Raw genomic sequence first — 115,343 nt, forward strand, 5'->3', positions numbered from 1 at the left:
GATGACCTATGGTACAAGTAGAGTAAATGCCTATAAGTTGATTGAAGATGCCCTAAATCTTAAAGAAACAAAGGTGTTTGACCAGATTGTAAATCCTGATGGCTCAAAAACTTCTGTGCTAAATAAAAAAGAAACTTTACTTGCAGGACAAAAGCAGGAGCTTTTAAAGGAAGAATTCAAGAACTGGATATTTAGTGATCAGGAAAGAAGAAACCGTCTTGTAAAACTGTATAACGAGCGTTTTAACTCAATTCGTAACAGAGAATATGATGGTAGTAAACTTTCATTTGAGGGAATGAATACGGAAATAGATTTAAGACCTCATCAGAGAAACGCCATTGCAAGAAGTCTGTATGGAGGAAATACGCTTCTTGCCCATGTGGTTGGTAGTGGAAAGACCTTTGAAATGGTAGCTTCCGCAATGGAATCTAAAAGGCTTGGTATGTGTTCTAAGTCTTTATTCGTAGTACCGAATCATCTAACAGGACAAATCGGCAGAGAGTTTATGCAGCTTTATCCTTCAGCAAATATTATGGTGGCAGATAAGAAAGATTTTGAGCCGAAGAATAGAAAAAGATTTATTGGCAAAATTGCCACAGGAGAGTATGATGCGGTAGTAATCGGGCATACGCAATTTGAAAAAATTCCGATGAGTAAGGAATATCAGGAGAAGCATATTCGAGATCAGATTGATGAAATCATTAACTATGTGGAGGAATATAAGCATGACAGAAATCAGAACTTTACGGTAAAGCAGCTTGAAAAGACAAAGAAGAAACTGGAAACAAGGCTTGAAAAGTTAAACGATGATTTTAAGAAAGATGATGTCATTACCTTTGAAGAACTTGGAGTAGATAAGCTCTTTATTGACGAGGCACATAGTTTTAAGAATTTGTACCTTCATACAAAAATGAGAAATGTAGCAGGTATTGGGCAGTCTGAAGCCTTTAAGTCATCCGATATGTTTATGAAGTGCCGTTATATGGACGAAATGACAAACGGGAAAGGTATTGTCTTTGCTACAGGAACGCCTATATCAAACTCCATGACCGAGCTTTATACCATGCAGCGTTATCTTCAGTACGATAGCCTAAAGAAGAATAACTTGGAGCATTTTGATAGCTGGGCATCTACCTTTGGAGAAACGCAGTCCGCTTTTGAATTATCTCCGGAGGGAACAGGATACAGAGTAAAAACTCGTTTTTCAAAGTTTTATAACTTGCCTGAACTAATGAGTATGTTTAAGGAAGTTGCGGACATTCAGACAGCGGATATGCTAAATCTCCCTACTCCTGAAGCACACTATGAGGTTATCAAGACCTTGCCAAGTGAAGAGCAAAAGGAAATCCTAAAGAGTTTATCTGAAAGAGCAGATGATGTGAGAAATAGGGTGGTTGAGCCTGATGAAGATAATATGCTGAAGATTACTAATGACGGGAAGAAACTTGCCTTAGACCAGCGTTTGATAAATCCATTACTTCCTGATAATCCTGACAGTAAGGTCAATGTCTGCGTTAAAAATGTATTTTCAATATGGGATAAGACAAAAGAAAACAAATCTACACAGCTACTATTTTCCGATATGTCAACACCGAAAGGAGATGGAGAATTTAATATTTACGATGATATAAGGGATAAACTTGTGGCAATGGGAATACCGAAAGAAGAAATCGTCTTTATCCACGAGGCTAATTCCGATAAGCAAAAGGATGAACTCTTTGCAAAGGTAAGAAAAGGAGAAATCCGTATTTTAATGGGATCGACTCAGAAAATGGGAGCAGGTACGAATGTGCAAAATAAGCTGATTGCACTTCATGATTTGGATGTCCCTTGGCGTCCTGCTGACTTAGAGCAAAGAGCGGGTAGAATTGTAAGACAGGGAAATGAAAATAAAGAGGTTAATATCTTTCGTTATGTAACGGAGAACACCTTTGATGCGTATCTGTGGCAGACCATAGAAAATAAGCAGAAGTTCATTTCTCAGATTATGACAAGTAAAACACCTGTCAGAGTGGCAGAAGATGTGGACGAAAGCAGCCTTAACTATGCAGAGATTAAGGCACTTGCAACAGGTGGTCCAAAAATCAAGGAAAAGATGGACTTGGATAATGAGGTAACGAAACTTAAAATGCTGGAAGCAAACTATAAGTCTAATCGTTACAGATTAGAAGATAAGGTTGCTAAAAACTATCCAAAAGAAATCGCAAGAACAGAAAAACTCATAGAAGCTGTTAAGAAAGATATATCAGAAGTTGAACCTAAAGCAGAAGGCGAGGAAAAGTTTACTTCCATTACTATCGGTGGCGAGAAGATATTCGATAAGAAATTAGCCGGAGAAAAGCTGCTTGAAGCTATTTCTAAAGTAAAAATCAATGAAAGCAAAGTTATAGGTAAGTACAGAAACATGGATTTAGAGGCAAGTTACAACTTCTTCACCAATGAGCATAACTTCAGCTTAAACGGTGCTGCAAAGCATTCAGGAGAGCTTGGAACAAGTGCGGAAGGTAATATTACAAGACTGGATAATGCTCTTGAGAAAATGCCTGAGAAATTAAAGAGGCTTGAAGAAAAACTCATCGGCACCAAAGAGCAACTTGAAAATGCCAAAGAGGAACTTAATAAGCCTTTTGAAAAAGCCGATGAACTAAAGAATAAGGTACTTCGCTTGGCTGAACTGAATAAGCTCCTTGATATGGGTGATGTGGAAGAAAAGAGGAATGATAATCCCCTTGTAGAAGATGTAAAACGAGCCATCATTGACTTCTGCAACAGAGAGTATGAGGAAAATCATAGCTATGATGAGTTTGATGCTATATATCCTGATTTAAAGCACATCGGCATCGCCTATACCAATACACCGGATGAAAGGCATGGTATTCAGTATGAACTTGATTTAGAGGATAAAACTTGGACGCAGTACATTAATGATACTCCTATCAAAACAGAGAGCTTTGATTATGAAAACAAAGGAGAAAATGAAGCTTTAAGAAATATGAAAAATGAGATTGAGTTATCTTCCTTTAGTGATTTGGTCTATGTCGATTCGGAAGATTTAAGGGTAGCACTTGGACTTGATATTGACGATGAAGGAAACTTCTATGATCCACTTTCTAAAGATATGGATAATGACGGTATTTCTGACAGATATGACAATGACTTTAAGGACAGCGATTATTTTGAGTCAACCTATGATGTTGAAGATAATCTGCATACCAAAGAGGAAGCTACACAGAAAACAGAGGATAAGCCGTCTATTTTAGGACAAATTAGAGCCTATCAGGAAGAAAGTAAAACAGAAGAAAAACAAACTGCAAAAGAACAGGAATATGTACGATAAGGGAGGGAAACCTCCCTTTTGCCATGAAAGGAGATAAAAACATGGATTACAAAACAATGAGAAATCAGATAGAAGATATGGTAAGTGATAATCACAAGGACTTTGTTAAGGCGGTTATCAGCATGGAAAAAGGTATCAACGATGAAAGTGCTTTGGATAAGCTCTATGAGGCTTATATGGACAATGACACCGTTAATTTGCTGCATGAGGAATTTGACTATATGATTGAGGACTTAAGAGGACAGGGACAGATAAAAGACTTACCTTATGTTCAGGAAGAAAAGGATAATCTTATAAATATCATTGGAAATATTGTAGGAGAGGTTAATGTAGTTGAAAGGGAAAATAAGAACGGAGAAGCCTTTAAGGTGGCGAACTTCTCCGTAGTATCCAAAGATGATGAAGGAAATAAGGTGTATCATAATTGCTCCGCATACGGAGAAAAGGGTGAAATTCCAAAAGACTTTAAGCAGGGAGATTTTGTTAAGCTCTTTGGACAAATCAGAACTTTCAGCGATGATAACGGCAAGGAACATACTAACATCAGGATACTTTCTTCAAAGCTATTAAAGGCAAAGGAACAAATGAAAGGACAAGATGAAAAGAAAGAATCTGTACTTGGAGCAATAAAAAAGTATAAGGCTAAAGATAAAGAAAAGCCTAAAGAAAAGAATGAAGCATCAAAAGAAGCTGAGATATAAATTTATGGTCGGTGTGTCTTTTGGACCACACCGGCTCTTTTTTTGTTTTTAAATGATTGGTAATAGTATTATAATAAAAGAGAAATAGTTTACATTTTATTACTTTTAGGAGGAAATCAAATTAAATATTTATTTTTTCAGAATAAAGATTTGTGTTTAAATAAAATCACTTAATATTGTAAACAAAGTTAAAATTTATGTTTAACATAATTTTTTAGTAATAGAGGGAGAAAAGATGGATTCAAAACTTTTAGAAGAATGTAGAAAAATATTAGAATTTTGGAAACTTGAAGAATATTTCACGCCTGTAGACTCTCCAAAATTATTGCTAGCAATCAACGAAGATGGAAAAGAAATACCTTTTGATAGATATTATAATGGACAAGGTGAAAATAATCTTCCGTTAGATGCATACAAAGAATATAATGAAAAGCATACTAAAAAGAATTCTATGGAGAGTAAACTTTTTAACCGTGCTAATCTGTATTGTGGTTGTTACAAGATAAATTCCTTTTTATATAAGATGGCGCAAGTTTGCGAATTGGATTTGGAAAAATACGAAGAGCTAAATGAAATTTCTGGGGAATTCTATATATTTTCAGTTCAGATTGATTTAGATGGGGTTATTACTGAAGAAGGGTTTAGAATTAGTCCGTTTTTTTACGCTATTCTTAATATAATAAAACGCAAAGGAATTGATGCTGATATTAGACAAGTGCATATCAAAGAATTAGATGAAAATATAAATGATATTTTGAAACAAAAAGATTATAAAATACTTAAGTTTACGGATGTAGATCAAATAAAAAAAATATTATTTGATAATATTGAGATAAACTCAGATGAGGAAATTGGATTAGAAAGCTATTCAAATATTAAATATGCTTGCAAGGGATTAAGAGTAGAAGATGAATCAGACTATTTCAAAAGTTTTTATTTAAAGGATATCGAAACAATACAAAAGCACTTTATAGAAAATGAGAATATTATTAAATATATAAATGCTTTATTGGGTGAAGAAAATAAAATTATGATAGATACTAATGTTGAAAAGATGAAGGAATGGTTAAGTGCGGAGTGCTTTCCGCTAGCGAAGTACCCATCAACATTTTCTCCAACATTGATGCAACAAATTGCCATTAATATAGCTACCTCTGAAAAAAATAGAAATAGAGATATTTTTTCTGTAAATGGTCCTCCAGGTACGGGAAAGACTACTCTTCTTAAAGAAATCATCGCATCAAATGTTGAAAAACTTGCAGAGAGGCTAATTGCTAATGGAATTAGCGGGGAAAATTTCATATCTCATCAAATAGCATCCACTTCAACATCTAATTATAATGAGAAGTATTATGAAATACCAAAAGATATTTCAAAATATGGGATTTTAGTTGTATCAAACAATAATGGAGCTGTAGAAAATATCACACTCGATTTACCTAAGGCTAAAGAATTAAAAAGCGAAAAAACACTTAGTGGATATTTTGATAGAGAAAAGTTTGATGAAATTTATTTTTCACGGGTAGCAGACGAACTCATAGGTGAATCTAAAGAGGCATGGGGATTAATATCTGCTAGAATGGGAAGAAAATCATATATTAATGATGTATTAAAAAACTGTATATTTGCTAAGAAAAATGATACTGAAGATAAGATTTCCCTTGATTTAGATAAGGAAAAATCTATTTCGTTTGAGCAAGCAACAGAAAACTATACTAAAGCAAAAGAAAAGGTTTTAACAATACGAGAAGAAATTAAAAAAGATCAGAAATATCTAGAAGATTTTTACGAAGAAAAAAATAAGCTTTCTGATAAAAAAGCAGCACTTAAATTTTTAAAAGGAAATAAGGATGTTACTGAATCAGATATATTAAAATTTAAAGAACAAATCAACGAATTAGAAAAAAACATTGAAGAGAAAAAAGAAAATCTATCCTTTTTTAAAAAAATCTTAATACTATTAGGCATTGGAAAAAAAGGAAAAGACGTTTTAGATTTAAAGAGAGATATTTCAGAAAAACTTTTAAAAATTAAAGAAAAGGAAGAAGAATTAAAATCCTTAGAAGGTGAAATAGAAAAAGAAACTGAATCTCTTTTAGAAATAGAATCTTCATTTAATGAGAAAAAAGATGCGATTTACCATAATGAAGATGCAATAAAAAATAAATATGGAAGTTGTTTTGCAGATAATGAATTTTTCGAAAGCATTGAAGGAGCGGAAGAATCACAAAATGCGTGTCCATGGACATTTAGAGAGTATGATAAAGCGAGAGAAGAACTGTTTTACCATGCGTTGCAGGTTCGTAAAGCTTTCATTTTGGAATCTCCATATATTAAACGAAATTTATTTTTATATGATGCATATAATAATGGGAAATTTACTATTGAAGAGAAAAAGGAAATGTTCCCTCATTTAATTAATGCTTTATCGATTGTAATACCTGTATTATCATCAACATTTGCATCTGTAGGTAGATTTCTAAAGTATGCAGGGAACAAAAGTCTTGGTATGTTAATCATAGATGAAGCAGGTCAAGCTGTTCCGCAATCAGCACTTGGTGCATTGTATAGGACAAATAATGCAGTTGTGGTTGGAGATCCACTTCAGATAGATCCTGTTGTTAAAATTCCTAAAGTAGTAATTGATTTACTTGCAGATAGTATGGGGGTAGCAGAAGAATATAAGAATATTGATAACTCGGTGCAACTATTTGCAGATCGAGTTAATGAATTTAATGGAAAACTTGGAGAGAGAATAGTTGGCTGCCCTTTGGTTGTACATAGAAGGTGTATTGATCCAATGTTTTCTATATCTAATATGATTTCATATGATAACAGAATGTTTAATAAGACTAGTAATAGGAGTTTTTATCATAATGAAGAATATCCTTTTTTGATAAAAAAATCATGCTGGTTTGATGTAAAAGGAGAGGAGATAGGAGGGAAAAATCACTTTGTAAAAAATCAAGCTGAAAAAGTATGTGAGTTGATTGAAAAAGCAGCAATTAGTAATAAAGAGTTTTTTAATGAGTATGATAAAGTATTTATTATTACACCGTTTAGGAGTGTTTCTAATTCAATGCGAGAGTATTTAATAAATTATTTTATAGAAAAAAATGTTAGTGCAGAAAAATTGAAAGAATGGAGCGAAAATTGCATTGGTACAGTTCATACTTTTCAAGGAAAAGATGCAGATGAAGTATTGTTCATGCTAGGATGTTCTAATAAGAGCATTGGAGCAATGAAATGGGTGGCATCAAAAGCAAATATTTTAAATGTAGCCTGTACACGAGCTAGATATAGGTTTGCTTTTATTGGTAATAAAAAGGATTGGGAATATAGAAAGTATTTTATAGATATAATATCTAAATTTTTCAACGAAGATTAAGAGTAAAGAAACATTTTAAAAGTAACAATAAATAATATATAAAGATTTTAATAGATTATAAATGTACTTAGAAAATATTTTTATAATAGTTTGACATAGTTTAGACTCTGTGAAAAAATTTCTGTAAATAGAGATTTCCTATGATAATTTAAGTAGGACTAGATTACAGTTTCTCTAAATCCTATAATTAACGTATAACAAACATTTTTGTGCATGTAAAATTCCCGGAGGTTAAAATTCAATCTCCGGGATATTTATTTTTTCTTTTACTCTATTCTTCCTGGGTACATTATACAGAACTCATTATGTACTTTTCCCCAGTCTCTGAGGCTGTTTGTCCACTTTTTAGTAGCTTCAAATGTAGCAAGATAAAGTGCTTTAAGAAGCGATGTTTCATTAGGAAAAACACTTCTTTGTCTATTCAACTTTCGGTATGTAGAATTTAATGATTCTATAGCGTTTGTAGTATATATTACCTTTCTGACAGCAGCAGAAAACTTGAATATCGGTGATACACAGTCCCAATTATCGTACCATCGTTTCATTGCGTTAGGATATTTATCTTCCCATTTATTATTTACCTTATCCAGAGCCTCTCTTCCAAGCTTTTCATTAGGTGCATGGTATATTGTCTTAAGATCATTGGCAAAAGGCTTCATGTCCTTACTTGGAACATATCTAAGTGTGTTTCTTACCATATGCACTATACACCTTTGGTATTCAGTCTTAGGGAATGCAGCTGCTATAGCTTCTTTTATTCCACTTAATCCATCAGCACAAATTATAAGTACATCATTAATCCCTCTGTTCTTAAGATCATTAAGCACTGACAGCCAGTATTTAGCACTTTCATTTTCTCCTATGTTTATACTAAGTACTTCTTTTTTTCCTTCAGAGTTTATTCCTAGAATCACATATGCTGCAAGTTTCTTAATTATGCCTTCGACTCTTACAGAGTAATGAATGGCATCTATATAGAGAATAGGATATACAGAATCAAGAGGTCTGTTTTGCCAATCTTCAATCTGAGGGAGAAGTTTATCTGTAACATCAGAGATAAATCCCTCTGATGTTTCAAATCCATATATGTCTTCTATAGTGTCAGAAATCTGTCTTGTAGTGAGTCCCTTAGCATACATAGAAATTATCTTCTGCTCGATTGTAGAAATGTCCTTTTGTCTTTTTTTAACTACTTGTGGTTCAAAGGTAGAATTTCTATCCTGAGGAACATCAACGTTCATAGAACCATAACTTGAATTGAGACGTTTAGATTTGTATCCATTTCTATAGTCATCAGAATCAGAACGTTCTGATTTACCATAACCAAGATGATTATCAAGCTCTGCTTCCATCATCTCTTTAATTGTGCTACCAAGAAGATCTTTAAGAGCATCTTGAATATCTGCAGCGGTTTCAATTGGATACTCTTGCAGTAACTGTCGCACAATATTTCTTTTTCCTTCAGTCATAACTACTTTGTGTACTGGTTTCTTTTCTCTTGCCATAATAATAGGCCTCCTATGATATTTAAATTTTATCATAGGAGACCTATTTTAATTTACAGAAAAAATTTCACACACTCATAGTTTATTTTAAATATTTCGTAAAATGCAATAACAAGTTGAACACTTGCTAATAAAATTTATCCAATTGAATACAGTTTATCAAGTTGGGCTTCAAACAATTCTTCTGATGTAAAGTATTGGAGCACTTTTCTTGGCTTAGAGTTTATGATATCTGATACTGATAGAATCTCTTCCTCTGTATATCCTTCAATAGATTCTCCTTTTGGGATATACTTTCTTAGAATTCTGTTACATCTTTCATTTTGGGCTCTCTCCCAAGAACTATATGGATGAGTAAAGTATATACTTGTTTCTTCATCATCATACTCATTAAGCTTTGCAAACTCACTTCCGTTATCAGAAGTTATTGTTTTGAACACTTTGCTAAAGTTATAGCCATATTCTTCCTTAAGGCTATTTATGGCATTATTAACTGCATCGGATTCTTTTCCTGGTATTTTGATAGTTATGTAGTATCTTGTTACTTTCTCTATCAGTGTAAGCATTACGGCCTCATGCTTATTCTTTAAAGGTACTACCGTATCAATTTCCCAATGTCCGAACTCAACTTTTTCATTAACAATATCTGGTCTTTTTTCAATGCTAGTACCAAGTATTCGCTTATTCTTTATACTCCTATTCGCTTTTGTATTTCGCTTAAGAGCTTCAGGAAGCATAGATGGTGTAATACCTACATCGCCTCTCCAGATAGCGTTATATATGGACTTAGTGCACATCATTTTATCCTTAGAGTATAGCTTTTTTCTTTTGGCATAGCCAACGCTACTATCTACTGACCACCCCTTATTGATGAAGTAGTCAGTAATAGATTCCATGAATTTGCTAACATAAGAAGCCCGATACTTTCTGTGCGAATTTTTTCTGTTCTCTTCGTATCGTTTCTGACCTCTAGTTGGGATATATGCTGATGGTCTTCCTTTAGCAGAGGTTTTCTCAATGGTTCCTCTTCTAAGTTCGTACATAACGGTAGAGGGTGAGCAGTTAAGCTCTTTAGCTATGTAACGAAGAGATTTACCTTCGTTCGTTAGGTGTTTAATTGTACAGCGATCTTCAAAATTAAGATGTTTACCCCTTTGATGTTTGTGTATTTCAATGTTAGAATATAAGTTGTCCATGATATTTCTCCTTTAAAGATTTTTGTGTTGTGACTTAATTCTAACAAAGAAAATGTCATGGATATTTTATTTTATTAATTTGTTCAATTTGATTTTACAATCTACCAAATTTAAAATTAAGGTTGAAAATGGAAATATTAAATACAGAGATAGTATTATAGAAAAAAATAAAATATCTCAAGAGTTTATATTTAACATATTTAGCATTATATGCGCAAAGCTTGAATATAAAATATATAAATTATTACGTACTAAAGAACAAGAAAACATTAAATATAACTGTGATTTAATATCGATAAATTTAAAAAATACATTAGTAATATCTTTCATTAACGCTTTAATGATTGCTACAATACTCTGCTTTGGCGGAATAAAAGTTGTGTTAGGACAATTATCTATTGGAGCGCTAGTTACATTTAATATTTTTTCTCAAAAATTTATTACTCCAATAACTAGTATATATAGGTTTCCGACAGAAATATTGGATTATAAGCTATCATGGAGTAAAATAAAGCAAAAAATTATTGAAACTGAGATACTTGAAGATACAGGAGAAGATATTGTCTCTATTGATAAAATAACTTTTAATGAAGTTAGTTTTAAATATAACGATATACTTGTATTGGAAAAATGTGAATTTCAATTGAAGACTGGAAATATGTATGCATTAGTCGGAGCTAGTGGCTCTGGAAAGTCAACCATTATTAAATTGATTCTTAGATTGTGGGATAATTATCAAGGAAATGTTTGTATCAATAATAAAGATATTCGAAATATAAAAATTAGTTCGTTGAGAAATAAAATTTCTTATATATCTCAAGATATATTTTTATTAAATGGTACATTAAGAGAAAACTTGCAATCGAAAAAAAATGAGCCAGATGATTGCTTAATAGACATTTTATATAAAGTTAATCTAGGCATGTGGTTTGAAAAATTGACAAACGGATTAGATACTAATTTAGGAGAAAATGGTGCTAAGATTTCTGGTGGAGAAAAACAACGTATTGTCATTGCTAGAACAATTTTACAAAAACCACAAGTAATAATTTTTGATGAGGCAACATCTATGTTAGATGAAAAGACTGAAGAAAATATAATTAGCTTAATAAAAAAAGAATTTCAAAATTGTTTGATAATCTTCATAACACATAGATTGAGATCTATAAATTCTGTAGATTCAATATTAGTTCTTGATAATGGCAAAATAGTAGAAATTGGAACTTTTAAAGAATTAATAAACAATAGTGAATCTTTGTTTGGAAAAATGTTTATGAGGGGAGCGAATTTAAGTGGAGATTGTAATTAAAAACTTAGAAAAAGAATACGGCAAAATTAAGGTTGTTGATGGTGTTAGTTGTGCTATGCATAAAGGAATATATGGGGTATTAGGTAGGAATGGAGCTGGTAAAACAACACTGTTTAGAATGATTACAGGGTTGATAAAAAAAACATCTGGTGAAATATTGTTTATAGAAAATGGGAGTTATATAAAAGAGAAAAAAATTGCTGAATTAATAGGGTACCTTCCTCAGGATTTTGGGATGTATCCAGATTTTACAGTTTCCGATATTATGGAAGAAATTTCAATATTAAGAAATATAACAAAATCAAATAGAAAAGATGAAATAAATTTACTTTTAGAAAAAGTAAATTTATTAGAATACAAAAATAAAAAATACAAAGAATTATCAGGGGGAATGAAACGCAGGCTTGGATTAGCACAAGCAATGTTGGGTAATCCAAAGGTATTAATAGTGGATGAACCTACAGCTGGTGTTGATCCAAAGGAAAGGATATATATAAGGAAACTTTTGAGTGAATATGCAAAAGAAAATATTGTAATATTGTCTACACACCTAGTCGAGGATATTGAACACATTTGTGAAGAGTTATTAATTATTGAACAAGGGAAATTAATATATCAAGGGAAAATAGATGATTTGCTTTTGAAAGCATCAAACAATTTAGGAATTAAAGAGTTCTGTACTTTAGATGAATTTCAAGAATACTCATGCAACAATAATGTTTTTACATTTAGAAGGGAATGCAAAAAAATTATTGCTACGGTTTCTAAGAGTAACTCTGATATTAAAGAATTTAATGTGAGCCTTGAAGATGCATATATGTGGAAGATAAGTGAAGGGGAAAACCAATGATTAAATTTCTTGCCTTTAATATAAAGAAAAAATGGAAAAGAATACCATTAATTATTTTGTTAGTTTTGCTTATGGTGTTTATTTTCACGCAAATAGGAGAAATTTTCCATTATCCTGTTAAAAGTGACGTGGATTTACATAAATTAGAAGGATATGGTGAAAATAATTATTTATATATAAATAAGACAGATTCTGAGATAAAAAAAGAATTAAAAAACAATATAGTAAAAACCATTATGGATAATACGGATGGTTCTGACAATTTAAGTAGTCTTAAAGAACTTTTAAAAGATTTAGATTATTACGATCTGGATGAAATTATCGAAAAAAGTAAAAAAGATAATGTTTCATATGCATATTTAAAAAATACTATACAAGAAATTAAGATGGAGTATAAATCATATAATGCGATTAACAAAGATTTATTAGAAAGTACTAAAAACAAAGGTTATCAGATTGAATTTCAAAAAAATTATATTACTTATATTCAAGCTATAATTGCATTTTTGTTGATTCCTTTTATTATAATTATTTTTGAAGAAGATGATAGGTATAATATAAGAGAATCCATGAAGATTACTTCAAATAAGTACCTGAAATTTTTTATTGCAGAATTATGTACGGTGTTGATTCCTATAATTATATTCACATACACATTGGGAGTATGTTTGAATTTATATAGTTATTTTAAGTTTTATTTTGCAGGTTACGATATAGAATATTTACCAATGACTACAAAATACTGTTTGTATTTTATTCCGTCAGTAATTTGCTTTACATCAGTTTTAATACTGATTATTTCTAAAGCGAAAAATTATATGTCCATAATGTCGCTATATTTGGTATGGATTATATTTAACATAACACCTAGAGCTACCAAATTACCTATGATTTTTGAAAGCTTAATAGTATTGCATCGCTTAGATACAAACATTTTAAATGAAAATACTATCATAATTAGGCAAGTATTAATTGTTATAATAAGTATAATTATACTTATGCTATCATACAATAAACGAAAGGAGAAAATATTATGATAAAAAAAAGATTGAATTTACAATACTTTGTTTACCCAATGGTATATTCCTTATTGATATTGTTTGCATTTAATATAAAAAGTGTTTTAGATTTTGTTAATGTTTCTATTATGTACCTACCATTGTATTTTATAATAACAGCTTCTAATTATAATACTAAGATAAATGACATTGGTATGATAGAAATTGAATATATGCAAAATAGAAATAAGCTCTTAAATTATTTTAAGAGTGTTATTATCGAGCTTCTCAGCATTATTGTAATTATTACTGTTCACTTAGGTTTGTATATTATCTTTTATAGAATGGATTTTAATTCATCAGTGTCGATTTATGATTATATACTGAATACGTACACTTCAATTTTATTGTTTGTAGGCTTCGCATACTTTGTGAGTTCTTTAACATTCAGTAAATCCATAGCGATTTTTGTTTGCAGTATTTTTTGGATTTATTTTATGATTAATATAGATAGTACTTCAATTTTAAATCCATTTTTTTATGTTGGCAATCCTAATAGTTCTGTGGTTTACGTGTATGTACAAAGTATTATAGGTATTGGATTTATTTTTTTAACAGGTTATCTTAAAACTAAAAGTCCATATTTTTTACAATCAATTAGAAGAATTTGACACTTAAAGATAGGGGATATTTTTATATGCATTTATTATTTCTAAAATTTATTTTTGAAAATAATAAGAGTGTGTATATATTATTGTTATTGTTGTTGTTTAGAGAGGAGTTGTTTATGATTATTAATGCAAGAAAGCTAAAATTTGTTTTATTATGTTGTTTTACTCTACTTTTAATTAATTGTTCTAGTGTGTTTGCTATGGGGGCTGAACATGATAATGTAACATTTGATAAGGTGGAAAAAATAGGAAATAAAGTAGAACAGTATCTAGTAGTAAAAGGAACATACGTTTATTTTAATTATGAATTAGCTGAAAAAAACAAAGAATCATTTGAAGTGATTGAACAAGGCTTATTGATAGAATCGATAAGTAACGAATTTAATGGAACTAATGGTCTCCAATTAAGAAGTGTTTCTATAAGTTTACCTATATGGGGGAATTATTGTGGTCCAGGATATAGTGGAGAAGATTTTACAAAACCTGCACAAGATATTTTGGATGAGGGGTGTAGGAGACATGATAAATGCTATAAATGGGGGTTATCATTAACTCAAAACTGCGAATGCAATCGAGCTTTGGTTCAATATATCGACGAAAACAAAAGTAAAATGACTGGGAAAATGGCAAAAGTTGCTTGGGCAATAAGAACATATTTTAATACAATAGGAATGATAGGGTGTTAATTAATCAGTGAAGAGTATAGGTTATTATACTATGGAATAAATGATATTTGACCATTACATGAGCCTTAAATTAATTCATAGTCTATTTATATATAAATCGAGAGATACATAGTTGTATTATATGTATTTTCTATCCACATCCCAATATTATTTTGAATTTAAATAATGTATATTGGGAGACATGAGTATGTACAGAAAATTTTTATTAGCAATAGGATTAAATACAAAGAGTGAACTAATACATAAGATTACCTTGATTTTTACTTGTTATCCTTTTTTATGAAATAAAAACTGAATATAAATTTTTTATTTGTTTGTTTTTACGAGGACTTCGCATGTCAAAATGCAGAGGTCCTCCTTTTTTATGCTCAAAAATCAAAAAAATGAGTAAAAAAGGAGGACAAAAGTATGTCAAACAAAGAAAAATACATTTATGTTAAAGGTAATAAGATCTATGTCTCTGATGAAGTGTATAGAGCATATAAAAAAGAACTTAATCATGAAGCTCACTTGAAAAGATTGGATAGAAAACATAAGGTATTTAATTTTGGAGACTTTAACACAAGTATTGTAGATGTTGCCGATGACACAGTAGATGTTGAAAAAATCATTGAAACTAAAATGCTGATAGAAGATCTGTATCGTGCATTGGACAGTCTAAATGATGAAGAGAGAAAGTTAATCGAAGCACTATATTTTGATGATAAAACTCTCACAGAAGTTGCAAAGCAAGGTGATACGAATCCGATGAAAATCAGTAGACTAAGAAATAGGATTTTAGAGAAACTGAGAAAACTTTTGGATAAGTAAATTAAGTTTAAGTAGAGGGCAGGGAAAATCTTTGTCCTCTATTTTTAAAAAATTTTCAAAAAAAGTGTTAAAAGTTGTTCTGAAAGTAAGGTTTATATATAGAGGGACTTTTATACCTCGTTATATGTAGATTTTGTTTTTTGACAACTGAATAGACCAAGACAAGACGTTAACCGATAGTGGAGCAATTTACGAACTTACGCCAAGATAAACCTGCTAAGATAATTGGTTTAAATGAATACCTACATTGTGTAGAGGATATAAGGTTTGTAGCGATAAATAGATTTGTATGAAAAGAGGATGGCAACTCTTGTGCGATGATACTAATGGGGATAATGATACTTCTACAGTTGAAGCCGGCTCATCTTGAAAAGGGGCGGAGGTGAAATTCCTATGTAGCAGCCAATGCACTTGTCAATGTCAAAAAACTTAATTAGAGAAAACAACGAAGAAAGGAGTTTTCTAATGAATATAGAAGAATTAACAAGATATAAAAATATGTCAGTGGAAGATATAGATAAAAAGATAGTCCCTGACATTAAAGATATAAGAGATAAAAGCAGCGTAGATCCGATTTCTATGTATTTTATGAAAGTCGGTAATGTGCTTGTAAAATGCAGTTACGCAAAAATTGGGCGAAGTTTAGAGGATTGTTTTCTATCATATTTGCAGAAGAAAGCAATGCTGATTGATTAAAAAATATGATAAATGGGAGCTGACTTTTTTGTTTAAATGTGCTATACTATATAAATATATAGGGATGCAATTTAATATGTGCTGAGAACTCCAAGTTATCATATTTTTCTCTGGAAAAATAATGAATGATTTGGAGGTTTTGTTATGTCTAAAAATACTTTAAATGTAAATAGTTTTAAGGTGGCGATGTATCTTAGATTATCTCAGGACGATGAAAAATATGACAAAAATTTCAAGGTAGAGAGCAATAGTATTTCTAATAAAAGGTTACAAATAAAAGATTATATTGCTAATCAGCAAGATATGGAACTTGCAAAAGAATATATAGATGATGGATATTCAGGAATAAACTTTGAAAGACCGGCTTTTAAGGCAATGATGGAAGATGTCATTACTGGAAATATTAACTGTATTATTGTAAAAGACTTATCGAGATTTGGAAGAGATTATATTGATAGCGGAAGATACTTACAAAGAGTATTTCCTTCTCTTGATGTGAGGTTTATTGCTTTAAATGACAACTATGACAGCTTTACAGCAAGTGAAACGGAAAAGAACTTAGTTATTCCTTTTAAGAACTTTATCAATGATAACTATTGTAGAGATACATCTGCAAAGGTAAGAAGTGTTTGCAAGGTCAAGAGAAAACAAGGACAGTTTATATCAAACTACACCCCTTATGGCTATGAAAAAGATAAAGAAGATAAGCACAAAATTGTAATAGATAAAGAAGTAGAGTATGTAGTGCAAAAAATCTTTACTATGAAGCTTGAGGGTTATAGTTCATTTTCTATTGCAAAACACTTAAATGATAATGGAATATTATCTCCTATGGAATACAAGAAATCAAAGGGGATTAGGTATAAGACAGGCTTTAGTACAAAAGCTGTTGCTAAGTGGGATACACCTGCTATTAATCGCATTCTAACCAATGAAATCTATATTGGAACGCTTCAACAAGGGAAAAGAGAGAAGGTAAACTATAAGCTTGATAAAGTTGTTTCTAAAGATAGAAGTGATTGGATTGAAATTGAAGATAACCACGAGGCAATTATTGATACCAATGATTTCGAGATTGTGCAGAAACTTTTAAAATGCGACATAAAGGCAAGAAATATAGGTGAAAAGGCAGATATATTTTCCGGACTTTTATTTTGTAAGGATTGTAATTCACAAATGACAAAGAAAGTAGATAGAAGAGGAAAGAATCCTACAATCTACTATATTTGCTCTATGTATAATAAGGGGAAGTCATGCAGCAGGCACTCTATTAAGCAGGAAGAACTGAAAAAGACGGTTCTTGAAACCATTCGTCACTATATAAACTCGCTTGGGAAATACGAAGTTATTTCTGAAAAAGTAAGAGAAATGGAAATCTCTTATGAATTATTCAAAAAAATAGATAAAAGACAAGAACATACGAAAAAAAGTAAAGCGAAGTTTGAGCTTTTAAAATCATCCTTGTTTCAGGATTTAAAAGAAGGTCTTATTTCTGAAGAAGAATTTTACGATATGAGAGAGTTTTATACCAATCGTATTGTAGAAAGCGAGCTGATTTTAGAAAGACAGGATAAAGAAATTGCAAGGCTGTATAAAAAGAGTATAGGTAATCAGAACTTCTTTTCTGAAATTAAGAAGTATAAAAATATCAATACTTTAGAAAGAGGACTTCTTGTAAGGTTAATAGATAAAATATATGTCTTGGAAAATCAAAGGATAGAAATTCATTTTAACTACGATGAAACTTTAGATATATTTGATAAATTAAATAGCTACCCACTTCAAACACAAGAAAGAATCAGGGAGGTGGTGTAGATGGCAAGAACCGCAAACAGGAGAATGTCAGCAGAAGAAAATAAAGTAAGGATTGAACCTTTAAACAGTTTTCAAACAGCTATTTATGCCAGAATTTCAAGAGATAAGAAAGAGAAGCCAAGTGATTCCATTGAAAATCAGATTGCTCTTTGCGAGGGGTATATCCAAAAGAATGATGATCTTAGCTTGGCTGCTGTCTATAAGGATATTTCAAAGACCGGAACGAATTTTGAAAGACCGGACTTTGATAAATTGATGGATGAAATCAGACAGGGAAAAATTGAGTGTATTGTCGTAAAGGACTTATCTCGTTTTGGAAGAAACTATATTGAGCTTGGGAATTTTATTGAGAAGATATTTCCATTTCTCAATGTAAGATTTATTGCTGTTAATGATAATTTTGATACTTTTCATATGGAAGACCCAAATAAATCGCTTGAAGTGATTTTGAAGAATCTTGTTAATGAGGGCTATGCGAAAGATATTTCAAAGAAAGTATCTACATCTCATCAGATACGAATCAAGCAAGGTGGATTTATCTGTGGGTCAGCGCCTTATGGGTATACGGCACGAAAAGACGAGAATGGAATAAGAAGATTGTATATAGATGAAAGTACGGCACCCATTGTTAAGGACATCTTTGAATCGTACTTAAAAGGACTTAGTACACTTGAAATTTCAAAGCTGCTACATGAAAGAAAAGTCTATGTTGCTACGGATTATCGAAAATACAAAAAAGCCATAGCCGATAATGATGAGCCTGTTAGAATTTGGAATCCAACTACGGTTTTACAAGTGCTTAAAAATCGTGTTTATACAGGGACTTTAATTCAAGGAAGAAATCAAAAGCATTTATATGAGGGAAAAAAGAGAGAAAGACTTTGTGAAGAACACTGGACAGTAACAGAAAATGCCCATGAAGTCATTATCTCAATAGATACTTTTGAAAAGGTGCAGGCGGTAATTTCCACAAAATCGAGTCAGATTAGAAATAGCAGACAGAAAAATGCTCATTCTAAAGATGATACGGTCTTTAGAGGAAAAGTTTATTGTGGGATTTGCAAAAAGAGAATGAGCGTTCACAGGCAACAAAGTGGTAAAAAATCCGTGTTTTATTTTAGTTGCAATAGGTTTCAAGAATTTACAACAGAAAAATGTGGAGTGGCTATTACGGAAACCACTCTTGAAAAAACTGTTAAGGCAGCTTTTGATGCAATCCTTTTAAATAACGGTAAAAGCTACAAAGAATACTTAAAGGGTTATGAGAAAGTAATAGGAGAACTTGATAGAAAGAGTGATAGGGAACTCACTGAGATCAACCGGAAATATACAAAACTTAGCAGGCTTCAAAGTGAATATTATGAAAAGTATGTTTTGGGAGAATGGACAAAAGAAACTTTTGAAAAAGAGAAAGATAACCTCAATCAAAGTAAGAAAGAATTGGAGATTTTCAAGGAAAAGCAAATATCAACTTATGATGAAGAAAAATTCAAACTTCAGGAACAGCATAAGTATCTTGAAGCTCTTATCAAGGGAAAAAACAAGAAATGGGATAAGGATTTTGTAACTGCCATTATAGATAAGATATTTATCGGAAAAGATAATAGCATAGAAATCAAGTTTAATTTTGAAGAGAAGTCTGTGGTTAGAGAAAAACTTGGTGGAAAGGTAAAAAGGTGCTGATATGAATACAGTAGATTTTTACTTAAGATTATCTTTGGAGGATGGAGATTACAAGGATGAGAGTAACAGCATTATCTCACAAAGGGCGATTCTAAAAGATTACATCAACTCAAGAGATGAATTTACAGGCGTTAAGGTAAGAGAACATATAGATGATGGTTATACCGGAACAAATTTTAATCGTCCAGCTTTTCAAAAAATGATTGAGCTTGTTAAGGAAAATGAAGTAAATACAATTCTTGTAAAAGATTTATCTCGTTTTGCAAGAGATTATATTGAAGCGGGGGCATATATTGAGCAGATATTTCCCTTTATGCAAGTTCGATTTATTTCCGTTAATGATAATTATGATAGTAACAACAATGAAGATGGAGTTGTCGGTTTAGATGTTCCGTTTAGAAATCTTACCCATGATTACTATTCAAAAGACATTTCACAGAAAATGCGTTCATCTGTAAAAGTGAGACAAGATAAAGGTTATTACTTCGGTTCAAAAGCTCCTTACGGATATGTAAAAGATGAAAGAGATCATCACCATTTGATTGTCGATAAAGAAGTAAGACATATTGTTGAAGAAATATTTGAAAGATATTTAGCTGGAGATAGTATGCTTTCTATCGCCAAAGATTTCAATGAAAGAGAAATTTTAACTCCCGCAAAGCATATTGGATTAAAAAGAGGAAGTGGAATCTGGACGGGGCAAATCGTTAGATATATTTTAAAGCAAAGAGTTTATACGGGTGCAATTGTTGGTGGAAAGACAAGGGTACAGGAAGTTGGCTCTGATAGTAAGAAATGGATAGATGAAAGGGAATGGATTATACGAGAAGATATGCACGAAGCTATCGTTCCTAAAGAGAATTTTAGTAAAGTTCAAGAGCTGTTAAATCGCAATGAAAAAAATATTAGCAGAGAGCGGAAAAACTTCCATATCCTTCAAGATATAGTCTATTGTGGTAAATGTCATCATAAAATGGCTTATACCGTTCATTATGGCAAAACAGATGGATATTGCTGTCCATATAGGTATAAAGCAAAAGATTGTGGTTGCATGAAAGGAAAGATACAGGCATCAATACTTGAAAAGATTGTAGCTGAAGAAATAAGGCTTTATACAGAGCATTTCCTTGAACAAGAGCAAATGAGAGCTATTGAGTATAGGATTCAGGAAAGTATTTGTGAGAACTTGCTGGATAGAAAAAGAAAATTAGAAGATGAGAAACAAAAATTGCAGGTATCTAAAATGCAGCTTTATGAAAAGCATAAGCAGGGAGTTACGGATAAGGAAACATATCTCTTTCAAAAAGCAGTTTTTACCAAGAAAATCCAAAGTATAGAACAGGAAATATCTATCGTAGAAGATAAGATAAAGAAAAATACTGCTTCAGGGCATAACTTAAATGTTGATAAAATAAGAGAAGCGGCATCAAAAGGAGAGCTTGTTTTAGACTGGATCAATGAAGTCATAGAAAAGATATATATTTATGACAAAGATAAGATTGAGATAGTTTGGAAATTTAAAGAAAGTGAGTATGCAGATGGACAATAAAGGTGAAATGATGATTGTAAATCAAGAACTTCTTGCAAGTAGAATTTATATAATCAGAGGGCAAAAAGTTATGCTTGATTATGAACTTGCAGAAATTTATGGGTATGAAACAAAGACCTTTAATCAGCAAGTTAAGAATAATATTGAGAAATTTGATGATGATTTTAGATTTCAACTTACAAAAGATGAATGGGAAATTTTGAGGTCAAAAAAATTGACCTCAAAATCTGAAGCCGGTTCAGGAGGTAGAAGATATTTACCTTTTGCCTTTACAGAACAAGGGATTTATATGTTAATGACAGTTCTAAAAGGAGAACTTGCAGTAAAACAGAGTAAAGCTCTCATTCGTACTTTCAAGCAAATGAAAGACTATATTTTAGAAAATCAGGGCTTGATAGGTAAAAGAGAATTTTTACAACTTTCCATGCAGATTACAAGCAATGTTGTAGAAATGTAGGATTTAAGACGAGATTTGAGAGATGTGGAAGAACAGGTGGCGGATGTAGTGAATACTTTAAGTAATGTCGTTCATAAATCAGAGCTATCTGAGTTGATTCTTGACCTCAGTAATCCTTCTTTAAAATATGGATTTTTACTGTTAAATGGACAGCCTATTGAGGCAAATCTCGCTTACAAGGACATTTATAGCGTAGCGAAAAAGAGTATTTATATTGTAGATAACTATATCGGAGTGAAAACGCTGGTGTTATTAAAAGATATAGATTCTTCAGTAGAAATAATTATTTTCAGCGATAATATAGGTAAAGGGCTTCATACTCTTGAATATCAAGATTTTTGCAGGGAGTATCCTCATGTCAATATCAAGTTTCAGAAGTCCGGCAGAGCATTTCACGATAGATACATTATCATTGACTGGAATACAGATAATCAAAGTATATATCATTGTGGAGCATCCTCTAAAGATGTGGGTCAAAAAATCACAAGCATATTGGAAGTTGCAGATCAAATGATTTATACAGATTTAATAAATAAGCTTTTGAAAAACCCTATATTAAAGTTAAAATAGGGTATAGATTTATTTGATTAGAAATAGAAAAAAGATGTATCCAATACTTGACACAAGGGTGGAATTGAATGGAGTATACCAACAAAGCTATTAGGCGAAAAAACAGTATTTATATTTACTGATATATATGGAAATGATGTAACGGTGACATTATCGAAGGAGAAGTAGTTATGGAAAATAAGGTTGTATTTAATCAAAAAGATTTAATCCTTAAGGTAAATAAGAATTACGATAAGTCTAAGTTAGATTTAGATAAGTGGGAAAATTATTTAGATGTTTTATGTGGGAATAGAGATTACCAAAAGGATGCTATCAGAAGCTCTTTAATCTATTTAGCTTCTGGGATGTATTCCACTATAGCAGATGTTGTTAAAGAAAATTATAATAGCAATTCCGAATTATGTAAGAAGTATTTGACTATAGAAGATTATATTTCAAATTTACAAATACCAAATAAACTATTTGCCAATATTGATTTGGCAACAGGAACAGGAAAATCGTATGTAATATTTGCTATTGCTCAAATCCTATTAGCGGAAAAAATAGTAAAGAGAGTTTTGGTTTTATGCCCTTCATTAACTATTGAAAAAGGGCTAAAAAAGAAATTTGAAGAATTATCATCAAATGCTGACCTAAGAAATGCAATACCAGAAGAATTAACTGGAACAACAGCGAGAATTATAAGTGCCGATTCTACTATCTGTGAAGGAGATATTTGTGTTGAAAACATTCATGCTGTTTATGAAACAACTGGCTCATCGATTAAAGATAGTTTCAAAAATGGTGGAGAAGATACGCTGGTATTGAATGATGAATCTCATCATATATTCAATAGTACAAGTGAAAATGATATAAAAAAATGGAAGGAGTTTCTATTAAGGGAAGATTATAAATTTAAGTATATTTTAGGATTTACGGGAACTGCATATTTAGAAGATGAGTATTTTAATGATGTTATTTATAGGTATTCTTTAAGAAGTGCAATAGATGATAGAATTGTAAAGACTATTGACTATGTACAAAAAGATGATGTTTCTGGAGATAGAGAATATAAATTTCAAAAAATAAGAGAGAACCACCAATCAAATAAAAGAAAATACCCAAATATTAAGCCTATATCTATACTTATTACAAAAGATATATCAAGTGCAAAAAATTTATATGAAGATTTTTTGGATTTTCTATGCGATTTTGAAAAAATAACAAGAGAAGTTGCCGAAAGGAAAGTTTTAATCGTAACTTCAGATCAAAAACACAGGGCTAACGTAGGCATGTTAGATTTCATTGATAATAAAGAAAATTCTTTTGAGTGGATTGTATCTGTGAGTATGCTTACAGAAGGCTGGGATGTTAAAAATGTTTTTCAAATTGTGCCTTGGGAAGATAGAGCATTTAATTCCAAGCTTTTAATAGCACAGGTTTTGGGCAGGGGACTTAGAATTCCAATGGAATATTCTAATCCTCAACCATCAGTAACAGTGTTTAATCATGATAGTTGGAGCAAAAATATAAAGTCATTAGTTAATGAAGTTTTAGAAATTGAAACAAGAATTATAAGTACAGTAAAATACAATGGAGATAGAAATAAATATCATTTTGTTGTAAAAAATTTATCATATGACAAAGAGGAGAAGGAAATTAATACAGATTCGACTCGTTTAAATTATGCTAAATCATGGGAGGAAGGTATAAAACTAAAAAGTCAAATTTTGCAATCTAAAAAAGAAACTGAATATGAAAATCTTTTGACTGGCAAAAGTAGAAATATTGAATATAATATCAAACTTAGAACTAAAACGATTAATCAAGTTATAGATAAAATATACCACGAATTTAGATTGAGGGATTGGGAGACAAAAATTCTGGGATTGGGTGATGATGTAGTTTACTCTAAAGAAAATTTACCTCCACGTGATAAAATTGAATCTATTATTAGAAAATCTATGAAAAGTGCTGGTATTACGAGAGATATTCTCATAGAGGAGAATGCAAATAAGATTTTTACAGCTTTTTCGACTTTGTTTAGAACAAGAAGCAAGACTGTAATAAATTCAGTGAAATCAACAGAATTTATTGATATTAATACTGAAGACATGAGAAATGAAACACGAGGGATTTCATCATTTAGATCAGCAGATTCTATGTTTTTCTATACTGATAAATACAAAGATGAAATGCCAAGTGAAGAACAGAAAGTGATAGTTGAGAAATTTGTAGAAGATGAAAATTTCCCTAAAAAAGCTTATACTGAAATAAATTATTATGATTTTAAGACTCCATTGAATACTGTGATTGCTAGTGCCGATCCAGAATACAAATTTTTGAAAAAATATTTATTTAAAAATGAAAACGCTCAAAAAATTAAATCTTGGGTAAAATCAAGGGATATGGGATTCTACAGTATAGAATATTCTTATAAATTGAATTCTCACACTAAAGTTGGGACATTTAATCCAGATTTTATCATCAAATTAGATAAAAGTGAAAATATCTATTTGTTTATAGAAATTAAAGATGATGGGGACAATTCGCCAGAGAATAAGGGTAAATATAAGGCTGCTAAAGAGCATTTTTCTTTATTGAATCAAAAGCTAATAGATAGTGGCATTAATGAAAAATATATATTTCATTTTTTAAGTCCTAATGATTATGAAATCTTTTTTCAATATCTAAGAGATGATAAATTGGATACATTTGTTAGTGGTTTAGATAATTTGCTTGAGGAGGCGGATAAGTAGAGTTACCTCTCTATCTCCTTACCCATATATTTCTCATAATTTTTTCTGATCTGATACAGTTCTTTCATATCGGATTTTGCAGAAGAATACTCTTGCATTAGAGTATTCTTTTTTTATGAAATGAATCAAGCTCTTTTAGAATATCCTTAGATTTTGGAAGTTTTGAGTAAGATTTTTTTATATTTGAAATGGCATTTTCATATAGTGTTATTTCTGATTTATGTTCTTCAAAAAAGCCTTATCAGATGGATCTTTCTTATATTCCAGATAGATTTGGCGATACTCCTTTACGGCATGAATTTGTTCCATAGTATTTGATAGAACTGAAATCTTGTTATCAATAACTTTGATTTGATCCTGTAAATCTTGTCTTTTTAATGCACTCTCTTTAATGTATTCATCAAGATGGGATATAGACTTAAATCCTTTTTCACGCATCAAAAGAACAGTATCGGCTGCAGTTTTTAAATTATGTTTTGTAGCCCAATACTCATAACCTTTGTTTGATTTTATCTTTTCATTATTTGCAATATCAATAATATTTCCTACACGCTTTTTAACAGTATAGGTTCTTTGATTCGCATTATCTAGGATACGCTCTTTTAATTTATCCTCAGTATAATCTTCTCCAATAGTCTTAGCTCTTGTAAATCTTTCTTTGTCATTGTGCTTAAACGCAATGTGCTTTCCATACTTGATTTCATAATCAAGGGTAGTCATTTTCTTTAGAAAATCATCCCAATCATTGGATTGTTTAATAGCTCTATCAATATCAAATTGAAGCCTGCTTTTCCAAGAGGTACCTTTCTTGAATTGGTCATTTTCATACCATGACTTACCATTAGTCTTATATTTCTTTCTATAAGTTTCATAGAACTCATCAATAACAGATAGATTATTTTCTTTACACAATTTATCGCTTTGATACCTAATTTGATGATAACTTTTTTTATTTGACTGGTAGCACTTGCCTGTAACCATATTTACATTATTGAAGATGATATGGTTATGGATATGCCCTTTATCTATATGGGTAGTAAGTACGAACTCGTACTGATCTTTAAGTATTCTTTTACAAAGTTCCATTCCGATTTGATGTGCCATTTCTGGCGTAGTTTCACCTGGCGTAAATGACTGAATGAGGTGTCTTGCAAGTACAGCTCCATTAACTTTATTATCTTCTCTAGTCTTCATAAAAGCAGTATGGGCAGTAGAAGCAAAGCACTTATTTGTGCTTACCAATATTTTTTCGTCAGTCTTTTCTTCGTTTGTTATATAGGCGATAGCGAGGTTAAGAGTGGATTTTATAGGATGTATTTTTGTGATTGCCATTTATATGTCATCTCCTTTGTCGGTAGTTTTACTGAGTAGTAGAGAATGTATCTGCCATATTTCTTTTGATATATGGTCAATTTGCGATTGCATGTCTTTGATGTCATCGCTATAGATAACACCAGTAGAATTAACTCGTTTTGCAATTTGGTTGATACTACTTGCATACCTAAAAAGCAGTCCTTGTATTCCCCTAAAGGGCTGTAAATCGACAACATAAATATCTGATTCGGATACCACTTTTCTTAGAAAATAATTCATTGTTTTACACTTTGCCATCTTCATTTTCTTTTCAAAAAGTGCTTTTTCTTCTTCTGTTAAGTTTATCTTCAGCTGAACATTTCTAATTCTATTTGCCATGTTTGTTACTTCCTTTCATAAAATCTGGGGTCTTAGGGTACGCTCTAACAAGTTAAAAATTGAAAAAAAGAAGCAACTCCACGAGGGGCTGCTTCATCGATTTTTCGTAAGTGGGTATACACTTACTGTGCTTGCTACAAAAGCAAAATAGAGAAATAAAGTCAGCGTGATTTATAAACTATTTATAAAAACTTTTAATTCTTATTAAGATGAGAAATAAGATATTAAAAGTTTAGAGAATAATTAAAATTAAGCTAAAGATAAGCGTTGGAGGCAAAGTAGAATTTTTCTGCCTTATTTTATGATAATAATTATCAAAAGACTTGTTAGACGAGGCTAACTGGTATATAATATAAATTACCGACGAATACGTCGGTAAGGAGGTAGGAAAAATGTGTGCCGCTAAAAGATTGAGCGAAATGGAAAGAAAAAAAGAAATTATGAATTCAGCGACTAAGGTTATCCTAGAAAAAGGCTTTGAAAAGACAACTATGGAAGACATTATTGCTGGTACAAGTTTATCTAAAGGGGGAGTTTACCACTATTATGGAAGTGTCATTGAAATTTTTAAAGATATTATGATCTTTGGTAATGAGTATAGAAGTGAAATTATCAAAGAACATATTGGAATAAAAAAACAAATTGCTAGTGTAGAGTTTATAGCAAAAGAATTGGTGGATAAAGTGATTGATGAAAATCCTTATATGCCGCTTTACATTGAGTTTTTAATTGCAAAAAAAAGAAAGCCTGAACTTAATGAAATTTTTGTTGAGTTGCAAGAGCAAGCAAAAGAAAGTTTAAAGAAAATTTTTGGAGATACTCCAAATTGGTTAACTAATTGCGATACATTTCAATTTATAACAGATTTTGTTAATGCAATGATTCTTGGCTCTGATGTTCTTGAAGCTAGAGAAAATTTTAAAAAAAATAGAAAAATTTTAGAAAAAATGTTTATTTGCATATTAGAAAATGGAGAGGGATATAATAAGGTTTTATAAAATAATTGATATTTCTATGTAAGTCCAGTTAAGATGCTCATTATTAGCTATGATATGACCAATAGAATTTTTTATAGTCAATGGTTAGTGATTGCTAACTGAAAGGAGATAGGTTAATGAAGAAAAAACATAATAATGAATTGCTTGATTCTACTCCGGGAATCAAGCAGTCTAAGGGAAATGAAAATTTAGTAAAAGAAATAGAAAGTCTAAATCTTGATGTTCCTAGTGAGATTATGCAACGAATTGAAAGTGATGTTGAACAAAGTGAAAAACAACCCAAAATAAGTATAGGTGAATTAAATAAAGCGCTTATGAGTGTAGCTCCGGAGTATAAGAATAAGATGCGACTTTCTGTTATTTTTGCTTGTATTGGAGAGCTTTTTAGTTTTTCTACTTATTTCTTCAGTGCGTATGCGGCAGGGTGGTTAATAAAAAATTCAGGAGATAATCCTGTAGATTTTGATGTACTTCTTAAATATGCTCTTTTGGCAATAGGTTCATTGCTGCTTTATTTTATATTTACAGGATTTAGTACAACCATTTCACATAAAATATCATTTTCTATACTTGCAAAACTTAGACAGACTTTATTTGAAAAATTGAAGGTAATTCCAATGGGTTACTTGGTCGACAATCCTGTTGGCAAAATTAAGGTGATTATCATGGATAGAGTAGCGGATATGGAAGATTGGGTAGCGCATATTATGCCAGAGTTACCTAGCAAACTTTTACATCCGATACTTTGTATAATAATTTTATTTTTATTAGATTGGCGTATAGGATTATCAATATTTGTGCCATTGCCAATTGCTTTTATCGGAATGGCTACTATGATGTACAAGTATCGTAGCAGGATGGTTGTGTGGTTATCAAGTTATGCTAATGTTGCGGACAGAAGTGCTGAATATGTTCGTGGGATTCCTGTAATCAAAGCTTTTGCACAAGATAAAGTTTCTTATGGAAAATTTGCAGACGCAGTAAAATTCTATCATTTCTCTACTATGAAGTGGTGGAAACAAAGTTGGTTTGGCAAAGCACTGATGACTGCGGCAATGATGACACCGCAGATAGTTAGTATGCCTTTAGCTTTTTATTTATATGGGAACGGACAAATAGGTATAGAAACTCTGATTTTATCACTTATATTGCCTATTAGTATTCTTCCACAGACTTTTGCAATCATGATGAGCTTTGAACTCTTCCAAATGGCTTCCAATACTTGGATATCCATACAAGAACTCATTGATATGCCTGTTCAAAAACGCCCTGATTCAAAAAATAAAGTTGATATAGACAAGAATAAGGGAATTACGTTTGATAATGTAAGTTTTTCTTATCATGATGGAACTGAGGTATTGCATAACATTTCTTTTGAAACAAAACCTGGAGAAGTAACTGCACTTGTAGGACCTTCAGGAGGAGGAAAATCCACCATTGCAAAGCTTTTAGCAGGTTTTTGGGATCAGTCATCGGGGACAATTTCTATTGGCGGTGTGGATACAAATAAAATCTCATTTAAACAGCTTGCAGAAGAAATTTCTTTTGTATCACAAGATAATTTTTTATTCGACGTGAGTATTAGGGATAATATAAGGCTTGGCAAACCTCAAGCGAGTGAGGATGAAATTATTGCGGCGGCAAGAGCTGCGCATTGTCATAATTTTATTATGGAACTTCCCGAAGGGTATGACACTAAAGGAGGGGAAGCAGGTGGAGCGATGTCAGGTGGTGAGAGGCAACGAATAACTCTTGCCAGAGCAATTTTGAAGCCTGCATCAACAATCGTCTTAGATGAGGCAACAGCATATGCCGATCCAGAAAATGAAGCGCTAATTCAAGAAGCGTTATCTCATCTTGTAAAGGGAAAAAATCTTGTTATGGTTGCTCATAGATTAAATACAATTAAGCAGGCGCATCAAATAATCTTAATTGACAAAGGTAAAATTATAGCTAAGGGTAAACACGATGAACTTATGAAAGAACCACACTATGCAAGCCTTTGGAAACAATATTTAGGAAAGGAGTAGAATATGAAGTTTATAAAATTATCATTTAAATTAGCGGGACAGTATAAAAATCGACTTAAAGCGGGAATGTTACTTATTTTTCTTCAAAACGCTTCTGTGTTGTTTGGATTTTTTGCTTTATTCCTTGCATTTGGCTGGATGAATGAAATTACTGTAGGATATATTTGGACGATTTTTGGAGTATTATTTGCATCTTTTCTTTTCAATTTTCTCACAGGTTGGGCAAAGAGTGGCCTTAGTGACGGTGTTTTCTTCGGAATTTTCAAAGATTACAGACTTGCTGTCGGAGAAAAACTTAAAAAAGCACCTATGGGATATTTTGCAGAACAAAGTTTATCAAGAATTATGGCAGCCTTTACAAATGTTATGAAGAGTCTTGAAAACTACTCTGCAATGAGCATAGACTTTGCTGTTTCCGGAATTTCAATATCATTTTTCCTATTGATTGGAATGTTCGGTGTAAATATTAAAATCGGAATTTTAACTTTGATTTGCTTAATTTTTATTTGGCTTTGCGTATTACTTATGACTAATCAAGCAAAAAAAGAAATTGCACGTGAACATACTGCCATTACCAAGTTGGGAGATGCTTTAGTCGACAGTATCAGCGGTATTCCTGTGCTTCGCAGTTTTCCTCTTGTGAATGAGAGTGTGGAGGAGAAAATACACACTAAATTGAAGAATGCTTCTGAGGAGCTTAGACTTACTCAAGTACATTTTGAGATGGTCTTTGTTATTTATGCCAGAATTTTTTCTACTATTATCAATCTTTCGAGCCTCCTTGTTACACTATTTTCTTGTTATCTCTATACTAAAGGAGAGGTTTTATTACCACAAGCACTCACTGTTTCGGCTGCCGGTTTTATGATTTTTGGTGGCTTAAAACAACTTGAGAACGCAGCTATTCTGATGGTTAAAAATCCTGCCAATATGCAGTATTTGGAGGAAGTTTTAGATATTCCTGAAATAAGTGACGGGACTTTAGAAGTTATGAAAAACAATGATATTGTATTTGACAAGGTGAATTTTGCTTATGATAAGAGAAATCCTGTCTTAAAAGACCTTTCATTTACGATTTCGCAAGGTTCGAGGACAGCTATTGTAGGCCCTTCCGGTTCAGGAAAAACTACAATTATCAATTTAATATCTCGTTTTTATGATGTTGACAGCGGGGAAATAAGATTGGGAAATAAGGATATACGAGATTATAAAGTAGAAAGTTTACTGAAAAATCTTTCCCTTGTTTTTCAAGATGTGTATCTTTTCCGAGATACCATAGAAAACAATATTCGATTTGCAAATCCTGATGCAAGTCATGAAGAAGTAGTGGAAGCTGCTAAAAAGGCTCGTTGTCATAATTTTATTATGGAACTTCCTGATGGTTATAACACTATGGTAGGCGAAGGGGGAAGCTCTCTTTCCGGGGGAGAAAAACAGAGAATTTCTATTGCGAGAGCTCTTTTGAAAAATGCACCGATTATTCTTTTAGATGAGGCGACCAGTTCTGTTGATCCTGAAAATGAATATGAGATTTTAGCAGCTATTGAAGAGTTATCCAAGGGTCATACTGTTATTTCTATAGCACACAGGCTTTCTACAGTGAAAAAAGCGGATCAAATATTAGTAATTGATGGAGGTACATTGGTGCAAGCAGGAAATCACAGTGACTTGATTTGCAAGGAAGGAATTTACTCATCGTTTATACAGGCACGAGAACGTGCAGCCAATTGGACATTATAGAAATTAGAAAAATTTATTAGGAGGAAGAAAATGAGAGAAAATAAACTAAAGATCAAAGATTTAGTAACCATTGGTGTATTTGCAGTTATCTATTTTGTAGTAATGTTCGGTGTGGGAATGATAGGAATGGTACCTATTTTATTCTTAATCTATCCTAGCATCCTTGGAATTGTTACAGGTACGATTCTTATGTTATTTATGTCGAAGGTACAAAAACCTTGGGCGTTATTTATACTTGGTATGCTTTCACCATTATTAATGTTTGCGATGGGGCACACCTATATAATAGCTGTACATGCTCTTGTTGTCATGATTATTGCTGAAATGATTAGAAGGGCAGGTGGATACAATTCTTTTAAATATAATATGTTTGCTTTTGCAATTTTTAATACATGGATTTGTGGCTCACTTATGCAAATGCTATGGGCAAAAGAAAAATATATTGAATTATCAATGATGATGGGAAAAGAATATGTGGATGCTTTAGAAAAGCTAATCACCTATCCACATATGGCAATAGTTTATATTGGTGCTCTTGTTAGTGGAATAATTGGAGCATATATTGGAAAGGCACTTCTTAAGAAACACTTTAACAAAGCGGGTATCGTTTAATGTGGTCTGTGAAGAAAAATAGCCTAAACCCAAATTCCATAACGAAGTTTTTCGTTGTGGGATTGTTGGGATTGACTGTTGTACATTCAATTCATCCTGTTTTGGAGTGGATGGTTATATTTGTAATTTCTATCATGTATTTGATGAATGGATTAAAAAAAGAAGCGTTAAAAAATGTCATTATATTCGGAGTTTTATTTCTTGCTCCTAATTTTAAAATATTAGCTCAATTACCATTTTTTATAAAAATGTTTTTTTCTTTAATTTTTGTGCTTCGTATGTTTTATATTCCATATGCAGCAGGTAAATTTTTGATTAAAACATCAGATGTGGGAAGTATTATTTCATCTATGGATGTTTTAAAAATACCGAGTGCTATATCCATACCTGTTGCAGTTATGTTTCGCTTTTTTCCATCTTTTGTTGAAGAAAAGAATAATATAAAAATGGCAATGAAAATAAGAGGGATAGAGACAAAAAACCCTTTGAAATACTTAGAGTATGTAGCTGTACCTCTTTTAATTATTTCGTCAAATATTGCAGATGATATATCAAAGGCGGCAGAAACAAAATGTATTGCCAACCCTATAAAAAAGACAAGATATATTAGAGTAGGAGTTGGTGTAATTGATTTTATTTATGCTATGACGATGACAATAATAGTTATAGGAGGGTGGTTATGCTTGAAATAAAAAATCTTTCGTTATCCTATGAGGAAAACAAAAAGGTGTTAGATGACATTTCTCTAATCGCCAATGAAGGAGAATGTATTTTAATTACTGGTGAAAGTGGTAGTGGTAAATCTTCTATTATAAATTCAATCAATGGATTAGCTTTTGCCTTTGAAAATGCTAGTATTGAAGGAAACATTAAGATAAATAATAAAGAAATAAAAGATTTAGAACTATATGAAATATCTTTAATTATAGCGAGTGTTTTTCAGAATCCAAAAACTCATTTTTTCAATGTAAATACAACACTTGAGCTACTATTTTATTTAGAAAATATTGGAGTATCACCAGAAGAGATGGATGTTCGTATGAAAGAAATGTTAAAAATTTTTCCTATAGAATATTTACTTGGAAGAAATATTTTTGAATTATCTGGAGGTGAAAAGCAAATTTTATGTGTTGCTTCTTGCTATATTTCAGGGTGTAAAATTATAGTTCTTGATGAACCATCCTCAAATTTAGATGATAAGCATATTGATGTTCTTACAAAAATGTTGGAGATATTAAAAGAAAAAAAGGCAACACTTATTCTATCAGAGCATAGAATTTATTACTTAATGAATTTGATAGATCGTGTTTATTTGATTAAGCAAGGGAAAATAAAAGAGACCTTTAACAAAGAAGATTTTTTATCTTTGCCAAAAGAATATTTGACTCGCTCTGGACTTCGTTCTAGAGACAAAACTCCTTTAGCTAAAAGTCAAAGACCAAGCGGCAAGGATTTTATAATTCAAACAATGAATATTGATTTTGAAGATAAATGCGAACTAAGACTAGACAATGTATCGTTTGATTTAGGTAAAATTTACGGTATTGTTGGAAGAAACGGGTGTGGCAAATCAACTTTTTTGCGTTCAATAACAGGGTTAAATAAAAAAGATAAAAGTGAAATTACTTTTGAATGTCAAAAATTAATTGAAAAAGAAAGAATAAAAAACTCCAGTTTAGTTATGCAAGATGTTAATCATCAGCTTTTTACAGAATCTGTAGAGGAAGAATTACAACTAGGGGTTAAGGATTTAAGTAAAGAAAAAATAAACAGAATTCTTTTAGGTTTAGGACTCAATGAGTTAAAGTCTAGACATCCTATGAGTTTATCAGGTGGACAAAAACAAAGAGTGGCAATTGCTTCTGTTATTTGTAAAAATTCTACCTTCGTGTACTTTGATGAGCCAACGAGTGGAATGGATTATAACAATATGATAAAAATTGCAAATCTGATTAAAGAAATGAGCAATGAAAAAAACATTATATTCATTGTATCTCATGACACTGAATTTTTAAATGAGGTGGCGGATGCAATCCTTAATTTAGAAGAATTTGAAGTAATAGATAATGCTAATAAGCATGATAATTAATAAAGAAGTAATAATCATTAGAGAGGGAGGTTACTTATGAAACAAGATATGAAAGAACAATTATTAACCAAAAAACCAATAGATTTACTCTTTCAGCTATCAATTCCTGCTGTTATAGGAATGATAGTAATAGGTCTATATCCTTTGATGGACGGAATATTTGCAGGGAAAATTATAGGGCAGACAGCAATGACTGCTTGCGGTGTTGCTATGCCACTTACATTCTTTAACAGTGGAGTTTCAACTTTGCTTGGGGTAGGCTCTGCATCTGTTCTATCACGAGCAATTGGAAAAGGTGACCAAAAAACAATAGATAAAATTATGAGTAATTTAGTGTTTTGGGTGATTTTATTTTCAATAATTATTACAGTCGGAGGGATATTACTTGCACCACATTTTTTATCTATGGTAGGTGCGACAGGAGAAATTAAAGCTTATGGTATTAGATACCTTAGAGTGATTTTCATTGGCTCATTATTTGTAAACTTCACACAATCAGCCAATATGGTTATGCGTGGTGAAGGATTGATGAAAAAAGCTATGATGATTATGGGACTTGGGTCTTTACTAAATATTATTCTTGATCCAATTTTAATGATAATTATGGGTGAATATGCCATTGAAGGCGCTGCCCTTGCAACTGTTATAGCACAGTTTGTTCAAGCTGTTATAACACTTCATTACTTTTTGAAAAAGAGTAAAGTAGTTAAAATCCATAAGATAAAATCTGATTCGGAAATAAAAAAAGAAATGTTCGGAGTAGGTTCATCAGCTATGATGATGCAGATTTTATTTATGATTCAACAAACGATGCTATATAAGATGGCGTTCAAATATGGTGGGGATTCAAATGGAATTTTGATGGCAGCCTCACTAAGAATGTATGCTTTCTCGTTTATCCCTCTTTGGGGAATGAGTCAGGGGTTACAGCCTGTTGTCGGAACAAACTTTGGAGCGAAACAATATCATAGAGTAAGAGAAGCAATGAAAGTTTTTTCTATTGGAGGACTTATTCTTGCGGCCATATTTTGGATTCCGTCTTTATTATTTTCAAGTCAAATACTATCCTTGTTTGGTGTAGAATCAAATATTATTTCTCAAGGTGTTGGGAATTTTAGATTATTTTATTCCGTATTTATTTTGTATGGTGTAATGGTTATGAGTATAACATTCTTCCAATCCATCGGAAATGGAAAGAAAGCTGGGATTATTGTCATGCTTAGGCAACTGATATTATTTGTTCCTGCAATGATTATTTTACCAATGATATTTGGAGTAAAAGCAGTCTGGTTCACTCAGCCTTTAGTAGATTTTATAATGATTGTTGTTGGTTTATGTATGATGCTTGGGGAACTTAAGAAGATGAGCAACATAGTAATAAAGGCTTAGAAAAATGGAATTTATTTTATTTAACCATTAAATATGAGGGAAATGTGTATGGAAAGATATTTATTATTAAGTATGTATTTTAATAATATAAATTTACATTTACCTCATACTATGGGTTTGTTCGGATGCGCATGTATGCCCTAAGGAACAATTAAATAAGAATAAAGAAAAAATCGGGTTTCTTCAATTCAGAGGACGGACTACGTTTAGATGTAGGAGTCCTCCTTTTTTGTCTGGAAAACAAACAGACAAAAAAGAAATGGAGGAAACTTTATGTCAAAAGAATATTACCTTTATGTCAATGGGCAAAAGGTTAAAGTCAGCGAGCAGATATATAAAGTCTACTGGCGAGAAAAAGAACACGAAAAGTATTTAGAGCAAGTGGACAAGAAAAACCACTTGCTCTTTTTTTCTTCAATGGATCATGATGGACACTTCACAGACAACATTGTTGATGAAAGCATTGATGTAGCAAAGATTGTTGAAACACAGATGATGATTGAAGCGTTAAAAAAAGCTATATCAAGGCTCAATGCAGAAGAAAGAGATATTATTGAACGCTTGTATTTCAATGATGAGACGGTTCGTTCAGTGGCAAAGCTCAAAAGTATTACACATCCGGCTTTAATCAAAAGAAGAAACAAAATTCTTGAAAAGCTGAAAAATTTCATCGGAGAACTTTAAAACTTCGGTAACCAAAGGGGTCAAATTTTCCTTATGTAAAGTGAAGGGGAGTTTGACCTCCTTTACTTTTTGAGTAAGAGATACATCTGTTTATGGCAGATAGGAAAATGTAAAGAAAACAATCCCTTTCAAATATTGCTCTTTGACAACTGAATAGACCAAGGTAGGACTTTATCCACTTGCTGAGAATTATGACCTACGCCAAGACTTTTCTGCTGATGAAAATCGGTTCAAATGAATACCGGAGCTAAGTCGAGGATAGAAGAAAACGAGCGACAGATAGGAATACATAAAAGATAAGTATGGCAACTTATTTCGATGATGCAAGTGGTGATAATGATACTTCAATAGTTTAAGCCGGCTCGTCTGAAACAAGGGGTGGAGGTGAGATTCCTATGTAGCAGCCAATGCACCTACCAATGTCATAAAACTTAGTAAGAAAAATAATACTTGATTATAAAGAATTTAAAGCGGGAGGAGGTGTATTAGTGGATAATGACTGGAATGGACTGGCTGATTTGATAGCAAATCTGATTACAAAGTATGCTGGAGTTTTAGATTTAGATAATCTTCCAAATCCAACTCCAGTAAAAAATATTGAAGATAAAAATAAATTTGACATGGCAAAAACTCAGATTGAGAACAAGTGATAAAAGTGCTATAATATACTTGATATATTAGTCCAAACCATAAGTGGTAAAAATTTTAAGATATAGAAAAAGAATATTGAGGTTAATGCTATGTCAAAAGAAAAAATAAAAGTATACCTCTATACAAGAGTATCTACATCAATACAGATAGATGGCTATTCTTTAGAGGCACAAAAATCAAGAATGAAGGCGTTCGCCCTTTATAATGATTATGAAATTGTAGGAGAATATGAAGATGCGGGCAAGTCTGGAAAATCTATTGAGGGAAGAATACAGTTTACTCGCATGATGGAAGATATAAAATCCGGAAAGGATGGAGTATCTTTTGTTCTTGTGTTTAAGCTGTCAAGATTTGCAAGAAATGCTGCTGATGTTTTATCAACTCTACAAACAATGCAAGATTTTGGAGTCAATTTGATTTGTGTTGAGGATGGGATTGATTCATCCAAAGATGCAGGTAAATTGATGATTTCTGTTTTATCAGCAGTGGCTGAAATAGAAAGAGAAAACATTCGTGTCCAAACAATGGAAGGTCGTATTCAAAAGGCAAGAGAGGGTAAATGGAATGGTGGATTTGCTCCGTATGGCTATCAACTGATTGATGGAAAGTTGTTAATAAATGAAGAAGAAGCAATTGCAATAAGAACTATATTTGATCAGTATGTAAACACAAGTATTGGAGCTAATGGTCTTTCTAAGTATTTAGAAAATCATGGTATAAGAAAAATACCAAGACAAAATGGAAAAAATCCATTGTTTGACGCAGGTCTTATAAGAAAGATATTAAAGAATCCTGTATATAATGGGAAAATAGCGTTTGGAAGAAGAACATTAGAAAAAGTTCATGGTACAAGGAATGAATATAGACAAGTAGATCAGGACGATTATATAGTAGCAGAAGGAATTCATGAAGCAATAATTCCAGATAAATTATGGCAGGCTGCACAAGTAAAACTGAAAGCACAAGCTAAAAAGTATGAACATGTAAATAAGGGCAAAAACATGCGGACGCATTTATTATCGGGAATAGTAAAGTGTCCAATATGTGGGGCTGGAATGTTTGGAAACAAATCCATCAAATATAAAAAAGATGGGACGAAATATAAAGACTTCTATTACTATGGTTGTAAACATAGACTTATGAATAGAGGGCATAAATGCACCTACAACAAACAAATTAGAGAAGAATTGTTAGACGATGCTGTCGCTGAGGTAATAATCAAGTTAGTAAGCAACCCTAAATTTGCATCTATGATACAAGAAAAAATCAACATGAAGGTTGATACATCAGCTATTGAAAATGAGATAGATAATTACCAAAAAGAGCTGAGAAAAAGTCATTCCACAAAATTTAAGCTCATTGAAGAAATAGATAACTTAGATGTTGATGATAAACATTATAAGAGAAGAAAAACTGATTTGGATGATAGACTTTATCGTATGTACGATAAAATTGAGAAATTAGAAGGTCAGTTAATAGAAGCTAAAGCAAAGAAAGAAACAATAGAAGCTGAGAAACTTACTGGCGATAATATATATAAAGTTTTGATTTATTTTGACAAGCTTTATAAAGTCATGAACGATGTTGAACGCAGACAGTTAATAGAAGCACTCATTTCAGAAATTCAAATTTATGAAGAGAAGCAGCCAAATGGGCAATGGCTAAAATCCATTATTTTTAAGCTACCTATCATTGATGAGGATCTAAACATAAGTTTGGACAATGATGTGCATGTTGAATGCGTGAGCCTGCTAGAAAAACGCAACTAATCTTATTAGGACAGAAGAAACTGACAATGAAACATTTTGTCAATAAAGATGATGTTTTTTAGAGAACTATAACCAGAATAGAAATGATTTTTTTCGTATTATTACAAAAAATCATTTGATGATTGGAGAAAACGGTGTCTAAACAAAACGTTTATGATAATGAAATATTTTTTAATGAATATAAACAGTTACGAAAAAAAGAATCTACTGCTAATAATTTAATAGAAATTCCAGCTTTATTATCTCTGCTACCAGATTTGAAAGATAGAGTGATTTTAGACCTGGGTTGTGGGTTTGGAGAACATTGCAAGTTATTTGTCGAAATGGGAGCAAGAAAAGTCGTTGGAATTGACATTTCTCAAAAGATGATTGAAACAGCAAAATTGAAAAATAATAGTTCTCAAATAGACTATCTCCAACTTGCAATGGAAGACATAACTACCCTAACGCAAAAGTTTGATCTAGTTGTCAGTTCATTAGCACTGCACTATGTTGAGGATTTTAAGGGATTGGTCGAAAGTATAAATAAACTTTTAGGAGAAAATGGAATATTAGTTTTTTCTCAGGAGCATCCTTTTGTGACTTGCCATTCCAAAGGAGATAGATGGACAAGAGATCTTTCAGGACAGAAACTATTTGCCAATATTTCAAATTATGGAGTTGAAGGACAAAGAAAAACGGATTGGTTCATCGAGAACGTTGAAAAATACCATCGCACTTTTTCAACTATAATTAATACTCTGACCACTTCAGGATTTAAGATAGAAAAGATATTAGAACCAATACCAGAAAACACCATTTTAACTTCTTTCCCTGAATATAAGGATACTGTTCATAGACCAGATTTCTTAATTTTACGAGTAAAGAAGGTTGAATGAAAAGCCATTCTTTAAATTAAAAAAAACCAGCAACATTGAAAAAATACTAAAAAAGTTCCCTCAAGTCTGTGAAAGATTTAAGGGAACTTTTTAACTGATTAAACTAACAATAATGCCAAGCCAATAATAATAAAGGCCACCAGTTTATAGCTTTCATTAATGAGAATTAACTTAACTGGCCGTTGTTCAAAGAAATAGTTTTTGAGACCAGAAAGAATTGTAATGAGACCAATAATCAGGGCATTGATTGGTGTGGCAGCATTTATGGCTGATAAAAATAGTATGGTTATGATACTAATGATAACTTCGACAATAAGGGTCATTATCATTTCTTTTTTGCCATCTCCGTTTTTGCCAATGTCTTCTGGATTAATACCTTGTGCTTGTATCCAAGGTTTTTGGAAGAGGAGACCATACCAGAGGCCGCCAATCATAAAGTTGATAATTCCGGCAACGATTGCGATAATAAGTGTCATTGTTTTTTCTCCTAAATGTGTGAATTCTTATAGTGTGAGTTAGTGTTTTACCTTGTATTCTAAACCCAGGGCGCCTGATGTAAAAGTTTTTGAGCTGATTAGCTCTAAGTCGGAACTGATGTTTTCAAAGAGGCGCAAGCCATTCCCAACAATAGTGGGAGAGACAGTCAATGTAATTTTATCAATGAGATTTTCAGATAATAAAGAACGGCTTAGTCGAGGGCTTCCTAAAACCAAAATATCTTGACCAGCTGTATGTTTCAATTCTTTGAGATATTGGTTTAAGTTTTCTGACACAATGGTAGAATTGTTCCAGTCAGCAGTCTTAAGACTTCTAGAAGCAATCACTTTTCTAACGTCACTAATCCACTTGGCATGTCTGCGTTCATAATTGGTAGCTTCTGGGTGATTAAGCATGTCTGGCCAGTAGGCATACATCATTTCATAAGTTGCTCGTCCCCATAAAATAGTGTCGACACTTGATAAGGTTTTTTCTGCAAAAGCTTCTAATTCTTGGTTGTAAGCTATAAAGTCAATATCCATAGCTCCTTTTGGTCCTTCAACAACGCCGTCTAGTGACATGTGTAAAAAAATGGTAAGTTCTCTCATTTGCTGACTTTCTAATCTATTGGTAACTGAGGTTAGTATACTGTTTTGAAGCTAGAAAGTAAATTTAAATGTCTTGAAAGAAATCAATTAATTTCTGGATTGTTGCTAAATGGGCTGATAGGCTTGACAAATCAAGGGAAAAGTCAGATACTTAACTAGTAAGTATTGAGTCAGTATCATAAATTTTTAGAACTAAGGAGTAACTGGAATGTCCCGAGAAATTGCTACTATTCTGACAAATATGTGTATGATTTATGATGATCAGGGACGGGTTTTGGTACAGGATAAGGTCAGCAACTCTTGGTGGGGTATAACTTTTCCTGGTGGTCACGTTCATCCAGGGGAATCAATTGTGGATTCTACTATTAGAGAAATTAAAGAAGAAACAGGTTTAGATATAAGTGACTTAGAAATCTGTGGCATTAAGGACTGGACTAATTCTGATGGCTCTCGTTACGTTGTGTTTCTATACAAGAGCAACAAATTTTCTGGTCAGATACAGTCCTCTGATGAAGGTGAAGTATATTGGGTAGATTTGGAAGAACTTAAGCACCTAAAACTTGCCCGTTCGATGGATATTATGTTAGAAGTCTTTTTACGAGATGATGTTAGTGAACATTTCTTCTATCAAGAAAATGGGATATGGAAAGACAGTTTGAAATAAAGAGTGCAGAAGTCATCAGGTGAGTGATGACTTTTTAGATTTTTCTTTTCTAGATAAGAGCCTTGTTTAGTTTTTTTAAACCAAAATTTTTAGTGTGGCATGTTATAATGAGGGTATTATCATAATAGAGGAGTACTTCATGAAAATTTATTTTGCCAGTCCCTTATTTACTGAGATGGAATTGACCTTTAATCAAGCTCTTGTTGAAAAAATTAGACAGACTTATCCAGAGGTTGAAGTCTTTTTACCCCAAGAGCAGGGAGAAATTAATGATAAGCATGCCTATGCTGATTCTAAGATGATTGCGAAGCTAGATACGCAAGCGGTATTAGAAAGTGATCTACTAATTGCAATTTTAGATGGTCAAGTTATTGATCCAGGCGTTGCTTCAGAAATTGGAGTGGCTTATCAAGCAGGAATTCCCATCTTGGGGCTCTATAGCGATTCGCGTCAATTAGGAGCAGATAATCAACAAAAAATAGAGGCCCTAAAAGAGGTTGGGGAATCACAATTTGCTTATGTAAACCTTTATACTATTGGTCTCATCAAGTTAAATGGAAAAGTAGTTAGCTCTAGTCAAGAAGTGCTTGAGGCAATTGGTAATATGTAAAAAGGAAGTATGCCCACTACTATAGGGGAGGACGACTGGATGATTCGACATACCAAACTAGAAGATGCAAAAGCTTTACAAATTATTTGTAGAGAAGATTTGGGATATGAGAGTTCCTTAAACTCTATTGAGCGACAGATTGATAAATTAGATCAGAACGAGCATCATCATGCTTTTGTTTTTGAAGATAATCGTACTAAAGAAGTTTTAGGATTTGTTGAAGTACAGATTTATGAGTCTATCTATAGTGAACGTGGTCTTAATGTCTTGGGACTAGCAGTTGCTCATTCACACCAAGGACAAGGTATTGGTAAGCAGTTGATGACTTATATTGAGGCATGGGCTTGTCAGAATAACTGTACTTTTATTCGCTTAAATTCAGGCTCTCACCGTAGAGAAGCGCATGCTTTTTATAGAAGCCTTGGTTATGATGGTACTAAGCAGCAAGTTCGCTTTATTAAGTTTCTACAATAAGGTGCTATGAGAATGCAAGTAATTATCGAAATGCTGCAACCTCTAACACTGAAATAAAAATGACGCGATTAGGAAAATACGATATGAAAGAATTTAAAACAAAAGAACTAAAAATATTTGAAAATTATGAAACACTACTGGTTGATTATGGTCATGTCATTGTGTCCACGAAAGTTGTTGAATCATCACTAAATTATCACCAGACAGCTCATGGTGGATACCTGTTTGCTTTAAGTGACCAGATTTCTGGGGCTGTAAGTGTTTCTACTGGCTATGATACTGTTACTCAACAGTCGAGTATAAATTATTTTAAACCTGGAAAGTTAGGAGATATTTTAACAATTGAAGGAACTTGTATCCATGATGGAAAAAAGACTAAAGTTAATGAAGTGGTTATTAAAAATCAAAAAAATAACATATTAACACGTGCTAGTTTTACAATGTATGTGACAGGAAAACGTGAAGAGTGATAAATTTGGCCATTTAATTTGAATAATAGATATATTGAATATTTTCAACATATGAAAATAAAGGTTTTTGCAAGTTCATTTTTAACTTTCAAAGGCTTTTTTTATGCACAATTTTAGATAGTAGATAGATGTTATTATCACTTTAAAGATCATTTTTCTGACTTTTTTAGTTAAAAGTGCTATAGTATTAATAAGAATGATTATAATTAAGAAGAAAGAGAGGAGAAAAAATTGCCAATACTTGAATTTAAAGACGTCTCATTTTCGTCTGATGGGAAGGCTATTTTAAAAAACCTTAGTTTTACTATTGATGAGGGGGATTATGTATCAATTATAGGTCCCTCTGGTAGTGGAAAAAGCACTCTTTTGAAGCTAGCTAGTTATTTACAAAGTCCAACTAGCGGAGATATTATGTTTGAGGGTAAATCATTGGAGGACTACAATCCAATAAAATTACGTCAGACCCTTTCTTATTGTTTTCAAACTCCACACCTATTTGGTGAAAAAGTGAAAGATAATATCCAATTTCCCTATGAAATTAGACATTTATCTTTGGATCAGGCCCGTGTCAATAAACTTTTTGCACTATTTCAAATGGATCTTTCGTATTTAGAACAAGATGTTAAAAAGTTATCCGGAGGAGAAAAACAGCGAATAGCGCTGATCCGACAATTGTTATTTGAACCAAAGGTTCTTTTGTTGGATGAAGTGACTTCAGCTTTGGATTCTGTTAACAAAGAAATAGTCGAAGAAGTTATTGAAAGGCTAAATAACAAGGGTGTTACTATTCTCTGGATTACCCATGATACTAGTCAAAGTAAAAAATATGCTAATAAAATGATGACTATTGTAGATGGGAAACTAGAATCTATGGAGGTGATTAAATGAGTGGAGCAGATAATATTTCCGTAACGTCTTTATTACTAGCATTGTCTTTGGTTTTGATAACGTTATTTTTTTCTTATTGGCAAAAATTGAAGTTAGAAAAAGAGATTATTGTAGGAGCAGTTCGAGCAGTTATCCAGTTACTTATAGTTGGCTTTGTTCTTGATTATATCTTTGGCTACAAGAATCCTATTTTTACAGCTCTTTTATTATTATTTATGATTGTGAATGCTTCTTATAATGCAGCTAAGCGTGGAAAAGGAGTTGGTAATGCTTTTAAAATATCTTTTGTTGCTATTGCTTTAGGTTCTAGTATTACGCTATCAGTTTTAATTTTTTCAGGAATTTTAGAGTTTTTGCCTAATCAAATGATCCCTGTTGGAGGAATGATTATCAGTAACTCAATGGTTGCTATTGGGCTATGTTATAAACAACTTTTGGATTCTTTTCGAGATAAACAAGAAGAAGTAGAAACCAAATTAGCACTTGGTGCTGATATCCTACCTGCTTCCATTGATATTATCCGTGATGTTATTCGGACCGGCATGGTTCCAACAATTGATTCGGCTAAGACGCTAGGGATCGTTTCTTTACCGGGAATGATGACGGGGTTAATTCTAGCAGGAACTTCTCCTATACAAGCTGTGAAATATCAAATGATGGTTACTTTTATGCTACTAGCTACAACATCTATTGCTTCTTTTATTGCTTCTTATCTGGCTTATAAAGGCTTCTTTAACGATAAAAAACAATTAGTGGTTAAACGGCCATAGATATAAAAAACTAACAATAATGAGATTTTAAGGTGTTTTTGATGCTAAATTCCATATAAAATGTGCTTGACAATTCTTCTTATCTTAGCTATACTGTTAACAATTAAATACTGCTTTAACTATGTACCGTGAGACATAAAAGCGCAAAGAAGAGATGGCGAATGCTACCCTCTTATTTTCTAGAGATTTTTTGACTCACGACTACTGGCGGGGGTCTTTTTTGGCTTTTATCAGTATTCAATTAATTAAAGTAGTCAGTGAGCTACTATTAAAGGGAGAAAGAAATGTCACAGATGTCACTAGACAGAAATAACAAAAGAGCCCTTGCGGCAGCTATTATAGCTTCAGGAACAGATGATTTAAACGTTATGTTTCTTGCGTTTTCAATGTCTTCAATTATTACCGAACTTGGCATAACAGGAGCACAAGGTGGGTGGATTGCGACCGTAACAAATTTAGGAATGCTACTTGGGGGCCTTATTTTTGGCCTATTAGCTGATAAGTACCATAAGTTTAAAGTCTTTAAGTGGACGGTGTTGGTCTTCTCGATTGCGACAGGTCTTGTTTACTTTACCAAGAGTATTAACTATCTCTATCTGATGCGTTTTCTTGCTGGGATTGGTGTAGGTGGAGAATATGGTGTCGCTATAGCTATTATGGCAGGTATTGTCCCAGCAGAAAAAATGGGACGAATATCTTCTCTTAATGGAATTGCTGGGCAACTAGGCTCAATTTCCTCCGCACTATTAGCGGGCTGGTTAGCACCAAGCTTAGGATGGAGAGGACTCTTCTTATTTGGCTTAGCACCAATCTTGCTAGTTCTATGGATGGTGTTTAGTATCGATGATGACAAGATTTGGGATAAAGGTAGTAGTGGAACAGAAGAAACTAGTCAACCTGTTAAAATTAGTCAACTTTTTAAAAATCCACATTTAGCAGGGCAAACCTTAGCATTAATGGTCATGACAACAGTTCAAATTGCTGGTTACTTTGGTATGATGAACTGGTTACCAACTATTATTCAAACTAATCTCGGTCTCTCTGTCAAAGATTCATCTTTATGGATGGTAGCGACAATCTTAGGAATGTGTTTGGGGATGGTGACTTTTGGTCAGATTTTAGATAAGTTTGGCCCAAGGCCAGTTTACTCGGCTTTTCTAATAGCTTCATCGGTCTGCGTTTATCTCTTTCAATTTGCAAATTCGATGCCAGCTATGATAATTGGTGGGGCAGTAGTTGGTTTTTTCGTTAATGGTATGTTTGCGGGGTATGGTGCTATGATTACGAGACTTTACCCACACCATATTCGCTCAACAGCCAATAATGTCATTCTTAATGTAGGGCGTGCTATTGGTGGTTTTTCATCAGTCGTCATTGGTAAACTCCTTGATGTTTCGGGTGTGGCAATGGTCATGATTTTCTTAGCTGCCCTCTATATGATTAGCCTTGGAGCGATGTTATCTATTAAAAATCTTCAGCCAAGTATTTATAAGCAGTTATCAAAATAAGGATAAATTAAAAGGTATTAGCAAGCACTAATACCTTTATAACTTTTGAAGAAATGCTTCTTTATTAAGCCGAACTCTGGTGTGATAAGCCTTTGCAATTAATTGTTTATCAACAAAAGCTTCTAGCTGAAAATCGTATCTGCGTCCTTGGTTAGTAACTTCGGTTATTAGAACAGTGACAGAGTTGCCAATTTTGCTTGCTTTTAAATGGTCAATAGTCATTTTTGTTCCAACAGTCGTTAATAGGTTATCCTGAATCCTTTCTTTAGCGAAAAGACAGGCAGCATTTTCTAAAAAACTAACGAGACTGGGTGTCGAAAGGACTTCAAGCTCTCCAGAGCCAACAGATTTAGCTGAATGTTCCTTTCTTGTTTCATACACTTTTGAATAGATAGCCATAGTAACCTCCTTGTTATTTATTATAGTACTTAAAACCATTTAAGTCTGCTGAAAACTGGTTATATGCTATACTAATAAAAAAGGTTAGGAACTTAGAATGGGTTATATGATTGAAAATAAAGAAGTAAAAGCAGATTATCTCGAAAACCATTCCAAGAGTTAGGAAAGATAACGTAGAAATGTAAGGCACTTGATTAGCCAACGTATCGGATAAAGGTCTTACTTAGGCAAATTAGGAGATGATAATGAGATTAGATAAATTTTTAGCCGAAGCTGGCTTTGGAAGTCGTACTCAGGTAAAAAGCTTGCTCAAAACAAAAAAAGTATGTGTTAATGGTAAAAAAGAATCTCAAGCCAAAAAGCAGATTAATCCAAATCTTGACCGAGTGGAGATTGAGGGGCAAGAAGTTTTATACGAAGAGTTTGTCTATTACATGCTTAATAAACCAAAAGGTGTCATTTCAGCTACCCAAGATAAGGTTCACCAGACCGTTGTAGACTTACTAGATGAGACAGCAAAGCAAAAAGCGGTTTTTCCTGTGGGGCGTTTAGATAAAGATACACACGGATTGTTATTATTGACAAATAATGGAGACTTGGCACACCGTCTTCTTTCTCCTAAGAAGCATGTCAATAAAGTTTATATGGCCGAAGTTGATGGTTTAATGACTAATCAAGATATTGAGTCCTTCAAAAAAGGTATTCACTTATCAGACCATCAGTGTCAGCCAGCGGTTTTGGAGATTTTAGCAATTGACCGTGAAAAATCCCGGTCACGTGTTAAAATAGTTATTAAAGAAGGAAAATTTCATCAAGTTAAACGTATGGTATTAGCTTGTGGAAAGGAAGTGAGAGATCTTCAGCGCCTTGAAATGGGACCTTTACAACTTGATTCTAAGCTTGCTCTCGGTGCATTTAGAAAGCTAGAAAATACTGAAATTGAGGCCTTACTAAGCTTACCTTGAATCTTATTACTAAAAAACCTATGTGTTGATGTACTGCACATAGGTTTTTACAGCCATTTTTTGAATTTTGAGTAGAGAATTGCTGCGATAAAAATGGTTACAGCAAAAATAATGACTAATGGGTAACCTAAGGGGCTCGCTAATTCAGGCATGTATTTGAAATTCATCCCATACCAGCCAACTAGGATCGTTAAGGGCATGCAACAGGTTGTAACAGTAGTTAGAATAGCCATATTTTTATTTTGGCGCATTTCTAATTGAGATTTGGCCATTTCTCTTATCTGGATGATGGTTTCTCTTAGCGTTAAAACCGTTGATTGCAATCTTGCAACGCGGGCAGAAAAAAGATGGAAAAAGCGTAAGTTTTCTTCTTGGAAAAAATTGTTTTCATTTTCTGCCAATTCTTGACTAAAATCAAGAAGTTGACTATAGTGCAGATTCAATTTGGTCAGTTTACGTCTTAAACTATTGAGATCCGATTCATGGTATTGGTTTTTTCCATCAAGAATGATTTCCTCTAAATTATCCAGATATTTATCATAAGATTCCAGTAGTTCACTATCTCCTTTAATAATTGTCTCTAAAAAATCATAGAGAAAGCGTTCTAAACTGGGATTTTTCCACTTTTTACTTTTTTGAATTTTTTTTACCAGATGCTCTACATGATGATGTTGATCAATGAAGACAACCCCCCGCTCATCAAGGGCAAAGGAAAAATCAATGGATTTGTTCAACAAGTCATCACGGTTGGGGATTTTGAAAGTCCCTGTAAGCGAGTCAAGGTTAACTTCGGCCTTAGTTGATTTAGCGCTAGCAAAGTCAAAATCCATGTCAATCCCCATTTGCAAGGCATCTTGTAAACTTTGCCACTCAGTAGGTTTGATAACTGCAACAAAGGGATTTCTACTTTGTTGACAGTTTTCAAAGGTTGTTACTTTTAATTTTTCTGAAATATCATAATACATAAGCATATTATAAGCCCATTACGTAAAAAAAGCTAGTTCCAACTAGCTTTAGAACGTAGATAAACTCCTAACAATAAAAAAATGTGAATAGACTTGCGTAAAATGACAAGATATTAAACTCTTAAAAATGTTGATGTTCCAATGTTTCTGAGAGTTTTTGCTTTTCATAATAAAGAAAAAGATTGAAGAAAATTGTCCAAAATGGACTTTTTCTTCAATCTGAAGCTAGTTCCAACTAGCTTTTTAATTTGTTTAGATAGCCCATTCTCCACCACGGAAAATTGGAACAACTTTGCCATCTTTTGTGATACCATCAATATCCATTTTGTCTGACCCAATCATGAAGTCAACATGTGCTGTTGAACGATTTAGCCCTGCGGCTTTTAATTCTTCCTGAGACATCTCTGTTCCCTCTTTTAAACTAAAAGCATAAGCAGCGCCGATAGCTAAATGATTTGAAGCATTTTCATCAAAGAGAGTGTTAAAGAAGGTTAAGCCAGATAGCGAAATTGGTGTTTTGTGTGGTACAAGTGCGACTTCACCTAATGAGCGAGCGCCATCGTTTTCTTCAACCAATCGCTTAATAGTTTCTTCCCCTTTTTTGGCTGTTACTTCTGTAATCTGACCACCTTTAAAGGTAAATCTCATTCCTTCAATAACAACACCGGCATAGCTAAGTGGCTTCGTAGAAGAAACATACCCATCAGCTCGGCGATAATCAGGTGCCGTGAAGACTTCTTCAGTTGGCATATTGGCGATGAATTCTTCTCCTTGAGCATTCTTACTGCCAGCAGCTTCCCATAAGTGGTTTTCAGGCATTCCTAGGGTTAAATCAGTTCCAGGAGCCACGTAGTGGAGAGCATCAAATTGGTAATCGTTCAATATTTTTGCTTTTGCTTCCAGTTTAGCTTGATGATCATCCCAAGCTTTTATTGGATTTTCTTCATAGATACGATTCATCTTGAAAATAGCATCCCACAAGGCATCAACTTGCTCTTCTTCTGTAGCAAGGTTTGGGAATACCATAGCAGCCCATTCTGGGCTTGGAGCTGCAACAAGATTCCAAGAAAATTTATTTGCTTGCGAAGCGGCTCGCTGTTTTTCAAGGGCAATGGCAGTAGCTTTCGTAGCTTCAGATAGTCTTTCGGAATCAACACCTGCAAAGGCATTAGGGTCAGATGAACGAACGAAGAGACGGCTAGCATTTTTTTCTAAAAAGTAATTTGATTTTTCGACTAAGTAGCTTGGTACGTTAATCAAACGCTCATAATCAGCATGCAAGAGACGTTGACGAGCAATCTTATCGTCAATATAGTCGACAACAACTTCAGCAGCACCAGCTTGATAGGCTTTTTCGGTCAATAGTGAAGCCAGTTGATAATGCTCAACAGAAATAGCGATGATTAGTGTATGACCCTTTTGAACATTAACCCCTTTTGTGATTAAAAGATTAGCGTACTTTTCTAGATTTTCTTTGAAATTTGGTAAAACCATGTATGACCCCTTTTTTAGTTATCGTAAGTCTAATGTAGCATAAAAGAGATAAAAGCTCAAGATGAAGGAGCTTCTTAAAAGGAAATAAGCTAATAACTTGCTATTTGCTAATTGGTCATTTTCGTGTTAAGATAATAGAAAGAAAAATCTATAGTTGAGGTAGTAAAGTGGCATTTGGAGAAAATGGACCAAGAAAAAAAACAACATTTGAAAAAATTACAATGTTTGTTGTTATATTGATGGTTCTTGTAACTGTTGGCGGCCTTGTTGCAGGTGCGTTATCAGTATTGATGTAAAAAAATGCCTGATGGCGTTTTTTTAAAATAAGAGAAGGTAAGAGAAAGATATGAGTATGTTTTTAGATACTGCCAAGATTAGTGTTCATGCTGGTCGTGGCGGTGATGGAATGGTTGCATTTAGACGGGAAAAATACGTTCCCAATGGCGGACCTTGGGGCGGTGACGGTGGCAAAGGTGGCTCTGTCATCTTTAAAGTTGATGAGGGCTTAAGAACTTTGATGGATTTCCGTTATAATCGGAAATTTAAAGCTAAAGCCGGTGAAAAAGGCATGACTAAAGGCATGCATGGGCGAGGGTCAGAGGACCTTATCGTACCAGTACCTCAAGGTACAACCGTTAAAGATGCTGAAACGGGAAAAGTTATCACAGATTTAGTGGAAAATGGCCAAGAATATATAGTGGCTCATGGTGGACGTGGCGGACGTGGTAATATTCGTTTTGCTACTCCTCGAAACCCTGCCCCAGAAATTGCTGAAAATGGGGAACCAGGTGAAGAGCGCGACTTAGAGCTAGAATTGAAGATTTTAGCTGATGTTGGCTTAGTTGGATTCCCATCTGTAGGTAAATCCACATTATTAAGTGTGGTATCAGCCGCTAAACCTAAAATTGGTGCTTATCATTTTACTACGATAGTTCCGAATCTAGGAATGGTGCGAACCAAGTCCGGAGATAGCTTTGCTATGGCAGACCTTCCAGGTCTTATTGAAGGAGCTAGTCAGGGAGTAGGGCTAGGCACTCAGTTTCTTCGTCATATTGAACGGACACGAGTTATTTTACATGTTATTGACATGTCAGCTTCAGAAGGTCGAGATCCTTATGACGACTATGTTTCTATCAATAATGAGCTTGAAACCTATAATTTGAGATTGTTGGAGCGTCCACAAATTATTGTTGCAAATAAAATGGATATGCCAGAAGCTGAAGAAAATTTAAAGGCATTTAAAGAAAAACTAGCTGCAGAGTATGACGAATTTGATGAGCTTCCCAAAGTCTTTCCGGTCTCAACTCTTGCAAAGCAAGGGTTAGACAATTTAATGGATGCTACAGCAGAACTCTTAGCCAAAACAGATGAATTCTTACTTTATGATGACAGTGATTTTCAAGATGAAGAAGTTTACTATGGTTTTGATGGCGAAGAAAAAGACTTTGAAATTAATCGCGATGATGATGCTTCATGGGTGCTTTCAGGCGAAAAATTAGAACGTCTCTTTGTGATGACTAACATGGAGCGCGATGAATCAATTATGAAATTTGCACGCCAGCTACGCGGAATGGGTGTTGACGAAGCTTTACGTGAGCGGGGTGCAAAAGATGGAGATATCGTGCGCATTGGTAATTTTGAGTTTGAATTTGTGGACTAAGGTTGCACAGAAATAGTGAATCTTGGGATTGATGCTCTGACAACTTTTATTAGAGATAATGGGTTTATTTCTATCGACAATAATTTAAAAGTAACAGTACTACAAGTAATGATGTGACGGGGGTGTCTAATGGGTGACAAACCGATATCTTTTAAAGATAAAGATGGTAATTTTGTTTCAGCTGCGGATGTTTGGAATGCAGAAAAGTTAGAGGAGCTTTTTAATACCTTGAATCCAAATAGACATCTCAGACTAGAACGCGAAAAACGAAAAAAAGAAAAAGGATAAGGTTCAAACCTTATCCTTTTTCAGCGCCAGTTCTTGGCCTTTTTGAAGCTTAATCCAGTTAAAAAATGTATAAATATCATTAATTAAAAAAATGATAAAACAGATAGCGATAGAATAATGACTAGGATCAGAGTTTACTTCTAGAAGCCAAAGGAAAATCAAGACCACATCATTTAAAGCAAAAAATAAAGCATAGAATGGATTTCTTTTATAAGATAGAAAAGTTGCTACAAAAGAAGTTGTGATGGAAAGAGTAGATACCAACAAAAAAGCAGTATGGAAAATATCTAAAATAAAGTAGAAGATAATCGTTACAAGAAAAGTGAAGAAAGCTAAAACATAGATATCCTTAATGTTTAGACGACTAATCAATACTTGTGATTTTTTACCTTCAAAAGGGTGGCTTAGCCATGAGAACAAGGCAAAAATTGCCATAGGCAGGGTTAACATAAAATAGGTTAGAACCTCGCCGTAGTAGTGATTTCTTAACGAAAGATAGGCATAAATAACGGAAAAGATAATAATCAAACCTTGACCTAAAGGATTTGCCTTAGCTGAAAATATTAGTGAGGTTGCCCCTATTAAAGAAGCAGCTAAAGCCAGAGGATTAGCTTGATTAAAGAAAATATAGGAAGAAATAATGGTTGTCATGGAAAATAACCAAATCAACCATTCCAATTTGCTAAAGTATTTTAATAATGCCATAGTATTATTCAATCACAGCTTATAGATCCTGTCAATGGTCTTTAAAGGAGGGTGTTCTGATCTAATTGATATTTTTTCAAATATGGTTCAGCTATGAAATGACGATCATGCGAAACACTGATGATTGCTCCTTCGAAACCAGCTAATAATTCCCTGACTAAGGGTTGACTTGTAGGAGAAAAATGTCTGGTCGGCTCATCTAGAACTAAAATGTTACACTTGTCTAAAACCATTTTGGTTAAGAATAGTTTAGCTTTTTGCCCCCCTGAAAGATGATAGATGTCATGTTCTATCTCCTGTCGTGTTAGTTGTAAGCTAGCTAGCAGATTTCTAGCTTGTTCTGGATTTTCCGGTGCAAGGAAGTCAAGAACTTTTTCCTTTTCTATTAAAAGATCCTCATAATGTTGAGGCATATAGCCAACTCGTAAAGAGGCGTTCTCTTCTAATTCAGTAACGATTGTTTTCAACAGACGACTTTTACCAACACCATTTTGGCCAGTAATGACGAGTTTGTCCTGACCTCGGATGAGGAGGTTAACTTTTTGACCAGTCTCTAAAACGTAATCTTGCCAATGGAGGATGATCTTGTTTTTTGGTAGTGGAATACTATCAGAAAAGAAAATGGCAATGCTCTCTAACTCATCAGGAAGCTCTTTCAACTGGTTTTTAGTAAGATTTAATTTTCGTTCCTGAGATTTAATAACTTTCATCTTTTTAGCTAGTAGCCGACCAGCTGTTGAATCCTTTGTGTGGTTTAGCTGATGATGGAGGCTAGCTTGGAGTTTTTCTTGCTTGACTTTTTTCTTTTGGAAATCGGCGCGCTCTTTAGAGGCAATTTGTAACTGTTTTTGGTATTGGTTTTGTCTATGGGACTTATAGTCCGGGTAAGAACCTTTAAAGAAAGTCCATTTTGATTTCCGGCGTTTTTGGGTTAATTCAAGATGTAAAATGGCAGTAGCACAAGTAGTCAAAAAACCTTCATCATGGGAAATAAAGAGAATTGTTTGTTGACTATCCTGAATTATTTTTTCTAGCCAGATTATGGACTCTAAATCCAAGTCGCTAGAAGGCTCATCTAATAAGAGTAAATCAGGATTGAGAGCTAAAGCTTTGATGACTTGTAGCTTAAGGCGTTCGCCACCTGATAAATCTTTTAGTCGAATGTCTTCTCTATCTAATAAATCCAAGTCAAATCGACAAGATTGGGCCAATTGGAAGAAAAGATTAAAGTCTAGAAAAGGGATATCGTTTTCATTATACAAAAAAGCATGTAAAGATTTAGTCAAGGTCAATTGATCTAATTCTTGTGGTAGGTGGATAACTTTTGTGAAATCATGTTTGATGAGCCCGCTCATATTAATATAATCAGGCAATTTTTCAGGATGAAAGATGGCTTTTAGGAGAGTAGATTTTCCTGTTCCCTCTTCGCCAATAATGGCTACTTTTTCACCATTATTGACAGTGAGTGTTAAGTCTTTAAGGAGCTGGGAAAGGTCTTTAGTATGGGTGAGGTTCAGTTTGTTTAATTGTAGCATAGATGCCTCCTGTCTATTAGTTATATCTTAATTAGTACTAAATAAGAAGTGACAAATAATTGAGAGACAGAAAAAAACTTCCTACCTTAACAAGAAAAGTAGAAAGTTTGCATCACAAAATTAGCAGTATCTCGGAGATACATACTTAGACAAGAGCATACTAAAAAACCTAGCTTGATAAGATATGAATCTCTCAAAAAAGTTTTTTAGTTGTTCATTGCTCCTATACCTCCGCCTATTATTGATTCCATTGTAACATCATTAGAAGATTAATGCAATTATAAATGGTAGCAAAAAAGGAACTCTATTGAAAGTTCCTTTTGTGACTAAACATTTAAGACTTTATCTAAAAATTCGATAAGTCGCGGATGTTTAGGATTATCAAAAATTTCTTCAGGAGTTCCATCTTCAAGGAACTGGCCGCCATCTGTAAAGATAACACGGTTAGCAACCTGTCTTGCAAAGCCCATTTCATGAGTGACGATTAACATGGTCATTCCTTGTTTAGCAAGGTCGCGCATAACATTTAAAACATCGCCAACCATTTCTGGATCAAGTGCAGAAGTTGGTTCATCAAAGAGCATGATATCAGGGTTCATGGCTAAACTTCTCGCAATAGCTACCCTTTGTTTTTGACCACCAGAAAGGCTGGCCGGGTAAGCATCAGCCTTCTCAGCTAATCCCACTTTTTCAAGTAGTTCTAATGCATGTTGTTTGGCAGAGGCTTTAGACTCTTTTCCAAGCTCTACTGGAGCAAACATGATATTTTCAATGACGGTCATGTGTGGAAAAAGGTTAAAGTGCTGGAATACCATACCAATATTTTCACGTGCTTTATCAATATTAGTTTTTGAATCTGATAATTCAAAACCATCAACAACAACCTTCCCCATCGTAATTGTTTCTAAGAGATTTAGGGTTCTTAGAAAAGTTGATTTACCAGAGCCAGAAGGACCAATAATACAAACGACATCGCCTTCATAAAATTGGGCATTTATCCCCTTTAAGACCTCATTTTGACCAAAATATTTATGTAGGTCTTGGACATCAATTTTCAATTCTGCCATTAATTAAGCCTCTTTTCTAAGCGTTTAGCTAAACGTGTTAATAGCGTAATCATTATCAAATAGATAATAGCTAGGATTGCATACATTCGGAACGATTGGTAGTTTCTAGCAATAATGATTTTCCCTGTTTGGAAGAGCTCTACTAAACCAATTGCCGAGACGATAGTGGTATCTTTTAAGGAAATAACAAATTGGTTGATAAAGTTTGGAAGCATAACTTTAACAGCTTGCGGTAAAATAACTTTACGCATGGTAATCTTATAAGGAATTCCTAAACTACGGCTGGCTTCCATTTGTCCAGCTGGAATTGCTTCAATCCCGCCACGGACGATTTCAGCGATATAAGCACCACCATTTAAGGAAAGTGCAATTGTAGCAGCTAAGAAGTCGTTAATTGGTGATTGGTGTCCAGTCATGCTTTCAATGAGATTAGGAATACCCCAGAAAATAAAGGCAGCAACAATCATTAAGGGAATTCCACGTACAACATCTACAAAAACAGAAGATATAACGCGGAGGTTTTTACTTGGTGCAACGGCCATCATCCCAAAGATAATCCCAATAACCATAGCGATAGCAAAGGAAATAAGAGTTAGGCTTAAGGTTGTTCCTAAACCAGCAAGCAATTGTTTATAGTTGTTTGACAATAGACCAAAAATATTAGTTTCATCAATAGAAGATTCATTTCCCTTAGAGTCTTGATCTGAAGCTAAATAATTATTAATAATGGATTTATATTTACCAGATTCTTTTAAAGAAGCAAGTCCATTATTAAACATTTCGATCAATTCAGGGTTAGTGCCTTTTTTAACGGCAAAGCCATACTCACCAGAAGGTTCCCCTTCAATTGGTGTATCAAATTTACGACCTTGTTGGATAGAGTATTTAAGGATAGCTTCATCGTCCATTAAACCAACAATTGATCCAGCATTTAAACTATCATACATCGATGAGGCTTCATCAAATGCTTTTATTCTGTAGCCATATTTTTCCTTATTTTTATCTAGGAAGTCATATGATGCGGTCCCTTTTTTAGCACCGACGGTCTTCCCTTTAAGATCTTCGTATGATTTGATAGAAGAACCTGATTTGACACCTAATAAAATATTAGAAGTGTAATAAGAGTCGGAAAAATCAAAGATTTGCTTGCGCTCGTTGGTAATAGACATACCAGCGATAACGGCATCAGCTTGTCCGGCTTGAACGGCATTTAAAGCTGCATCAAAACCAGGATTAGCAATTTCTATGGTAAAACCTTGTTCTTTAGCAATAGCTTTAATGAGTTCCATATCGATACCGACATATTGACCTTTGTCATTTTGAAATTCAAAAGGTGGAAAAGAGGAGTCAGCTACGATTTTATAAGATTTTTTCTCAGGTTTTGCTTTCTTGTTGGCGATGCCTAAAGCTTGACTTGATGTATTTGTTGCGTCACCTAACCATTTTGTCATGATTTTTTGGTAACTTCCATCAGCTTTCATAGTTTTAAGAGCTTTATTAAAATCTTTTACTAAATGATTGTGACCAGTTCCCTTTTTGACTGCAAAACCAAAAGAACCGATAGCTTCACCAGGCATATTAATAGCAAGATCTTGACTTTGTTTAATAGCAAATTGGATAACAGGCTCATCATCCATTACAGCATCAATGGAGCCAGAAGCCAGACTATTATACATTAAATCACCAGTATCAAAGGTTTTAACAGAAAAACCATAGGTATCTTTATTCTTATCTAGGAAACTTTGAGCAGCTGTGCCATTTTTAACACCTACTGTTTTCCCATTTAATTCACTGTATTTTCTAACGGGTTTTGCTTTTTGAGTGGCAATGACAATTTTTGTGTCATAGTAGGGATCTGAAAAATTAAAAACTTTTTGGCGTTCTTTAGTAATGGTAGTTCCAGCCATCAAAGCTTTTGCTTGACCTGATTGAACAGCATTCACAGCTGCGTCAAAGCCAGGATAAGTCATTTTGTAATCCCATTTTTGCCGTTTAGCGACCTCTTTGATGATATCAACATCGATTCCTTTGTAAACTTGATCAGAATCTTTATATTCAAAAGGCGCATAAGCTGTATCTGACACGATTGTCACGGTTTCAGCACTTGCGATACCACTAAATATAAAACTGAGAGCTAAAATAGCAAGGATAACTCCTTTTATTTTGTTCTTCATGTATATCTCCTTCGAAAAAATATGATTTATTATATCAGAAACGGGTAACAATAGCAAACTTATTCGATTTCCATGTGAGATAATCTAACATGATATGTCTGTGTTGATTTCCTATGATTTTGCTTTGACTATGGTAAAATAATAATATAAAGTCGTGATGAGGATATAAAATGATAGATAAACGAGAAAACAATACTTTTCACTTAGTTTCTAAATACCAGCCTTCTGGTGACCAGCCTCAGGCTATAGCAGAGCTGGTTGATAATATAGAAGGAGGGGAAAAAGCACAAATTTTACTTGGAGCAACAGGGACAGGAAAAACCTTTACTATGAGTCAGGTTATTAACCAGGTTAACAAGCCTACCTTGGTTATCGCTCATAATAAGACCTTAGCTGGGCAACTTTACAGTGAATTTAAGGAATTTTTTCCTGATAATGCTGTGGAGTATTTCGTTTCCTACTATGATTATTATCAACCGGAAGCTTATGTTCCCTCAAGCGACACATATATTGAAAAGGATTCTTCTGTCAATGATGAAATTGATAAATTACGGCATTCAGCAACCTCTTCCTTATTAGAACGTAATGATGTTATTGTTGTCGCTTCAGTTTCTTGTATTTATGGATTGGGATCTCCCAAAGAATATGCCGATTCAGCAGTTAGTTTACGTCCTGGTCAGGAAATTTCTCGGGATCAATTGTTAAATCAACTTGTAGATATCCAGTTTGAACGAAATGATATTGATTTTCAACGAGGACGCTTTCGTGTGCGTGGTGATGTTGTAGAGGTTTTTCCAGCATCACGTGATGAGCATGCTTTTCGAATTGAATTTTTCGGAGACGAGATTGATAGGATTCGTGAAATCGAATCTCTAACGGGCAAGGTACTAGGCGAAGCAGAACATCTAATTCTCTTTCCTGCTACTCACTTTGTGACTAATGATGAGCACATGGAAGCCTCTATTGCTAAAATTCAAGCAGAACTAGAAGAGCAGTTGCAGCTGTTTGAATCTGAAGGAAAACTTTTAGAGGCACAGCGATTAAAACAAAGAACAGAATATGATATTGAAATGTTGCGTGAAATGGGCTACACAAATGGTGTTGAGAACTATTCAAGGCACATGGATGGTCGTTCAGCGGGAGAGCCTCCGTATACTCTTCTTGATTTTTTCCCTGAAGATTTCCTTATTATGATAGATGAAAGCCATATGACTATGGGCCAAATTAAGGGGATGTATAATGGCGACCAGGCTCGGAAGAAAATGCTTGTTGATTACGGTTTTAGACTACCCTCAGCATTAGATAACCGTCCCTTACGTCGGGAAGAATTTGAAAGCCATGTCCACCAGATTGTCTATGTATCAGCGACACCAGGTGATTATGAAATGGCACAAACAGACACGGTAATCGAACAAATCATTCGACCGACAGGCTTGTTAGATCCGATTATCGAAGTGCGTCCTTCAATGGGCCAAATGGATGACCTTCTTGGTGAGATTAATATCCGCTCAGCAAGAGGCGAACGCTGTTTCATCACAACTTTGACCAAAAAGATGGCCGAAGATTTAACGGACTATCTTAAAGAAATGGGTGTGAAAGTCAAGTATATGCATAGCGATATTAAGACATTAGAACGGACGGAGATTATTCGTGACTTACGCTTAGGCGTTTTTGATGTTTTGATAGGGATTAATTTGCTGCGCGAGGGGATAGATGTTCCAGAAGTAAGTTTAGTTGCTATTCTAGATGCTGATAAAGAAGGCTTCCTCCGAAATGAGCGTGGTTTAATTCAAACTATTGGACGTGCGGCCAGAAACTCTGAAGGCCGTGTGATTATGTATGCCGACAAAGTGACAGATTCAATGCAAAAAGCGATTGATGAAACAGCGCGGCGCAGACATATCCAAATGGCTTATAATGAACAACATGGCATTGTACCTCAAACTATCAAGAAAGATATCCGTGATTTAATTGCGATCACTAAAGAGGTTGGTTCAGAGATTGCCGAGGAAAGTGTTGACTATTCAAGTATGAATCGGATGGAACGCAAAGAAGCCATCAAGAAGTTACAAAAACAAATGCAAGAAGCAGCTGAGATGCTTGATTTTGAACTAGCAGCTGAAATCCGTGACCTTATCTTAGAATTAAAACTTGAAAACTGAGTAATTGTTATTAGTGAATATGAGCTTGTAACAAAATAGTAACACATTTAAGCTTCTTTTAAGTTATATTCAGTACTTTAATAGCAATAATTATTAAAAATTCTTATGATTAAAAAATAGATGAAGGATTAGTTGTATAGAAACTAACATAATTGCGAAATTTTTTTAATAAATTTATCTTTTTCTTGCCCATTGACTGGAAATAAGGTAAAATTCTTTAGTGTATATTGACATGAAAGCAATAAGGTGAAAAGGAATTGAAATGAATAAAAAATGGAAAAAAATTAGTGTATTTATTGGAAAAACCATTTTGTTTTATCTTATTTTTATGCTTTTAATTTATATCTTTGATTTTTTAGGACATGGTCAAAGTGCATTTATTTACAATGAGTTTTAAGGAGAGTTTGTCATGATTAAAGATATGATTGAGAGAATTGAAGAACTTGCAGTCCTTCAGAAAGATTATCCCGTTTATAATTGCATGGGGGAATGCCACACTTATGGAGACCTCAAACGAGACTCTGATAGTATTGCAAACTATATTAGTCAAATGCAATTAGAAGCTGGTTCACCGGTGTTGGTATTTGGAGCACAAACCTATGATATGATTGCAACCTTTGTTGCTTTAACAAAAGCGGGACATGCTTATATACCAGTGGATGTTCATTCTGCTCCAGAACGTGTGAGTGATATTGTTGAGATTGGGCAACCGAGTCTTATCATTGCTATTGAACCACTAAACATTGAACTTAAAGGTCAACAGCCTCCTGTTATCGATTTAGAGACCATTAATCAAGCCAAAGCTCAACACTTACCTTTTACCGTAACTAATTCTGTCAAAGGAGATGATAATTATTATATTATCTTTACTTCAGGAACGACAGGTAAGCCAAAAGGTGTTCAAATATCGCACGATAACTTATTAAGTTTTACCAATTGGATGATTGAAGATCAAGAGTTTTCTACTCCTGAACGACCACAAATGTTGGCTCAACCACCCTATTCATTTGATCTATCAGTGATGTACTGGGCACCGACTTTAGCTTTGGGAGGCACCTTATATGCTTTACCTAAAGAATTGGTCTCAGATTTTAAACAACTCTTTACGACTATTACAGGCTTACCAGTAGGTATTTGGACATCCACACCGTCTTTTGTTGATATGGCTATGCTAAGTGACGATTTCTGTCATGACAAAATGCCACAACTAACCCATTTTTACTTTGATGGTGAAGAGTTAACTGTATCAACGGCTAGAAAGCTGATGGAACGCTTCCCTGATGCTATCATTGTTAATGCTTATGGTCCAACTGAAGCAACGGTAGCCCTATCGGCCATCCGCATTACTAAAGAAATGGTAGAAGCTGGGGCACGTTTACCAATTGGTTACACTAAGTTAGATTCACCGACTTATATCTTAGATGAAGATTTAAATGAAGTAGCAAATGGTGAGAGTGGTGAAATCATTGTTACGGGACCTGCAGTGTCAAAAGGCTACCTGAATAACCCTGAAAAAACCAAAGAAGCCTTCTTCACCTATAATGGTCAACCGGCTTATCATACTGGCGACCTAGGCTATTTTACTAAGGAGAATATCCTTTGTTATGGTGGTAGATTAGATTTCCAAATTAAATATGGTGGCTACCGAATTGAGTTAGAGGACGTTTCACAACAACTCAAACAGTCGCCATATGTAGATACAGCAGTTGCTGTTCCTCGCTACAATGCAGAGCATAAGGTACAAAATCTCTTAGCTTTTGTTATCCTCAAAGATGGAGTCCGTCAACAATTTGAGCGTGATATTGATGTTACAAAAGCTATTAAGGAATCTCTAAAAGATAGTATGATGTCTTATATGATGCCCTCTAAGTTTATCTATCGTCAAGCCTTGCCGATGACTCAAAATGGTAAGACTGATATTAAAACTTTGATAAACGAGGTGAATAATAGATGATAGGAGTACTCGAAAAGATTCCTTATTTAGATCCCTATTCAAATCCTATATACTTTGTTTATTTAATTTTAGCCTTACTGCCTATTATCATTGGGCTCTTTTATCGTAGACGCCTCCCTTTATATGAATTCCTAGTAACGGTGGCCTTCATTTTGATGATGTTTGGTCAGGATCATACGAGTCAACTAAAAGCTTTTCTTATCTATGTTGTTTGGCAGACAGTTTGTGTTTTTAGTTATAAATGGTATAGAAAAAGAAAAGACCACTTCATTGTTTTTGCACTAACGTTATTGTTAATCATACTTCCTTTATTTTTTGTTAAATTGAGTCCATTTAACCTGGCTCATCCTAACCAATCACTCTTTAGTTTTTTAGGAATATCCTATCTCACTTTTAAAAGTGTTGGTATGATAATGGAGATGCGAGACGGTATTTTAAAGGAATTTACTTTTCGTGAATTTTTACGTTTCCTGATCTTTTTACCAACTTTTTCAAGTGGACCGATTGATCGCTTTAGACGTTTTCAAGAGGATTACCAAAATCTTCCCGACAAAGAGCAATATTTGCAAATGATAAATAAGTCTGTTATGTATATCATGCTTGGCTTTCTTTATAAATTTATCATTTCTTATTATTTGGGAAGTGTTTCTTTGCCAATTGTAGAAGCGAAAACGATTGCTACGGGTGGTCCATTCAATATATATCTTATTTTGGTTATGTACCTCTATGGCTTAAACCTCTTCTTTGATTTTGCTGGCTACTCTATGTTTGCAATTGCAATCTCAAATTTAATGGGAATTAAGACACCAGAAAACTTCCATCTGCCTTTCCTAGCTCCAAATTTAAAAGAATTTTGGAATAGATGGCATATGACATTATCATTCTGGTTTAGGGACTTTGTTTTTATGAGATTAGTACATTTCCTCATTAAGCATAAGGTCTTTAAAAACCGGAATGTTACCTCTGGTTTCGCCTATTTAGTTAACATGACAATTATGGGATTCTGGCATGGGATTACATGGTACTATGTTGCCTACGGTGTTTTTCATGGGACTGGCCTTATTATAACTGATGCCTGGATTCGTAAGAAGAAAACCATTAACCGTAACCGTAAGCAAAAAGGCTTAGCTCCATTATTTACAAGTAAAGCCTACCATTATCTATCTATTGCCGTAACTTTTCATATAGTAATGATTTCATTACTATTATTCTCAGGGTTTTTGGATCGTTTCTGGATCCACCCTATGCGTTATTAAAGAAGGAAAATTATTATGACTATTGAAGAAACAATTATTGATGCTTTTGACCGTCTCTTTATGGAAGATGTTTCAGATATGAAAGATGAAGATTTGTTTGATGCTGGGGTATTAGACAGCTTGGGAACAGTTGAACTCATTGTTGAGCTAGAGTCACTCTTTAATATCAAGGTGCCCATATCAGAATTTGGACGGGAGGATTGGAACACCGTTTCAAAAATTGTTGAGGGTGTAAAGGAACTTCAAAATGCTTAAAAAATTAGCTTATATATTAGGGCCCTTGGTTGTGGCTTTAATGCTAGTTTTAGTTACAATATTTGCTTTTCCCAGTCGCTTACCACATTCACTGATAGCTGAAAAAAGAAGTGCCGTTGCAATTACAAATGATAGTTTTAAAAACGGCTCAGTAAAGCGTCAAGCCTTAGACGATCCTAAACATTGTTTTGTTCCTTTTTTTGGTTCTAGTGAATGGAGTCGAATGGATAGTATGCATCCATCGATTATTGCTGAAAAATATCAACGAAGCTATCGTCCATACCTGCTAGGTAATCGTGGATCACAATCATTGGTGCATTACTATGGTATGCAACAGATAACTAATAACCTGAAAAACAAAAAAGCAGTTTTTGTCATATCGCCCCAATGGTTTACACCTCAGGGAACTAATTCAGGTGCTGTTCAAAATTACCTTTCAAAAACTCAGATATATGAGTTTTTGCTACATGCGAACCCAAAAGATACCACTTCCCGCTTTGCTGCTAAACGCATGTTGGAAATGAATCCTGGTGTAGCAAAGGCTAAGTTATTAAAGAAAATTAGTTTAGGGCAATCATTGAGTTTCTGGGATAAATATAGGCTAGGACTACAGTATGATATCTCTTTGAGAGAAGAGTCCTTATTTTCATTCTTAGCTAAATCAAAAACATTTGATACTCGTATTATGCCACGTGTGGAAGGACTTCCAAAGAAATTTTCTTATGATCACTTAACAGAATTAGCTATTAAGCGCGGGGAAGCGGCTACCACTAACAACCCCTTTGGAATAAAAAATAGTTTTTATAGTAAACGAATTGCACCAGACCTTGCTAAATATCGGTCATTCCAGAGAAATTACGTCTATATTAATTCTCCAGAATACAATGATTTTCAACTAGTATTGACTGAGTTTGCTAAACAAAATACAGATGTTCTCTTCATTATCCCGCCAGTTAACCAACTCTGGGCTAAGTATACTGGGCTTAATCAGGATAAATATTTAGATGCAGTTCATAAAATAAAATATCAGTTAAACTCCCAAGGTTTTAACCAAATTGCCGACTTTTCAAATAAAGGTGGTGAGCCTTACTTTATGGAAGATACTATTCATATGGGCTGGAATGGTTGGTTAGCAGTTGATAAAGTGGTACAACCCTTTTTAGAGGTGGACAAAAATACTAACCACTATAAATTGAACCCTTACTTTTATTCAAGAGAATGGGCGAAAAAACCTTTTGTAGCCAGTAAAGAAGATAAAAATACAAAACGGGTAAACACTCCCTAACAGTTTAAAGTAGATGAATACTTCTAACTATTTTAATTAATTTTTTGTTAGTGGCTCTATCAAAAGTAAACCTCGAGAGGACAATAGTTCCTCTCTTTTTTTTGTGCATACAGAATTTTAATTTCTTGCTTAGAGAAATACAAAAAGCCCTAGAAATTCTGAATAAACAGTTTTCTAGGGCTTTTACGGAGTTGTTAGTTATAAGTAAGATTCTTTGTCTATATGCTAAGCTTGTCGGATTCTGAAAGAAAATATTTAAGTTTAACTTCTTTTTTGAAATCTATTTAACAGATCCGCCTGTAATACCTTCAACGTAATATTTTTGCATGAAGATAAAGAGGAGAGTGATTGGAACTGCAATTAATACGGAGCCAGCAGCAAAAGCACGGAACCAAGTATTAATAGTATCAACTTGTAGCATTGAGAAGAGTCCGATAGCAACGGTATATTTGCTTGTGGCATCACCTAGGATAACTTGTGCAAAGATAAAGTCAATCCAGGGACCCATGAATGATAATAGAGCTGTATAAACAATGATAGGTTTTGATAGTGGTAAAGTTATTTTAAAGAAGATATCCATTCTCGTAGCTCCATCAATCATTGCTGATTCATCTAAAGAGTATGGAATAGTATCAAAGAACCCTTTAGCAATGTAGAATCCTAATGCTGCACCAGCTGAATAGACAAGCACAAGTGCTGTTAAGGTTTGAGTTAAACCTAGCGCCTTTAAGATGTAGTAGACAGCAATCATACTCATAAAGCCAGGAAACATATTAAGGACAAGAGCTAATTTAAGAAAACCGTTGCGATGTTTGAATTTAATCCGGCTGAGGGAGTAGGCCATAGCTACTGTAATGAAGGTAGAAATGATACAGGTAGCTGACGCGACCATAAAAGTATTAGCAAACCAACGACCAAAAGGAAATGACTCATTAGTAAATAACATGATGTAATTGTTTAAGGTGAAAGTTTTGGGGAGGAAGTAGTTAACATAGGCAGTACCTTCACCACGAAAACTTGTTAAAACAACCCAAACAATTGGGAACAACCATACAATAGCAAGTATTGTTAAGGTAGTATAAACTAAACCAAGTTGGAATCGACGTTTATTTTTCATTATTTAACAGTTCCTTCCTTGTATGATGCAGTACGAGTATACGCTAATAAACTGAAAATCGCAGACACAGCAAAGATTAAGATACCGATAACTGAGGCTAGGTTGTAGTCAGCGGCCGTAACGGTGAGTTTGTAGAGCCATGTAACGAGAAGATCGGTTGTTCCAGCTTGATAATAATGTGAATTTGTTGGTCCACCGCCCGTCAATAGATAGATAACGTTAAAGTTATTAATATTACCAATAAATTGCTGAATTAGGTTTGGTGTCATAATCAAGAGAATTTGTGGAAAAGTGATGGATTTAAACACTTGAAATTTGCTTGCTCCATCAATTTCAGCAGCTTCAATTTGTTCGCTTGGTAGGTTCATAATAATACCAGTGGCAATCAACATAGTGAAGGGGATACCAATCCACATATTCACAAAAATGATTGAGAATTTTGCCCATAATGGATCAGATAAAAATGGCAAGGCGTGTTTGATAAGTCCAAGTTTATAGAGTAGAGCATTTATTGGTCCTTCATCATTTAACAAATTACGCATAATCAATAATGAAATAAATTGTGGGACAGCGATAGTAAGAACAAAAATCGTCCGCCACATTTTTTTCAATTTTAAGCCTTTGGTATTAATCAGCAGAGCTAAAATAATGCCGAAGAAGAAGTTGGTCACAGTAGCAAAAACTGCCCAAATCAGTGTCCATGAGAAGACTGGGAAAAAAGTACCTGCCATGCGACCGCTTAAAATGTTACCGAAATTTGTAAAACCAACCCAATCAAAGAGTGATTTAGGTGGAAGGTGGTTATGATCAAAGTTTGTGAATGCTAAACAGATCATATATATCAGCGGTAAAATGGTAAAGAGGAGGATACCAATCAATGGCACAGCCATCAGTGTCATATGGAAACGACCGTTGGCTAATGTGAGAAAGTCTTCTTTGAATGTAGGGATCTTCTCACCCTGAATTTTAAGAAGATAGATATTTCTAGCACTTTTGAGGTTACACCAATAGATGTAAACAAACACTAAGCAGAAAATGATTGCTGCTAAACCAAAGATAAGCATCAGCATGGAGTTATCCCCATCCACAGCAACTTGTAGTTTTATACCATCAATAGTTTTAGTAACCATGCCCTGGGTTTGAGTACCTAAGGTGATAATACCTTTAAAGGCCGGAATGATTTGGCTGACAAAGGCAATTAGAAAAACAATTTCACTTACTAAAAATAGTAAACCTTTAATAATTTGTTTATTGACAAGATTGGCAAATCCCATAATCAATATAGATAGCTTAATATCCCAACTACCTTTTTTTAATGCGTCAGTTACACTGACCTCTGGTACCAAGCTTTTTTGTATCATAAATATTCTCCTTTGTATAGGATAGTTTTGGTAACATAGCTAAATGTTACGTAAGCCTTTAAGGACCTTAAAAGTTTACGTAGCATACAGCTAGTTTTTTAATAAAAAACAAGTAGGAGTGGTCTAAATCCCTATAAGTACTGAGACCTAGATCCACTCCCTATTGGAGAAGACAATCAAGTAATCTAATTAGTAACAACTCCTGAACTTGTTTGTGGTGTTCAATAATTATTATTTTGTTGCAGCAATGTCTTTATCAAATTGTTGTAATTTAGCTAGGAAGTCACTTTCTTTGATTTTACCGTTATAGGCATCGCTAAGGATAGCTGCACTTTCTGTCCAGAAAGTAGCCATTTGGCTAACTTTTGGCATGACTACTGTGTAATCAGAAGATGAGCCCATTGTAATAACGGTTTTTGCAAGTTCGTTAGATTGAACATCTTGAGAAGACTGAACTTCTTTGTTTGAAGGAACAATATTACGTGTTTTGAATTGATTTTTTTGACTTTCAGCATTTGTTAAGTATGAAGCAAGTTTGTAGCTTGCTGCGATACGTTTTGTATCACCTTTAGCAGGAGCTTGGTTAACTGCATAAAGTTTAACACCAAGGAAAGCTTTTTGTTGAACTTCTTGACCACCAATGGTTACTTTAGGATAGGCAGCAACAGCGAGTTTGTCTTTACCGATAGCTTCTTGAGCAGCAGCATAATCCCAAGGTCCTGATTCAAATGAAGCAACTGAACCATCACCAAACTTAGACATAGTATTATTAGCGTCTAAGCTGACAAAACCTTTATTATTTTTTTGGTCAGCAATCCATTTAAGAACCGCAACACCTTTGTCGTTACCCCAGTTTGTTCCTTTAACATCTTCACCGTTTTGACCAAATAAGGTATCACCTACGGACATAAATAGAGGACCAGTAGCATAAGAATTAGCTTGTTTGAAGTTTCCACCAAAAGTAGCTTTTGAAGTGATTGATTCATATGTTTTAACATCTTCAGCACTTAGTTTTTCTTTATTGTAGAAAAGGACTTGTGATTCAATACCAAATGGGAAACCGTAAGTTTTGCCTTTATATTGAGCGCCAGCAATGGCTTGTTCTGTATCATTTTTAGTAATATCTTTTGTATATTTGGCAGGAACTTCTTGAATAGTACCAGATTCAACAAGTTGACCTAATTGATCATGAGGAAGGGAGAATACATCAGCAGCAGTACTGGCATCTTTTTTGATTTTTTCTTGTGCTTTTGGATCTTCAGATTCTACAATTTTTACTTTGTAGCCAGAATCTTTTTCAAATTTAGCAACAGTGTCGGCATAAGATTTCTTAGCTCCAGTTGGAACCCATAATTTAATTGTTTTTGAGTCTGATGAAGCAGATTCTTTCTTATCGTTTGAACCTGACGAGCAACCTACCAAAAGAGCACTTGCAAGTGTTAAGCTTGCTCCGCTGACGATAATTTTTTGCCATGATTTCATAGCCATTTCCTCCTAAGAAATATTTTATAAGTCTATTATGCAACCGTTTGCAGTTTATGTCAATAGTTTTTTTGATTTTTTTCAAAAAAATATCAAAAAATTAGTTTTGCTAAAACTTTTGGGGAGGATTTGATTTTTCCAAGGATAATTGTATAATGGAAAAAAACACATGCGTAGAATAAGAACAGCTGTTCATAATATGAGAGGTACGAATGGTAACAATAAAAGATGTTGCTAACAAGGCAGGAGTAAATCCATCAACTGTTAGTCGGGTATTAAAAGATAATAAATCTATCTCTGAGAAAACAAAGGAGAGAGTTCGAAAAGCTATGCAGGAACTGGGTTACGTGCCAAACCTTGCAGCACAAATACTGGCTAGTGGCCTAACGCATAATATTGGTCTGGTCTTTCCTCCAATAACTTTCACTGATCGTTTGTCAGAGCCTTTTTTTATGCAAATATTATCAACTATAACCAATGAGGCTAAGAAACATCACTTTACGATTTCTATTGCAACTGGTAATTCAGTTGAGGCTCTTGAAGAACAAGTTAAGCTAATGCATCTTCAAAAGAGAGTTGATGGTTTTATTATTTTATATTCTGAATTAAATGATCCCGTTCGCCACTATTTGATGGCTAATAAAATCCCTTTTGTCATTGTCGGAGCACCTGAAGGCGATGAAAATAATATCACATACATTGATAATGATAATCAATTAATGGCTAAAACAGCAATTAATTATTTATATAACAATGGTCATAAACGTATTTTATTTATTACAGATGATCTCCAATCAGAAGTAGCGTCTGAGCGCTACATTGGTTATCTTAAGGGGTGTATGAAATTACATTTGGAGTCAAATCCAATGTTGCTTTTTGACCGTAGTGACCCAATAAGTGTTGAAGAGTTGACCGAAACTATTTTTGATTTTCAGGCAACTGCCTTGATTGTTATTGGTGATATTTTAAGTGTTCGAATGATTCAATTGCTTTCATACCACGGTCTAAAAGTTCCGGACGATATCTCTATTATTACCTTTAATAATTCAACATACTGTAAATTGGTCCACCCCTACCTGACGACATTTGACATTAATGTTGATAATTTGGGAATCACCAGTTTTAAGCAATTAATGGACATTATCAGTTCAAAAGAACAGTCTCTTAGTCAAAAAATCTTTGTGCCCTTTACCCTTAAGATTAGAGAGAGTGTTCGTAATTTAAAAAATAGTAAGAAAAGCAGTATTTGAAAAAATATTGTTTTTTTTTATTGACTTACGCAAACGCTTGCGTTATAATCACATCATAGTCACTATTATGAGAGGTATTAGAATGAATAAACGTGCAAGTGGAGTCCTCATGCATATCAGCTCCTTACCAGGTCCATTTGGGATTGGTACATTTGGAAAATCTGCTTATGACTTTGTCGATTTCTTAAAAGAAACCAAGCAAACCTATTGGCAAATTTTGCCTTTAACAACAACCAGTTTTGGAGATTCCCCTTACCAGTCTTTTTCAGCGGTTGCTGGGAATACCCATTTTATTGACTTCGATTTCTTGGTTGAAGCTGGTTATTTAGAACAATCAGATTTTACAGGAGTTTTCTTTGGTTCTGATCCTGAGTCAGTTGATTATGCTACCATTTTCTCAGCAAGACGCCCTATTTTAGAAAAAGCAGTTGCAAATTTTTTAGCGTCAGCCAATGGGAAAAAAGAGTTAGAGACTTTTATGCAAAGTGCAAGCTGGCTAGCAGACTATTCAGATTTTATGGCTATTAAGGAATATTTTAGCAATAAAGCTCTGCAAGACTGGCCTGATATGGCGATCGTCAAACGTGATCAGAAAGCGTTAGCTTCTTACCAAGAGAAGTTGGCGGATCTTATAGATTATCATAAAGTTTGTCAATATTTCTTTTTCCAACAATGGTTTGCATTAAAAGAATATGCTAATCAAAAGGGGATTCAAATTATTGGTGATATGCCCATTTACATATCCGCTGATAGTGTTGAAGTTTGGACAATGCCTGAATTATTTAAGGTTGATCAGGATAAAAAACCACTCTATATAGCAGGAGTTCCGGCAGATGGCTTTAGTGAAGATGGACAACTTTGGGGTAATCCTATTTATGACTGGAATAACCATCTCAAAACGAATTTCGCTTGGTGGATTTTCCGCATTCAAGAAAGTTGTCGAATGTATGATCTTATTCGGATTGATCATTTTAAAGGCTTCTCTGATTTTTGGGAAATTCCTGGGGGAGACAAGACTGCTAAAAATGGGCACTGGGCTTCAGCGCCAGGCTTTGAACTATTTGAGACCGTAAAAAATGTCTTAGGAGATCTTCCGATTATTGCGGAGAACCTGGGGTACATTGACGCTCGAGCGGAGAAACTGTTAGCTGCCACTGGCTTCCCAGGCATGAAAATATTAGAATTTGGGCTTTATGATGAAACAAGTCAAAGCTTTGATTTGCCTCATCATTATGATAGGAATAATATTGCCTATACTGGAACCCATGATAATGAAGTTATCAATGGCTGGTATGAAAACTTAACTGTTAAGCAAGCACGATTTGTCAATACTTATCTTGCTAAATCTCCTGACGAGCCTATTACGAAGGCTATGTTACGTACTATTTTCGCGTCGGTCTGTGATTATGCCATTCTTTGTATGCAAGATCTGTTAGATAAACCTGCTGAGAGTCGAATGAATATGCCAAATACTGTTGGTGGCAATTGGCAGTGGCGGATGCTGGCAGATGACTTAACTGAAGAACATAAAGTTTACTTAACACAACTTACTGAACGTTACGGTCGAGCGAACACACACTAAAATTTTTGAAAAGAGGAAAAAATGTCAACTTTCACAACTTATACTGAGAATCGTCTTGGAAAACCATTATCCGAAGCGCAAAATGAAGAAATTTATCTGTCGTTATTAAATTATGTTAAAGAGGCTGCAGCTCATAAAACTAAAAATGATGCAAAGCGTAAGGTCTATTATATCTCAGCAGAATTTCTTATTGGTAAATTATTATCAAACAATCTTATCAACTTGGGTATTTATAAAGAAATCAAAGAAGAATTAGCTAAGGCTGGCAAATCCATCGCTGAAGTAGAAGATGTGGAATTAGAACCATCTTTAGGAAATGGTGGTTTGGGACGTTTAGCCTCATGTTTTATTGATTCTATCTCAAGTTTAGGAATTAATGGTGAAGGGGTTGGTCTCAATTATCATTGTGGACTCTTTAAGCAAGTTTTTAAACATAATGAACAAGAAGCAGAACCAAACTACTGGATTGAAGACCAATCATGGTTGGTTCCGACAGAGATTTCCTATGATATTCCGTTCAAAAACTTTACATTGAAATCTCGCTTAGATCGTATTGATGTTCTAGGCTACCAGCGTGAAACAAAAAATTATCTGAACTTGTTTGACATCGAAGGTGTTGATTATGGCTTAATCAAAGATGGCATTTCATTTGATAAAACTGAAATTGAAAAGAACTTAACTTTATTCTTGTACCCAGATGATTCTGACCGTAATGGTGAGTTGCTTCGTATCTACCAACAATATTTCATGGTGTCAAACGCAGCTCAACTCCTAATCGATGAAGCCATTGAACGTGGGTCAAACTTGCATGACTTGGCAGACTATGCTTATGTTCAAATTAATGACACTCACCCATCGATGGTTATTCCAGAATTGATTCGTTTATTGACTGAAAAACATGGATTTGATTTTGAAGAAGCAGTGTCAATTGTTAAGCAAATGGTTGGGTATACAAACCATACTATCTTAGCAGAAGCTCTTGAAAAGTGGCCATTAGCCTATTTGAATGAAGTTGTTCCTCATCTAGTTGTGATTATCGAAAAATTAAATGAGTTGATTGCGTCACAAGTTGCTGATAAATCAGTTCAAATCATTGATGAGTCTGGTCGCGTTCACATGGCACATATGGATATTCATTTTGCAACGAGTGTTAATGGGGTGGCAGCACTGCATACTGAAATCTTAAAGACTAGTGAATTAAAGGCTTTCTATGACCTTTATCCTGAAAAATTCAATAATAAGACTAATGGGATAACATTCCGTCGTTGGTTAGAATTTGCTAATCAAGATTTGGCTGATTATATTAAAGAACTCATTGGCGATGACTACCTTACAGATAGTTCAAAACTGGAGAAACTGTTAGCCTTTGCTGATGATCAAACAGTTCATGCTAAACTAGCAGAAATTAAATATCAGAACAAGTTATCATTGAAACGTTACCTGAAAGACAATAAAGGTATCGATTTGGACGAAAACTCAATTATAGATACACAAATTAAACGTTTCCATGAATATAAACGTCAACAAATGAATGCCCTTTATGTTATTCATAAATATTTAGACATTAAAAAGGGTAACCTTCCAAAACGTAAGATTACAGTTATTTTTGGTGGTAAAGCAGCACCTGCCTACATCATTGCCCAAGATATCATTCATCTAATTCTTTGCCTGTCAGAATTAATTAACAATGATCCGGAGGTTAGTCCTTACCTCAATGTTCATTTGGTTGAAAATTACAATGTGACTGTAGCAGAGCATTTAATTCCGGCAAGTGATATTTCTGAACAAATTTCTTTAGCTTCAAAAGAAGCATCGGGAACCGGTAATATGAAATTTATGCTTAACGGTGCTTTAACTTTAGGAACTATGGACGGAGCCAATGTCGAAATTGCAGAATTAGCGGGGATGGATAATATCTATACTTTTGGTAAAGATTCAGATACGATTATTAATTTGTATGCTGATGGCGGTTATGTTTCAAAACATTATTATGATATTCACCCAGAAATCAAGGCTGCTGTTAACTTTATTATTAGTCCACAAATGCTTGAACTAGGTAATGAGACTAGACTTGATCGTCTTTATAAAGAACTTATTAATAAAGATTGGTTCATGACCTTGATTGATTTAGCAGAATACATTGACGTCAAAGAAAAAATGTTGGCTGATTATGAGAATCAGAACTTGTGGATGACTAAAGTTGTGAATAATATTGCTAAAGCAGGTTTCTTCTCTTCAGATAGAACAATTGAGCAATATAACCAAGAAATTTGGCATTCAAATTAGCCTTAACCTAAAAACCTCAGTTGCGTGCAACTGAGGTTTTGCTTATTTTTCTTAAAGCTGGAAGGTTACTAATCACAAGTTAAGAGATTAAAAGGCGATGGATCTTAATTTTTTGGTCAGCATAGTTTTCTTGTAACTCTTGAACAATTTCGTTGTATAGTTGTGTAATGGCTTGCCTTTTTTCAGGAAATTCATGTCCAATATAGTGAAATTGACACTCAATCGTTAAGAAAAGCTCATGGAAAAGCGTGTTTACACGATCTAATTTATCTAACAATGGTTGGTTGCCTTTGATAAATGTTGGAATGATATTATCTTCGTCAAGCTGTGCATTAAGAACTGTGAGAGGATAGGTACCATATTCAAGACAAAGTTCGTAGGACATTAAGGCCTCCTTTTTACTAGCTATTAATAATACCTCATTTTGTCATATTTCAATTAGGGAGTCAATCATTTCGATTTTTGTGAATTGATGAGCAAGCTTATTTTTTGCGTCTCCTCCTTTAGTGACGGTATAATAGTATGTAAAACTTTTGATAACATAGGAGATATCATGTCAGAAAAAATTAGAGTCTTACTCTACTACAAGTATGTTGCTATTGAAAATGCACAAGAATATGCTGCTGAACACTTGGCTTTTTGTAAATCTATTGGCTTAAAAGGTCGGATTTTAATTGCTGATGAGGGAATTAACGGTACAGTTTCTGGGGACTATGAAACAACTCAGAAATATATGGATTGGGTTCATAGTGATGAACGCTTTGCCGACTTATGGTTTAAGATGGATGAAGAAGGTGAGCAAGCCTTTAAGAAAATGTTTGTCCGCTATAAAAAAGAAATTGTTCATCTTGGCTTAGAAGATAATCAGTTCGATGAAGATGTCAACCCGTTAGAATTGACTGGTGAATATTTGAATCCTAAGCAATTTAAAGAAGCCCTTTTAGATGAAGATACAGTCGTGTTAGATACACGTAACGACTACGAGTATGATTTAGGACATTTCCGCGGAGCGATTCGTCCGGATATCCGTAATTTCCGAGATTTACCTCAGTGGGTCCGAGACAATAAAGACAAGTTTATGGAAAAACGGGTTGTTGTTTACTGCACAGGTGGTGTTCGTTGTGAAAAATTCTCTGGCTGGATGGTTCGTGAAGGTTTTAAAGATGTTGGCCAATTACATGGTGGTATTGCAACCTACGGCAAAGATCCAGAAGTTCAAGGCGAGCTTTGGGATGGAGCAATGTATGTTTTTGATGAGCGTATCGCAGTGCCAATTAATCATGTAAACCCAACGGTAATTGCAAGAGATTATTTTGATGATACCCCTTGTGAACGTTATGTTAATTGTGCTAATCTTTTCTGTAACAAGCAAATTTTTGCTTCAGAGGCAAATGAAGCAAAATATGTTCGTGGCTGTTCACCAGAATGTCGAGCTCATGAACGAAATCGCTATGTAGCAGAAAATGGACTAAGCCGTCAAGAGTGGGCTAGTCGTTTAGAAGCAATTGGTGAGCATTTACCAGAGTTAGAAACAGTTTAATAATAAAGAAGAGATTCAATTTGAATCTCTTCTTTATTATCTACCAAGATCTGTTAAATCAGTGCACAATCTCTAAAATGGTTATCTATGATTTACATAACAAAAAGTCTAAGCACTAGCTTAGACTTTTTGTCTTAGCGAGCAACACGTCTACGCGCTGCTTTTTTACGGTTTTCTTCTACGAATGCTTCTTTTTCTTCTTCAGGTTCAATAATTGTTTTTTTGACTGCAAAAACTGCACCTGCAACGGTTGCGGCAGTAGCCAGGACACCAGTTGCTAAACCTTTAGCGAATTGATAATTCTTAGACATAACTTTTCTCCGTTTCTATAAGGCGTTAATTCTGTTGAACTTAAGACTTATGTTATAATATATGTTAACGAATTTTCCTCGAAATATCAAGAGAAAGATGTTTTTTGAGAGAATAAAACAAGAAAGAAGATTATGTCAAATAAAGAAAAAATCCTCGTCATTGTTGGACCAACGGCGGTAGGAAAAACAGAGCTAGGTATAAGGTTAGCACAAGTGTTTAATGGTGAAATTATTTCAGGTGATAGTCAACAAGTTTATTGTCATTTGGATATTGGAACAGCAAAAGCGACTCAAGCCGAACAAGAAGCAGTTCCCCACCATCTTATTAATATTCGAGAAGTCACCGATACTTATTCTGCCTTTGACTTTGTTAATGATGCTAAAAAAGCTATTAATACAATTTTAGCAAAGGGGAAACTTCCTATTATTGTAGGAGGTACTGGGCTTTATTTGCAAAGCTTACTGGAAGGGTATCATCTGGGCGGGAACCTTGATCAAGAAGCTCTTTTAAACTACCGTAAGGATTTAGAATCTTTGGAAACAAAGGAAATCTTTGCTATGGTAGAACATAACGGCCTAGTTATTCCTGAATTAAACCGTCGACGCGCAATCAGAGCCTTAGAATTACAGCGTTTTGGTCAGGATTTAAGCAACCAGGATTTCCCCTACAAAAGTATGATTATTGGTTTAAATGATGAGCGAGAACTTATCTATGATAGAATCAATCAAAGAGTCGATAGGATGTTGGCTTCGGGGCTATTGAGAGAAGCCAAATGGCTCTATGAGAATTTCCCAACTGCACAAGCAAGTAGAGCCATTGGCTATAAAGAATTATTCTCCTACTTTAGAGGCGATGAGACTTTAGAAGAAGCAAGTGCCCATTTAAAGCAGAATACTCGACGCTTTGCTAAAAGACAGTTAACGTGGTTTCGAAATAGAATGTCTGTAGACTTTTATCCTATTTCTGCTAGCGACTACCCTATGACTATTGAGCAGAAAGTAGCGGCCTTTTTAAAAGATTAGTACTCAAAAGTACTGCATTTAATTTTATAAGTAGTGAGGCACTTTTATGGTATAATAAAGGTTACGAAATTTGGAGGATTAGCCTATAGTGATGACAGAGACGAAAGTTGAGCAAGAGAGGGTAGTATTAATAGGTGTTGCCCTACAGACCACAGAAAATATTGATATGTCTATGGAAGAACTAGCTAGTCTAGCTCAAACAGCGGGTGCTCAGGTTGTTAGCTCTTATCTCCAAAAAAGAGAAAAATATGATAGTAAAACCTTTATTGGCTCCGGTAAACTTGACGAGATTAAGTTAATGATCGATGCTGATGCCATCGACACCGTCATCGTTAACAATCGCCTAACTCCTAGACAAAATGCCAATTTAGAAGAAATATTAGAGGTTAAAGTTATTGACCGTATGCAGTTGATTTTAGATATATTTGCCATGCGTGCTCGCAGTCACGAAGGCAAATTGCAAGTTCACTTAGCTCAACTGAAGTACATGTTACCTCGATTAGTAGGTCAAGGGATTATGCTCAGTCGCCAAGCGGGTGGCATTGGAAGTCGTGGTCCGGGCGAAAGCCAACTAGAGCTGAATCGTCGTTCAATCAGACATCAGATTTCTGATATTGAGAAACAACTTGCAATTGTTGAAAAAAATCGTCAAACAATTCGTGATCGAAGGGTACAGTCTGACACTTTTAAAATTGGTTTAATTGGTTATACTAACGCTGGCAAGTCAACAATTATGAATGTCTTGACAGATGATGGCCAATACGAAGCAAATGAGCTTTTTGCAACCTTGGATGCTACGACAAAGCAAATTTATTTACAAAATCAATTTAGAGCAACTTTAACAGATACTGTTGGTTTTATTCAAGATTTACCGACAGAATTAGTAGCAGCTTTTAAATCAACTTTAGAAGAGAGTCGCTATGTTGATTTACTGTTGCACGTTGTTGATGCCAGTGACTCAAATCATTCTGAACAAGAAAAAGTGGTTCTAGATATTTTGAAAGATTTAGAGATGCTCGATATTCCTCGTCTTGTTATCTACAATAAAATGGATCAAGCAGATCATCTAACGGCGACAGCTTTTCCAAATGTAAGACTATCAGCTAAGGACCCCGAAAGTAGATCTTTGTTGAGACGGATTATCAGTCATCAGATTCAAGAGTTATATCACCCTTTTTCGATTAAAGTGCATCAGGAAAAAGCTTATAAATTGTATGATTTAAATAAAATTGCTTTGCTGGACTCTTATCGTTTTGAAGAGGAAGTTGAAGAGATTTCAGGTTATATTAACCCTAAACATAAATGGAGATTAGAAGAATTTTATGATTGATTATGTTGCACTTGCGATAAAAATGGGTGGTTTTACACAGCTTGATAAAAGTTACTTAGAGACAATTTTGAAGAATTTAAGTCATGATCAAAAATTAAAAGTTATTACGCCACCACCAAGTGTCATTAATGCCTATTTTGCAGAAATTTATCAAAAACAGTCACCAAAGGCAGCAACTGATTACTTTTTTGAACTCAGTAAGGCTTTTGAGCTTTTTCAAAAGCAACCAAGCTTTCTAGAAGAAAAACCGTTTATACGCTTAAATCTCTCAGGACGTTCCTTTGGCTTGGCTTTTGAAAACGCTAAAGAAGTGGCGCTCGTTTTTTCAGAAGGTGACCAAGTGATATCTGATGACCTCTTATTAGAGCTTGCTCAAATTTTCCCACATTATGTGGTCTTTCTTGAAGAGGGGTTGATTAAAATGCAAACAAGACCTTTTCCATTTGAAAATACAAAGGAGATTGTTTTAAAAGATGCCCTCTTAACTAAGGGAACTCAATCTGGTCAGGTTATTCTTTTATCAGGCTATAATGCCCAAGAAGTCATCTCTCTTAGTCAAGAATATCAAGGAAACAAATATTATGCATTCCAACAGAAAGAATGCCAAATTTATATCAATCAAGAGAAAGAATAGGATGTATGGAATTACAATTTTTAGGAACTGGTGCTGGTCAGCCAGCCAAACAGCGGAATGTTTCGAGCCTTGTCTTGAAACTTCTTGATGAAATTAACGAAATTTGGATGTTTGATTGTGGTGAAGGAACACAGAGACAAATTCTTGAAACAACAATCAAACCTAGAAAAATTGAAAAAATATTTATCACTCACTTGCATGGAGACCATATCTTTGGTTTACCAGGTTTTCTTTCTAGTCGAGCTTTTCAAGCAAGTGAAGAACAAACAGATGTTGAGATTTTTGGTCCGATAGGGATTAAATCCTTTGTTCAAAACAGCCTATCAGTATCCGGCTCCCGTCTTCCCTATAAGATTCATTACCATGAATTGGCTGAGGATAACTTAGGTAAAATTCTTGAAACAGACAAATTTACAGTTTATGCAGAAGGTTTAGCTCATACTATTTTTTGTCTAGGTTATCGTGTTGTTCAAAAAGACTTAGAGGGCACGCTTGATGCCGAGGCTTTAAAAGAAGCAGGAGTTCCTTTTGGTCCTCTATTTGGCAAAATCAAAAATGGCCAAGATGTGACATTAGAAGATGGTCGCCTGATCCAGGCAAAAGACTTCATTTCTGCCCCTAAAAAAGGGAAGATTATTACTATACTTGGAGATACGCGCAAATCGTTAGCCAGTCAGAGATTAGCAAAAGACGCAGATGTCCTTGTTCATGAAGCGACTTACGGAAAAGGCGATGACAAGATTGCACGCAATCATGGTCATTCAACGAACTTACAAGCGGCCCAAATTGCAAAAGATGCAGGTGTGAAGCGCTTGCTCTTGAATCATGTTTCAGCTCGGTTTTTGGGGCGCGATTGCCGTCAAATGGAGAAAGATGCAGCAGCTATTTTTGCCAACGTCAAAATAGTTAAAGATTTAGAGGAAATTAGGATTCAATGACAAAAAGAGTGATTCTTATAACGGGGGCTTCAGGAGGTTTGGCCCAAGCTATCATAAAGGAGCTACCAAAGACAGACTTATTACTCCTATTGGGCCGTAATAAAGATAAATTAGAAACCTTATATAAAGAGTATCCCAACAAAAAGTGTTTTCAAATTAACATTAGTGATGCGCAAGCCATTAACAGCTTGCTCTTGGATATCTACCAAGAATTTCCAACTATTGATATAGTGATTAATAATGCTGGCTTTGGTTCTTTTAAGTCCTTTGACCAATACACACATCAAGAAATTGAAGAGATGTTTAGGGTTAATACTCTAGCTTCCATTGATTTTTCACGTTTAATAGGTCTTAAAATGGCAGAGCAGAATCATGGTCACATCGTTAACATTGTCTCTATGGCTGGTTTAGTGGCAACCAGTAAATCAAGTGTTTATGCAGCAACAAAGTTTGCGATGATTGGCTACTCAAATGCTTTACGCTTAGAATTAGCTGAAAAAAATGTATACGTCACAACGATCAATCCAGGACCTATTAAAACAGGATTCTTTGATCAAGCTGACCCTTCAGGACAATATTTGAAGAGTGTCAATAACTTTGCACTGGAGCCAGATAATGTGGCTAAGAAAACAGTAGCCATACTTGGTAAAAACAAGCGAGAGCTAAACTTACCTTGGACACTGGCGGTCACACATCTGTTTTATAGCTTATTCCCAAGGCTGTCAGATTATCTTGCAAGAAAGGTTTTTAACTATAAATGATAAAAGCAAAGTATCAATGGGAAATACAAGAAGAGAAGCCAGATTCTGGCTTCTTTCAACTTGCTAAAAAAGAAGGATTATCCCAAGAAAGTGCGCAAATTCTTTATGAACGTGGGATTCAGACACCTGAGCAAGTAGACACTTTTTTACATGCTGATTTCTCTCATCTACATGATCCCTATTTGCTTAATGATATGGAAAAAGCAGTGCCTAGGATTCGACAGGCTATTGAAAATGCCGAAAAGATTTTAGTCTATGGTGATTATGACGCAGATGGCATGACTTCAGCATCTATCATGAAAGAAGCCCTTGAAATGATGGGAGCAGAGGTAAGAGTTTACCTACCAAATCGTTTTACCGACGGTTATGGGCCCAACCTCAGTGTTTACAAGTATTTTATTCAGCAGGAAGCTATCTCTCTAATTATAACGGTTGATAATGGTGTTTCTGGTCATGAAGCAATAGCTTTTGCGCAAGCGCAGGGAGTTGATGTTATCGTGACGGATCATCATGGTCTTCCTGATACTTTGCCTGAAGCTTTTGCAATTATCCATCCAGAGCATCCAGATGCTGAATATCCTTTTAAATACCTAGCTGGCTGTGGCGTTGCTTTCAAATTGGCAACAGCACTACTGGAAGAGGTTCCGACAGAATTCTTAGATTTGGTCGCTATTGGAACGGTAGCTGACATGGTTAGTCTCCAGGACGAGAATCGCATTTTGGTTAAAAATGGACTCTCTATTTTACGCCATACTGAGCGAGTAGGTCTTCAAGAATTGATGGCCCTAGCTGGTGTGGATTTTGATCAATTTAATGAAGAGGTTATTGGCTTTAAAATTGCACCCCAGTTAAATGCTCTAGGTCGCCTTGATGATCCCAATCCCGCCATTGAATTGTTGACTGGTTTTGACGAAGAGGAAGCTCTAGCCATTGCTGAAATGATTAACCTTAAAAATGAGGAACGAAAGGCCCTTGTCCAGACAATCTATGAAGAGGCTTTACAAATGGTTGATCTTAGTAAGCCCGTTCAGGTTCTCGCAAAAGAGGGATGGCATCCAGGTGTTTTGGGTATAGTTGCTGGTCGCATCATGGAAGAGATTAGTCAGACTGTTATTGTTTTAAATTGTGATAATGGTTATGCGAAAGGCTCAGCCCGTAGCATTGACGCAATCAACATTTTTGAAGCATTAAATGCAAAACGGGAATTAATGACAGCATTTGGTGGCCATGCTGGAGCAGCGGGAATGACGCTACCTGTCGATAATTTAGAGGCTTTGGCTCAAGCACTTAGTGATTTTATTGTAGAGAATCAAATTGATTGTAAGCAAAAAAATAGCTTAATGATTGATTCAATCTTAGATTTGGAGCATTTGTCTATAGAACTTTTAAAAAGCTTACAGAGTATTGCTCCATTTGGTATGGGAAATCCTAAGCCTGTTTTTTTAGTACAAGATTTTCAATTACTACAAGCTAGAACTCTAGGAGCAAATAGTGCTCATCTTAAGCTTCGTCTTCAAAAAGGCTCTGTAACAACCGATCTTTTAGCCTTCAACCAAGGACATTTAGTACAAGATTTCCAACAAGCAAGAGGTTTAGAACTTGCTGTAACCTTATCTGTTAACTCCTGGAATGGTAAGACTACTTTGCAATTAATGCTGGTCGATGCGCGTGTTACTGGACTTCAATTAATTGATATCCGTGCTAAAAGTGCAGGTATACCAGAGAATGTGGCCTTGTATTCTGAAAATCCCTTCAATGAGGAAATTGTTCTTGATAAGGTTCCTGATGACCAGATTGCTTTAAAAGAGAATTTTCAAAAACAAGATTATAAGCAAATTTACTTTAAAAATGTCATTGAGAAACCTTATTATTTAACGGGTTATGGCAGTAAGGAACAATTTGCTCGTCTTTATAAAACTATCTATCAATTTCCTGAGTTTGATGTCCGTTTTAAATTGCAAGAACTGAGTGATTACTTAAAAATTGACAAAATTTTGTTGGTGAAGATGATTCAAATTTTCGAAGAGCTGAACTTTGTCACCATTAGTGATGGCTTAATGACAGTTAATAAAGATGCAGCTAAGAGAGAAATTACTGAAAGTCATATTTATCAAGACTTAAAAAGCTTGGTTAAATTTCAAGAATTAATGGCTCTAGCAAGACCTGAAGACATCTATGCATTTTTGATGGGATTGGATTAGGGAAAAGCTAAAGGTTAGAAATTATTTGTTTAGAGGGGCACTTCATTTACGAAAAATCCATTTCGTGCTATAATTAAGAGTATTTGATTTTATGCTTTAAGCTAAGGAGAAAGAAAACACTTATTATGAATTTAACACCTTATATCGCCTCAATTGAAAACTATCCTAAAGAAGGCATTACTTTTCGCGACATCTCTCCTTTAATGGCTGATGGCAAAGCTTATAGTTACGCGATTAGAGAAATTTGCCAATATGCAGCTGATAAAGAAATCGATATGATTGTAGGACCTGAAGCGCGTGGCTTTATTATTGGGTGCCCTGTCGCGGTAGAATTAGGCATTGGTTTTGCGCCTGTCCGTAAGCCGGGAAAACTACCTCGCGAAGTTGTTTCAGCAGATTATGAAAAAGAGTATGGTATAGATACTTTAACGATGCATGCAGATGCAATTAAGCCAGGACAAAGAGTTATGATTGTTGATGATTTACTGGCAACGGGTGGTACTGTTAAAGCAACGATTGAGATGGTTGAAAAACTTGGCGGTATTGTTGCAGGTTGTGCTTTTATTATTGAACTAGACGGATTAAATGGTCGCAATGCTTTGAAAGATATTGACTATAAAGTTCTGATGAACTTCCCTGGTTAATAAATCTAGCAGGCGATACACTGATAGAATAGGTTTACTTGTCTAAACCTTGATAGAGGTATTATGAGTTATTACGATAGTTATAAGTCAGGCAATTTGGTTTACCCAAGTGCCTTACTTTTTCATTTTAAAGATATTTTTTCCAATGCCGATGACTTTTTAGTATGGCAATTCTTTTACTTACAAAATACAACTCGAGTGGAAGAACTAGCACCTAGTCAGATTGCTAATGCCCTTGGTAAATCAGTCGCTGAAGTCAATAAGTCAATTGCTAATTTGAACAATCAAGATTTATTGAATATGAAAACCATAAAAATTGCTGATGAAATCGAAACCTTAATTGATGCTAGTCCGGTTTTTATTAAACTTGATCAGTTATTGGCTAAAGAACAAATGCAAGTAGAGGTGATTCAGGATGACCCCAACCAGTTTAAGAAAATAGTTGAAGAGTTTGAACGTGAGCTGGGACGATTTTTAAGTCCTTTTGAATTAGAAGATTTAGAGAAAACTATTTCAGAAGATAAGACAGACATTGAGCTGGTGCGTGAAGCCTTGAAAGAAGCCGTTTTTAATGGCAAAACCAATTGGAAATATATCCAGGCAATTCTTAGAAATTGGCGGAAGGAAGGAATTACTAACCTTTACCAAGTGGAAGAACGAAAAAGAGAACGTGAAGCATCCAGTCCTTCTAACGTTTCTGTGTCAGATGACTTCTTGTCAGCCATGAACTTATGGAGTGAGCAATGAAAATTGGACGTGACAAATTACGCCAAGTCTTAACCATTATTGGCCAGATGTTTCCAGAAGCTAAGGGTGAATTAGTCTGGGATACTCCTTTTCATTTGTTAATTGCTGTCATTTTATCTGCTCAAACTACTGACAAGGCTGTCAATAAAATAACACCTGCTCTCTGGGCTAAGTACCCAAAGATTGAGGATTTAGCCAATGCTGACTTGACTGATGTGGAGCATAGTTTGCGCACGATAGGGCTTTATAAGAATAAGGCCAAAAATATTATCAAAACAGCTCAGTTAATTTTAGCAGAATTTGATGGTCAGATACCTAAGACGCATACAGAACTAGAAGCATTACCGGGAGTCGGACGGAAAACCGCTAATGTTGTATTAGGAGAAGTTTATGGCATTCCATCAATTGCGGTTGATACACACGTTGCTCGAGTAGCAAAAAGACTAAATATATCTAATCAAGATGCGAGTGTGGCTGAAATAGAAGCTGACTTGATGAAGAAGGTCCCCAAAAAAGATTGGGTTATTACCCATCATCGCTTGATTTTCTTTGGTCGTTACCATTGTTTAGCCAAAAAGCCTAAGTGTGAGATTTGTCCCTTGCAAAAGTATTGTCTCTACTATAAAGAACATTCAAAGAAGGCCTAACAAGGCTTTCTTTTAGTTTAGCTACTAATTTGATATAATAGAGCAAGTAATAGTTAGAAAGATGAGATAATGGAGACAATTTTATCAAAGCGTCTGCAGATGGTGGCAGACTATATCCCTCATAACCGTAAGTTACTTGATGTTGGAAGTGATCATGCCTACTTACCCATCGCCTTAGTTGAACGTGGAGACATTGAAGCTGCTATCGCAGGTGAAGTTGTGCAGGGTCCTTTTTTATCTGCTCAGAAGAATATCGAGGCTTCAGGCCTAGATAAGCAAATAGAAGCTCGGCTAGCTAGTGGTTTAGAGGCTATGACTATTGAAGACCACATCAAAACGATTACTATTTGTGGTATGGGAGGACGTCTCATCGCTGAGATCTTAGAAGCAGGAAAAGAAAAGTTGGCAGGCATTGAAACGCTTGTCTTACAACCTAATAATCGTGAAGATGACTTGCGCCATTGGCTAGCAGCCAATCAATTTACCATCACAGCTGAAAGTATTTTAGAAGAAAATGGCAAATATTATGAGATTATTCAGGCACTGCCTGGCTCTACGGCGTTGACGGATTTAGAGTGTCGTTTTGGTCCCTTATTATCTAAAGAAAAATCGCCAATTTTTAGAGCCAAATGGCAAAGAGAGCTAGACAAACTGGCCTATGCTCTTTCATGTATCCCAGAAGATAATCAACTGGATCGCTCGGCCATTTCCCAAAAAATGAAAATCATCAAGGAGATGCTAATCAATGAAAGTTAGAGATGTTATCAAGAAATATGAGGCGTTTTGTCCACCGGAATTATCAATGCCTGGGGATGTTTTTGGCCTACAAGTTGGGAGTTTTGAACAAGAAATTGATAAGGTTATGGTAACGTTAGATGTTCGGGAGCAGACCGTTCAAGAAGCGATAGCTGCCAATGTTGGCTTGATTATCACGAAGCATGCCCCGATTTTTAAAGGCCTTAAAGATTTAGTAGCTAGCCCTCAACGCAATATACTACTGGATTTGGTTAAACATGACATTGCTGTTTATGTCAGTCATACTAACATTGACATTGTACCTGATGGTTTAAATGATTGGTTTTGCCAGCTTTTAGACATTCAGAACCGGAATTATTTGTCTGAGACTCAAGAGGGTTATGGAATCGGTCGGATTGGTGATGTTGATCCTATTCATTTGGAAGACTTTGCCCTTAAAGTAAAGGAAGTTTTTGCTTTAGATGCTGTTCGCTTGATACGATACAATCAGGATAATCCGCTCATTAAACGTGTGGCCATTTGTGGAGGTTCTGGAGATGATTTTTATCAAGACGCTATTAAAAAACATGCTGACCTGTATATAACGGGGGATATTTATTACCATACAGCTCAGGAAATGCTAACTGAGGGGTTACTGGGTCTTGATCCTGGTCATCATATTGAATCCTTGTTTATTGAGAAGATTGTTGAAAAACTGACAGAATGGCAGCTTGCTGAGAATTGGCCACTAACGATTTTAGCTAGTCAAGTCTCGACCAATCCATTTAGTCATTTATAAAGGTGAGGTTTCCTATGAATTGGTTAATTAACCAAAACCCAGTTTTCCTAGCTTTTTTAGCAGGTCTCTTTACATGGGGCTGCACCATCTTAGGAGCTGCTATTGTTTTCTTTTTTAAACGGATTAGCAGAAAACTTCTGGATGTGATGATGGGCTTTGCGGCTGGAGTTATGATAGCAGCTTCATTTTGGTCCTTGTTAGCACCATCTATAGAATATGCTAAATCTGACTATGGACAATGGTCTTGGCTACCAGCTGCGATTGGTTTCTTGGTAGGAGCCCTTTTTATTAGAAGTATTGATGCTATTGTCCCTCATTTGCATTTGGACAAAGATATGTCTGAAATGGAAGGGTTGAAACCTGAGAAAAGGTTATCAAAGACAGCCCTTTTATTTTTAGCCATTACTATCCACAATATTCCCGAAGGTTTAGCAATTGGTGTCACTTTTGGATCTTTGGAACACACTGGAGCTTCTAAACTAGCCCTTTTGGGTGCGTTGAGTTTAGCTATTGGTATTGGTCTTCAAAATGTCCCAGAAGGAGCAGCATTGTCAATTCCAATCCGTGCAGATGGTAGGAGTCGTCTCAACGCTTTTTACTGGGGAGCAATGTCAGCTATTGTTGAGCCGATTGGCGCGGTTTTAGGTGCTGCATTAGTCATTATTATGATGCCTGTCTTGCCTTATGCCCTGTCGTTTGCAGCTGGAGCAATGCTTTTTGTGGTTGTTGAAGAATTGATTCCTGAGTCACAGACAAATGGTAATACTGATATCGCCACTATGGGGTTGATGCTCGGTTTTGTATTGATGATGATTTTAGACGTGGCTTTAGGCTAGAAAGGTTACTATGAAAGTAGCAATTATCGGAGCAGGGATTGTCGGCTCCACTGTAGCTTATTATTTACACAGAAGTGGCATTACAGATGTCACTATTTTTGATGATGGTCATGGACAAGCAACCAAAGCAGCAGCTGGTATTATTTGTCCGTGGTTTTCTAAAAGACGGAACAAGGCTTGGTATCAACTTGCCAGCAATGGAGCAAGTTTTTATCAAACACTGATAAGAGATTTAGCTGAAGAAGGGATAAGGCCCAGCTTTTATCAAAAAAATGGTGTTTATCTTCTCAAAAAAGACAACAGTAAGTTAGAAGAATTAAAAGCCTTAGCCGAGAATCGCCGACAAGATGCTCCTTTAATTGGTGATGTGAGGATACTAGATAAAGAAGCGGTTGCCAAAGAGTTCCCGGGGCTAGAAGGTTTTCAGCGTCTTCTTTTTGCTGAAGGTGGTGCGCGCATTGATGGTGCTAAACTTTGCCAGACTCTATTAATGGCGACTCCTTATCAGCTGGTGCCTGGCAAGGTTTCTCTTATAAAAAAAGGGGATACTTTTATTATTCAGAACCAAGCTTTTGATCATGTTTTTCTCTGTACCGGTGCTTGGTTAGGGCAGATACTTGAACCATTAGGGTATCAAGTTGACATTCGTCCACAAAAAGGACAACTGATTGATTACCAACTAAGGAATCTAGCTACCGATGACCTACCAGTGGTCATGCCAGAAGGAGAAATCGATCTTATTCCCTTTTTAGATGGGCATTTAGCCCTCGGTGCTAGTCATGAAAATGATCAAGCTTTTGATCTATCTGTTGATGAGGACGTTTTGATAGCTCTAGAAGAATCAGCTCGACATTACTATCCAGAATTAGACAGGTCTTTGCGCCGAACAGTAAGAGTTGGTACGCGGGCTTATTCTAGTGATTTTTTGCCTTTTTTTGGAGAAGTACCTGATATGCAGGGCGCCTTTGCAGCTAGTGGCCTTGGTTCCTCTGGCCTAACAGTAGGTCCCTTGATTGGACGCGAACTGGTAGCTTTGCTATTGCAAGACGAAAAAATACTGGATATTACCAATTATCCTATCCAAAACTATGTAAAACGTAGTAAAATGTGACATCAATCTTAAAAAATGATAGAATGTTAGAGACTATAAGAAATAGGAGATTACGCATGAAAGGTATTATTCTTGCTGGTGGGTCTGGGACTCGCCTTTACCCATTAACACGTGCTGCATCAAAACAATTGATGCCTATTTACGACAAACCGATGATTTATTATCCGCTATCAACCTTGATGTTGGCAGGAATTAAGGATATCCTCATTATTTCAACTCCTCAAGATTTACCACGATTTGAGGAATTGTTAGGAGATGGTAGTGAATTTGGCATTTCATTGTCTTATGCTGAGCAACCAAGTCCTGATGGTCTTGCTCAAGCTTTTATTATTGGTGAAGACTTTATTGGTGACGATCACGTGGCTCTCATTTTAGGTGATAACATTTATCATGGTAATGGCCTTACAAAAATGTTACAAAAGGCTGCCTCAAAAGAAAAAGGAGCGACTGTTTTTGGTTATCAAGTTAAAGACCCTGAACGTTTTGGAGTGGTCGAATTTGACCAAGAGATGAACGCTGTGTCAATTGAAGAAAAACCTGAAGAGCCAAAATCAAATTATGCAGTAACAGGCCTTTATTTCTATGATAATGACGTCGTTGAAATTGCAAAAAATATTAAACCAAGTCCTCGTGGTGAGTTAGAGATTACAGATGTTAATAAAGCCTATTTGGACCGTGGTGACTTATCAGTTGAGCTGATGGGGCGTGGTTTTGCTTGGTTAGATACAGGGACTCATGAAAGCTTACTTGAAGCATCTCAATACATTGAAACAGTTCAACGGTTGCAAAATGCTCAAGTTGCCAACCTTGAAGAAATTGCTTACCGTATGGGCTACATCAGCAAAGAAGATGTGCATAACTTAGCACAAGAATTGAAGAAAAATGAGTATGGTCAATACCTTTTACGTTTGATTGGAGAAGCTTAATGTCAGAACAATTTTTTGATAAAGAATTAGCTTGTCACCCTATTGAAGCCATTCCAGGCCTATTAGAATTTGATATTCCGGTTCGTGGCGATAACCGTGGTTGGTTTAAAGAAAACTTTCAAAAGGAAAAAATGGTTCCATTAGGTTTTCCTGAAAGCTTTTTTACAGAAGGTAAACTACAAAACAATGTATCTTTTTCTCGGAAAAATGTTCTTCGTGGCTTGCACGCTGAACCTTGGGACAAATACATTTCAGTCGCTGACCAAGGAAAAGTTTTGGGAACTTGGGTTGATTTACGTCAGGGTGACTCTTTTGGTCACGTGTATCAAACGATTATTGATGCATCAAAAGGAATCTTTGTTCCGCGTGGTGTAGCTAATGGTTTCCAAGTTTTGTCAGAAACAGTTTCTTACAGTTATTTAGTAAACGATTATTGGGCATTAGAGTTAAAACCAAAATATGCCTTTGTCAACTATGCAGACCCAAGTCTAGGTATTCAATGGGAGAATTTAGAGGCAGCTGAAGTGTCAGATGCTGATAAAAACCATCCTTATTTAAAAGATGTTAAACCATTGCAGAAAGAAGACTTATCATAAAAGTGTTTTAGAGGCGGACTCTAAAGTTAGGAGAAAGAAGATTCATGTCAGAATACAAAAATATCATCGTAACTGGTGGAGCAGGCTTCATCGGTTCAAACTTTGTACACTATGTTTATAATAATCACCCAGATGTTCATGTCACAGTTTTAGATAAACTTACCTATGCTGGTAATAAAGCTAATATTGAAGCAATCTTAGGTGATCGTGTTGAACTAGTCGTTGGTGATATTGCTGATGCAGCTTTAGTTGACCAATTAGCTGCTAAAGCAGATGCCATTGTTCATTATGCTGCTGAAAGTCATAATGATAATTCCTTGAACGATCCTAGCCCTTTCATCCATACTAATTTTATCGGAACATATACCTTACTAGAAGCTGCTCGTAAGTATGACATCCGTTTTCATCATGTTTCCACAGATGAAGTTTACGGAGATCTTCCATTACGCGAAGACTTGCCAGGACATGGGGAAGGAGAAGGTGAGAAGTTTACTGCTGAAACTAAGTACAATCCTTCTTCACCTTATTCATCAACAAAGGCAGCATCTGATTTGATTGTCAAAGCTTGGGTACGTTCATTTGGAGTAAAGGCAACTATTTCAAACTGTTCTAACAATTACGGACCTTACCAACATATTGAGAAATTTATTCCTCGCCAGATTACCAATATCTTGTCAGGAATAAAACCAAAACTTTATGGTGAAGGAAAAAATGTCAGAGACTGGATTCATACTAATGACCATTCAACCGGAGTTTGGGCTATTCTAACCAAAGGCCGTATTGGTGAAACCTATTTAATTGGGGCAGACGGTGAGAAGAATAATAAAGAAGTGTTAGAATTGATTCTAGAAAAAATGGGTCAACCAAAAGATGCCTATGACCACGTCACTGACCGTGCCGGCCATGACTTACGGTATGCTATTGATTCAAGTAAACTACGTCAAGAGTTAGGCTGGACACCTGAGTTTACTAACTTCGAACAAGGATTAGAAGAAACAATCAATTGGTATGCAGAGCATGAAGACTGGTGGAAAGCAGAAAAAGCAGAAGTTGAAGCTAAATATGCAAAAACTCAAGAAGTCATTTCTTAAAACGTTGTTAGCCCAGTAAGTATCACAAAATAGTCTTAAAAAGAGAAGTAACTTAACTAGAAACTTATATAATTTTATTAAAATTGACAGTTGTATCGGTTGTTCTCTCTCTAGAAAAAGACTTAGAGACAGGTCTATTATGTTATATAATAAAAAGCTTCTATCTATTATTGTGCCATGTTACAACGAAGAGGAGACCGTTAAACTATTTTTACAAGAAACCGTTCAATATGAAAACCAACTGGCATCTAAAGTGGATTTTGAATATATTTTTGTCAATGATGGCTCTAAAGACAATACTCTTTCTATTTTAAAAGAAATGTGTTACGTTAAAAGTAATGTTCATTATCTGTCCTTTTCACGAAATTTTGGTAAAGAGAGCGCCCTACTTGCTGGTTTAGAGCATGCTAAAGGAGACTACATCACAGTAATGGATGCGGATCTTCAAGATCCGCCAGAGTTGTTGGTTGAAATGCTGAACAAAATTGAGCAGGGTTACGATATTGTCGGTACGCGGCGTAAAGATCGCGACGGTGAGCCTCCAATCCGAACCTTTTTTGCTAAGATGTTCTATAAAATGATTAGCTATCTCTCTGATACAACAATTGTGGACGGTGCAAGAGATTTTTGCCTTATGACAAGACAAGTGGTGGATAGTATTTTAGAAATGGGAGAAGTTAATCGCTTTTCAAAAGGAATCTTTGCTTGGGTTGGCTATGACACCTATTATATTAGCTTTGAAAATAGAGAAAGAGTTGCTGGGGAAACCTCTTGGAATTTTTGGCAGCTGGTCAAGTACTCAATGGAAGGCTTTATTAACTTTTCAGAAGCTTTGCTTAGTATAGCAACCTATAGTGGTATCTTTTCATTCCTGGCTTCAATTATCGGCATACTATTTGTTATTGTGCGTAAGCTAACTTATGGAGGTAGTGTTGATGGTTGGGCTAGTATAATTGTCGTCATTCTTTTCATTGGTGGTCTTCAATTACTATGTTTAGGTATCTTAGGAAAATATGTTGCCAAAATTTTCTTGGAAACCAAAAAACGTCCCCCTTATATTATTAAAGAACGTGGCTAATTAACTACATACATTAAGTCACTTCTAGATGTGTCATTGGCTAGTTAAAAATTATAAAAGTAGAGTGATATTATCAAGAATATCACTCTACTTTTATTTTATTTCTGAAATAATCCTTTGATGTTATCAAAAAAGAGTTCATTAACAACTTCGGAACCTTCGAGAAAGCTTTTTGCTTCTTTAAACTAGCTACCTAGAGCATCTTTGTATTCCGTAATGAAACCTGGCATAAGCCAAAGGTTTTTTAGCAATCAGTTCTTTAACTTGGTCAAAAAGTTCTTGTGGCTTCATATTGTCTACTCTTTTATGATGTTTACGTGAGTTAACCATATTGTGGTCTAATAAAGAAAGATTGCGAGTTTTATTAGGCAAATAAAAGACAAACTGCTTCAGGCAGGTAAAAACTCTCGTCCACTAGATTTAGTTGACCAGTTTGTTGGTCACGTCTAAAGACGCTCACATGGTTGCTATCTTGATACCCTACAAGGAGATAATTCTGATCAGGACTAAGATTGAAATCTCTGGGTGTTTTACCATGACAAGGAACAATATCAAGCAAACTTAACTGAGCATCTTTTGCAATCCTAAAACAAGCAATTGAATCATGGCCTCGATTACTTATATATAAGAAACGACCGTCGGTTGAGATGCGAATAGCAGCTGTTGCATTGAAGCCATCGTAGTTTTCGGGTAAGGTACTGATGGTCTGGAGATGTTCAAAATAGCCACAACCGTTGTAAATGAGGACTTCCACAGTGGAGCTCAGTTCACATAGTAAGTAAGCGATTTTTTCGTTGGGATGGAAAACTAAGTGGCGACTCCCTGAGCCAGGGTGGGAGTGGTATTCTGTGATTAGATCCAGGCTTCCCTTTTGGGAAATGGCATAGCTTCTAACCTTGTCAGCTCCCAAATCGCAGGTAATCAGATAATGATCTGGGCTTAAGCCAACATAATGAGCATGGGAGGTCTTTTGATTAGGGTGGGGACCAGAACCTCTCAGGGTGACTAAGTCGGCAACTTGTAGGCCACCATTTTTTTGAATATGATAAACACTGATTTCCCCTTTATGATAGTTGGCACCATAAACTAGTTGTCTGCGTTCATCAATAGCAATATGACAGAGGGGGGAGCCCTCTGAGACAAGCTGATTAATCAGTTGACCATTTGGATTAAAGGCTGCAATACCACCTTTGTTTCCACCTTTGACAATACTATAAAGAATCCCTTTTTTGGATAAGGCCAAGTAGGTGGGAGATTGTGTCTGAATAATATTGTCAAGATCTGATAAGCTCCCTGTTTTTTGGTCAAACTGTGCCTTATAGATACCTTTAGCTTGGTTTTGAGTATAAGTGCCGAAATAAACTTCTGTTTTCATTTTTAACCTCCAGGTCATTTAATGATAGCATATTTTACTGATATTGGTATAATAGTAACAAAGAAAAAAAGGATGTTACAATGACTAAATTAGCGACAATATGTTATATTGACGATGGTAAATCACTTTTGTTATTACATCGCAATAAAAAGGAAAATGATGTCCATGAAGGGAAATGGATTTCTGTTGGTGGAAAACTTGAACCTGGTGAAAGTCCAGATCAGTGTGCCATCAGAGAGATTTACGAAGAAACCCATTTAAAGGTTGAGGAGATGGCTTTTAAAGGCGTGATCACGTTTCCTAATTTCACACCTGGTCATGATTGGTATACCTATGTTTTTAAAGTGACTGCTTTTAGCGGTCAGCTGATTTCAGACCAAGAGTCTCGTGAAGGAACCTTAGAATGGGTTCCCTATGATCAAGTTCTATCTAAGCCGACCTGGGAAGGTGACTACGATATTTTTAAATGGATTTTAGAAGATCGTCCCTTTTTCTCGGCCAAATTTAGATATGGTGATAATCACCAGTTATTAGATAAAGAGGTCCATTTTTATGACCCTTCTTTAACATTTAAACACAATCGAGAGGAAAAATAACTTAATGATAAAAAAAACAGATACTCCAATTGAAAATAGCTGGTTTTATAAGTGGATTTTAAACAATAAAGCAGTGGTGAGTCTTTTCGTCTTACTTTTGGTTTTTGCAATCATCTTTGTTTTTACTAAAATCTCATTTTTATTTGCTTCGCTTGGCTCTTTTTTAACCATTTTAATGTTACCATTAGTGATTTCAACTATTTTGTATTACTTAACCAAACCTTTGGTTGATGGTATTGAAAATTTAGGTCCAAGTCGGACAACCTCAATCATTATTGTCTTTACTCTAATCCTATGCCTACTTATCTGGGCTTTTGCAAGTTTAATCCCAATGATTGGTAACCAAATTACGACTTTTATTGCGGACCTTCCCAAATATATCGGTACGGTTAATAAAGAGACCAATAAACTTTTGGAAAATGACTGGTTAGTCAGCTATCGCACAGAGTTACAAGATATGGTAACTAATATTAGTAAAAAAGCTATTGACTACGCTGAAACTTTCTCAAAAAATGCTTTTGAATGGGCGGGGTCGTTTGCTAGTGCTATCGCAAGAATTACCGTTTCAATTATCATTTCCCCCTTTATTATTTTCTACTTCCTAAGGGACAGTGGCAAAATGAAAGATGGTTTAGTGAATGTTTTGCCAACTAAACTAAGAGCTCCTATTTCGCGTGTGCTTGGAGATATCAATAAACAATTAGCGGGTTATGTTCAGGGACAAGTAACAGTTGCCATAATTGTTGGTTTCATGTTTGCTATTATGTTTAGTCTTGTCGGATTGAAATATTCCATTACCTTTGCCATTGTTGCTGGAGTCCTAAATATGGTCCCTTATTTAGGTAGCTTTTTAGCTATGGTGCCAGTTGTCATCATGGCTTTAGTTCAAGGGCCTTTAATGTTGGTAAAAGTTCTCTTAATCTTTACGATTGAACAAACCATTGAAGGACGTTTTGTAACTCCACTAGTTTTGGGCAATAAGTTAAGTATTCACCCAATTACCATTATGTTCTTACTCTTAACCTCAGGAGCTATGTTTGGAGTTTGGGGCGTCTTCTTGATTATTCCAATCTATGCTTCGCTAAAAGTTATCGTTAAAGAACTTTTCGATTGGTATAAGTCAGTAAGTAATCTTTATGTAGATAACAAGATTATTGTTGAGGAGAAAGACGAACGTGTTAAATAGTGAGAAAATGATTGCTTCGATTGAGCAACAAGACTTAGAGCATGCGGAGAAATATTTTAAGAAAGCCTTAGCAAGTGATGATGATGACAGTTTATTAGCCTTAGGCGCTTATTTGGAAAGTATTGGCTTTCTACCGCATGCCAAAAAACTTTATCAGCAACTTGAGGACAAGTACCCCGAGGTGAACTTAAATTTGGCACAAATTGTCGCAGAAGACAATGATGTCGAAGAAGCTTTCTTATACTTGGATAGGATTTCACCTGAAAGTCCAGACTATCTTCATGCTCTACTGATTATGGCCGATTTATATGATATGGAAGGTTTGACAGATGTTGCCCATGAAAAGCTCTTAGAAGCTCAAACTTTAAGTGATGATCCACTGATACGTTTTGGTTTAGCGGAATTGGAATTAGACTTGGGTCAATTTCAAACAGCTATTAACCACTACGCACTCTTAGATAATCGTGAAATATTAGAAAGTACGGGCGTCTCAACTTATCAACGGATTGGAAGAGCCTATGCTGGACTTGGTAAATTTGAGGCGGCTATTGAATTTTTAGAGAAAGCTGTTCAAATAGCCTATGATGACGAAACAGTCTATGAACTAGCAACTATCCTCTATGACCAAGATGACTATCAAAAAGCTAATTTATACTTTAAACAGCTGGAAACCATGAATCCAGATTTTGAGGGTTATGAATATGGCTATGCTCAAAGTCTACATAAAGAACACAAAACAGCAGAAGCGCTGAGATTAGTGCAACAAGCACTGCGAAAAAATGCCTTTGATAGCCAACTATTGCTATTAGCATCACAATTAGCCTTTGAAACGCATGACCATCAGTTAGCAGAAGAATATTTGTTGGAAGCTAAAAAAATCACGGATAATCCAGAAGAAGTAGTTATGCGCTTATCAACACTCTATTTAGACAGTGATCGTTATCAAGAAGTGGTTGCTTTAGGTATAGAGGACACAGATAATATCTTAACTAAATGGAATTTAGCCAAAGCCTATCAAGCCCTTGATCAAGAAGAAAAAGCACTAAATCTCTATCAAGAATTAGCAGATGACCTCAAAGATAATCCGGAATTCTTACTAGATTATGCTTATATATTACGTGACTTTGCTCTATTAGAAAAAGCTAAAGCTGTTAGCCAATCTTACTTAGCTCTGGTTCCAGATGATATTAATATGCAACAATTTTTAGAAGAGTTGCTCTAATAGAATCAATTATTTTCAGAAAATATGAAAATCACAAATTAATTTTAAGACCTTTACACGATCAAGTGCTATAATGGCTTTATATTGTGAAATAGAGGAGTGATAATCATGGCAGATATAAAAGAAAACTACGGGGCTGATCTAGTTGTTGACAGCCTCATTAATCATGACGTCCAGTATGTATTTGGTATTCCGGGTGCAAAGATTGATCGTATTTTCGATACTCTAGAAGATAAGGGTCCCGGTCCCCAATTAATTGTGTCACGGCACGAGCAAAATGCTACCTTTATGGCTCAAGCTATTGGTAGGATTACAGGAAAACCAGGGGTGGTCATTGCAACAAGTGGCCCGGGTATTTCCAACCTAGCAACTGGTCTAGTCACTGCAACAGCAGAAGGTGATCCTGTGCTGGCAATTGGTGGTCAAGTTAAACGTGGGGATCTCCTGAAGAGATCTCACCAATCCATGAATAATGTAGCTTTACTAGAACCTATCACTAAATATTCTGCGGAAGTTCATGATGCCGATACTCTGTCAGAAACTATTGCTAATGCTTATCGTAAGGCTAAATCAGGAAAACCTGGTGCTAGTTTTATTTCCATTCCTCAAGATGTGACAGACAGTCCCGTTAAGGTTAAAGCCATCAAGCCTTTAACAGCTCCCAAACTAGGATCTGCATCAGTGGAAGATATTAATTACCTAGCGCAAGCCATCCGTAACGCTGTTTTACCAGTTCTACTTTTAGGAAATGGAGCCTCAGATGAGAAAGTAACAGCTTCTATCCGTCGTCTCTTAGATTCTGTTAAATTACCAGTTGTGGAAACTTTTCAAGGGGCAGGAATTGTCTCGCGTGAATTAGAGGAAGAAACCTTCTTCGGTCGTGTTGGCCTTTTCCGTAACCAACCTGGCGATATGCTTCTTAAAAAATCTGATTTGGTTATTGCTGTTGGTTATGACCCTATTGAATACGAAGCCCGTAACTGGAATGCTGAAATTTCAGCGCGTGTGATTGTTATTGATGTCGCCCAAGCAGAGATTGATACTTATTTCCAACCAGAACGTGAGTTGATTGGTGATATTGCCGAGACTATGGATCTTCTCTTACCGGCTGTTAATGGCTATGCTCTGCCTCAAGGTTCTATCGATTATTTGCAAAATCTTAAGAAAAATCTAGATGGCGATCTTAAGTTTGATCGTCGGTCTAAAGATGGCCTAATCCATCCATTAGATGTTATGGATATCTTACAAGAACAAATCGATGATGAGATGACTGTTACGGTTGACGTCGGTAGTCACTATATTTGGATGGCTCGCTACTTCAAGTCTTATGAAGCCCGTCATTTGCTCTTTTCAAATGGTATGCAAACTTTAGGTGTTGCCCTTCCATGGGCTATCTCAGCAGCATTAGTGCGTCCTCATAAAACTGTTATTTCGGTATCAGGAGATGGTGGTTTTCTCTTCTCAGCACAAGAGTTAGAAGTAGCAGTGCGTTTGAAATTGCCAATTGTACACATTATTTGGAATGATGGTCGTTACAATATGGTAGAATTCCAAGAAGAAATGAAATATGGTCGCTCAGCAGGTGTTCAACTAGGCGATGTTGATTTTGTCAAATATGCAGAAGCTTTTGGTGCCAAGGGCTACCGGGTTGATAGCAAGCAAGGATTCAATGAAAGATTAGCGCAAGCCATTAAAGAATCAGAACATGGCCCGGTGCTTATAGATATTCCAATTGATTATAAGGATAATGGTCGCTTAGGCGAAACTATCTTACCAGATGAGTTTTACTAAGAAGGTGATTTTATGACACAAACAATACTTTTTCAACACAATAGTTTAGCAGCGCTGATGGCGGGGCTCTACCAAGGTACGATGCCCTTGAAACAGTTACTCGAACATGGGGATCTTGGGATTGGAACATTAGATCAGATTGATGGAGAATTGATTATTCTAGATGGCAAAGCCTATCAAGCCATAGGAACTGGTGCTAAGGTAGAGGTTGTGGCACTAGAAGGACAAGAAACAGTGCCCTATGCAGCAGTAGTCAAACACCAGCCAGTGCAAAACTTTTCTATTGACCAAACCTTATCGGCTACTGCTTTGAAAGAAAAATTGGAAGCTCAATTTATCAGTCGCAATTTATTTCACTCACTCAAAATTAGAGGGCAGTTTAAAAATATGCATGTTCGAATGATTCCCAAATCACCTTTGGGTAAGTCTTTTGCTAAAATTGCTCAATCACAGCCAGAGTTTAAAAAAGAAGATGTTTCTGGAACCTTACTAGGTTTTTGGACACCAGAACTCTTTCATGGCCTTAGTGTTGCTGGCTATCATTTGCATTTCTTATCTGACGATAAACAGTTCGGTGGTCACGTCTTAGATTTTCAAATAGTCAATGGTCAAGCTGAAATTGGGCAAGTTGATGGCTTATTACAGGATTTTCCTGCAAATAACCAAGCTTTTAGAGACGCTAACTTTGATATTGAACAATTAAGAAAAGATATCGATCAATCAGAATAAAAAAGACTGAGTCTAATGTGATCCTTATAAGGCAGCTAGTCAAGCTAGTAACTTGTAAGGAGAGCATTAGGCTCAGTTTTTATGTGATCTTCATAGCTTCAATCTTGTCCTTTTCAGGGGTAACTCGTAACGTTTTCTGACCTGTATAAGTCACAAAACCAGGTTTGGCGCCACTTGGTTTATGTAATTTTTTGGCTTCAATCATATCTACTTGAACGAGATTAGACAGGCGCCCTTTGGAGAAGTAGGCTGCCAATTCAGCAGCATCTGTTTTGACTTGATCACTTGGGTCAAGATTATCTTTAATAATAACATGACCCCCTGGAATATCCTTGGCGTGGAACCACAGTTCCCCTTTTTTAGCCATCTTGAAGGACAGTTCCTCATTTTGCAAATTATTGCGACCAACCAAGATAATGGTTTGTCCGTCACTAGCTAGATATTGTTCTGGTTTCTTGCGCTTGTGTCGCTTATCAGTTGAGCGACGCTTCATGAAACCTGCTTCAATTAATTCTTCTCGAATGTCTTCAATCTCATCGCGATTAGCCTGTGAAAGATTGTAGTCAACACTTTCGAAATAGGCAATGCTCTGCTTTGTTTCAGCAATGAGACCTGATAAATGCTTAACTGCTTCTTTTAGTTTTTGGTATTTCTTGAAATAACGTTGTGCATTTTGGTTAGGAGTCAGGCTCAAATCCAATGCGATATCAATATCATGTCCTGTATAGTAGTTTTCAAGTCTAACAGAACTTTTGTTGTTGGGAACTTGACTTAAATAAGTTGTTAAGAGTTCCCCTTTTTGACGAAAATCTTCTGCATTCTCTGTGGCAGCAAGTTCGGCTTCTTGTTTAGCTAATTTTTTAATGTTCTTGTCTAATTCGTTTTGGACACGATGTATCAAATCGCTAGCCTGCTGGCTAACGCGGTCGCGTTCAGCCTTATCTAGGTAATAATGGTCTAGCAGGCTAGATAAATCTTCAAAGTAAGCATGACTGTCTGAAAAACGTATAGCTGCGAACGATTTTGCCGTTAAGCTAGGACGCGTTTCGTCTGCGAAGAATTGTCGGAAAGCCTTAAGTTTTTGGTCACTAGCCACTTGCCTTGCCAATTCTTGGGCACTGTCGCGACCAAGTCCTTGAAAGTGTTCTTGCAGATTTTTGGCATCGAGCCTCTGCGTTTGTAAAATTTCAAAGAGTTTTTCATCAGAAATCGTATAGGGATTGTAGCCTCGGCTTTTAGGAGGTTCTCGGTAGGCAGAACCCGGTAAAATGGTCCGGTAAGAATTTTGCGAGAAGCCAACGTGTTTGATAGACTCGATAATTTTATCTTGATTGCGATCAATTAAAATAATATTACTGTGTTTGCCCATGATTTCGATAATCAGAGTTGTCTTGATGGCGTCTCCAATTTCGTTTTTATTAGAGACACCTATTTCAATAATTCGATCGTTTTCAATTTGTTTAAAGGACTCAATCACCGCCCCTTGCAAATATTTCCGCATCATCATGGTAAAAGTGTTTGGCACAGCTGGATTTAGGAATTCGCTCTGGGTGATTTGAATACGCCCAAAAACAGGGTGAGCTGATAGTAGTAATTTAAAATTTTGTCGATGATTACGTATAGATAGTACTAATTCTCTTTCGTAAGGCTGATTCACTTTTTGGATTCTACCAAAAAGTAGTTTTTCAGAAAGTTCTTTACTTAAGTGATGTAAGAAAAAGCCATCAAATGACATATTTTCTCCCCTTCCGTCTTCTAATCTCTCCATTATACCATATCAGAAAGTCCGCAGAAAAAGAATTGACTATTTTACCTTGCAATTTTTCGAATTTAAGCTATAATGATAAAAAAGCGAGAAAGGAAAATCCATGATGAACAACCATATCTTGATGACAAAATGGCAAAGCTGGCATAGATAAAGTTGTGTTTATGGATTTGGCATAGATACGACTTTTAGAGCACTCCTAAAAAGCTATCTATGCGCTGATAATAAAATTACTGAGGCGCTAGTAAGATAATTTACTGAGTGCTTTTTCTTTTGGCAAAATGGTGTAAAAAAGTAGGAGACAGAAGATGAAAAGTAAACGGTTAATAGCAAGTCTGATAACCATCGTAATCATGGTTTTGGGATCGCTGGTTTTGGACAAAGGCAACCATCAAAGGACATTTGAGGATAAAAGTTTAATTAAGGTGGGTATCTTGCAGCTGGTAACGCATGAAGCTTTGAACCAAATTGAAAAGGGAATCGAAGACGAGTTGCACCGTCAACCAGTATCTGGTAAAAAAATTGAGGTCACACTTATGAACGCCGAAGGGGACCAGAGTAAGATCCAAACGATGAGCCATCAGTTGTTGACTAAGGACAGTGATATCCTAGTTGGTATCGCAACGCCAGCTGCTCAAGGACTAGCAGCGGCTACAAAAGAGGTCCCAGTGGTTATGTCTGCTGTTACTGACCCTGTGGGGGCCAAACTGGTCAAGCATTTGGATAAGCCAGAGGCTAATGTTACAGGCTTATCCAATCGAGTGCCCTTGAAACAAACGGTCACACTCATTAAAGAGCTGACACCAGAAGTAAAAAGAATTGCTGTTTTATATGCTAGTAATGAAGATAACTCCCTTTCCCAAGTAAGAGACTTCACCGCTTATGCTAAGTCAGCAGGCTATCAAGTTTTTCCCTATGCTGTTCCATCGACTAATGAAGTTCCCTCAACCATGTCAATTATGACTGGAAAAGTTGATGCTATCTTTTTACCTCAAGACAATACCATTGCTTCCGCTTTTTCGGCCGTTATTAGCGCTAGCAATGCAGCGAAAATACCAGTCTACTCTAGTGTGGATACCATGGTAGAGGCTGGCAGTATCGCCTCAGTTTCACAAAATCAATACCAACTAGGGGTAGAGACAGCAAAGCAAATCAAGGCTCTAGTAGCTGGCAAGGCAGTCAGTCAAGTTCCAGTCAAAATTGTAGATAATGGGAAAGCAGTCATTAACCAAAAAGTAGCTCATCGTTTGGGAATAAAGATCCCTGAAAGCTTAGCAAAGACTGCTGACATTCTTGGTAAGAAATAGGAGGCGTCAATGATTATTTCATCTGTTTCACAAGGTTTATTATGGGGGATTTTAGGTCTCGGGATATACCTCACTTTTAGAATTTTAAACTTTCCTGATATGACCACAGAAGGGTCCTTTCCTCTTGGTGGTGCAGTCACGGTGACTGCTATGAATATGGGGGTGAACCCTTTTTTAGCCACCTTTATGGGAATGGTTGCTGGTGGTTTAGCGGGCTTAATAACGGGACTTTTATATACAAAAGGTAGGATTCCGACCATTTTAGCAGGGATTCTAGTCATGACGTCTTGCAATTCAATTATGTTAATGGTTATGGGACGAGCTAATTTGGGACTCCAAGAGATCAAGCGTATCCAAGATTATTTGCCATTTGCACCCAACCTTAACCAATTAATCATGGGCTGTTTAGCAGTTTCTCTCATTATTTTCCTCTTGATTTATTTCCTCTATACTGATTTAGGGCAGGCTTATATCGCAACGGGAGATAACCGTGATATGGCTAAAAGCTTTGGGATTAATACCGATCGTATGGAATTAATGGGCTTAGTTCTTTCAAATGCTCTAATTGGTTTATCAGGAGCACTCGTTAGTCAGCAAGACGGCTACGCTGATGTTTCTAAGGGAATTGGTGTTATTGTTATTGGCCTTGCCAGTATCATTATCGGAGAAGTCTTGTACTCAATTAATCTGACTCTCTTGGAGCGTTTGATTGCTATTCTAGTTGGTTCTGTCCTGTATCAGTTTCTGATTTCAACGGTGATTGCTTTAGGGTTTAATACCAATTATTTGAAACTTTTCAGTGCACTTGTACTTGCTCTTTGTTTGACGATGCCAGTGCTGCGTAAGCGATTCTTTAAGGGGGTAAAAGTATCACGATGACAAAAATTATTGAATTAATTGACGCTTCCCTAACTGTTAATAATGGTTTTGATGATCATAAAACCATTCTAGATAATGTTAACCTGACCATTTATGAGCATGATTTCATCACTGTTTTAGGGGGAAATGGTGCGGGTAAGTCAACCCTTTTTAACGTGATTGCGGGAACCCTGCTTTTGAGCAAAGGACAAATTAAAATCTTAGGACATGATGTAACGCGTATGGGAGCTGAGCGCCGGGCAAATTATTTGGCACGGGTTTTCCAAGATCCGAAAATGGGTACGGCACCTAGAATGACAGTAGCAGAGAATCTCCTAATTGCTGAGAAACGAGGCGATAAACGACGCCTGATAAAACGCTCCTTACAGACTAGAAGTAGCTATTTCTTGGAACTCCTAGCTAAGACTGGCAATGGCTTGGAAAATCACCTTGAAACACCAACAGGTTTACTTTCAGGTGGTCAGCGTCAGGCACTCAGCTTACTCATGGCCACACTCAAGCGTCCAGATTTACTACTCTTAGACGAGCACACAGCAGCCCTAGATCCCAAAACCAGTCTGGCTTTAATGAACTTGACCGATACTTTTGTCAGAGAGGACCATTTAACGGCTCTGATGATTACCCATCACATGGAAGACGCCTTGACTTATGGGAATCGACTAATTGTCATGAAAGATGGTAAAATCATCAAGGACTTGGATCAAAAAGCTAAAGCAGAACTCAGTATCGCCGATTACTACCAGATTTTTGAATAAGAGGCAAAGAGAAGTCTTGATTTTTCAAGGCTTTTTTTGAGAATAGTTGGCACTTCTGAGATAGGAGATAGCAAAAAAAGATGAAAATATGGTATACTATTAAGGAGTGTAGCAAAGCTACAAAACAGTAATTCGACTTACCATGTAAGGACCGTTTGTAATAAATAATCTTAAAGGAGTATCATGAGTGATATAAAAATTATCGCCTTGGGAGGAGTTCGTGAATATGGAAAGAACTTCTACTTGGTAGAAATAAACAATTCGATATTTATCTTAGACGCTGGTTTAAAATACCCAGAGAACGAACAATTAGGAGTGGATCTTGTTATCCCTAATTTGGATTACCTTATTGAAAATAAAGATAAGGTACAAGGTGTATTCTTAAGCCACGGCCATGCCGATGCCATTGGAGCTTTGCCCTACCTATTAGCAGAAGTACCCGTACCTGTTTTTGGTTCTGAGCTCACCATAGAACTATCCAAGCTCTTTGTTAAAAGTAACAATGCAACTAAGAAATTTAACAATTTTCATATTGTTGATAGTGAAACAGAGATTGAATTCCGTGATGGTTTGGTTTCTTTCTTTAGCACTACCCACTCAATCCCAGAAACCTTGGGAGTAGTTATCGGCACCGACCGTGGAAATATTGTCTATACAGGTGATTTTAAATTTGACCAGGCGGCGCGTGAAGGTTACCAGACAGACCTAGCTCGTCTAGCTGAGATTGGTAAAGAAGGTGTTCTTGCTTTACTATCAGCTTCTGCCAATGCCACTTCAGTTGTGCAAACAGCCAGTGAAACTGAAGTTGGTGATGAGATGAACCAAGTTATAGGCGATGCAGAAGGTCGTGTGATTATTGCAGCCGTTGCTTCAAATTTAGTCCGCATTCAGCAGGTTTTTGACTCAGCAGCAGCTTCTGGCAGACGCGTGGTTCTGACTGGTAGTGATGTGGAAAATGTAGTGCGCACAGCTATCCGTCTGAAAAAATTAACGCTGATTGACGAAAAATTGTTAATCAAGCCAAAAGACATGTCTAAATATGAAGACCATGAACTCATTGTCCTTGAAGCAGGACGCATGGGCGAGCCAATTGTGAGCTTGCAAAAAATGGCAATAGGTCGTCACCGTTTTGTTAATATTAAAAAAGGTGATTTGGTCTATATCATCACTACACCAAATGTTGCTAAAGAAGCGATGGTTGCGCGTGTTGAAAACCTCATTTATAAAGCAGGGGGTTCAGTCAACCTCATTACTCAAAATTTACGAGTTTCAGGCCATGCTAATGGACGTGACTTGCAGTTAATGCTTAACTTAATCAAACCGAAATATTTGTTCCCGATTCAGGGTGAATACCGTGATTTAGCAGCCCATGCTGAGTTAGCAGAAGAGATTGGGCTTTTCCCAGAAAATATCTACATTGTTAAACGTGGTGATATCATGGTTCTCAACCAAGAGGGCTTCTTGCATGAAGGTGCGATTCCTGCTAGCGATGTCATGATTGACGGTAATGCCATCGGAGATGTCGGTAACATTGTTCTGCGTGACCGTAAAGTCTTATCAGAAGATGGGATCTTTATTGTTGTTATCACCGTTAGCAAGCGTGAAAAGAGAATCATTTCAAAAGCTAAGGTCAATACTCGTGGCTTTGTTTACGTTAAAAAGAGCCGTGATATTCTGCGAGAAAGTGCAGAATTGGTCAATACAACAGTGGGGAATTACCTGCAACAAGACAATTTTGATTGGGGCGAACTCAAAGGATCTGTCCGCGACGAGCTGTCTAAATTCTTGTTTGAACAAACCAAACGTCGTCCAGCTATTCTTCCAGTAGTCATGGAAGTCCGTTAAGCGATTTCTTGAGACATACAAAAGTATACTAGTTACAATAGGGGGTCAGTTCCCTTTGACAATTGATGAGTGAGATAGTCAGCTTCGATGCATTGGCCAATCTCACTCATTTTTCATCATTGAAATGAATAGAAAGGCATTATATGGCAACTATATCAATTGAATACCGTTCAGAAGTATTAGAGATGGAACGACAAGTAAATGTGATTTATCCAGACCAATCCTCACTAGCTATTGAGGAGCAAGGAGATACTGATATTCCTGTCTTATACCTTCTTCATGGAATGGGTGGAAATGAAAATTCTTGGCAAAAAAGAACCGACATTGAACGTCTGCTCAGACATACTAATCTGATTGTGGTCATGCCATCAACTGATTTGGGCTGGTATACAGATACTGCTTCTGGTCTCTCATATTATCAAGCGATAGCCAGCGAATTACCACAAGTTCTGCGCAGCTTTTTCCCTAATATGACCCAAAAACGTGAAAAAACCTTTATTGCAGGCCTTTCTATGGGAGGTTATGGTGCCTATAAGATAGCCTTAAAAACCAATCGTTTTTCTTACGCAGCTTCTTTTTCTGGAGCACTAACGACACCTGAGGCTGTTTTTGATAAGATGGATGATAATACTGTCAAATATTGGCGGGGCGTCTTTGGTGATTTGGATGCTAGTCAGATTGAGCAACACCAATTAAGAGCTATGGTTCCTGAATCAGATTTACAAACCCATTTCTATGCTTGGTGTGGTTATGAAGATTTCCTATTTGATGCTAATGAGAGAGCAGTTGCGCAATTACAAGAACTCGGACTTGATATTAGCTATAAAAAGGATCATGGTACCCATGATTGGTATTATTGGAACCAGCAACTAGAAGTGCTTTTGGAGTGGTTACCAATCCGTTATGTCAAAGAAGAGAGACTCTCATGAGACTTGGAGACCAACGATGAAGAAATTCTTAAAAGCCTTATTCTGGTTGCCCTTAAAGATTCTCCAAGTGATTTGGCGGATTATTTGGGGCTTTCTACAAACAATTATCATTCTGGCTATTCTTATTTTTGGACTACTCTATTATGCTAATCACAGTGATTCAGCCTTAGCTAATCAGATTTCAACTGTCAGTGATAAAATTGTTAGACTATACAATGTTTGGAATAATACACAGACAAAAGTAGAGAAACAGGTTAAACAAACCTTAAATGCTGATCATCTCCAGCACACTCATGGGGTTAAGTGGCCTGATAACCAGGCGAAGGTCTATATCAAAACAACTAATCCTATTTTTCATAATGCTTATCAGGCTGCCTTAAATAATTGGAATAGTACCGGAGCTTTCCGCTTTATAGTGGTCGACGATAGTCGTAAAGCAGATATCATCGCTGATGAATCTAATGATAAAACAGCCAATGCAGCTGGTCTAGCCAACGTTGAGAGTCAGCCACTGACACAAACCATAACTAGTGTCAAAATGTATTTGAATGCCTATTACCTATTAGATGACCGGTATGGTTACAGTAGTGAGCGAATTGTACACACTGCTGAACATGAGTTGGGGCATGCTATCGGCTTAGAACATACTGATGATCAAGTCTCTGTTATGCAGACAGCAGGTTCCTTTTATGGCATTCAAGCAGCAGATGTAGCGCGTGTCAAAAATCTCTATGAGAAAAAGAATTAAAATTGCCTCATAAGAGTTTTTAGGTTGAAATAATAACCGAAAATGTCCCCAAATGGGGCTTTTTTTGCTACAATGACAGTATGATTATTTTACAAGCAAATAAAATGGAACGTTCCTTTTCAGGAGATGTTTTATTTCAGAATGTTAGCCTCCAAATCGATGAACGTGACCGCATCGCCTTAGTTGGTCCAAATGGCGTTGGTAAGTCAACCTTATTGAAAATATTAGTGGGTGAAGAAGCTCCCACTAGTGGTGAGATGAATAAGAAAAAAGACTTAAGCCTATCATATCTGGCTCAGGATAGCCGTTTTGAGTCACGTCATACAATCTATCAGGAGATGTTAGCTGTTTTTGAGGATCTCCGCCAAGATGAAGCTCGCTTACGACAAATGGAAAGCCAAATGGGTCAGCTTAGTGGGGAAGCCTTGCAAAAACTCATGCAGGATTATGACCGTCTAACAGAATCCTTCCGTCTTCGTAAGGGCTTTAGCTATGAGTCGGATATTAAAGCTATTTTAAATGGCTTTAAATTTGACCAAAGCATGTGGGACATGCCCATAGCAGCTTTATCAGGTGGCCAAAATACCCGACTGGCCTTAGCAAAAATGCTCCTAGAAAAACCAGATTTATTAGTGCTAGATGAGCCCACCAACCATTTGGACATTGAAACCATCGCGTGGTTAGAAAACTACCTCTCCAATTATCAAGGTGCCCTCCTTATTGTCAGCCATGACCGTTACTTTTTAGACAAAGTGGCTACTGTCACATTTGATTTGCAAAAAAACGGCCTTGACCGCTACGTGGGGAACTATTCCCGGTTTGTTGACTTGAAGGCCGCAAAGTTAGCTAACCAAGAAAAAAACTATGACAAACAGCAAAAAGAAATTGCTAAGCTAGAAGAATTTGTGCAAAAAAACATCGTCAGAGCCTCAACCACCAAGCGCGCTCAAGCAAGGCGAAAACAGTTGGAGAAAATTGACCGCCTAGAAAAACCAAGTGCCAGCACCAAAACAGCTCAGATGACCTTTCACTCGGAAAAACCCTCAGGTAATCAGGTGCTGAATGTTCAGCAAGCTGCTATTGGTTACCATCAGCAGGTCTTATCTGAGCCGATTGATTTTGAAGTCCAAAAATGGGATGCTATTGCCATCGTTGGTCCAAATGGAATTGGCAAATCAACACTGATTAAATCTATAGTAAAGCAAATCCCTTTTATTAAAGGAGAGATTAAATATGGTGCTAACCTGGAGATGGGCTATTATGACCAGACTCAATCACGACTAACCAAAACCAACAGCGTCCTTGATGAACTTTGGAATGCTTTTCCAACCACCCCAGAGTTAGAGATTAGAAATCGCCTAGGGGCTTTCCTCTTTTCAGGAGATGATGTCAAAAAGTCGGTTAGCATGTTATCAGGAGGAGAACGGGCTCGCCTTTTACTAGCCAAGTTATCTATGGAAAATAACAATTTTCTCATCTTAGATGAGCCCACCAACCATCTAGACATTGATAGTAAAGAAGTTTTAGAGAATGCTCTCATTGACTATGATGGCACCCTCTTGTTTGTTAGTCATGACCGTTATTTTATTAATCGCGTTGCTAGCAAAGTTTTGGAAATTACAGAGACAGGATCTCATTTGTATTTGGGGGACTACGATTATTATATTGAGAAAAAGGCCGAGCTAGAAGAATTAGCACGTCTCGCTCAAACCACAAGTGAGCCTGCAACAACTGATTCATCTATTCCCAACACGGACTACCAAAAGCAAAAAGAAAACCAAAAAGAAATACGGAAATTAAGCAGACGCTTAGCTGAAATCGAAAAACGTTTGGAAGACATCGACGCTGAAATCGCCGTAATCTCTGAAAAAATGGTCGCAACAAATGACCCAGGTCTCTTAATGGACTGTCAAAAAGAGCTGGATCAGCATGAATTAGAACAGATGACCTTGATGGACGAGTGGGAGGAAATTGGTACACAGCTGGATCTCTAGAAATCACAAAAGTCACGTAAAAAGGATTGCGAAAGCAATCCTTTTTTGAAACTGTTATATATTATAGATTAAAAAATGAAACAGATTTTATTATGGATTTCACATTCTCAGATTTGGCGCGAAATGCGTCTATTGGTGCATAGGAAGCGGTTTAAAAACTTGCAACTTGTGAAAAAATAAGTTACTATTGAATGGTAAAATGAAAAAATGGAGGCCAAAATGGTAACAGTTTCTAGAGAACAACATTTGGATATGTTTTTAAAAATGGAACGTATCCGTGAATTCGATTCACGTATTAACAAACTTGTACGTCGAGGTTTTGTACAAGGGATGACTCACTTCTCAGTAGGTGAAGAAGCGGCCAATGTTGGTGCAGTCGCACATTTAACTTATGATGACATTATTTTCTCAAATCACCGTGGACATGGACAATCTATTGCTAAAGACATGGATTTGAACAAAATGATGGCTGAGTTGGCTGGTAAAGCAACTGGTGTTTCTAAAGGTCGCGGAGGCTCAATGCACTTGGCTGACTTTGAAAAAGGGAACTACGGAACTAACGGTATCGTTGGTGGTGGCTATGCGCTTGCAGTAGGTGCTGCCCTAACACAACAATATAAAGGAACAAATAACATTGTTGTTGCTTTCTCAGGTGATGGCGCAACAAATGAAGGTTCTTTCCACGAGTCTGTTAACATGGCAGCAACCTGGAAGTTACCAGTTATCTTCTTCATTATCAACAACCGTTACGGCATCTCAATGAACATTAACAATGCAACCAACACACCTCACCTTTATACACGTGCGGAAGCTTATGGCATTCCTGGTTTTTATTGTGAAGATGGTAATGACTTAATGGCTGTTTATGAAACAATGGACCAAGCTGTTAAACATGTCCGTGGTGGTAACGGCCCTGCAATCGTTGAAGTAGAATCTTACCGTTGGTTTGGTCATTCAACTGCTGATGCTGGTAAATACCGTACGAAAGAAGAAGTTGCTTCTTGGAAAGAAAAAGATCCAATGCTTAAATACAGAGCTTACCTCACAAAAGAAGGTATCGCTACTGATGAAGAATTGGATGCTATTCAAGCACAAGTAAAACAAGAAATTGACGATGCTTATGAATATGCTCAAAACAGTCCAGACCCAGAACTTTCAGTTGCCTACGAAGATATTTGGGTTGACTAAGTTCGGATTTAGCCGTTATTAGTTGCAAAAAAAACTAACAGAAATACGATTAAAACTAGGAGTAAATAATGAGTGAAACAAAATTAATGGCTTTGCGTGAAGCCGTAAATCTTGCCATGACAGAAGAAATGCGCAAAGATGAAAATATCTACCTTATGGGTGAAGATGTTGGTGTGTATGGTGGAGACTTCGGAACATCAGTTGGAATGATTGAAGAATTCGGAGCAAAACGTGTTAAAGATACCCCAATCTCAGAAGCAGCTATCTCAGGTGCAGCTATCGGTTCTGCAATCACAGGTCTTCGTCCGATCGTTGACGTCACCTTCATGGATTTCTTGACAATCATGATGGATGCTATTGTTAACAATGGTGCTAAAAACAACTACATGTTTGGTGGTGGTTTGAAAACACCAGTAACCTTCCGTGTAGCATCAGGTTCAGGTATTGGATCAGCAGCGCAGCACTCACAATCACTTGAAGCATGGATGACACATATCCCAGGTATCAAAGTGGTTGCACCAGGTAACGCCAACGATGCAAAAGGACTTCTAAAATCTGCTATCCGAGATAACAATATCGTTATCTTTATGGAACCAAAAGCACTTTATGGTAAAAAAGAAGAAGTTAACCAAGATCCAGATTTCTATATTCCACTAGGAAAAGGTGAAATCAAGCGTGAAGGTACGGACTTGACAATCATTTCATACGGCCGTATGTTAGAACGCGTTCTTCAAGCTGCTGAAGAAGTTGCTGAAGAAGGAATCAATGTCGAAGTTCTTGACCCACGTACCTTAGTGCCACTTGATAAAGAGTTAATCATTGAATCTGTTAAGAAAACAGGTAAAGTTATGTTAGTCAATGACGCCTACAAAACTGGTGGTTACACTGGCGAGATTGCAACAATGATTACAGAAAGTGAAGCATTTGATTACCTTGACCATCCAATTGTTCGTTTAGCAAGTGAAGATGTGCCAGTTCCTTACGCACGTGTATTAGAACAAGCTATCTTACCAGATGTTGAAAAAATCAAAGCAGCTATTGTTAAAATGGCTAAAAACGGTAACGAATAGACAAAGGAATGAAGTCTCAATGCTGAGGCTTCCTTCAGTCTGTTTCGTTGATAAAAATAGCAGAAGTTTATCAAGCGTCACTGGCTATTTTTAGAAAAGAGAAAACGAAAGGAAAATTATGGCTGTCGAAATCATTATGCCAAAACTCGGTGTTGATATGCAAGAAGGCGAAATCATCGAGTGGAAAAAACAAGAAGGTGATACCGTCAACGAAGGCGATATTCTTCTTGAAATTAATTCAGACAAAACCAATATGGAAATCGAAGCAGAAGATGCTGGAGTTCTCCTAAAAATCCTTCGTCACGAAGGTGACGTTGTTCCTGTTACAGAAGTTATCAGCTACATTGGAGCAGAAGGTGAGTCTGTTGATAATATCGCTTCAAGTGAGAAAGCAACAGAAATTCCTGCACCAAATTCAGCTGATGCTGCGCCAACAGTTGCTCCAAAAGAAGCAGTTGAGCGACCAGCAATTGAAGTGCCAGCAACATCAGCACCACAAGGAGATGATTCTCAGGTCCGTGCCACACCTGCTGCGCGTAAAGCAGCAAGAGAGATGGGCGTAAGCCTTGGTCAAGTTCCTGGTTCAGGACCAAAAGGCCGTGTGCATGCTGAAGACGTAGAAAACTTTAAAACTGCCCAACCTAAAGCATCACCATTGGCTCGTAAAATGGCTGCCGACGCAGGTATTGACTTAGCAACTGTTAAAGGCAGTGGCTTCAAAGGCAAAGTGATGAAAGAAGATATCCTTGCGCTTACAGAAGCTGCCAAACCTGCTCAGGCACCTGCTGCCAAATCAGCTGCTGCTGAAAAACCAAAAGCAGATCTACCTGAAGGCGTTGAAATCATCAAGATGTCAGCAATGCGTAAAGCCATCTCTAAAGGTATGACCAACTCTTACCTAACAGCTCCGTCATTTACCCTCAACTATGACATCGACATGACAGAAATGATGGCTCTTCGTAAGAAACTGATTGATCCAATCATGGAAAAAACAGGTCTTAAAGTATCCTTCACCGACCTAATTGGTATGGCTGTTGTTAAAACATTGATGAAACCTGAACACCGTTACATGAATGCTTCATTAATCAATGATGCTCAAGAGATTGAATTGCATAAATTTGTCAATATTGGTATCGCAGTTGGTTTAGACGATGGGCTTATTGTGCCAGTTGTACACAATGCTGATAAAATGACACTAGCAGAATTTGTCGTAGCCTCTAAAGATGTGATTAAGAAAACCCAGGCTGGTAAATTAAAAGCTGCTGAAATGGCAGGTTCTACCTTCTCAATCACCAACTTAGGAATGTTTGGAACTAAAACATTTAACCCAATTATCAACCAACCTAACTCAGCAATCTTAGGTGTAGGTGCAACTATCCCAACACCAACAGTCGTTGACGGTGAAATTGTGGCGCGTCCAATCATGGCTATGTGCTTAACCATCGACCACCGTATTGTCGATGGTATGAATGGTGCTAAATTCATGGTTGATTTGAAGAACTTGATGGAAAACCCATTTGGACTTTTAATCTAATTGGACATGAATTAGTCAGATGACGTAATAAAGGTTATAATGGACTAAGAATATAGAGGGCCCCAATCCCTTTATAGGATTTAATAAAAGGAGAAAAGAATGGCTGTTGAAATTATTATGCCAAAACTCGGTGTAGACATGCAAGAAGGTGAAATCATCGAGTGGAAAAAACAAGAAGGTGACACTGTTAATGAAGGTGACATTTTACTAGAAATCAACTCAGATAAAACCAACATGGAAATCGAAGCAGAAGATGCTGGTGTTCTTTTGAAAATCGTTCGTCAAGCTGGCGATGTTGTTCCTGTCACAGAAGTGATTGGTTACATCGGAGCAGAAGGTGAAGAAATCCAAGAAGGTTCATCAGGCGCTGCAGCTGAAAAAGCAACTGCTGACCTTGAGGCAGCTGGTCTTGAAGTACCAAAAGCACCTGCCCAACCAGACGCACCTGCAGCAAAAGCAGACAAAGCACCACTTGCAGACAATGAATATGACATCGTTGTTATCGGTGGTGGCCCTGCTGGTTACTACGCAGCTATCCGTGGTGCGCAACTTGGCGGTAAAATTGCTATCGTTGAAAAAACTGAGTTTGGTGGTACCTGCTTAAACGTTGGTTGTATCCCTACCAAAACCTACCTCAAAAATGCGGAAATCCTTGACGGTTTGAAAATTGCAGCTGGTCGCGGTATCAATCTTGCATCAACCAACTACACTATCGACATGGATAAAACAGTAGAGTTTAAAAACTCTGTTGTTAAAACCCTAACTGGTGGTGTTAAGGGTCTTCTTAAGGCTAACAAAGTAACCATCTTTAACGGTCTAGGTCAAGTTAACCCAGATAAAACTGTAAGCATTGGTTCTGAAACAATCAAAGGTCGCAACATTATCCTTGCTACTGGATCAAAAGTATCACGTATCAACATTCCAGGTATTGATTCTAAACTAGTTCTGACATCTGATGATATCCTTGACTTACGTGAAATGCCAAAAACTCTAGCTGTTATGGGTGGTGGTGTCGTTGGTATCGAACTTGGTCTTGTTTGGGCTTCTTATGGTGTAGAGGTTACTGTTATTGAAATGGCAGACCGCATTATCCCTGCGATGGATAAAGAAGTATCAACTGAACTCCAAAAAATCTTGACCAAAAAAGGTATGAAGATTAAAACTTCAGTTGGTGTTGAAGAAATCGTAGAAGCAAACAACCAATTAACCTTGAAACTCAACAACGGCGAAGAAGTTGTTGCTGAAAAAGCTTTGCTGTCTATCGGTCGTGTCCCACAAATGAATGGTCTTGAAAATCTTAATCTTGAGATGGATCGTAACCGTATCAAAGTTAATGCCTACCAAGAAACATCTATCCCTGGCATTTATGCACCGGGTGATGTTAACGGAACTAAGATGCTTGCCCACGCAGCTTACCGTATGGGTGAAGTTGCAGCAGAAAACGCAATGCATGGTAACGTCCGCAAAGCTAACCTTGAGTTCACTCCGGCTGCTGTTTACACACACCCAGAAGTGGCTATGGTTGGTATCACAGAAGAAGATGCCCGTGCTAAATATGGAGATATCCTAGTAGGACGTAACAGCTTCACAGGGAACGGACGTGCCATTGCTTCAAACGAAGCGCATGGTTTCGTAAAAGTTATCGCTGACGCTAAATTCCACGAAATCCTCGGTGTTCACATCATTGGTCCTGCAGCCGCAGAGATGATTAACGAAGCAGCAACTATCATGGAATCAGAATTGACCGTTGATGAATTGCTTCTTTCAATCCATGGTCACCCAACCTTCTCAGAAGTGATGTATGAAGCATTCGCTGACGTTTTAGGCGAAGCAATCCATAACCCACCAAAAAGAAAATAAGTAGAAGCTTAACAAAAAAGTTTAGGGTTTCCTAAACTTTTTTTGTGGACAAAGTTTTCTAACCCTTATCGGAGTCGTGTGACAGCACCTAGTCAGCTACTAAGTGCTTTTCTAAAAGAGCCAAAGGCTTGTTTTTTGGCCTACTTTGCCTTAAAATAGATAGAGTCATAACTTATTAATAGCAGGAGAAAAAAATGAAATACATTGTTAACAAAAGTAATAATCCAGCCTATAATATTGCCTTAGAAGCTTATGCTTTTAGAGAATTACTATCTGAAGACGAGATTTTTATCCTATGGATTAACGAACCAGCCATCATTATTGGTAAGCACCAAAACACTATCCAAGAAATCAACAAAGAATACACAGATGAGCATGGTATTCATGTTGTCCGTCGTCTATCAGGTGGCGGTGCGGTTTATCACGACTTAAACAACCTCAACTATACTATTATTTCTAACAAGTCAGCTGAAGGTGCCTTTGATTTCAAGACCTTCTCACAACCTGTTATTGAGACCCTTGCGGACCTTGGTGTCACAGCTGAGTTTACTGGCCGTAATGACTTAGAAATCAATGGGAAAAAGTTCTGCGGTAATGCGCAAGCCTATTACAAAGGTCGTATGATGCACCATGGTTGCCTTCTCTTTGATGTTGATATGACCGTGCTTGGCGATGCCCTTAAAGTTAGCAAGGATAAAATTGCTTCTAAAGGGATTAAATCAGTTCGTGCCCGTGTGACAAATATCCTTGATGAACTACCAGAGAAAATCACTGTAACCGAGTTCTCCGATAAAATCCTTGAAAAAATGAAGGAAACCTATCCTGAAATGACGGAATATGTCCTGTCAGAAGATGAACTAGCTAAGATTCAAAAGTCAGCCGATGAGCAGTTTGGAAGCTGGGACTGGACCTATGGCAAGGCTCCTGAATACACGATTGAGCGGAATGTTCGCTACGCAGCTGGTAAGATTAATACGTTTGCCAATGTTGAAAACTCCATTATCAAGAATATTAAAATCTATGGAGACTTCTTTGGGATTAAAGATGTTCAAGACATTGAGAGTCTCTTGATTGGTTGTAAGTATGACTATAAAGATGTTCTTGAAAAACTCCAAACCATTGACACCACTCAGTACTTCTCTGGCATGACTGTCCAAGAAGTGGCTAAAGCCATTGTTGCTTAATAAAAAAACAAGTTCGCGTCAAGCGAGCTTGGTTTTTGTTAGCCTTAGACAATATCTCTGATAGGAGCCGTTTGAAATTGTTTGGGTGACATGCCGACCATGGCTTTAAAGCTGCGTGAGAAGTGGGCAGCATCAGAATAACCCAGGGTATTACTGATTTCAGTGACACTCGTTTGTTGTCGTAAGAGAATCTTAGCCTCTTCGATTTTTTTGCGACTGATATACTGCTGGATAGA

Annotated in this window: 98 protein-coding genes and 3 pseudogenes (2 of these 101 running past the window's edge); 80 read left to right on the top strand and 21 right to left on the bottom strand. The window is 35.7% G+C overall.

Going from position 1 to position 115,343, the window contains the following annotated elements; genetic code table 11:
• The 3 genes and pseudogenes from FGK96_RS02825 to FGK96_RS02835 all read left to right on the top strand — a co-directional run.
• Nucleotides 1–3,337: pseudogene (locus FGK96_RS02825) on the top strand (helicase-related protein); it begins 5,411 nt to the left of the window's first position.
• Between the two features lie 41 nt (nt 3,338–3,378).
• Nucleotides 3,379–4,038, top strand: a complete 660-nt coding sequence (locus FGK96_RS02830) for a single-stranded DNA-binding protein (RefSeq protein ID WP_138081151.1) — start codon at nt 3,379–3,381, stop codon at nt 4,036–4,038.
• 235 nt (nt 4,039–4,273) lie between these two features.
• Complete coding sequence (locus FGK96_RS02835; RefSeq protein ID WP_138081153.1) at nt 4,274–7,426, top strand: DEAD/DEAH box helicase; 3,153 nt, start codon at nt 4,274–4,276, stop codon at nt 7,424–7,426.
• 266 nt (nt 7,427–7,692) lie between these two features.
• Here the strand turns inward: FGK96_RS02835 and FGK96_RS02840 are convergent, their stop codons facing one another.
• Together FGK96_RS02840 and FGK96_RS02845 are read right to left on the bottom strand one after the other, a co-directional pair.
• A complete protein-coding gene (locus FGK96_RS02840; protein ID WP_138081155.1) occupies nt 7,693–8,931 on the bottom strand; it encodes an IS256 family transposase in 1,239 nt (412 codons plus the stop codon).
• Nucleotides 8,932–9,068: 137 nt separating this feature from the next.
• Nucleotides 9,069–10,127, bottom strand: coding sequence for an IS30 family transposase (locus FGK96_RS02845; protein WP_138081157.1), 1,059 nt, complete (start codon nt 10,125–10,127; stop codon nt 9,069–9,071).
• 52 nt (nt 10,128–10,179) lie between these two features.
• Between FGK96_RS02845 and FGK96_RS02850 the strand changes: the two genes are divergently transcribed.
• From FGK96_RS02850 to FGK96_RS02900, 11 genes and pseudogenes are all read left to right on the top strand, one after another.
• Nucleotides 10,180–11,436, top strand: coding sequence for an ABC transporter ATP-binding protein (locus tag FGK96_RS02850; RefSeq protein ID WP_138081159.1), 1,257 nt, complete (start codon nt 10,180–10,182; stop codon nt 11,434–11,436).
• Nucleotides 11,420–12,286, top strand: coding sequence for an ATP-binding cassette domain-containing protein (locus tag FGK96_RS02855; RefSeq protein WP_138081161.1), 867 nt, complete (start codon nt 11,420–11,422; stop codon nt 12,284–12,286). The genes FGK96_RS02850 and FGK96_RS02855 overlap by 17 nt, the downstream gene beginning before the upstream one ends.
• Entirely contained in the window at nt 12,283–13,323 is a 1,041-nt protein-coding gene (locus FGK96_RS02860; protein WP_138081163.1) for a hypothetical protein, read from the top strand. Before FGK96_RS02855 ends, FGK96_RS02860 begins: the two co-directional genes overlap by 4 nt.
• Before the next feature lie 748 nt (nt 13,324–14,071).
• Nucleotides 14,072–14,641 (top strand): hypothetical protein, encoded by a 570-nt coding sequence (locus FGK96_RS02865; protein ID WP_138081165.1) that lies wholly within the window; start codon nt 14,072–14,074, stop codon nt 14,639–14,641.
• 408 nt (nt 14,642–15,049) lie between these two features.
• The gene (locus tag FGK96_RS02870) at nt 15,050–15,451 is read left to right on the top strand and encodes a sigma-70 family RNA polymerase sigma factor (RefSeq protein ID WP_138081167.1); all 402 of its coding nucleotides are present in this window, start codon (nt 15,050–15,052) and stop codon (nt 15,449–15,451) included.
• A 465-nt stretch (nt 15,452–15,916) separates the two neighbouring features.
• Nucleotides 15,917–16,147: a hypothetical protein gene (locus tag FGK96_RS02875; protein ID WP_138081169.1), complete on the top strand. Its 231-nt coding sequence runs from the start codon at nt 15,917–15,919 to the stop codon at nt 16,145–16,147.
• A gap of 144 nt (nt 16,148–16,291) precedes the next feature.
• Nucleotides 16,292–17,962: a recombinase family protein gene (locus FGK96_RS02880; RefSeq protein WP_138081171.1), complete on the top strand. Its 1,671-nt coding sequence runs from the start codon at nt 16,292–16,294 to the stop codon at nt 17,960–17,962.
• Nucleotides 17,963–19,645, top strand: a complete 1,683-nt coding sequence (locus FGK96_RS02885; protein WP_138081173.1) for a recombinase family protein — start codon at nt 17,963–17,965, stop codon at nt 19,643–19,645.
• Between the two features lies 1 nt (nt 19,646).
• Nucleotides 19,647–21,194: a recombinase family protein gene (locus FGK96_RS02890; protein ID WP_138081175.1), complete on the top strand. Its 1,548-nt coding sequence runs from the start codon at nt 19,647–19,649 to the stop codon at nt 21,192–21,194.
• Nucleotides 21,184–22,221 (top strand): annotated as a pseudogene (locus tag FGK96_RS02895) (ORF6N domain-containing protein). The gene FGK96_RS02890 and the pseudogene FGK96_RS02895 overlap by 11 nt, the downstream one beginning before the upstream one ends.
• Nucleotides 22,222–22,391: 170 nt before the next feature.
• Complete coding sequence (locus FGK96_RS02900) at nt 22,392–24,959, top strand: DEAD/DEAH box helicase (RefSeq protein WP_138081177.1); 2,568 nt, start codon at nt 22,392–22,394, stop codon at nt 24,957–24,959.
• 2 nt (nt 24,960–24,961) lie between these two features.
• Here the strand turns inward: FGK96_RS02900 and FGK96_RS02905 are convergent.
• Nucleotides 24,962–26,291, bottom strand: a pseudogene (locus FGK96_RS02905) (relaxase/mobilization nuclease domain-containing protein).
• Entirely contained in the window at nt 26,292–26,651 is a 360-nt protein-coding gene (locus FGK96_RS02910) for a plasmid mobilization protein (RefSeq protein WP_138081179.1), read from the bottom strand.
• A 392-nt stretch (nt 26,652–27,043) separates the two neighbouring features.
• Here FGK96_RS02910 and FGK96_RS02915 point away from each other — a divergent pair, with 392 nt between their 5' ends.
• From FGK96_RS02915 to FGK96_RS02965, 11 genes are all read left to right on the top strand, one after another.
• Nucleotides 27,044–27,649 (top strand): TetR/AcrR family transcriptional regulator, encoded by a 606-nt coding sequence (locus FGK96_RS02915; RefSeq protein ID WP_000332326.1) that lies wholly within the window; start codon nt 27,044–27,046, stop codon nt 27,647–27,649.
• Between the two features lie 116 nt (nt 27,650–27,765).
• On the top strand, nt 27,766–29,679 hold the full coding sequence (locus FGK96_RS02920) for an ABC transporter ATP-binding protein (protein WP_138081181.1): 1,914 nt from the start codon (nt 27,766–27,768) through the stop codon (nt 29,677–29,679).
• 3 nt (nt 29,680–29,682) lie between these two features.
• Complete coding sequence (locus FGK96_RS02925; protein ID WP_138081183.1) at nt 29,683–31,419, top strand: ABC transporter ATP-binding protein; 1,737 nt, start codon at nt 29,683–29,685, stop codon at nt 31,417–31,419.
• 30 nt (nt 31,420–31,449) lie between these two features.
• The gene (locus FGK96_RS02930) at nt 31,450–32,031 is read left to right on the top strand and encodes an MptD family putative ECF transporter S component (protein WP_138081185.1); all 582 of its coding nucleotides are present in this window, start codon (nt 31,450–31,452) and stop codon (nt 32,029–32,031) included.
• Nucleotides 32,031–32,723: an energy-coupling factor transporter transmembrane component T gene (locus FGK96_RS02935; RefSeq protein ID WP_138081187.1), complete on the top strand. Its 693-nt coding sequence runs from the start codon at nt 32,031–32,033 to the stop codon at nt 32,721–32,723. Before FGK96_RS02930 ends, FGK96_RS02935 begins: the two co-directional genes overlap by 1 nt.
• A complete protein-coding gene (locus tag FGK96_RS02940) occupies nt 32,711–34,120 on the top strand; it encodes an ABC transporter ATP-binding protein (RefSeq protein WP_138081189.1) in 1,410 nt (469 codons plus the stop codon). The genes FGK96_RS02935 and FGK96_RS02940 overlap by 13 nt, the downstream gene beginning before the upstream one ends.
• A gap of 36 nt (nt 34,121–34,156) precedes the next feature.
• Nucleotides 34,157–35,509, top strand: coding sequence for an MATE family efflux transporter (locus tag FGK96_RS02945; RefSeq protein ID WP_138081191.1), 1,353 nt, complete (start codon nt 34,157–34,159; stop codon nt 35,507–35,509).
• A 273-nt stretch (nt 35,510–35,782) separates the two neighbouring features.
• Nucleotides 35,783–36,193 carry a sigma-70 family RNA polymerase sigma factor gene (locus FGK96_RS02950; protein ID WP_138081193.1) on the top strand — a complete coding sequence of 137 codons (411 nt, stop codon included), beginning with the start codon at nt 35,783–35,785 and terminating at the stop codon, nt 36,191–36,193.
• A 488-nt stretch (nt 36,194–36,681) separates the two neighbouring features.
• On the top strand, nt 36,682–36,843 hold the full coding sequence (locus tag FGK96_RS02955) for a hypothetical protein (RefSeq protein WP_000368178.1): 162 nt from the start codon (nt 36,682–36,684) through the stop codon (nt 36,841–36,843).
• 90 nt (nt 36,844–36,933) lie between these two features.
• The gene (locus FGK96_RS02960; RefSeq protein WP_138081195.1) at nt 36,934–38,613 is read left to right on the top strand and encodes a recombinase family protein; all 1,680 of its coding nucleotides are present in this window, start codon (nt 36,934–36,936) and stop codon (nt 38,611–38,613) included.
• A gap of 134 nt (nt 38,614–38,747) precedes the next feature.
• Nucleotides 38,748–39,491 carry a class I SAM-dependent methyltransferase gene (locus FGK96_RS02965; protein WP_138081197.1) on the top strand — a complete coding sequence of 248 codons (744 nt, stop codon included), beginning with the start codon at nt 38,748–38,750 and terminating at the stop codon, nt 39,489–39,491.
• 98 nt (nt 39,492–39,589) lie between these two features.
• Here FGK96_RS02965 and FGK96_RS02970 read toward each other — a convergent pair whose 3' ends face one another.
• Together FGK96_RS02970 and FGK96_RS02975 are read right to left on the bottom strand one after the other, a co-directional pair.
• Nucleotides 39,590–39,967, bottom strand: a complete 378-nt coding sequence (locus tag FGK96_RS02970) for a DUF1761 domain-containing protein (protein WP_138081199.1) — start codon at nt 39,965–39,967, stop codon at nt 39,590–39,592.
• A gap of 39 nt (nt 39,968–40,006) precedes the next feature.
• Nucleotides 40,007–40,576: a dihydrofolate reductase family protein gene (locus FGK96_RS02975; protein ID WP_138081201.1), complete on the bottom strand. Its 570-nt coding sequence runs from the start codon at nt 40,574–40,576 to the stop codon at nt 40,007–40,009.
• 208 nt (nt 40,577–40,784) lie between these two features.
• Between FGK96_RS02975 and FGK96_RS02980 the strand changes: the two genes are divergently transcribed.
• The 7 genes from FGK96_RS02980 (at nt 40,785) to FGK96_RS03010 (ending at nt 45,960) form a co-directional block, all read left to right on the top strand.
• Entirely contained in the window at nt 40,785–41,240 is a 456-nt protein-coding gene (locus FGK96_RS02980) for an 8-oxo-dGTP diphosphatase (RefSeq protein ID WP_138081203.1), read from the top strand.
• Nucleotides 41,241–41,379: 139 nt separating this feature from the next.
• Nucleotides 41,380–41,850, top strand: coding sequence for a nucleoside 2-deoxyribosyltransferase (locus FGK96_RS02985; protein ID WP_138081205.1), 471 nt, complete (start codon nt 41,380–41,382; stop codon nt 41,848–41,850).
• A gap of 9 nt (nt 41,851–41,859) precedes the next feature.
• Nucleotides 41,860–42,324 (top strand): GNAT family N-acetyltransferase, encoded by a 465-nt coding sequence (locus FGK96_RS02990; RefSeq protein ID WP_232045790.1) that lies wholly within the window; start codon nt 41,860–41,862, stop codon nt 42,322–42,324.
• An 83-nt stretch (nt 42,325–42,407) separates the two neighbouring features.
• A complete protein-coding gene (locus FGK96_RS02995; protein ID WP_138083488.1) occupies nt 42,408–42,794 on the top strand; it encodes a PaaI family thioesterase in 387 nt (128 codons plus the stop codon).
• Nucleotides 42,795–43,025: 231 nt separating this feature from the next.
• Nucleotides 43,026–43,682, top strand: coding sequence for an ABC transporter ATP-binding protein (locus tag FGK96_RS03000; RefSeq protein WP_138081207.1), 657 nt, complete (start codon nt 43,026–43,028; stop codon nt 43,680–43,682).
• Nucleotides 43,679–44,452, top strand: a complete 774-nt coding sequence (locus FGK96_RS03005; protein WP_138081209.1) for an ABC transporter permease — start codon at nt 43,679–43,681, stop codon at nt 44,450–44,452. The genes FGK96_RS03000 and FGK96_RS03005 overlap by 4 nt, the downstream gene beginning before the upstream one ends.
• 284 nt (nt 44,453–44,736) lie before the next feature.
• Nucleotides 44,737–45,960 carry an MFS transporter gene (locus FGK96_RS03010; RefSeq protein WP_138081211.1) on the top strand — a complete coding sequence of 408 codons (1,224 nt, stop codon included), beginning with the start codon at nt 44,737–44,739 and terminating at the stop codon, nt 45,958–45,960.
• A 36-nt stretch (nt 45,961–45,996) separates the two neighbouring features.
• Here the strand turns inward: FGK96_RS03010 and FGK96_RS03015 are convergent, their stop codons facing one another.
• Complete coding sequence (locus tag FGK96_RS03015) at nt 45,997–46,359, bottom strand: thioesterase family protein (RefSeq protein WP_138081213.1); 363 nt, start codon at nt 46,357–46,359, stop codon at nt 45,997–45,999.
• Between the two features lie 245 nt (nt 46,360–46,604).
• Here FGK96_RS03015 and FGK96_RS03020 point away from each other — a divergent pair, with 245 nt between their 5' ends.
• Nucleotides 46,605–47,324, top strand: coding sequence for a pseudouridine synthase (locus FGK96_RS03020; RefSeq protein WP_138081214.1), 720 nt, complete (start codon nt 46,605–46,607; stop codon nt 47,322–47,324).
• Between the two features lie 47 nt (nt 47,325–47,371).
• Here the strand turns inward: FGK96_RS03020 and FGK96_RS03025 are convergent, their stop codons facing one another.
• Nucleotides 47,372–48,289, bottom strand: a complete 918-nt coding sequence (locus FGK96_RS03025) for a CorA family divalent cation transporter (protein WP_138083489.1) — start codon at nt 48,287–48,289, stop codon at nt 47,372–47,374.
• Between the two features lie 252 nt (nt 48,290–48,541).
• Nucleotides 48,542–49,783: an aminopeptidase gene (locus tag FGK96_RS03030; RefSeq protein ID WP_138081216.1), complete on the bottom strand. Its 1,242-nt coding sequence runs from the start codon at nt 49,781–49,783 to the stop codon at nt 48,542–48,544.
• A gap of 167 nt (nt 49,784–49,950) precedes the next feature.
• On the opposite strand from FGK96_RS03030, the gene FGK96_RS03035 reads away from it, so the two are divergent.
• From FGK96_RS03035 to FGK96_RS03045, 3 genes are all read left to right on the top strand, one after another.
• On the top strand, nt 49,951–50,079 hold the full coding sequence (locus FGK96_RS03035) for a DUF4044 domain-containing protein (RefSeq protein ID WP_003085163.1): 129 nt from the start codon (nt 49,951–49,953) through the stop codon (nt 50,077–50,079).
• A gap of 50 nt (nt 50,080–50,129) precedes the next feature.
• Nucleotides 50,130–51,443 carry a GTPase ObgE gene (obgE, locus tag FGK96_RS03040; RefSeq protein WP_138081218.1) on the top strand — a complete coding sequence of 438 codons (1,314 nt, stop codon included), beginning with the start codon at nt 50,130–50,132 and terminating at the stop codon, nt 51,441–51,443.
• 129 nt (nt 51,444–51,572) lie between these two features.
• Complete coding sequence (locus FGK96_RS03045) at nt 51,573–51,731, top strand: hypothetical protein (RefSeq protein ID WP_138081221.1); 159 nt, start codon at nt 51,573–51,575, stop codon at nt 51,729–51,731.
• A gap of 3 nt (nt 51,732–51,734) precedes the next feature.
• Here the strand turns inward: FGK96_RS03045 and pnuC are convergent, their stop codons facing one another.
• The 4 genes from pnuC to FGK96_RS03065 form a co-directional block, all read right to left on the bottom strand.
• On the bottom strand, nt 51,735–52,436 hold the full coding sequence (pnuC, locus tag FGK96_RS03050) for a nicotinamide riboside transporter PnuC (protein WP_172601586.1): 702 nt from the start codon (nt 52,434–52,436) through the stop codon (nt 51,735–51,737).
• Between the two features lie 41 nt (nt 52,437–52,477).
• Nucleotides 52,478–53,971, bottom strand: a complete 1,494-nt coding sequence (locus FGK96_RS03055; RefSeq protein ID WP_138081225.1) for an ATP-binding cassette domain-containing protein — start codon at nt 53,969–53,971, stop codon at nt 52,478–52,480.
• A gap of 326 nt (nt 53,972–54,297) precedes the next feature.
• The gene (locus FGK96_RS03060; protein ID WP_138081227.1) at nt 54,298–55,038 is read right to left on the bottom strand and encodes an amino acid ABC transporter ATP-binding protein; all 741 of its coding nucleotides are present in this window, start codon (nt 55,036–55,038) and stop codon (nt 54,298–54,300) included.
• Nucleotides 55,038–57,212, bottom strand: coding sequence for an ABC transporter substrate-binding protein/permease (locus FGK96_RS03065; protein ID WP_138081229.1), 2,175 nt, complete (start codon nt 57,210–57,212; stop codon nt 55,038–55,040). The genes FGK96_RS03060 and FGK96_RS03065 overlap by 1 nt, the downstream gene beginning before the upstream one ends.
• 170 nt (nt 57,213–57,382) lie before the next feature.
• On the opposite strand from FGK96_RS03065, the gene uvrB reads away from it, so the two are divergent.
• From uvrB to dltD, 6 genes are all read left to right on the top strand, one after another.
• Complete coding sequence (gene uvrB, locus FGK96_RS03070) at nt 57,383–59,374, top strand: excinuclease ABC subunit UvrB (protein ID WP_138081231.1); 1,992 nt, start codon at nt 57,383–57,385, stop codon at nt 59,372–59,374.
• Nucleotides 59,375–59,636: 262 nt separating this feature from the next.
• Nucleotides 59,637–59,771: a teichoic acid D-Ala incorporation-associated protein DltX gene (locus FGK96_RS03075; protein ID WP_138081233.1), complete on the top strand. Its 135-nt coding sequence runs from the start codon at nt 59,637–59,639 to the stop codon at nt 59,769–59,771.
• A 12-nt stretch (nt 59,772–59,783) separates the two neighbouring features.
• Nucleotides 59,784–61,328, top strand: coding sequence for a D-alanine--poly(phosphoribitol) ligase subunit DltA (gene dltA, locus FGK96_RS03080; protein ID WP_138081235.1), 1,545 nt, complete (start codon nt 59,784–59,786; stop codon nt 61,326–61,328).
• Nucleotides 61,325–62,584 carry a D-alanyl-lipoteichoic acid biosynthesis protein DltB gene (dltB, locus tag FGK96_RS03085; RefSeq protein ID WP_138081237.1) on the top strand — a complete coding sequence of 420 codons (1,260 nt, stop codon included), beginning with the start codon at nt 61,325–61,327 and terminating at the stop codon, nt 62,582–62,584. The genes dltA and dltB overlap by 4 nt, the downstream gene beginning before the upstream one ends.
• 15 nt (nt 62,585–62,599) lie before the next feature.
• Nucleotides 62,600–62,839 (top strand): D-alanine--poly(phosphoribitol) ligase subunit DltC, encoded by a 240-nt coding sequence (gene dltC / locus FGK96_RS03090; RefSeq protein ID WP_003084403.1) that lies wholly within the window; start codon nt 62,600–62,602, stop codon nt 62,837–62,839.
• Nucleotides 62,832–64,124 (top strand): D-alanyl-lipoteichoic acid biosynthesis protein DltD, encoded by a 1,293-nt coding sequence (gene dltD, locus FGK96_RS03095; RefSeq protein ID WP_138081239.1) that lies wholly within the window; start codon nt 62,832–62,834, stop codon nt 64,122–64,124. The genes dltC and dltD overlap by 8 nt, the downstream gene beginning before the upstream one ends.
• Nucleotides 64,125–64,404: 280 nt before the next feature.
• Here dltD and FGK96_RS03100 read toward each other — a convergent pair whose 3' ends face one another.
• The 3 genes from FGK96_RS03100 to FGK96_RS03110 all read right to left on the bottom strand — a co-directional run bounded on the left by FGK96_RS03100 (nt 64,405) and on the right by FGK96_RS03110 (nt 68,084).
• Nucleotides 64,405–65,241, bottom strand: a complete 837-nt coding sequence (locus FGK96_RS03100; protein WP_003083539.1) for a sugar ABC transporter permease — start codon at nt 65,239–65,241, stop codon at nt 64,405–64,407.
• Nucleotides 65,241–66,602 (bottom strand): carbohydrate ABC transporter permease, encoded by a 1,362-nt coding sequence (locus tag FGK96_RS03105; RefSeq protein WP_138081241.1) that lies wholly within the window; start codon nt 66,600–66,602, stop codon nt 65,241–65,243. Before FGK96_RS03105 ends, FGK96_RS03100 begins: the two co-directional genes overlap by 1 nt.
• Before the next feature lie 231 nt (nt 66,603–66,833).
• Entirely contained in the window at nt 66,834–68,084 is a 1,251-nt protein-coding gene (locus tag FGK96_RS03110) for an extracellular solute-binding protein (RefSeq protein WP_138081243.1), read from the bottom strand.
• Nucleotides 68,085–68,296: 212 nt separating this feature from the next.
• Between FGK96_RS03110 and FGK96_RS03115 the strand changes: the two genes are divergently transcribed.
• From FGK96_RS03115 to glgP, 3 genes are all read left to right on the top strand, one after another.
• Nucleotides 68,297–69,334, top strand: coding sequence for a LacI family DNA-binding transcriptional regulator (locus FGK96_RS03115; protein WP_138081245.1), 1,038 nt, complete (start codon nt 68,297–68,299; stop codon nt 69,332–69,334).
• 82 nt (nt 69,335–69,416) lie between these two features.
• Nucleotides 69,417–70,916, top strand: coding sequence for a 4-alpha-glucanotransferase (malQ, locus tag FGK96_RS03120; RefSeq protein WP_138081247.1), 1,500 nt, complete (start codon nt 69,417–69,419; stop codon nt 70,914–70,916).
• Between the two features lie 21 nt (nt 70,917–70,937).
• On the top strand, nt 70,938–73,202 hold the full coding sequence (gene glgP, locus FGK96_RS03125; RefSeq protein ID WP_138081249.1) for a glycogen/starch/alpha-glucan family phosphorylase: 2,265 nt from the start codon (nt 70,938–70,940) through the stop codon (nt 73,200–73,202).
• Between the two features lie 79 nt (nt 73,203–73,281).
• Here glgP and FGK96_RS03130 read toward each other — a convergent pair whose 3' ends face one another.
• Nucleotides 73,282–73,587 carry a hypothetical protein gene (locus tag FGK96_RS03130; RefSeq protein ID WP_138081251.1) on the bottom strand — a complete coding sequence of 102 codons (306 nt, stop codon included), beginning with the start codon at nt 73,585–73,587 and terminating at the stop codon, nt 73,282–73,284.
• A 168-nt stretch (nt 73,588–73,755) separates the two neighbouring features.
• Here FGK96_RS03130 and FGK96_RS03135 point away from each other — a divergent pair, with 168 nt between their 5' ends.
• Nucleotides 73,756–74,742 carry a rhodanese-related sulfurtransferase gene (locus tag FGK96_RS03135; RefSeq protein WP_138081253.1) on the top strand — a complete coding sequence of 329 codons (987 nt, stop codon included), beginning with the start codon at nt 73,756–73,758 and terminating at the stop codon, nt 74,740–74,742.
• A gap of 134 nt (nt 74,743–74,876) precedes the next feature.
• Here FGK96_RS03135 and FGK96_RS03140 read toward each other — a convergent pair whose 3' ends face one another.
• Entirely contained in the window at nt 74,877–75,053 is a 177-nt protein-coding gene (locus tag FGK96_RS03140) for a DUF3042 family protein (RefSeq protein WP_007893139.1), read from the bottom strand.
• Nucleotides 75,054–75,185: 132 nt separating this feature from the next.
• Here FGK96_RS03140 and miaA point away from each other — a divergent pair, with 132 nt between their 5' ends.
• The 17 genes from miaA (at nt 75,186) to FGK96_RS03225 (ending at nt 91,150) form a co-directional block, all read left to right on the top strand.
• Nucleotides 75,186–76,076 (top strand): tRNA (adenosine(37)-N6)-dimethylallyltransferase MiaA, encoded by an 891-nt coding sequence (gene miaA, locus FGK96_RS03145; RefSeq protein WP_138081255.1) that lies wholly within the window; start codon nt 75,186–75,188, stop codon nt 76,074–76,076.
• Nucleotides 76,077–76,167: 91 nt separating this feature from the next.
• Nucleotides 76,168–77,406, top strand: coding sequence for a GTPase HflX (gene hflX, locus FGK96_RS03150; RefSeq protein WP_138081257.1), 1,239 nt, complete (start codon nt 76,168–76,170; stop codon nt 77,404–77,406).
• Entirely contained in the window at nt 77,399–78,040 is a 642-nt protein-coding gene (locus FGK96_RS03155) for a cystathionine beta-lyase (RefSeq protein ID WP_138081259.1), read from the top strand. The genes hflX and FGK96_RS03155 overlap by 8 nt, the downstream gene beginning before the upstream one ends.
• A 5-nt stretch (nt 78,041–78,045) precedes the next feature.
• A complete protein-coding gene (gene rnz / locus FGK96_RS03160; RefSeq protein ID WP_138081261.1) occupies nt 78,046–78,978 on the top strand; it encodes a ribonuclease Z in 933 nt (310 codons plus the stop codon).
• Nucleotides 78,975–79,739, top strand: coding sequence for an SDR family NAD(P)-dependent oxidoreductase (locus tag FGK96_RS03165; RefSeq protein WP_138081263.1), 765 nt, complete (start codon nt 78,975–78,977; stop codon nt 79,737–79,739). The genes rnz and FGK96_RS03165 overlap by 4 nt, the downstream gene beginning before the upstream one ends.
• Nucleotides 79,736–81,940, top strand: a complete 2,205-nt coding sequence (recJ, locus tag FGK96_RS03170; protein ID WP_138081265.1) for a single-stranded-DNA-specific exonuclease RecJ — start codon at nt 79,736–79,738, stop codon at nt 81,938–81,940. The genes FGK96_RS03165 and recJ overlap by 4 nt, the downstream gene beginning before the upstream one ends.
• Nucleotides 81,941–82,065: 125 nt before the next feature.
• Nucleotides 82,066–82,584, top strand: coding sequence for an adenine phosphoribosyltransferase (locus FGK96_RS03175; RefSeq protein ID WP_003084090.1), 519 nt, complete (start codon nt 82,066–82,068; stop codon nt 82,582–82,584).
• 63 nt (nt 82,585–82,647) lie between these two features.
• Complete coding sequence (locus tag FGK96_RS03180) at nt 82,648–83,331, top strand: DnaD domain-containing protein (protein ID WP_138081267.1); 684 nt, start codon at nt 82,648–82,650, stop codon at nt 83,329–83,331.
• The gene (nth, locus tag FGK96_RS03185) at nt 83,328–83,978 is read left to right on the top strand and encodes an endonuclease III (protein ID WP_138081269.1); all 651 of its coding nucleotides are present in this window, start codon (nt 83,328–83,330) and stop codon (nt 83,976–83,978) included. Before FGK96_RS03180 ends, nth begins: the two co-directional genes overlap by 4 nt.
• 69 nt (nt 83,979–84,047) lie before the next feature.
• Nucleotides 84,048–84,734 (top strand): tRNA (adenine(22)-N(1))-methyltransferase, encoded by a 687-nt coding sequence (locus FGK96_RS03190; protein WP_138081271.1) that lies wholly within the window; start codon nt 84,048–84,050, stop codon nt 84,732–84,734.
• The gene (locus FGK96_RS03195; RefSeq protein WP_138081273.1) at nt 84,724–85,512 is read left to right on the top strand and encodes a Nif3-like dinuclear metal center hexameric protein; all 789 of its coding nucleotides are present in this window, start codon (nt 84,724–84,726) and stop codon (nt 85,510–85,512) included. Before FGK96_RS03190 ends, FGK96_RS03195 begins: the two co-directional genes overlap by 11 nt.
• Nucleotides 85,513–85,526: 14 nt before the next feature.
• The gene (locus tag FGK96_RS03200) at nt 85,527–86,348 is read left to right on the top strand and encodes a ZIP family metal transporter (protein WP_138081275.1); all 822 of its coding nucleotides are present in this window, start codon (nt 85,527–85,529) and stop codon (nt 86,346–86,348) included.
• A gap of 10 nt (nt 86,349–86,358) precedes the next feature.
• Entirely contained in the window at nt 86,359–87,459 is a 1,101-nt protein-coding gene (locus tag FGK96_RS03205; protein ID WP_138081277.1) for an NAD(P)/FAD-dependent oxidoreductase, read from the top strand.
• Between the two features lie 56 nt (nt 87,460–87,515).
• Entirely contained in the window at nt 87,516–88,385 is an 870-nt protein-coding gene (gene rfbA / locus FGK96_RS03210) for a glucose-1-phosphate thymidylyltransferase RfbA (protein ID WP_138081279.1), read from the top strand.
• Nucleotides 88,385–88,981, top strand: a complete 597-nt coding sequence (locus FGK96_RS03215) for a dTDP-4-dehydrorhamnose 3,5-epimerase family protein (RefSeq protein WP_138081281.1) — start codon at nt 88,385–88,387, stop codon at nt 88,979–88,981. Before rfbA ends, FGK96_RS03215 begins: the two co-directional genes overlap by 1 nt.
• A 44-nt stretch (nt 88,982–89,025) precedes the next feature.
• Entirely contained in the window at nt 89,026–90,072 is a 1,047-nt protein-coding gene (gene rfbB, locus FGK96_RS03220; protein ID WP_138081283.1) for a dTDP-glucose 4,6-dehydratase, read from the top strand.
• A 139-nt stretch (nt 90,073–90,211) separates the two neighbouring features.
• Nucleotides 90,212–91,150 carry a glycosyltransferase family 2 protein gene (locus tag FGK96_RS03225; protein ID WP_138081285.1) on the top strand — a complete coding sequence of 313 codons (939 nt, stop codon included), beginning with the start codon at nt 90,212–90,214 and terminating at the stop codon, nt 91,148–91,150.
• Between the two features lie 364 nt (nt 91,151–91,514).
• Here the strand turns inward: FGK96_RS03225 and FGK96_RS03235 are convergent, their stop codons facing one another.
• Nucleotides 91,515–92,525 (bottom strand): lactonase family protein, encoded by a 1,011-nt coding sequence (locus FGK96_RS03235; RefSeq protein ID WP_138081287.1) that lies wholly within the window; start codon nt 92,523–92,525, stop codon nt 91,515–91,517.
• Between the two features lie 80 nt (nt 92,526–92,605).
• On the opposite strand from FGK96_RS03235, the gene FGK96_RS03240 reads away from it, so the two are divergent.
• From FGK96_RS03240 to budA, 5 genes are all read left to right on the top strand, one after another.
• The gene (locus FGK96_RS03240; protein WP_138081289.1) at nt 92,606–93,121 is read left to right on the top strand and encodes an NUDIX hydrolase; all 516 of its coding nucleotides are present in this window, start codon (nt 92,606–92,608) and stop codon (nt 93,119–93,121) included.
• Nucleotides 93,122–93,125: 4 nt separating this feature from the next.
• The gene (locus FGK96_RS03245) at nt 93,126–94,307 is read left to right on the top strand and encodes an AI-2E family transporter (protein WP_138081291.1); all 1,182 of its coding nucleotides are present in this window, start codon (nt 93,126–93,128) and stop codon (nt 94,305–94,307) included.
• Nucleotides 94,297–95,529 carry a tetratricopeptide repeat protein gene (locus tag FGK96_RS03250; protein ID WP_138081293.1) on the top strand — a complete coding sequence of 411 codons (1,233 nt, stop codon included), beginning with the start codon at nt 94,297–94,299 and terminating at the stop codon, nt 95,527–95,529. The genes FGK96_RS03245 and FGK96_RS03250 overlap by 11 nt, the downstream gene beginning before the upstream one ends.
• 108 nt (nt 95,530–95,637) lie before the next feature.
• Complete coding sequence (gene alsS, locus FGK96_RS03255; protein WP_138081295.1) at nt 95,638–97,320, top strand: acetolactate synthase AlsS; 1,683 nt, start codon at nt 95,638–95,640, stop codon at nt 97,318–97,320.
• 12 nt (nt 97,321–97,332) lie between these two features.
• Nucleotides 97,333–98,049 carry an acetolactate decarboxylase gene (budA, locus tag FGK96_RS03260; protein WP_138081297.1) on the top strand — a complete coding sequence of 239 codons (717 nt, stop codon included), beginning with the start codon at nt 97,333–97,335 and terminating at the stop codon, nt 98,047–98,049.
• A gap of 79 nt (nt 98,050–98,128) precedes the next feature.
• On the opposite strand, the gene FGK96_RS03265 is transcribed toward budA, so the two are convergent.
• Entirely contained in the window at nt 98,129–99,784 is a 1,656-nt protein-coding gene (locus FGK96_RS03265) for an NFACT RNA binding domain-containing protein (protein WP_138081299.1), read from the bottom strand.
• Nucleotides 99,785–100,122: 338 nt separating this feature from the next.
• On the opposite strand from FGK96_RS03265, the gene trpX reads away from it, so the two are divergent.
• From trpX to FGK96_RS03325, 12 genes are all read left to right on the top strand, one after another.
• A complete protein-coding gene (trpX, locus tag FGK96_RS03270) occupies nt 100,123–101,121 on the top strand; it encodes a tryptophan ABC transporter substrate-binding protein (RefSeq protein ID WP_138081301.1) in 999 nt (332 codons plus the stop codon).
• 9 nt (nt 101,122–101,130) lie between these two features.
• Nucleotides 101,131–102,000: an ABC transporter permease gene (locus tag FGK96_RS03275; protein ID WP_138081303.1), complete on the top strand. Its 870-nt coding sequence runs from the start codon at nt 101,131–101,133 to the stop codon at nt 101,998–102,000.
• A complete protein-coding gene (locus tag FGK96_RS03280; RefSeq protein ID WP_138081305.1) occupies nt 101,997–102,755 on the top strand; it encodes an ABC transporter ATP-binding protein in 759 nt (252 codons plus the stop codon). The genes FGK96_RS03275 and FGK96_RS03280 overlap by 4 nt, the downstream gene beginning before the upstream one ends.
• Nucleotides 102,756–102,938: 183 nt before the next feature.
• Nucleotides 102,939–104,600 carry a ribonuclease J gene (locus FGK96_RS03285; protein ID WP_138081307.1) on the top strand — a complete coding sequence of 554 codons (1,662 nt, stop codon included), beginning with the start codon at nt 102,939–102,941 and terminating at the stop codon, nt 104,598–104,600.
• Nucleotides 104,601–104,743: 143 nt separating this feature from the next.
• Nucleotides 104,744–105,529 (top strand): alpha/beta hydrolase, encoded by a 786-nt coding sequence (locus FGK96_RS03290; RefSeq protein WP_138081309.1) that lies wholly within the window; start codon nt 104,744–104,746, stop codon nt 105,527–105,529.
• Nucleotides 105,530–105,545: 16 nt separating this feature from the next.
• Nucleotides 105,546–106,277: a matrixin family metalloprotease gene (locus FGK96_RS03295; RefSeq protein WP_138081311.1), complete on the top strand. Its 732-nt coding sequence runs from the start codon at nt 105,546–105,548 to the stop codon at nt 106,275–106,277.
• 80 nt (nt 106,278–106,357) lie between these two features.
• A complete protein-coding gene (locus FGK96_RS03300; protein WP_138081313.1) occupies nt 106,358–108,271 on the top strand; it encodes an ABC-F family ATP-binding cassette domain-containing protein in 1,914 nt (637 codons plus the stop codon).
• 219 nt (nt 108,272–108,490) lie between these two features.
• Nucleotides 108,491–109,459 carry a thiamine pyrophosphate-dependent dehydrogenase E1 component subunit alpha gene (locus FGK96_RS03305; RefSeq protein ID WP_007893035.1) on the top strand — a complete coding sequence of 323 codons (969 nt, stop codon included), beginning with the start codon at nt 108,491–108,493 and terminating at the stop codon, nt 109,457–109,459.
• 68 nt (nt 109,460–109,527) lie between these two features.
• The gene (locus FGK96_RS03310; protein WP_138081315.1) at nt 109,528–110,529 is read left to right on the top strand and encodes an alpha-ketoacid dehydrogenase subunit beta; all 1,002 of its coding nucleotides are present in this window, start codon (nt 109,528–109,530) and stop codon (nt 110,527–110,529) included.
• 118 nt (nt 110,530–110,647) lie between these two features.
• A complete protein-coding gene (locus FGK96_RS03315; protein WP_138081318.1) occupies nt 110,648–112,063 on the top strand; it encodes a dihydrolipoamide acetyltransferase in 1,416 nt (471 codons plus the stop codon).
• Nucleotides 112,064–112,162: 99 nt separating this feature from the next.
• On the top strand, nt 112,163–113,923 hold the full coding sequence (gene lpdA / locus FGK96_RS03320; protein WP_138081321.1) for a dihydrolipoyl dehydrogenase: 1,761 nt from the start codon (nt 112,163–112,165) through the stop codon (nt 113,921–113,923).
• A 194-nt stretch (nt 113,924–114,117) separates the two neighbouring features.
• A complete protein-coding gene (locus FGK96_RS03325; RefSeq protein ID WP_093958828.1) occupies nt 114,118–115,107 on the top strand; it encodes a lipoate--protein ligase in 990 nt (329 codons plus the stop codon).
• A gap of 44 nt (nt 115,108–115,151) precedes the next feature.
• On the opposite strand, the gene FGK96_RS03330 is transcribed toward FGK96_RS03325, so the two are convergent.
• Nucleotides 115,152–115,343: the 3' end of a YSIRK-targeted surface antigen transcriptional regulator gene (locus FGK96_RS03330; protein ID WP_138081324.1), read on the bottom strand. It continues 975 nt past the right edge of the window; 192 of the gene's 1,167 nt are visible here — the last part of the coding sequence; its start codon lies off the right edge, out of view — the gene reads right to left on this strand; it ends in the stop codon at nt 115,152–115,154.

Origin of the sequence: Streptococcus porcinus (genome assembly GCF_901542335.1) — a bacterium.
Taxonomy (GTDB): Bacteria; Bacillota; Bacilli; order Lactobacillales; family Streptococcaceae; genus Streptococcus; species Streptococcus porcinus_A.

What these genes read in the sequence shown, in the direction of transcription:
- FGK96_RS02830 (WP_138081151.1), top strand. Translation starts at nt 3,379, where the DNA reads ATGGATTACAAAACAATGAGAAATCAGATAGAAGATATGGTAAGTGAT.
- FGK96_RS02835 (WP_138081153.1), top strand. Translation starts at nt 4,274, where the DNA reads ATGGATTCAAAACTTTTAGAAGAATGTAGAAAAATATTAGAATTTTGG.
- FGK96_RS02840 (WP_138081155.1), bottom strand. Translation starts at nt 8,931, where the DNA reads ATGGCAAGAGAAAAGAAACCAGTACACAAAGTAGTTATGACTGAAGGA.
- FGK96_RS02845 (WP_138081157.1), bottom strand. Translation starts at nt 10,127, where the DNA reads ATGGACAACTTATATTCTAACATTGAAATACACAAACATCAAAGGGGT.
- FGK96_RS02850 (WP_138081159.1), top strand. Translation starts at nt 10,180, where the DNA reads ATGTCATGGATATTTTATTTTATTAATTTGTTCAATTTGATTTTACAA.
- FGK96_RS02860 (WP_138081163.1), top strand. Translation starts at nt 12,283, where the DNA reads ATGATTAAATTTCTTGCCTTTAATATAAAGAAAAAATGGAAAAGAATA.
- FGK96_RS02865 (WP_138081165.1), top strand. Translation starts at nt 14,072, where the DNA reads ATGATTATTAATGCAAGAAAGCTAAAATTTGTTTTATTATGTTGTTTT.
- FGK96_RS02870 (WP_138081167.1), top strand. Translation starts at nt 15,050, where the DNA reads ATGTCAAACAAAGAAAAATACATTTATGTTAAAGGTAATAAGATCTAT.
- FGK96_RS02875 (WP_138081169.1), top strand. Translation starts at nt 15,917, where the DNA reads ATGAATATAGAAGAATTAACAAGATATAAAAATATGTCAGTGGAAGAT.
- FGK96_RS02880 (WP_138081171.1), top strand. Translation starts at nt 16,292, where the DNA reads ATGTCTAAAAATACTTTAAATGTAAATAGTTTTAAGGTGGCGATGTAT.
- FGK96_RS02885 (WP_138081173.1), top strand. Translation starts at nt 17,963, where the DNA reads ATGGCAAGAACCGCAAACAGGAGAATGTCAGCAGAAGAAAATAAAGTA.
- FGK96_RS02890 (WP_138081175.1), top strand. Translation starts at nt 19,647, where the DNA reads ATGAATACAGTAGATTTTTACTTAAGATTATCTTTGGAGGATGGAGAT.
- FGK96_RS02900 (WP_138081177.1), top strand. Translation starts at nt 22,392, where the DNA reads ATGGAAAATAAGGTTGTATTTAATCAAAAAGATTTAATCCTTAAGGTA.
- FGK96_RS02910 (WP_138081179.1), bottom strand. Translation starts at nt 26,651, where the DNA reads ATGGCAAATAGAATTAGAAATGTTCAGCTGAAGATAAACTTAACAGAA.
- FGK96_RS02915 (WP_000332326.1), top strand. Translation starts at nt 27,044, where the DNA reads ATGTGTGCCGCTAAAAGATTGAGCGAAATGGAAAGAAAAAAAGAAATT.
- FGK96_RS02920 (WP_138081181.1), top strand. Translation starts at nt 27,766, where the DNA reads ATGAAGAAAAAACATAATAATGAATTGCTTGATTCTACTCCGGGAATC.
- FGK96_RS02925 (WP_138081183.1), top strand. Translation starts at nt 29,683, where the DNA reads ATGAAGTTTATAAAATTATCATTTAAATTAGCGGGACAGTATAAAAAT.
- FGK96_RS02930 (WP_138081185.1), top strand. Translation starts at nt 31,450, where the DNA reads ATGAGAGAAAATAAACTAAAGATCAAAGATTTAGTAACCATTGGTGTA.
- FGK96_RS02935 (WP_138081187.1), top strand. Translation starts at nt 32,031, where the DNA reads ATGTGGTCTGTGAAGAAAAATAGCCTAAACCCAAATTCCATAACGAAG.
- FGK96_RS02940 (WP_138081189.1), top strand. Translation starts at nt 32,711, where the DNA reads ATGCTTGAAATAAAAAATCTTTCGTTATCCTATGAGGAAAACAAAAAG.
- FGK96_RS02945 (WP_138081191.1), top strand. Translation starts at nt 34,157, where the DNA reads ATGAAACAAGATATGAAAGAACAATTATTAACCAAAAAACCAATAGAT.
- FGK96_RS02950 (WP_138081193.1), top strand. Translation starts at nt 35,783, where the DNA reads ATGTCAAAAGAATATTACCTTTATGTCAATGGGCAAAAGGTTAAAGTC.
- FGK96_RS02960 (WP_138081195.1), top strand. Translation starts at nt 36,934, where the DNA reads ATGTCAAAAGAAAAAATAAAAGTATACCTCTATACAAGAGTATCTACA.
- FGK96_RS02970 (WP_138081199.1), bottom strand. Translation starts at nt 39,967, where the DNA reads ATGACACTTATTATCGCAATCGTTGCCGGAATTATCAACTTTATGATT.
- FGK96_RS02975 (WP_138081201.1), bottom strand. Translation starts at nt 40,576, where the DNA reads ATGAGAGAACTTACCATTTTTTTACACATGTCACTAGACGGCGTTGTT.
- FGK96_RS02980 (WP_138081203.1), top strand. Translation starts at nt 40,785, where the DNA reads ATGTCCCGAGAAATTGCTACTATTCTGACAAATATGTGTATGATTTAT.
- FGK96_RS02985 (WP_138081205.1), top strand. Translation starts at nt 41,380, where the DNA reads ATGAAAATTTATTTTGCCAGTCCCTTATTTACTGAGATGGAATTGACC.
- FGK96_RS02990 (WP_232045790.1), top strand. Translation starts at nt 41,860, where the DNA reads ATGCCCACTACTATAGGGGAGGACGACTGGATGATTCGACATACCAAA.
- FGK96_RS02995 (WP_138083488.1), top strand. Translation starts at nt 42,408, where the DNA reads ATGAAAGAATTTAAAACAAAAGAACTAAAAATATTTGAAAATTATGAA.
- FGK96_RS03005 (WP_138081209.1), top strand. Translation starts at nt 43,679, where the DNA reads ATGAGTGGAGCAGATAATATTTCCGTAACGTCTTTATTACTAGCATTG.
- FGK96_RS03010 (WP_138081211.1), top strand. Translation starts at nt 44,737, where the DNA reads ATGTCACAGATGTCACTAGACAGAAATAACAAAAGAGCCCTTGCGGCA.
- FGK96_RS03015 (WP_138081213.1), bottom strand. Translation starts at nt 46,359, where the DNA reads ATGGCTATCTATTCAAAAGTGTATGAAACAAGAAAGGAACATTCAGCT.
- FGK96_RS03020 (WP_138081214.1), top strand. Translation starts at nt 46,605, where the DNA reads ATGAGATTAGATAAATTTTTAGCCGAAGCTGGCTTTGGAAGTCGTACT.
- FGK96_RS03025 (WP_138083489.1), bottom strand. Translation starts at nt 48,289, where the DNA reads ATGTATTATGATATTTCAGAAAAATTAAAAGTAACAACCTTTGAAAAC.
- FGK96_RS03030 (WP_138081216.1), bottom strand. Translation starts at nt 49,783, where the DNA reads ATGGTTTTACCAAATTTCAAAGAAAATCTAGAAAAGTACGCTAATCTT.
- obgE (WP_138081218.1), top strand. Translation starts at nt 50,130, where the DNA reads ATGAGTATGTTTTTAGATACTGCCAAGATTAGTGTTCATGCTGGTCGT.
- FGK96_RS03045 (WP_138081221.1), top strand. Translation starts at nt 51,573, where the DNA reads ATGGGTGACAAACCGATATCTTTTAAAGATAAAGATGGTAATTTTGTT.
- pnuC (WP_172601586.1), bottom strand. Translation starts at nt 52,436, where the DNA reads ATGGCATTATTAAAATACTTTAGCAAATTGGAATGGTTGATTTGGTTA.
- FGK96_RS03055 (WP_138081225.1), bottom strand. Translation starts at nt 53,971, where the DNA reads ATGCTACAATTAAACAAACTGAACCTCACCCATACTAAAGACCTTTCC.
- FGK96_RS03060 (WP_138081227.1), bottom strand. Translation starts at nt 55,038, where the DNA reads ATGGCAGAATTGAAAATTGATGTCCAAGACCTACATAAATATTTTGGT.
- FGK96_RS03065 (WP_138081229.1), bottom strand. Translation starts at nt 57,212, where the DNA reads ATGAAGAACAAAATAAAAGGAGTTATCCTTGCTATTTTAGCTCTCAGT.
- uvrB (WP_138081231.1), top strand. Translation starts at nt 57,383, where the DNA reads ATGATAGATAAACGAGAAAACAATACTTTTCACTTAGTTTCTAAATAC.
- FGK96_RS03075 (WP_138081233.1), top strand. Translation starts at nt 59,637, where the DNA reads ATGAATAAAAAATGGAAAAAAATTAGTGTATTTATTGGAAAAACCATT.
- dltA (WP_138081235.1), top strand. Translation starts at nt 59,784, where the DNA reads ATGATTAAAGATATGATTGAGAGAATTGAAGAACTTGCAGTCCTTCAG.
- dltB (WP_138081237.1), top strand. Translation starts at nt 61,325, where the DNA reads ATGATAGGAGTACTCGAAAAGATTCCTTATTTAGATCCCTATTCAAAT.
- dltC (WP_003084403.1), top strand. Translation starts at nt 62,600, where the DNA reads ATGACTATTGAAGAAACAATTATTGATGCTTTTGACCGTCTCTTTATG.
- dltD (WP_138081239.1), top strand. Translation starts at nt 62,832, where the DNA reads ATGCTTAAAAAATTAGCTTATATATTAGGGCCCTTGGTTGTGGCTTTA.
- FGK96_RS03100 (WP_003083539.1), bottom strand. Translation starts at nt 65,241, where the DNA reads ATGAAAAATAAACGTCGATTCCAACTTGGTTTAGTTTATACTACCTTA.
- FGK96_RS03105 (WP_138081241.1), bottom strand. Translation starts at nt 66,602, where the DNA reads ATGATACAAAAAAGCTTGGTACCAGAGGTCAGTGTAACTGACGCATTA.
- FGK96_RS03110 (WP_138081243.1), bottom strand. Translation starts at nt 68,084, where the DNA reads ATGAAATCATGGCAAAAAATTATCGTCAGCGGAGCAAGCTTAACACTT.
- FGK96_RS03115 (WP_138081245.1), top strand. Translation starts at nt 68,297, where the DNA reads ATGGTAACAATAAAAGATGTTGCTAACAAGGCAGGAGTAAATCCATCA.
- malQ (WP_138081247.1), top strand. Translation starts at nt 69,417, where the DNA reads ATGAATAAACGTGCAAGTGGAGTCCTCATGCATATCAGCTCCTTACCA.
- glgP (WP_138081249.1), top strand. Translation starts at nt 70,938, where the DNA reads ATGTCAACTTTCACAACTTATACTGAGAATCGTCTTGGAAAACCATTA.
- FGK96_RS03130 (WP_138081251.1), bottom strand. Translation starts at nt 73,587, where the DNA reads ATGTCCTACGAACTTTGTCTTGAATATGGTACCTATCCTCTCACAGTT.
- FGK96_RS03135 (WP_138081253.1), top strand. Translation starts at nt 73,756, where the DNA reads ATGTCAGAAAAAATTAGAGTCTTACTCTACTACAAGTATGTTGCTATT.
- FGK96_RS03140 (WP_007893139.1), bottom strand. Translation starts at nt 75,053, where the DNA reads ATGTCTAAGAATTATCAATTCGCTAAAGGTTTAGCAACTGGTGTCCTG.
- miaA (WP_138081255.1), top strand. Translation starts at nt 75,186, where the DNA reads ATGTCAAATAAAGAAAAAATCCTCGTCATTGTTGGACCAACGGCGGTA.
- hflX (WP_138081257.1), top strand. Translation starts at nt 76,168, where the DNA reads ATGACAGAGACGAAAGTTGAGCAAGAGAGGGTAGTATTAATAGGTGTT.
- FGK96_RS03155 (WP_138081259.1), top strand. Translation starts at nt 77,399, where the DNA reads ATGATTGATTATGTTGCACTTGCGATAAAAATGGGTGGTTTTACACAG.
- rnz (WP_138081261.1), top strand. Translation starts at nt 78,046, where the DNA reads ATGGAATTACAATTTTTAGGAACTGGTGCTGGTCAGCCAGCCAAACAG.
- FGK96_RS03165 (WP_138081263.1), top strand. Translation starts at nt 78,975, where the DNA reads ATGACAAAAAGAGTGATTCTTATAACGGGGGCTTCAGGAGGTTTGGCC.
- recJ (WP_138081265.1), top strand. Translation starts at nt 79,736, where the DNA reads ATGATAAAAGCAAAGTATCAATGGGAAATACAAGAAGAGAAGCCAGAT.
- FGK96_RS03175 (WP_003084090.1), top strand. Translation starts at nt 82,066, where the DNA reads ATGAATTTAACACCTTATATCGCCTCAATTGAAAACTATCCTAAAGAA.
- FGK96_RS03180 (WP_138081267.1), top strand. Translation starts at nt 82,648, where the DNA reads ATGAGTTATTACGATAGTTATAAGTCAGGCAATTTGGTTTACCCAAGT.
- nth (WP_138081269.1), top strand. Translation starts at nt 83,328, where the DNA reads ATGAAAATTGGACGTGACAAATTACGCCAAGTCTTAACCATTATTGGC.
- FGK96_RS03190 (WP_138081271.1), top strand. Translation starts at nt 84,048, where the DNA reads ATGGAGACAATTTTATCAAAGCGTCTGCAGATGGTGGCAGACTATATC.
- FGK96_RS03195 (WP_138081273.1), top strand. Translation starts at nt 84,724, where the DNA reads ATGAAAGTTAGAGATGTTATCAAGAAATATGAGGCGTTTTGTCCACCG.
- FGK96_RS03200 (WP_138081275.1), top strand. Translation starts at nt 85,527, where the DNA reads ATGAATTGGTTAATTAACCAAAACCCAGTTTTCCTAGCTTTTTTAGCA.
- FGK96_RS03205 (WP_138081277.1), top strand. Translation starts at nt 86,359, where the DNA reads ATGAAAGTAGCAATTATCGGAGCAGGGATTGTCGGCTCCACTGTAGCT.
- rfbA (WP_138081279.1), top strand. Translation starts at nt 87,516, where the DNA reads ATGAAAGGTATTATTCTTGCTGGTGGGTCTGGGACTCGCCTTTACCCA.
- FGK96_RS03215 (WP_138081281.1), top strand. Translation starts at nt 88,385, where the DNA reads ATGTCAGAACAATTTTTTGATAAAGAATTAGCTTGTCACCCTATTGAA.
- rfbB (WP_138081283.1), top strand. Translation starts at nt 89,026, where the DNA reads ATGTCAGAATACAAAAATATCATCGTAACTGGTGGAGCAGGCTTCATC.
- FGK96_RS03225 (WP_138081285.1), top strand. Translation starts at nt 90,212, where the DNA reads ATGTTATATAATAAAAAGCTTCTATCTATTATTGTGCCATGTTACAAC.
- FGK96_RS03235 (WP_138081287.1), bottom strand. Translation starts at nt 92,525, where the DNA reads ATGAAAACAGAAGTTTATTTCGGCACTTATACTCAAAACCAAGCTAAA.
- FGK96_RS03240 (WP_138081289.1), top strand. Translation starts at nt 92,606, where the DNA reads ATGACTAAATTAGCGACAATATGTTATATTGACGATGGTAAATCACTT.
- FGK96_RS03245 (WP_138081291.1), top strand. Translation starts at nt 93,126, where the DNA reads ATGATAAAAAAAACAGATACTCCAATTGAAAATAGCTGGTTTTATAAG.
- alsS (WP_138081295.1), top strand. Translation starts at nt 95,638, where the DNA reads ATGGCAGATATAAAAGAAAACTACGGGGCTGATCTAGTTGTTGACAGC.
- budA (WP_138081297.1), top strand. Translation starts at nt 97,333, where the DNA reads ATGACACAAACAATACTTTTTCAACACAATAGTTTAGCAGCGCTGATG.
- FGK96_RS03265 (WP_138081299.1), bottom strand. Translation starts at nt 99,784, where the DNA reads ATGTCATTTGATGGCTTTTTCTTACATCACTTAAGTAAAGAACTTTCT.
- trpX (WP_138081301.1), top strand. Translation starts at nt 100,123, where the DNA reads ATGAAAAGTAAACGGTTAATAGCAAGTCTGATAACCATCGTAATCATG.
- FGK96_RS03275 (WP_138081303.1), top strand. Translation starts at nt 101,131, where the DNA reads ATGATTATTTCATCTGTTTCACAAGGTTTATTATGGGGGATTTTAGGT.
- FGK96_RS03280 (WP_138081305.1), top strand. Translation starts at nt 101,997, where the DNA reads ATGACAAAAATTATTGAATTAATTGACGCTTCCCTAACTGTTAATAAT.
- FGK96_RS03285 (WP_138081307.1), top strand. Translation starts at nt 102,939, where the DNA reads ATGAGTGATATAAAAATTATCGCCTTGGGAGGAGTTCGTGAATATGGA.
- FGK96_RS03290 (WP_138081309.1), top strand. Translation starts at nt 104,744, where the DNA reads ATGGCAACTATATCAATTGAATACCGTTCAGAAGTATTAGAGATGGAA.
- FGK96_RS03295 (WP_138081311.1), top strand. Translation starts at nt 105,546, where the DNA reads ATGAAGAAATTCTTAAAAGCCTTATTCTGGTTGCCCTTAAAGATTCTC.
- FGK96_RS03300 (WP_138081313.1), top strand. Translation starts at nt 106,358, where the DNA reads ATGATTATTTTACAAGCAAATAAAATGGAACGTTCCTTTTCAGGAGAT.
- FGK96_RS03305 (WP_007893035.1), top strand. Translation starts at nt 108,491, where the DNA reads ATGGTAACAGTTTCTAGAGAACAACATTTGGATATGTTTTTAAAAATG.
- FGK96_RS03310 (WP_138081315.1), top strand. Translation starts at nt 109,528, where the DNA reads ATGAGTGAAACAAAATTAATGGCTTTGCGTGAAGCCGTAAATCTTGCC.
- FGK96_RS03315 (WP_138081318.1), top strand. Translation starts at nt 110,648, where the DNA reads ATGGCTGTCGAAATCATTATGCCAAAACTCGGTGTTGATATGCAAGAA.
- lpdA (WP_138081321.1), top strand. Translation starts at nt 112,163, where the DNA reads ATGGCTGTTGAAATTATTATGCCAAAACTCGGTGTAGACATGCAAGAA.
- FGK96_RS03325 (WP_093958828.1), top strand. Translation starts at nt 114,118, where the DNA reads ATGAAATACATTGTTAACAAAAGTAATAATCCAGCCTATAATATTGCC.